General features: G+C 60.0%; 98 protein-coding genes (2 of these 98 cut by a window edge). 54 read left to right on the top strand and 44 right to left on the bottom strand.

All coding sequences use genetic code 11. The annotated features are described in order from the left end of the window. The 9 genes from KPG71_RS12970 to KPG71_RS12930 all read left to right on the top strand — a co-directional run. Nucleotides 1-232 carry the 3' end of an ABC transporter permease subunit gene (locus tag KPG71_RS12970; protein ID WP_216338424.1) on the top strand. The gene continues 1,460 nt to the left of window position 1, outside the view, so 232 of the gene's 1,692 nt are visible here — the last part of the coding sequence; the start codon falls outside the window, past its left edge; it ends in the stop codon at nt 230-232. 1 nt (nt 233) lies between these two features. Next, on the top strand, nt 234-992 hold the full coding sequence (locus KPG71_RS12965; protein WP_216338423.1) for a DeoR/GlpR family DNA-binding transcription regulator: 759 nt from the start codon (nt 234-236) through the stop codon (nt 990-992). 221 nt (nt 993-1,213) lie between these two features. Further along, nucleotides 1,214-2,575: an IS5 family transposase gene (locus KPG71_RS12960; protein WP_216338370.1), complete on the top strand. Its 1,362-nt coding sequence runs from the start codon at nt 1,214-1,216 to the stop codon at nt 2,573-2,575. Between the two features lie 104 nt (nt 2,576-2,679). Further along, nucleotides 2,680-3,888 carry a patatin-like phospholipase family protein gene (locus KPG71_RS12955; protein ID WP_078523396.1) on the top strand — a complete coding sequence of 403 codons (1,209 nt, stop codon included), beginning with the start codon at nt 2,680-2,682 and terminating at the stop codon, nt 3,886-3,888. Between the two features lie 479 nt (nt 3,889-4,367). After that, complete coding sequence (locus KPG71_RS12950; protein WP_216338422.1) at nt 4,368-5,372, top strand: IS110 family transposase; 1,005 nt, start codon at nt 4,368-4,370, stop codon at nt 5,370-5,372. A 111-nt stretch (nt 5,373-5,483) separates the two neighbouring features. Further along, nucleotides 5,484-5,651, top strand: a complete 168-nt coding sequence (locus KPG71_RS12945; RefSeq protein WP_216338421.1) for a hypothetical protein — start codon at nt 5,484-5,486, stop codon at nt 5,649-5,651. 269 nt (nt 5,652-5,920) lie between these two features. Continuing rightward, the gene (locus KPG71_RS12940; RefSeq protein WP_078523397.1) at nt 5,921-6,988 is read left to right on the top strand and encodes an HlyD family secretion protein; all 1,068 of its coding nucleotides are present in this window, start codon (nt 5,921-5,923) and stop codon (nt 6,986-6,988) included. Further along, entirely contained in the window at nt 6,985-9,726 is a 2,742-nt protein-coding gene (rbbA, locus tag KPG71_RS12935; protein WP_017467316.1) for a ribosome-associated ATPase/putative transporter RbbA, read from the top strand. Before KPG71_RS12940 ends, rbbA begins: the two co-directional genes overlap by 4 nt. A gap of 3 nt (nt 9,727-9,729) precedes the next feature. Then, on the top strand, nt 9,730-10,833 hold the full coding sequence (locus KPG71_RS12930) for an ABC transporter permease (RefSeq protein ID WP_216338420.1): 1,104 nt from the start codon (nt 9,730-9,732) through the stop codon (nt 10,831-10,833). A gap of 31 nt (nt 10,834-10,864) precedes the next feature. On the opposite strand, the gene KPG71_RS12925 is transcribed toward KPG71_RS12930, so the two are convergent. Beyond that, nucleotides 10,865-11,323 (bottom strand): universal stress protein, encoded by a 459-nt coding sequence (locus tag KPG71_RS12925; RefSeq protein ID WP_078523400.1) that lies wholly within the window; start codon nt 11,321-11,323, stop codon nt 10,865-10,867. Between the two features lie 96 nt (nt 11,324-11,419). Between KPG71_RS12925 and KPG71_RS12920 the strand changes: the two genes are divergently transcribed. The 4 genes from KPG71_RS12920 (at nt 11,420) to KPG71_RS12905 (ending at nt 15,609) form a co-directional block, all read left to right on the top strand. After that, complete coding sequence (locus tag KPG71_RS12920; protein WP_216338419.1) at nt 11,420-11,875, top strand: MarR family transcriptional regulator; 456 nt, start codon at nt 11,420-11,422, stop codon at nt 11,873-11,875. Nucleotides 11,876-11,978: 103 nt separating this feature from the next. Further along, nucleotides 11,979-13,031, top strand: coding sequence for an HlyD family secretion protein (locus KPG71_RS12915; protein WP_273072553.1), 1,053 nt, complete (start codon nt 11,979-11,981; stop codon nt 13,029-13,031). Next, nucleotides 13,018-14,568 (top strand): DHA2 family efflux MFS transporter permease subunit, encoded by a 1,551-nt coding sequence (locus tag KPG71_RS12910; RefSeq protein ID WP_253196255.1) that lies wholly within the window; start codon nt 13,018-13,020, stop codon nt 14,566-14,568. Before KPG71_RS12915 ends, KPG71_RS12910 begins: the two co-directional genes overlap by 14 nt. A 312-nt stretch (nt 14,569-14,880) precedes the next feature. Beyond that, nucleotides 14,881-15,609, top strand: a complete 729-nt coding sequence (locus KPG71_RS12905) for a hypothetical protein (protein ID WP_216338417.1) — start codon at nt 14,881-14,883, stop codon at nt 15,607-15,609. Between the two features lie 95 nt (nt 15,610-15,704). Here KPG71_RS12905 and KPG71_RS12900 read toward each other — a convergent pair whose 3' ends face one another. Then, nucleotides 15,705-16,301, bottom strand: a complete 597-nt coding sequence (locus tag KPG71_RS12900) for an SMC-Scp complex subunit ScpB (protein ID WP_216338416.1) — start codon at nt 16,299-16,301, stop codon at nt 15,705-15,707. A 2-nt stretch (nt 16,302-16,303) separates the two neighbouring features. Next, nucleotides 16,304-17,188, bottom strand: coding sequence for a DUF1403 family protein (locus KPG71_RS12895; RefSeq protein ID WP_216338415.1), 885 nt, complete (start codon nt 17,186-17,188; stop codon nt 16,304-16,306). Between the two features lie 126 nt (nt 17,189-17,314). Here KPG71_RS12895 and KPG71_RS12890 point away from each other — a divergent pair, with 126 nt between their 5' ends. The 5 genes from KPG71_RS12890 (at nt 17,315) to repC (ending at nt 23,042) form a co-directional block, all read left to right on the top strand. Next, nucleotides 17,315-18,433, top strand: coding sequence for a tyrosine-type recombinase/integrase (locus KPG71_RS12890; protein WP_216338414.1), 1,119 nt, complete (start codon nt 17,315-17,317; stop codon nt 18,431-18,433). A gap of 61 nt (nt 18,434-18,494) precedes the next feature. Next, on the top strand, nt 18,495-19,376 hold the full coding sequence (locus KPG71_RS12885) for a recombinase family protein (protein WP_216338413.1): 882 nt from the start codon (nt 18,495-18,497) through the stop codon (nt 19,374-19,376). Between the two features lie 134 nt (nt 19,377-19,510). Next, nucleotides 19,511-20,704: a plasmid partitioning protein RepA gene (gene repA, locus KPG71_RS12880; RefSeq protein WP_009827042.1), complete on the top strand. Its 1,194-nt coding sequence runs from the start codon at nt 19,511-19,513 to the stop codon at nt 20,702-20,704. After that, nucleotides 20,688-21,617 carry a plasmid partitioning protein RepB gene (repB, locus tag KPG71_RS12875; RefSeq protein WP_216338412.1) on the top strand — a complete coding sequence of 310 codons (930 nt, stop codon included), beginning with the start codon at nt 20,688-20,690 and terminating at the stop codon, nt 21,615-21,617. Before repA ends, repB begins: the two co-directional genes overlap by 17 nt. A 213-nt stretch (nt 21,618-21,830) precedes the next feature. Beyond that, the gene (gene repC, locus KPG71_RS12870) at nt 21,831-23,042 is read left to right on the top strand and encodes a plasmid replication protein RepC (protein ID WP_216338615.1); all 1,212 of its coding nucleotides are present in this window, start codon (nt 21,831-21,833) and stop codon (nt 23,040-23,042) included. Nucleotides 23,043-23,794: 752 nt separating this feature from the next. On the opposite strand, the gene KPG71_RS12865 is transcribed toward repC, so the two are convergent. Then, nucleotides 23,795-23,944 (bottom strand): hypothetical protein, encoded by a 150-nt coding sequence (locus KPG71_RS12865; RefSeq protein WP_216338411.1) that lies wholly within the window; start codon nt 23,942-23,944, stop codon nt 23,795-23,797. Between the two features lie 316 nt (nt 23,945-24,260). Between KPG71_RS12865 and KPG71_RS12860 the strand changes: the two genes are divergently transcribed. The 20 genes from KPG71_RS12860 to KPG71_RS12765 all read left to right on the top strand — a co-directional run bounded on the left by KPG71_RS12860 (nt 24,261) and on the right by KPG71_RS12765 (nt 51,627). Beyond that, nucleotides 24,261-24,731 carry a hypothetical protein gene (locus KPG71_RS12860; protein ID WP_253196254.1) on the top strand — a complete coding sequence of 157 codons (471 nt, stop codon included), beginning with the start codon at nt 24,261-24,263 and terminating at the stop codon, nt 24,729-24,731. Nucleotides 24,732-24,771: 40 nt separating this feature from the next. Then, complete coding sequence (locus KPG71_RS12855; RefSeq protein WP_216338409.1) at nt 24,772-25,704, top strand: ArdC family protein; 933 nt, start codon at nt 24,772-24,774, stop codon at nt 25,702-25,704. A 70-nt stretch (nt 25,705-25,774) separates the two neighbouring features. Then, complete coding sequence (locus KPG71_RS12850) at nt 25,775-26,164, top strand: DUF3768 domain-containing protein (RefSeq protein WP_216338408.1); 390 nt, start codon at nt 25,775-25,777, stop codon at nt 26,162-26,164. 156 nt (nt 26,165-26,320) lie between these two features. Next, on the top strand, nt 26,321-28,294 hold the full coding sequence (locus KPG71_RS12845; RefSeq protein ID WP_216338407.1) for a ParB/RepB/Spo0J family partition protein: 1,974 nt from the start codon (nt 26,321-26,323) through the stop codon (nt 28,292-28,294). A 74-nt stretch (nt 28,295-28,368) separates the two neighbouring features. Then, nucleotides 28,369-28,962: a regulator gene (locus KPG71_RS12840; RefSeq protein WP_216338406.1), complete on the top strand. Its 594-nt coding sequence runs from the start codon at nt 28,369-28,371 to the stop codon at nt 28,960-28,962. Then, a complete protein-coding gene (locus tag KPG71_RS12835; protein WP_216338405.1) occupies nt 28,962-29,618 on the top strand; it encodes a hypothetical protein in 657 nt (218 codons plus the stop codon). The genes KPG71_RS12840 and KPG71_RS12835 overlap by 1 nt, the downstream gene beginning before the upstream one ends. A 104-nt stretch (nt 29,619-29,722) precedes the next feature. Then, nucleotides 29,723-30,022 carry a type II toxin-antitoxin system RelB/DinJ family antitoxin gene (locus KPG71_RS12830; protein WP_044353023.1) on the top strand — a complete coding sequence of 100 codons (300 nt, stop codon included), beginning with the start codon at nt 29,723-29,725 and terminating at the stop codon, nt 30,020-30,022. Then, on the top strand, nt 30,009-30,284 hold the full coding sequence (locus tag KPG71_RS12825) for a type II toxin-antitoxin system mRNA interferase toxin, RelE/StbE family (RefSeq protein WP_071974127.1): 276 nt from the start codon (nt 30,009-30,011) through the stop codon (nt 30,282-30,284). The genes KPG71_RS12830 and KPG71_RS12825 overlap by 14 nt, the downstream gene beginning before the upstream one ends. Before the next feature lie 107 nt (nt 30,285-30,391). Beyond that, entirely contained in the window at nt 30,392-34,666 is a 4,275-nt protein-coding gene (locus tag KPG71_RS12820; RefSeq protein ID WP_216338404.1) for a strawberry notch family protein, read from the top strand. A gap of 14 nt (nt 34,667-34,680) precedes the next feature. Then, nucleotides 34,681-34,986, top strand: a complete 306-nt coding sequence (locus tag KPG71_RS12815) for a hypothetical protein (protein ID WP_216338403.1) — start codon at nt 34,681-34,683, stop codon at nt 34,984-34,986. A 124-nt stretch (nt 34,987-35,110) separates the two neighbouring features. Further along, a complete protein-coding gene (locus KPG71_RS12810; RefSeq protein ID WP_216338402.1) occupies nt 35,111-35,839 on the top strand; it encodes a DUF736 family protein in 729 nt (242 codons plus the stop codon). Nucleotides 35,840-35,995: 156 nt separating this feature from the next. Continuing rightward, nucleotides 35,996-36,532, top strand: coding sequence for a hypothetical protein (locus KPG71_RS12805; RefSeq protein ID WP_253196253.1), 537 nt, complete (start codon nt 35,996-35,998; stop codon nt 36,530-36,532). A 45-nt stretch (nt 36,533-36,577) separates the two neighbouring features. After that, nucleotides 36,578-37,258: a rhomboid family intramembrane serine protease gene (locus tag KPG71_RS12800; protein WP_253196251.1), complete on the top strand. Its 681-nt coding sequence runs from the start codon at nt 36,578-36,580 to the stop codon at nt 37,256-37,258. Between the two features lie 160 nt (nt 37,259-37,418). Further along, nucleotides 37,419-42,332 carry an AAA domain-containing protein gene (locus KPG71_RS12795; protein ID WP_216338401.1) on the top strand — a complete coding sequence of 1,638 codons (4,914 nt, stop codon included), beginning with the start codon at nt 37,419-37,421 and terminating at the stop codon, nt 42,330-42,332. A gap of 4 nt (nt 42,333-42,336) precedes the next feature. Then, nucleotides 42,337-43,800: a hypothetical protein gene (locus tag KPG71_RS12790; protein WP_216338400.1), complete on the top strand. Its 1,464-nt coding sequence runs from the start codon at nt 42,337-42,339 to the stop codon at nt 43,798-43,800. A gap of 687 nt (nt 43,801-44,487) precedes the next feature. Next, the gene (locus KPG71_RS12785) at nt 44,488-45,417 is read left to right on the top strand and encodes a DUF2493 domain-containing protein (RefSeq protein ID WP_216338399.1); all 930 of its coding nucleotides are present in this window, start codon (nt 44,488-44,490) and stop codon (nt 45,415-45,417) included. A gap of 537 nt (nt 45,418-45,954) precedes the next feature. Next, complete coding sequence (locus KPG71_RS12780; RefSeq protein ID WP_007120662.1) at nt 45,955-46,161, top strand: hypothetical protein; 207 nt, start codon at nt 45,955-45,957, stop codon at nt 46,159-46,161. Nucleotides 46,162-46,722: 561 nt separating this feature from the next. After that, complete coding sequence (locus KPG71_RS12775; protein ID WP_216338398.1) at nt 46,723-47,316, top strand: transposase; 594 nt, start codon at nt 46,723-46,725, stop codon at nt 47,314-47,316. Further along, on the top strand, nt 47,303-49,636 hold the full coding sequence (locus KPG71_RS12770) for a relaxase/mobilization nuclease domain-containing protein (protein ID WP_216338397.1): 2,334 nt from the start codon (nt 47,303-47,305) through the stop codon (nt 49,634-49,636). The genes KPG71_RS12775 and KPG71_RS12770 overlap by 14 nt, the downstream gene beginning before the upstream one ends. 8 nt (nt 49,637-49,644) lie before the next feature. Continuing rightward, nucleotides 49,645-51,627, top strand: a complete 1,983-nt coding sequence (locus KPG71_RS12765) for a type IV secretory system conjugative DNA transfer family protein (protein ID WP_216338396.1) — start codon at nt 49,645-49,647, stop codon at nt 51,625-51,627. A gap of 55 nt (nt 51,628-51,682) precedes the next feature. Here the strand turns inward: KPG71_RS12765 and KPG71_RS12760 are convergent, their stop codons facing one another. The 7 genes from KPG71_RS12760 to KPG71_RS12730 all read right to left on the bottom strand — a co-directional run bounded on the left by KPG71_RS12760 (nt 51,683) and on the right by KPG71_RS12730 (nt 66,727). Next, entirely contained in the window at nt 51,683-52,726 is a 1,044-nt protein-coding gene (locus tag KPG71_RS12760) for a bifunctional 2-polyprenyl-6-hydroxyphenol methylase/3-demethylubiquinol 3-O-methyltransferase UbiG (protein WP_216338395.1), read from the bottom strand. A 31-nt stretch (nt 52,727-52,757) separates the two neighbouring features. Continuing rightward, the gene (locus tag KPG71_RS12755) at nt 52,758-58,100 is read right to left on the bottom strand and encodes an FtsK/SpoIIIE domain-containing protein (protein ID WP_216338394.1); all 5,343 of its coding nucleotides are present in this window, start codon (nt 58,098-58,100) and stop codon (nt 52,758-52,760) included. Next, nucleotides 58,097-59,623, bottom strand: a complete 1,527-nt coding sequence (locus KPG71_RS12750; protein ID WP_216338393.1) for a hypothetical protein — start codon at nt 59,621-59,623, stop codon at nt 58,097-58,099. The genes KPG71_RS12755 and KPG71_RS12750 overlap by 4 nt, the downstream gene beginning before the upstream one ends. Beyond that, complete coding sequence (locus KPG71_RS12745) at nt 59,620-61,386, bottom strand: hypothetical protein (protein WP_216338392.1); 1,767 nt, start codon at nt 61,384-61,386, stop codon at nt 59,620-59,622. The genes KPG71_RS12750 and KPG71_RS12745 overlap by 4 nt, the downstream gene beginning before the upstream one ends. A 147-nt stretch (nt 61,387-61,533) precedes the next feature. Then, entirely contained in the window at nt 61,534-62,373 is an 840-nt protein-coding gene (locus KPG71_RS12740; RefSeq protein WP_216338391.1) for a phosphoadenosine phosphosulfate reductase family protein, read from the bottom strand. Beyond that, nucleotides 62,373-65,759, bottom strand: a complete 3,387-nt coding sequence (locus KPG71_RS12735; protein WP_216338390.1) for a hypothetical protein — start codon at nt 65,757-65,759, stop codon at nt 62,373-62,375. The genes KPG71_RS12740 and KPG71_RS12735 overlap by 1 nt, the downstream gene beginning before the upstream one ends. 2 nt (nt 65,760-65,761) lie before the next feature. Continuing rightward, on the bottom strand, nt 65,762-66,727 hold the full coding sequence (locus KPG71_RS12730; RefSeq protein WP_076535520.1) for a DUF4007 family protein: 966 nt from the start codon (nt 66,725-66,727) through the stop codon (nt 65,762-65,764). Nucleotides 66,728-66,880: 153 nt separating this feature from the next. Here KPG71_RS12730 and KPG71_RS12725 point away from each other — a divergent pair, with 153 nt between their 5' ends. After that, nucleotides 66,881-68,071, top strand: coding sequence for a cysteine desulfurase family protein (locus tag KPG71_RS12725; protein WP_216338389.1), 1,191 nt, complete (start codon nt 66,881-66,883; stop codon nt 68,069-68,071). Nucleotides 68,072-68,256: 185 nt separating this feature from the next. Here the strand turns inward: KPG71_RS12725 and KPG71_RS12720 are convergent, their stop codons facing one another. The 14 genes from KPG71_RS12720 to KPG71_RS12655 all read right to left on the bottom strand — a co-directional run bounded on the left by KPG71_RS12720 (nt 68,257) and on the right by KPG71_RS12655 (nt 79,760). Next, the gene (locus tag KPG71_RS12720; protein ID WP_216338388.1) at nt 68,257-69,333 is read right to left on the bottom strand and encodes a type IV secretion system protein; all 1,077 of its coding nucleotides are present in this window, start codon (nt 69,331-69,333) and stop codon (nt 68,257-68,259) included. Between the two features lie 12 nt (nt 69,334-69,345). After that, nucleotides 69,346-69,759 carry a hypothetical protein gene (locus KPG71_RS12715; protein WP_216338387.1) on the bottom strand — a complete coding sequence of 138 codons (414 nt, stop codon included), beginning with the start codon at nt 69,757-69,759 and terminating at the stop codon, nt 69,346-69,348. After that, complete coding sequence (locus tag KPG71_RS12710; protein ID WP_114276217.1) at nt 69,756-69,959, bottom strand: hypothetical protein; 204 nt, start codon at nt 69,957-69,959, stop codon at nt 69,756-69,758. Before KPG71_RS12710 ends, KPG71_RS12715 begins: the two co-directional genes overlap by 4 nt. Beyond that, complete coding sequence (locus KPG71_RS12705) at nt 69,956-70,942, bottom strand: ATPase, T2SS/T4P/T4SS family (RefSeq protein WP_216338386.1); 987 nt, start codon at nt 70,940-70,942, stop codon at nt 69,956-69,958. The genes KPG71_RS12710 and KPG71_RS12705 overlap by 4 nt, the downstream gene beginning before the upstream one ends. 4 nt (nt 70,943-70,946) lie before the next feature. Beyond that, the gene (locus KPG71_RS12700) at nt 70,947-72,326 is read right to left on the bottom strand and encodes a TrbI/VirB10 family protein (RefSeq protein WP_216338385.1); all 1,380 of its coding nucleotides are present in this window, start codon (nt 72,324-72,326) and stop codon (nt 70,947-70,949) included. Beyond that, nucleotides 72,323-72,991, bottom strand: a complete 669-nt coding sequence (locus KPG71_RS12695; protein ID WP_216338612.1) for a TrbG/VirB9 family P-type conjugative transfer protein — start codon at nt 72,989-72,991, stop codon at nt 72,323-72,325. Before KPG71_RS12695 ends, KPG71_RS12700 begins: the two co-directional genes overlap by 4 nt. A 28-nt stretch (nt 72,992-73,019) precedes the next feature. Beyond that, nucleotides 73,020-73,673 carry a type IV secretion system protein gene (locus KPG71_RS12690; RefSeq protein WP_216338384.1) on the bottom strand — a complete coding sequence of 218 codons (654 nt, stop codon included), beginning with the start codon at nt 73,671-73,673 and terminating at the stop codon, nt 73,020-73,022. Nucleotides 73,674-73,690: 17 nt separating this feature from the next. Next, a complete protein-coding gene (locus tag KPG71_RS12685) occupies nt 73,691-74,500 on the bottom strand; it encodes a type IV secretion system protein (RefSeq protein ID WP_216338611.1) in 810 nt (269 codons plus the stop codon). Then, a complete protein-coding gene (locus KPG71_RS12680; RefSeq protein WP_367397356.1) occupies nt 74,500-75,588 on the bottom strand; it encodes a lytic transglycosylase domain-containing protein in 1,089 nt (362 codons plus the stop codon). The genes KPG71_RS12685 and KPG71_RS12680 overlap by 1 nt, the downstream gene beginning before the upstream one ends. A gap of 219 nt (nt 75,589-75,807) precedes the next feature. After that, the gene (locus tag KPG71_RS12675; protein WP_216338383.1) at nt 75,808-78,183 is read right to left on the bottom strand and encodes a type IV secretion system DNA-binding domain-containing protein; all 2,376 of its coding nucleotides are present in this window, start codon (nt 78,181-78,183) and stop codon (nt 75,808-75,810) included. Further along, a complete protein-coding gene (locus tag KPG71_RS12670) occupies nt 78,173-78,451 on the bottom strand; it encodes a type IV secretion system protein VirB3 (protein WP_008327373.1) in 279 nt (92 codons plus the stop codon). Before KPG71_RS12670 ends, KPG71_RS12675 begins: the two co-directional genes overlap by 11 nt. After that, nucleotides 78,444-78,737 carry a TrbC/VirB2 family protein gene (locus KPG71_RS12665; RefSeq protein ID WP_012187323.1) on the bottom strand — a complete coding sequence of 98 codons (294 nt, stop codon included), beginning with the start codon at nt 78,735-78,737 and terminating at the stop codon, nt 78,444-78,446. Before KPG71_RS12665 ends, KPG71_RS12670 begins: the two co-directional genes overlap by 8 nt. Continuing rightward, on the bottom strand, nt 78,734-79,348 hold the full coding sequence (locus KPG71_RS12660) for a lytic transglycosylase domain-containing protein (protein WP_216338382.1): 615 nt from the start codon (nt 79,346-79,348) through the stop codon (nt 78,734-78,736). Before KPG71_RS12660 ends, KPG71_RS12665 begins: the two co-directional genes overlap by 4 nt. Nucleotides 79,349-79,391: 43 nt before the next feature. Next, a complete protein-coding gene (locus KPG71_RS12655; protein ID WP_216338381.1) occupies nt 79,392-79,760 on the bottom strand; it encodes a hypothetical protein in 369 nt (122 codons plus the stop codon). A gap of 210 nt (nt 79,761-79,970) precedes the next feature. Between KPG71_RS12655 and KPG71_RS12650 the strand changes: the two genes are divergently transcribed. The 3 genes from KPG71_RS12650 to KPG71_RS12640 all read left to right on the top strand — a co-directional run bounded on the left by KPG71_RS12650 (nt 79,971) and on the right by KPG71_RS12640 (nt 80,997). Beyond that, on the top strand, nt 79,971-80,222 hold the full coding sequence (locus KPG71_RS12650) for a hypothetical protein (RefSeq protein WP_065331733.1): 252 nt from the start codon (nt 79,971-79,973) through the stop codon (nt 80,220-80,222). A 124-nt stretch (nt 80,223-80,346) separates the two neighbouring features. Then, nucleotides 80,347-80,604, top strand: a complete 258-nt coding sequence (locus tag KPG71_RS12645) for a helix-turn-helix transcriptional regulator (RefSeq protein WP_057821663.1) — start codon at nt 80,347-80,349, stop codon at nt 80,602-80,604. 168 nt (nt 80,605-80,772) lie between these two features. Then, nucleotides 80,773-80,997: a hypothetical protein gene (locus KPG71_RS12640; protein ID WP_216338380.1), complete on the top strand. Its 225-nt coding sequence runs from the start codon at nt 80,773-80,775 to the stop codon at nt 80,995-80,997. A gap of 121 nt (nt 80,998-81,118) precedes the next feature. Here the strand turns inward: KPG71_RS12640 and KPG71_RS12635 are convergent, their stop codons facing one another. The 10 genes from KPG71_RS12635 to KPG71_RS12590 form a co-directional block, all read right to left on the bottom strand. Then, nucleotides 81,119-81,874, bottom strand: a complete 756-nt coding sequence (locus tag KPG71_RS12635; protein ID WP_216338379.1) for a hypothetical protein — start codon at nt 81,872-81,874, stop codon at nt 81,119-81,121. Nucleotides 81,875-81,958: 84 nt separating this feature from the next. Then, nucleotides 81,959-82,792 (bottom strand): MBL fold metallo-hydrolase, encoded by an 834-nt coding sequence (locus KPG71_RS12630; protein WP_253196249.1) that lies wholly within the window; start codon nt 82,790-82,792, stop codon nt 81,959-81,961. A 186-nt stretch (nt 82,793-82,978) separates the two neighbouring features. Continuing rightward, nucleotides 82,979-83,545 carry a biotin transporter BioY gene (locus KPG71_RS12625; protein ID WP_103911549.1) on the bottom strand — a complete coding sequence of 189 codons (567 nt, stop codon included), beginning with the start codon at nt 83,543-83,545 and terminating at the stop codon, nt 82,979-82,981. Between the two features lie 48 nt (nt 83,546-83,593). After that, entirely contained in the window at nt 83,594-84,760 is a 1,167-nt protein-coding gene (locus KPG71_RS12620) for an acyl-CoA dehydrogenase family protein (RefSeq protein ID WP_103911550.1), read from the bottom strand. Next, nucleotides 84,757-86,772, bottom strand: coding sequence for a biotin carboxylase N-terminal domain-containing protein (locus KPG71_RS12615; RefSeq protein ID WP_103911551.1), 2,016 nt, complete (start codon nt 86,770-86,772; stop codon nt 84,757-84,759). Before KPG71_RS12615 ends, KPG71_RS12620 begins: the two co-directional genes overlap by 4 nt. Continuing rightward, nucleotides 86,757-87,551: a crotonase/enoyl-CoA hydratase family protein gene (locus KPG71_RS12610; RefSeq protein WP_027238784.1), complete on the bottom strand. Its 795-nt coding sequence runs from the start codon at nt 87,549-87,551 to the stop codon at nt 86,757-86,759. The genes KPG71_RS12615 and KPG71_RS12610 overlap by 16 nt, the downstream gene beginning before the upstream one ends. 9 nt (nt 87,552-87,560) lie before the next feature. After that, nucleotides 87,561-89,159, bottom strand: coding sequence for an acyl-CoA carboxylase subunit beta (locus KPG71_RS12605; protein WP_027238783.1), 1,599 nt, complete (start codon nt 89,157-89,159; stop codon nt 87,561-87,563). A 4-nt stretch (nt 89,160-89,163) separates the two neighbouring features. Then, nucleotides 89,164-89,793 carry a TetR/AcrR family transcriptional regulator gene (locus tag KPG71_RS12600; protein ID WP_027238782.1) on the bottom strand — a complete coding sequence of 210 codons (630 nt, stop codon included), beginning with the start codon at nt 89,791-89,793 and terminating at the stop codon, nt 89,164-89,166. 180 nt (nt 89,794-89,973) lie between these two features. Continuing rightward, nucleotides 89,974-90,804, bottom strand: coding sequence for an SDR family NAD(P)-dependent oxidoreductase (locus KPG71_RS12595; protein WP_027238781.1), 831 nt, complete (start codon nt 90,802-90,804; stop codon nt 89,974-89,976). A 24-nt stretch (nt 90,805-90,828) separates the two neighbouring features. Further along, on the bottom strand, nt 90,829-92,013 hold the full coding sequence (locus tag KPG71_RS12590; RefSeq protein WP_027238780.1) for a lipid-transfer protein: 1,185 nt from the start codon (nt 92,011-92,013) through the stop codon (nt 90,829-90,831). 253 nt (nt 92,014-92,266) lie between these two features. Here KPG71_RS12590 and KPG71_RS12585 point away from each other — a divergent pair, with 253 nt between their 5' ends. Then, nucleotides 92,267-92,878 carry a transferase hexapeptide repeat family protein gene (locus tag KPG71_RS12585; RefSeq protein ID WP_027238779.1) on the top strand — a complete coding sequence of 204 codons (612 nt, stop codon included), beginning with the start codon at nt 92,267-92,269 and terminating at the stop codon, nt 92,876-92,878. Between the two features lie 111 nt (nt 92,879-92,989). On the opposite strand, the gene KPG71_RS12580 is transcribed toward KPG71_RS12585, so the two are convergent. From KPG71_RS12580 to KPG71_RS12560, 5 genes are read right to left on the bottom strand one after another with little or no spacing between them, the layout of a single operon-like run. Further along, nucleotides 92,990-94,597 carry an acyl-CoA carboxylase subunit beta gene (locus tag KPG71_RS12580; protein ID WP_027238778.1) on the bottom strand — a complete coding sequence of 536 codons (1,608 nt, stop codon included), beginning with the start codon at nt 94,595-94,597 and terminating at the stop codon, nt 92,990-92,992. 2 nt (nt 94,598-94,599) lie between these two features. Continuing rightward, nucleotides 94,600-95,115 (bottom strand): acetyl-CoA carboxylase biotin carboxyl carrier protein subunit, encoded by a 516-nt coding sequence (locus KPG71_RS12575; RefSeq protein WP_027238777.1) that lies wholly within the window; start codon nt 95,113-95,115, stop codon nt 94,600-94,602. After that, nucleotides 95,103-96,572: an acetyl/propionyl/methylcrotonyl-CoA carboxylase subunit alpha gene (locus KPG71_RS12570; protein ID WP_050685926.1), complete on the bottom strand. Its 1,470-nt coding sequence runs from the start codon at nt 96,570-96,572 to the stop codon at nt 95,103-95,105. The genes KPG71_RS12575 and KPG71_RS12570 overlap by 13 nt, the downstream gene beginning before the upstream one ends. A gap of 12 nt (nt 96,573-96,584) precedes the next feature. After that, the gene (locus KPG71_RS12565) at nt 96,585-98,384 is read right to left on the bottom strand and encodes an acyclic terpene utilization AtuA family protein (protein WP_050685923.1); all 1,800 of its coding nucleotides are present in this window, start codon (nt 98,382-98,384) and stop codon (nt 96,585-96,587) included. A gap of 21 nt (nt 98,385-98,405) precedes the next feature. Then, nucleotides 98,406-99,314 carry an enoyl-CoA hydratase-related protein gene (locus KPG71_RS12560; RefSeq protein WP_253196247.1) on the bottom strand — a complete coding sequence of 303 codons (909 nt, stop codon included), beginning with the start codon at nt 99,312-99,314 and terminating at the stop codon, nt 98,406-98,408. Between the two features lie 16 nt (nt 99,315-99,330). Here KPG71_RS12560 and KPG71_RS12555 point away from each other — a divergent pair, with 16 nt between their 5' ends. From KPG71_RS12555 to KPG71_RS12530, 6 genes are read left to right on the top strand one after another with little or no spacing between them, the layout of a single operon-like run. Beyond that, a complete protein-coding gene (locus KPG71_RS12555; protein ID WP_103911599.1) occupies nt 99,331-100,545 on the top strand; it encodes an acyl-CoA dehydrogenase family protein in 1,215 nt (404 codons plus the stop codon). 13 nt (nt 100,546-100,558) lie between these two features. Continuing rightward, on the top strand, nt 100,559-101,758 hold the full coding sequence (locus KPG71_RS12550; protein WP_050685921.1) for an acyl-CoA dehydrogenase family protein: 1,200 nt from the start codon (nt 100,559-100,561) through the stop codon (nt 101,756-101,758). Nucleotides 101,759-101,767: 9 nt separating this feature from the next. Continuing rightward, nucleotides 101,768-102,622: an SDR family NAD(P)-dependent oxidoreductase gene (locus KPG71_RS12545; RefSeq protein ID WP_050685919.1), complete on the top strand. Its 855-nt coding sequence runs from the start codon at nt 101,768-101,770 to the stop codon at nt 102,620-102,622. Next, nucleotides 102,615-103,418 carry an enoyl-CoA hydratase-related protein gene (locus tag KPG71_RS12540; protein WP_050685917.1) on the top strand — a complete coding sequence of 268 codons (804 nt, stop codon included), beginning with the start codon at nt 102,615-102,617 and terminating at the stop codon, nt 103,416-103,418. The genes KPG71_RS12545 and KPG71_RS12540 overlap by 8 nt, the downstream gene beginning before the upstream one ends. 12 nt (nt 103,419-103,430) lie before the next feature. After that, entirely contained in the window at nt 103,431-103,913 is a 483-nt protein-coding gene (locus KPG71_RS12535; RefSeq protein ID WP_050685915.1) for a PaaI family thioesterase, read from the top strand. After that, nucleotides 103,913-104,314 (top strand): PaaI family thioesterase, encoded by a 402-nt coding sequence (locus KPG71_RS12530; protein WP_050685913.1) that lies wholly within the window; start codon nt 103,913-103,915, stop codon nt 104,312-104,314. Before KPG71_RS12535 ends, KPG71_RS12530 begins: the two co-directional genes overlap by 1 nt. On the opposite strand, the gene KPG71_RS12525 is transcribed toward KPG71_RS12530, so the two are convergent. Next, the gene (locus KPG71_RS12525; protein ID WP_103911600.1) at nt 104,296-105,660 is read right to left on the bottom strand and encodes a TetR/AcrR family transcriptional regulator; all 1,365 of its coding nucleotides are present in this window, start codon (nt 105,658-105,660) and stop codon (nt 104,296-104,298) included. The genes KPG71_RS12530 and KPG71_RS12525 overlap by 19 nt on opposite strands. A 125-nt stretch (nt 105,661-105,785) precedes the next feature. Between KPG71_RS12525 and KPG71_RS12520 the strand changes: the two genes are divergently transcribed. From KPG71_RS12520 to KPG71_RS12500, 5 genes are all read left to right on the top strand, one after another. Next, nucleotides 105,786-106,547, top strand: coding sequence for a glucose 1-dehydrogenase (locus tag KPG71_RS12520; protein ID WP_050685911.1), 762 nt, complete (start codon nt 105,786-105,788; stop codon nt 106,545-106,547). A gap of 113 nt (nt 106,548-106,660) precedes the next feature. After that, complete coding sequence (locus KPG71_RS12515; RefSeq protein WP_050685910.1) at nt 106,661-108,598, top strand: AMP-binding protein; 1,938 nt, start codon at nt 106,661-106,663, stop codon at nt 108,596-108,598. Then, on the top strand, nt 108,595-109,449 hold the full coding sequence (locus tag KPG71_RS12510) for an SDR family oxidoreductase (protein ID WP_050685908.1): 855 nt from the start codon (nt 108,595-108,597) through the stop codon (nt 109,447-109,449). Before KPG71_RS12515 ends, KPG71_RS12510 begins: the two co-directional genes overlap by 4 nt. A gap of 4 nt (nt 109,450-109,453) precedes the next feature. Continuing rightward, on the top strand, nt 109,454-110,158 hold the full coding sequence (locus tag KPG71_RS12505) for an AraC family transcriptional regulator (protein ID WP_234994806.1): 705 nt from the start codon (nt 109,454-109,456) through the stop codon (nt 110,156-110,158). Between the two features lie 21 nt (nt 110,159-110,179). Beyond that, nucleotides 110,180-110,635 (top strand): PaaI family thioesterase, encoded by a 456-nt coding sequence (locus tag KPG71_RS12500; protein ID WP_050685904.1) that lies wholly within the window; start codon nt 110,180-110,182, stop codon nt 110,633-110,635. A 20-nt stretch (nt 110,636-110,655) separates the two neighbouring features. On the opposite strand, the gene KPG71_RS12495 is transcribed toward KPG71_RS12500, so the two are convergent. The 3 genes from KPG71_RS12495 to KPG71_RS12485 form a co-directional block, all read right to left on the bottom strand. Further along, nucleotides 110,656-112,137, bottom strand: a complete 1,482-nt coding sequence (locus KPG71_RS12495) for a class I adenylate-forming enzyme family protein (protein WP_050685902.1) — start codon at nt 112,135-112,137, stop codon at nt 110,656-110,658. Beyond that, nucleotides 112,082-113,443, bottom strand: coding sequence for an IS5 family transposase (locus KPG71_RS12490; RefSeq protein ID WP_027238795.1), 1,362 nt, complete (start codon nt 113,441-113,443; stop codon nt 112,082-112,084). Before KPG71_RS12490 ends, KPG71_RS12495 begins: the two co-directional genes overlap by 56 nt. Before the next feature lie 262 nt (nt 113,444-113,705). After that, nucleotides 113,706-115,343, bottom strand: the 3' portion of a protein-coding gene (locus tag KPG71_RS12485) for an FAD-dependent oxidoreductase (protein WP_050685900.1). 363 nt of this gene lie beyond the right edge of the window; only the last 1,638 of its 2,001 coding nucleotides appear in the window; its start codon lies off the right edge, out of view; the stop codon is at nt 113,706-113,708.

The raw sequence follows: 115,343 nt of genomic DNA, 5'->3' as shown, positions 1-115,343 counted from the left end.
CTTCTTCCTGTTCATGCGCTCTATGGTCACGCTGTCCGCCGTGGTTTTCCTGACCACGCCGGATTTGTCGGTGGCCGCCGTCACCATCATGCGACTGGACGATGCCGGGTTGACCTCGCAGGCGGCGGCATTTTCATGCTGCGTCATGGCGGTGGTGGCAGCGGCCTTGCTTGGCATGAAGGCGATACTGGCCTATCTGGGCCGAAACGCGGGAACCGGATCGGACGGGTAGCATGTGGTCAAAAGAACGTCACCGCCGCATTCTGGCGATGCTGGAGACAAACCAGCAGATTTCGGCGGGCGATCTGGCGCAGGTTCTGGGCGTCTCGCGCGAAACGGTGCGCCGCGATCTGGTCGATCTGGAAAGCGACGGCACGATCGACCGGGTGCATGGCGGCGCGGTATTGCGCCAGACCGGCGGCGAGGCCCCGTTTGAAAAACGCCGCACGGCACAAACCCGAGCCAAACGCGACATCGCGCGCAAGGCAGCGGCGCTTCTTGTGCCGGGCTGTTCGATCTTCGTGGATGCCGGCACGACGACCTCGATTTTCGGGCAGGTTCTGGCCGGGCTTTCGGATATAACGGTGATCACAAACTCCTTCGATATTGCGAACACCATCCAGAGTGCACAGTCGAACATCGACCTTTTCCTCCTGGGCGGACAGATGATGAGCGACGTGCCCGCCACATTCGGCGAATTGACCCTCTCCGAAATCCGGCGCTTCAAGGTCGATACGGCGTTCATCGCACCTGTGGCGCTGGACTCCGCGCAGGGCGTGTTTTCCTACGACCTGCACGAGGCGGAAATCGCCCGCGCCATGCTGGAACAGGCGAACGAAACGGTTTTGTTGGTCGACCATACGAAAATGGGCCAAACAAGCCGGGTTCGCATTTGCGACATGGACGCGATAGACAGCGTCGTCACTGACAATTCAACCGGCGACGATATCCTCCACCCATTTCGCCAAATCGGTATCCGTCTCGTGACCTAACTGCATCCGCGAGCGAGCGCCCGACAAGAGCAACAGGCCCGCAAATCCGGGCTCTGCATCGGGGCATCCCGTCGCAGCATGCTATGGCATGCAAACTACTTGGTCCGGTCTGAACAACTCTCAGCGTGTTGATTTCGTTTCCTAAACGGCGTTTTGGGATGTCGTAGAACTGCAGGATTTGGTATGTTTTGGCTCAGAACCCTGCAATTTCGGATCGAGCGATGAAGCCCAAATCCCGCGCCCCGGAACAGGACGATCTCTTGCGTCCACGGCTGACCGACATGATCGATATGCGCCATGAGTTGGTGAAGCTGGCGGCGCTGATCGACTGGGAGTTCTTCGAGGCGGAGTGGGCCGGGTTCTTCCCGTCGCACACCGGGCGCCCGGCGACGTCACCGCGGCTAGTGGCGGGGCTGCTCTACCTGCAGCACACCTACCGGCTGTCGGACGAGGCCGTGGTCGCGCGCTGGGTGGAGAACCCGTATTACCAGCACTTTTGTGGCGAGACGTTCTTTCAGCACCGCTTCCCGCTCGATCCCTCGTCACTGACGCGCTGGCGCAAGCGGATCGGCGAGGAGGGCGTCGAGTGGCTTCTGACCAAGACGATCGAAGCAGGACGGGCGTCAGGGGTGATCTTGGAGCGGAGCGTCGAAGCGGTGATCGTGGACACCACGGTGATGGAGAAGGCGATCGCGCACCCGACGGATGCACGGCTCTACGAGAAGGCGCGCCGGCGCTTGGTGACGCTGGCACGGGCGGCGGACCTGCCGCTGCGCCAGAGCTACGCTCGGCTCGCGCCCCGGCTATCGGGCCAGATCGGACGCTATGCCCATGCCCGGCAGTTCAAGCGGATGCGCAAGGCTCTGCGGCGACTGAAGGGCTATACCGGCCGGGTCATGCGAGACATCCAGCGTCAGCTAGGCGACATCGCCGACGACAGCCTCCGGCAGCGGGTCGAGGCGGAGATTGCCCTCGTGGACCGGCTGCTGCGGCAAAAGCCGAAGGACAAGCGCAAGCTCTACGCCCTGCACGAACCGGCGGTCGACTGCATCTCGAAGGGCAAGGCGCGGGTGCGTTACGAGTTCGGGACCAAGGTGTCTGTGGCGACGACCCACAAGGAAGGCTTCGTCGTCGGCATGCGGTCGATGCCGGGCAATCCCTACGACGGTCACACGCTGCGTGAGGCGCTGGAGCAGGTGGAGATCCTGACCGACACCCGGCCGAAGCGGGCCTTCGTGGATCGCGGCTACCGCGGTCACGGCGTGACGGCCACGGCGGTTTACATCGCCGGGCAAAAGCGCGGGATGACACCGGCGCTCAGGCGCGACCTGCGCCGGCGCAGCGCGATCGAGCCGGCGATTGGACACATGAAGACCGACGGTCGCCTCGCCCGCTGCGTCCTCAAGGGCACGCTGGGCGACGCGCTCCATGCTGTCCTGTGCGGCTGCGGCCACAACATCCGGATGATCCTGGCCCACCTCAGGGCGCTTTGGGCCGAAATCGTCGCAGCGATCTACGCCATGTTCGGGACAAAACGCGCCCCAATCGCCGCTCAAACCGGCCTCAGGTCGCTCACAGCGTGATATTCAGCGCCGACTAGCTTAAGTCACACCCGAAACTGTCCAATGATTGGGGAGTAGCTAATCGATCACGTGCCTCAGCAGGTTTCGAAAGTGGAGAACCGTGCATGAATGATGACATTGTTGCGGGCCGACACGGCCTGATTTCAAGACGGGGTGCGATGATCCTGCTCGGCTCCGGCGTGGTCGGCGCTTGCACCGCGTCTCCCCGCATCCCCTACCGCCCGGATGACGGGGTTTCGACCCGGCTTCTGGGTGCCGACTACCGCGTCAGGACCGATGCACCTGCGGAAGATTATCCCGTCGCTTACGCACCGCGGTTCCGGGACGGACATCGGTCGCATTATCTGGCGCTGTCCGGCGGCGGTGCCGAAGGTGCCTTTGGGGCAGGCGTACTAGCGGGCTGGACCGCGGCGGGAACCCGTCCGACATTCTCGGTCATCAGTGGTGTCAGCACCGGCGCGCTGATCGCGCCTTTGGCCTTTCTCGGTCCCGATCAGGATGACACCCTGCGCAATCTCTATACCAGCGGTGTGGCCGAGGGAATCGGCGGACGCCCTTCGCTCCTGGAGGCGCTGACGCGCGGGGCACTTTTCGACCGGCAACCGTTGCGCCGCCTCGTTGCATTTTTTGTGACACCCGACCTGCTCGCTGCCATTGCCGCCGAGCACCGTCGCGGCAGGCGCCTGTTCGTACTGACCACGGATTTGGATTCGCAGGTCGGAATCATCTGGAATATGGGCGCGATCGCGGCCAGTGGCGATCCGCGCGCGGCGACGATGTTCGAGGATGTTCTGTTAGCCTCGGCCGCGATACCCGGTGCATTCCCGCCGATCCGGATTTCAGGTCAGACCGCCGCTGGCCGACCGTTCGAGGAAATGCACGGCGACGGGGCCTTGATCTCGCATATTTTCACCCTGCCCGAGGCGGCGATGGTTTCATTCCGGGGGAAACGTGCGGCAAAGACAGCCCTCACCGACATCCATATGTTGATGAACCTCCGTCTTGAGCCCGGATTCGATCTGGTGGAAGAAAATCCCGGCGCAATCGCGGCGCGCTCGGTCTCGACCCTTCTGAAATATCAGGCGCGGGGCCAGGTCAACGCGACCTATGATTTCGCCCGCGACGCAGATATCGGCTTCAACGTCACCTCGATCGAAACGCCGGTACCCGAGGATGTGGAGTCATTCGAGTTCGATACGACATATATGCGCCGCCTGTACGCCGAGGGTTTCTCACGGGCACGCGACGGGGCGGCCTGGTCACGGGTTCCGCCTACCCTGACGACCCGGACCATACTTGCAAGCGCGGGCTAGAACCTTGCCACCAATGGCGCGCCACGCGGGACGAAAGGCGGCGAAGAACCGGATTTACGCGCGCCGGAAAGCGCGCACGACAATAGTATACGACAGATCAGACCAGTCTGTACCGCGAAAGCGGTAACTCGCACACGGTTCTGCCGGTCGTCCGGTGTTGCGTTGCCCGTAAGACCGAGAAGCAAAGGGCAGAACTTGGGGGTCATGCGGCCTTACCCCTTTTCACTGCGTTATCGACGGTGCGAAGCTGTTGGTACGCAGGTGGCAAGGGCATGGTTGTTATGCTGGCTGTCCTTGATGGCTCAGGTCGCTGTGCCACCCTCGCTGCCGCCCCTGAATAACCACTGATTACGCGATGCCCTCGATGGCTTTGTAAGGCGATGCAGGCGCGACGGGGTATGCGCGGAGCAGGCACTGAAGAGGGTGGGAGATGGCGATATGTATTGGAATTGACGCGGCCAAGGTCGTGCATTGGGCGGTTGGTATCGACGACGCAGGCGGGGTTTGCATTGGTGCACACCCCGGGCATTGCCGTGAACCGGGCGGGACAAGGCTTTGCCGGAGGCGAACGCAAGTCCGTTCCCCGCGATGCCCGTAACATCGCGGAACTGGTGCGTACGCGTGAGCTGCGCCCGGTTCTGGCCAGCCGCCTGTTGACCAGATCGCCGAAGGCCGACACGCGCGTCGCGCTGCGCCACAAGGTGGGGCGCAGGCGCGATCTCCTGCAGGACCAGGTGCGCCGGATCTCCCGCATCCGGGGGCTACTGTGCGGCATTCACCCCGGCCTAGAACAGACATTCGACCTTTGCTGCAAGGTGCCGCTGGCGCTGTTCACCCGCTATGTCACGCCGACCGAGATCCGGCGCGCCGGACAGGCGAGGATTGTGGCGCATCTGAAGAAAATGCCGCACCTGCATGGCAGCGCGGCTCTGGCCCAGTGTGCCCTGGACTGCGCCAGGGAGCAAACCATCATCGTTCCCGGCGAAGCGGCCACAGCTGAGTTGATCCGCGAACTGGCAGCGGAAGCCCTTGAAGCCCGACAAAAGATCGCCCGTATCGAAAAAGACCTCGAGAGCATTCTCAGCGACCACCCTGACGGCGCCCTCATCAGTTCGTTGCTGGGAATGGGGGTGGTGCTGACGGCAGAGTTTCTGGCTGCGCTCGGCAACATCGGGCGCTTCTCCTCGGCGGACGCGCTTGCAGCGATGGCCGGACTGCCGCCAATCCAACGCCAATCAGGGAAATGTGCGGGATGGCGGCGAGCCTATGGTGGTGACAAGGCGCCCAAGCGGGTTTTCTACCAAAGCGCGTTCTGCGCCGTGACCCAAAAGGACCCGCTGTCCAAAGCCTTCTACGACCGCAAGCGTCAAGAGGGAAAACACCACACCCAAGCGCTCATCGCCCTCGCACGCCGCCGCGTCAATGTCCTGTGGACCATGCTGCAAAGGCGCGAGGCGTTCGGTCCAAACAGAAAAGCAGCTTGACTTACCCATTACGCAGCGGCTTTCTTGTAGGCGCTACTTAGCCTGAAATGCGGCCCGGACTACGACCATTCTGGGCGTTCTCAGGTTCCGTTCTAGAATGTCGCCTCGACGATGATCCGCATTATCAAGGCAACGATTTCGGGCTCGATTCCGCAATTCGCCCTGCTGCTGCTGTTTATGCTGCTGCCGCTGGAAATCCTGTGGGTGGGGATGACACCGCGGGTATCGATGCCAGAGATGGCAGCGGTGGGAAACCGCGCCGCATTGCCGAGCCCTTAGGAAACCTGTTAAGAAACATGGAACATTCGAAGATTGGAATGAGATGTCCGGTTTCGTCAGGTAACACGCAAAAAGTCGTCAATCCGTCAGACAGTGTTCGCGATCCGAGCATGGGCAAGTCCCAATGCGACGCCGAAAGGCAAGATGGGTTCGACCACTCAAACAGCGCTGATCGACGCACTTCCAAGATCAGGTGCAGAAAGTCAAATGGTGAAGTGATCGTTTGAAAATTTCACGACTTCCGGCCCGTAGCAGCAATCGAGCACAGCATGAAAAACACCAGATACCTTCTCTTCACAACGATTGTCGTGGCCGCGACCGTATTGGGCTTCCTGGTCTGGCAGGGCAACGGCGATGGCGCGGTTCCCGAGGGGTTCGCGCGCGGGAACGGGCGCGTCGAAGCGGTCGAGATCGATGTGGCCTCGAAGCTCCCCGGACGGATTGAAACGATTCTGGTTCGGGAGGGCGAGCTTGTCGAGGCGGGGCAACCGCTGGCCGCGCTTGATACGCGTCAGCTGAAAGCCAACCGCCACCAGGCGGAGGCGGAACTGCGCCGTGCCGAAATCGCCGTCGAGAATGCGCGGCTCATGATTCAGCAGCGTCAGGCCGAAGTGCGCGCGGCCGAGGCGGTTCTGGCGCAGCAGAAATCGGCCCTTGATGCCGCGCAGCGCCAGTTCGACCGTTCGAAGGCGCTGGCGGGAAACAGCATCGCGTCCGAGCGCCAACTCGATATCGACCGGTCGAACGCGCTTGGAGCCGAGGCCGCGGTCGCCTCGGCCGAGGCGCGGCTTGCGGCGGCGCGGATCGGCGTGTCCGCGGCTGAAGCGGCAGTGGTCGGAGCCGAAGCGGCGGTGGCGGCGGCAACGGCGACGATCGAAGCGATCGATGTCGAGATCGAGGACAGCACACTGAAAGCTCCCCGGCCAGGGCGGGTGCAGTACATCGTTGCACGGGCGGGCGAAGTCATAGGCGCAGGCGGACGCGTGATCAACATGATCGATCTCAACGACGTGTACATGACGTTTTTCCTGCAAACCGCCACGGCGGGGCGTGCCGGGCTGGGGACCGAGGCCCGCCTGATCCTGGACGCGGCACCGGGTATCGTCATTCCCGCCGAGGTCTCCTTCGTGTCGGACGTGGCACAATTCACTCCGAAAACGGTCGAGACCGAGGTCGAACGCGAGAAGCTGATGTTCCGGGTCCGCGCTCGGATCGCGCCGGAACTTCTGGAGAAATACCTTGATTACATCAAGACGGGTCTGCCCGGCGTCGCCTGGGTTCGGCTGGACCCCGCGCTGCCCTGGCCGGAGGCCGCTGACGGCAGGGTGCTGGAATGACGGCCTCCGGACCCGTGGTGCGGGCAGAGGGGCTCTTGCTTCAATATGGCAAGGTCCGGGCACTTGATGCAGTTTCGATCGACCTGCCGGCGGGCTGCATTGTCGGTCTGATCGGACCTGATGGCGTCGGCAAATCGAGTTTCCTGGCGCTGATCGCCGGGGCAAGGAAGATACAGACGGGGCGGCTTGACGTGCTGGGCGGCGACATGCGCCGCGCCGGGCACCGTGCCCGAATTTGCCCACGGATCGCCTATATGCCGCAGGGGCTTGGGCGCAATCTTTATCCCACGCTCTCGGTGCGAGAGAACGTGGATTTCTTCGGCCGGCTTTTCGGCGAGGGCCGAGACCAGCGCGACAAGCGGATCGCCGAACTGCTGGAGGCGACCGGTCTCGCGCCCTTTGCCGACCGCCCGGCGGCCAAGCTCTCGGGCGGCATGAAACAGAAGCTGGGCCTATGCTGCGCGCTGATCCACGACCCCGATCTGCTGATCCTGGACGAGCCGACAACGGGCGTCGATCCGCTGTCGCGGCGTGAATTCTGGGCTCTGATCGCGCGTCTCCGCGCGATGCGACCGGACATGAGCCTGATCGTCGCCAGTGCCTATCTGGAGGAAGCGGCCGAGTTCGATCACCTGGTCGCCATGGATAACGGCAGCGTGCTTGCCGCTGGCAGCCCCGAAGAGATACTGAACCGCACCGGTGCTGCCAACCTTGACGAGGCTTTCATAGCACTTCTTCCCGCGGAAATGCGCGCCCGGCACCACGAGCTGACCGTCCCGCCACGTGACCCCGCGGCTCGCGATGGCTACATCGTCGAAGCCGAAAACCTGACCGTCCGGTTCGGTGACTTCGAAGCGGTCAAGAACGTGAGCTTTCGCATCGGGAAAGGCGAGATATTCGGCTTTCTCGGGTCAAACGGATGCGGCAAGACGACGACGATGAAGGCGTTGACCGGGCTGGTGGAACCTGCCGAAGGAACCACGCGGATCGACGGCCGAACGGTCGATGCACGCGACATGGCCACGCGCAAGCGCATCGGTTACATGACGCAATCCTTCTCGCTGTATTCCGAACTGACGGTTCGTCAGAACCTCGATCTTCACGCGCGGCTTTTCGATATGGCACCCGACGAGATCGCGCCGCGGATCGCCGAACTTGCGCAACGGTTCGATCTTGAGGAGGTTCTCGACAGCTTGCCACTGCGACTGCCGCTGGGACTCCGTCAGAGGCTGTCGCTGGCCGTGGCGCTGATTCACCGCCCGGAGGTTCTGATCCTCGACGAGCCGACTTCGGGCGTCGATCCGGTGGCGCGCGACATCTTCTGGCAGGCGCTCGTGGACCTGTCCCGAAAGGACGGTGTGACGATCTTCATCTCTACCCACTACATGTCCGAGGCCACGCGCTGCGACAGGATTTCGCTGATGCACGAAGGCCGCGTGCTTGTCAGCGACACGCCCGAAGCCATCCGCGAAGGTGCCGGCGCGGCGACGCTGAACGATGCCTTCATCCATCACCTTGAACGGGCGCAAGGCGAGAGCGGCGCGCCTGTGGCCACGGATCGGGTGGAACTCGGTGCCGAGGGTTCATCCGCGCCACAGCGGCGACGCGGCCGGTTCAGCCTTGCCCGGCTGCTGAGTTTTTCCTGGCGCGAGTCGCTGGAACTGCGCCGCGATCCAATTCGCCTGACACTGGCAAGCGTCGGTAGCGTGATCCTGATGATCGTGCTGGGATACGGCATTTCGATGGATGTCGAGGATCTCAAGTTCGCGGTGCTCGACTTTGATCAGACCATCGCCAGCCAATCCTATGTCAACGATCTGGCCGGGTCGCGCTATTTCGACGAACAGCCGCCGCTTATCGACCATGCCGACATCGACCAACGGATGCGCGCGGGCGAAATCAGCCTGGCGCTGGAAATCCCGCCGGGTTTCGCGGCAGACGTCGAACGCGGACGCCCTGTTGAGATCGGGGCCTGGTTCGATGGCGCCATGCCGATGCGTGCGGACACGGTGCGCGGCTATGTCCAGGGAATGCACATTCACTGGTTGACCGATCAGCTGCGCCAAGTCTATGGCGATGAGGCGGTCGCCGGCAGCTACAGCCTGGAAATGCGCTATCGCTATAACCCCGATGTCGAAAGCCTGGCGGCAATGGTGCCCGCAGTGATCCCGCTCCTGCTGATGCTGATCCCGGCGATGCTCGCCGTCCTGTCCGTCGCGCGCGAGAAAGAGACAGGCTCTATCGTGAACCTCTATGTCACCCCGGCCCTGCGGCTGGAATTCCTGTTGGGCAAGCAGGTGCCCTACATCGTCCTGGGCTTTGTCAATTTCCTGCTGCTGCTGGCGCTGGCGGTCTTTGTCTTCGGGGTGCCGGTCAAGGGCAGCCTTCTGGCGCTTTCGGCCGGGGCGCTGGTCTATGTCATCCTGTCCACGGGGCTGGGCCTACTGATCTCGGCCTTTACCCGCAGCCAGGTCGCGGCGCTGTTCTTTACCGCGCTGGCCACCCTGATCCCGGCCACGCAGTATGGCGGCATCATCGACCCGGTCTCGTCGCTGGAAGGCATGGGGCGCGTGATCGGAGAGGTGTTCCCGACCAGCCATTTTGTCACGATCTCGCGCGGGGTCTTTGCCAAGGCGCTGGACTTCGGCGATCTGGCCGCATCCTTCCTGCCGATGCTTCTGCTGGTGCCGTTGCTTGTTACGCTCGGGGCTTTCTTCGTACGCAAGCAGGAGGCCTGAGCGATGCGACCCCGGCATGTCCTCTTCCTTGCGATCAAGGAACTTCGCGGCCTGTTGCGCGATCCGCTGCTTCTGGCGCTGGTGTTCTATGCCTTCACCCTTGACATCTACTCCCACGCCACCGCCATGCCCGAGTCGCTGAACCGCGCCACGATCAGCATCGTGGATGAGGATGCCTCGCCCCTGTCCCGGCGGATTGCGGATGCGTTCCTGCCGCCCTATTTCGTGACACCCGATCAGATCGACATGGCCGAGATGGATGCGCGCATGGATGCCGGCATCGATACGTTCTCGCTGGTCATCCCACCGGATTTCCAGAGCGACCTCGTGGCGGGCGCACGGCCCGAGTTGCAGCTCAACGTCGATGCGACACGGGTCAGTCAGGCCTTTACCGGCGCGGGCTATGTCCAGGCGATCGTCGATCAGGAAATCACCGGCTGGACCGGGCAGGAGGCCGTGGCGCCGGTTGATCTTGCATTGCGCGCCCGTTTCAATCCGGCACTGGACCCGGCCTGGTTCGGCGCTCTGACGGCGGTGATCAGCGCCGTGACCATGTTGTCGATCATCCTGTCGGGGGCCGCGCTGATCCGGGAGCGTGAGCATGGCACGGTCGAGCACCTGCTGGTCATGCCGGTCAGCGCGGTCGAGATCATGACCAGCAAGGTGCTCAGCATGGGCGGCGTGGTGCTGGTGGCGGCAGGGCTGTCGCTGACCTTCATGGTGCAGGGGGTTCTGGGAGTGCCGGTGGCAGGGTCGGTGACGCTGTTCCTGGTGGGCGCGGCTCTGCACCTGTTCGCCACCACGTCGCTGGGAATTCTCCTGGCAACGATCTCGGGTTCGATGCCGCAATTCGCCATGCTACTGCTTCTGGTGCTGCTGCCGCTGGAAATCCTGTCGGGTGGGATGACCCCGCGGGAATCAATGCCAGAGGTGGTGCAATACGTCATGCTGGCGGCGCCCAACACCCATTTCATCGCGCTTGCGCAGGCGGTGTTGTTTCGTGGCGCGGGGCTGGCGGTGGTCTGGCCGCAACTGCTGGCGCTGGTGGTGATCGGATTGGCGATGTTCGCCTTTGCCTTGCGACGATTCCGCAGCTTCCTGCGGTAACGCGGCGTAGCCGCTTCCTGGCCATACCTCTTCAGCCGTTGCCGAAAAGCTCTGAATCCTCAACGAGTTTTTGTGCGAGAAGAAGGCTACATTTTAGCGAGTCCCCCAACCCGGCCGCGACCGACCGGCTCATCCAGCGCGTCCAGATGCCTTGCTGGTGATGCCCGACGACGACCAGATCGGCCCCAATTTCGGTCGCAACTTGGGTAATTTTCGCGACGGGATCGCCAAACTCCATGCGGACCTTGGGTGCCAGCCCCATGGCGGAAAGTCTTTGATGGCCTTCGTCGAGGATCTCCTCGAAATCGGCTTGCTGGTGGGCCAGCGCGCCCGCATCTGCACCCTGCGCCAGCGCATTGGCTGCGCCCGTCTCGACCACCGCCAGAAGGATCACATCAGCACCTGTGATCTGCGCCAGCCGCGCTCCCTCGCGCAGTGCCAGTCGCCCTTCGCGCGAGCCGTCGTAACACAGCAGGATCTTGGCGTACATCGGCAGGTCTCCGGGGCAGGAATAGCACTTGCAAGATAAGTGATGTCATAATAATTAGGCTTGCAACTATTTGCAAGCTAATGAAAAGCTAAAACGATGCAGTCCGATTCCGACAAGACCGAGCCTCTGGAGGCTTTCGCACGTTCCATGGCGGCGGCAGCACGCATGTGGAGGCGGTATCTTGACCTCCGGTTTCGCGATCTCGACCTGTCCCAGGCAAGGTGGAGCGTGCTGTTCGAACTTTCGCGCAACGAAGAGGTGACGCAGGTCGAACTGGCGCGCACCCTGGGGATTGAAGCGGCAACGCTGGTCCGCCTGCTGGACGGGCTTGAAGGCGCAGGTTTGGTCGAACGCCGACCTTCGGCCAGGGACAGGCGGGCCAAGACGCTCCACCTGACCGAGGCTGCGAGCCCTTTGATCGTCAGAATGGAAGATATTTCGGCGGCCAGCCGGGCAAAAATTCTTGAAGGAATTTCCCGGCAAGATTTGCGTATCGCAACAAAAGTACTGAGCCGCATCGCGGACAGATTGGAGATTTTGAGCGATGGTTAAAATGGATGACATAAAGGCGGGCGCAGCCGTTGCGGACGAGGCTGCCCCGGACAAGCCGGCGCCCCCGCGAAGGCGCAGCCGCACAAGATGGACCAGACTGATCGTGATCGGCGCGCTGGTTGCCGTTGCCGTCTGGCTGGCCGCCCCGTGGCTAGCCGCGCGGTTCACCCAGGTGCATATCAACGATGCCCGGATCGCGGCCAAGGTCGTCACCGTATCCAGCGAGGTCGCCGGACGGGTGACGGCGATGCCGGTTCTGGTGGGGGACACTGTCGCAAAAGGCGATCTTGTCGCCGCAATCGACCGCACATCTGCGCAGCCGCAGCTCGATGCCGTCCTGTCGAGACTTGCCGCAACCGATGCGCAGCTGGCCGAGCTTCGGGCACGCAAGGTGCTGCTCGAAAAGCAGATCTCTGCCCGGCGGGACGCGGCCCTGGCCGGGATAGCTGCCGCAGATGCAAATCATGAGGCATCGCTCGCCGTATTGACGAACGCCCGGACCCGTCACGAGAGGGCGATCAAGCTTGCCGAGCAGAACATCACGTCGCAACAAGCCCTCGACGAGTCCCAGGCGGCACTGGACACCGCCGCCCAGCAGGAGCGTGCTGCTTTCGCGGAAATCGAAAGCGCGCGCGCCAGCCTGGCGATCGTCGAGGCCGACGGCGAGCAGATGAATGTGCTGGAGTCCCAGACTGCGTCCGTTCTTGCCGGACGTGCCGGCATCGAGGCCGACCGCAGCCTGAAGGAAATCGACCTCGCGCACCGCACGATCACGGCCCAGTTCGACGGCATCGTTGATGGGACCTTTGTCGATGTCGGCGAATATGTGACACCGGGCACGCGCATCGCGATGTATCACGCGCCGGATGACGTCTGGATCGACGCAAATGTCAAGGAGACCGACTTCGGCAAAATTCACGTCGGGTCGCGCGCCAGCATCACCGTCGACGCCTTTCCGGGCCGGACCTTCGAGGGCGAGGTGATCGGGATGGGCGGGGTGGCCACTAGCCAGCTTGCGCTTCTGCCCAGCCCCAACCCCTCGGGCAATTTCACGAAAGTGACGCAGCGCCTGCCGATCCGTGTGTCGATCGACGCCACCGACACCGAATTCAGGCCCGGGATGATGGTCGAGGTTTATGTCGATGTCACAGGTTGACCGGTATTTCGAGCGTTACGGCCCCGCCTACAAGTGGATGGCGACGGGCTCGATCATGGTCGCGACCATCTCGGTTGTGTTGTCCACGACGATCGTGAACGTCGCCATCCCGGCGGTCATGGGGGCTTTCGGCATCAGCGCGGTGCAGGCCCAATGGATCTCGACCGGCTTTCTTGCGGCCATGACCGCCACGATGCTGCTGGCCGACTGGGCCAACCGTGCCTTCGGGATGCGGCTGACGATGAACACCGCGATGGGCGTGTTCCTAGCGGGATCGGTTATTGGGGGTCTCGCGCCGAACGAGACCGTTCTGACGCTGGCCCGCGTGGTGCAGGGGGCGGCGGCGGGCATCGTGCAGCCGCTTGCCATGATCATGCTGTTCAAGGTCTTTCCGCCCGAGAAGCGTGGCGCGGCCATGGGGATCTATGGCGTTGGCGTCGTGCTGGCTCCGGCTCTGGGTCCCTGGATTGGTGGCGTGCTCATGGATGCCTTCGACTGGCGCTTCGTCTTCTACCTGGGCCTGCCCTTCGCTGGCGTCGCCATCGTTATGTCGAACCTGTTCCTGCCCAGCAGGGAAGAAAGCGGGCCGATTCCGGCGTTCGACTTTGTCGGGGTGGCGATCCTGTCGGTCTTGCTTGCCGTACTGCTCAGCACGCTGTCGAACGCGCAGCGGCTTGGATGGGAGTCCAACATCATCCTGTCGGGTTTCACGATCTCCGCGGTTTCGGCCTTCGCTTTCGTGGCTTGGGAGTTGCATACAGACAAACCCATGCTCGACATGCGGCTCTACGCGAATTTCGCCTTCTCCTCGGCCTCGGTCGTTGCCTTCATCATGGGGGCGGGGTTGTTCGGGTCTACCTATCTGCTTCCGGTCTTCGTGCAGCAGATCCAGGGGATGACGCCGACGCAGGCTGGCCTTCTTCTGATGCCCTCGGGCTTTGCGATGCTGCTGGTCTTTCCCATCGCGGGACGATTGTCCGACAAGGTGCCTGCTCCGATTATGATCGCCCTCGGCATGGCGGTCTTTGCCGGATCCTCCTGGCTAATGGCGGCCGCAAATGTCCATACGGCCTTCTGGACACTCGCCTGGTGGACGGTCCTTTCGCGCGTGGGGCTGGGTCTCGTGTTTCCCGCTATTTCGTCGGGCGCGCTGAAGGTTCTGCCACCGCACCTTCTCGGCCAGGGCTCGGGCGCATCCAACTTCATCCGGCAACTTGGCGGCGCCTTCGGGGTGAACCTTCTGACCGTGTTTATCGAGCGGCGCACGATCTTGCACGCGGATGCCTTCGCCGCGACCCAGACCAGCGACAATGCCGCGACGATGGACCTCCTGGGCGAGGTTGCAGGCCTTCTGCACGCCTCTGGACTGCCGGACTCTCAGCTATTGCCCGCCGCCGCATCGTTCCTGGGTCAGACCGTGATGATCCAGTCCTCGAATGCGGCCTTTCAGGACGGCTTCCTGATCGTCTGCGGTATATTCCTGCTCGCGCTGGTCCCGACCTGGGTCATGTGGCGGGCGCCTTCCTCTGGTCCCTAGACACGCCTTGGCCGCCTGACGAGCCGACCGGGCCTGTGGCCGCTTTCCCGGCACCTTGCCGATGAGGGTTGCCCCGGGATAGCCAGCCGTGCCGTCTCGTCACCAAACGCACCGGCGCGATACTGGCGCCATCATATCGTCAGCACGGAGCGCAACAGGGCATGCCGCCGCGCCGTTGCTGCCACCGGCCCTGTCACTGGCGCTACCCCGAAAAGGGCTCCTCCACGACCCGTCCTTCAGCTTTTGGCAGACCACATTCGGAACCGTCCCTGCCCTGTCATTTCGCGGATCAGCCCCTGCGCCTCCAGGCACTTGCTTTCGATGTTTCGCAGGGTGTCCGAAGGGGATGCCACGCCGCCCACCCGCTCCGACGAGATGCGGATGGTCAGCGAAGTCCATGCAGAGATCGTGTCTGACGCGATCGTAAGAACCAGAACCATTGAAACTCAGTACCAGGCCGGCCCCTTGGTCTGGGAGCTCATCGATCTGCTGCACATCCAGATCGAATGCGTGGCAAATGGCATATTGGTGCGCGGCGCGATGACGATTGGCCCCATGCATCTCGGCATCGACTTTAGTGGCCCGGTGTTTGGGCCTGCCCTCGTTCAGGCCTATTTCATGGAAGAGGGCGAGGTCATCTTCCCGCGCATTGCGATCCATGAAGATGTCATCGAACGCCACCGGCAGGACCAAACGCTCTGGCGGGAAGGACATTCCTATGAGGATGACGAGCGTCACCTGAACAACCTCCTGCGCCAGGACGAGTCAGGCCTCCACTACATCGACTATCTTCGCGCCAGTCTCAGCGAGCTCGACGGCGAATACGCCGGCTGGATCGAGTTTCTGGGTAGGCACAAAACGTTGGTGGAGAGCGGTCTCGCCGACAGTCCCAACGCGACGGTGCGGCGCAAATACAGCTGGCTCAAGAACTACCACAACGCAGTCATCGACGAGAACATGGCAAACTTGGAACCGGGCGCGATGACCGAGGATGGGGACCCTTGGGAAGCTCTGTTCAGAGGGCTCAGGATCGAAGCCTGAGTTCTCTCAACAAGTCACGATTGGGAGCGTCACGAAATGTCCACGACATGCCTCACCGTTTGGCCAATGCAGGGATCGCCAGCCCGCCACCATTCCTATGACCCGCCATCCAGACCTGCGTCCTCCAACTGCTCCCGCTCTGGTAAATCCGCGAGAGTCTCCAGATCAAACGCGACAAGGAACTGCTCGGTCGTCACAAAGGTATAGGGCGCCCCGCGGCGCGGCGAACGAGGCCCGGTCCCGATCAAGTCGCGCGCATGCAGGCGACCGATCAGGTCACGGCTGATCTCCTTGCCGAAGATGTCCTTGAGCCCGTCGCGGGTTATCGGCTGGTGATAGGCGATGGCCGCCAGAACCGCGACGTCGAATTCGCTCAGATCGAGCAGCTGGTCCCCGACATCTGCCGCAGCGCGGATCGCGGGCGCGTAGGCCGCCCGGGTCCGGAATATCCAGCCGCCGGCGACTTGAGCGATCTCGAAGGCCCGCCCCTCCAGATCGGCGGCAAGGGCCTCGACCAGCAGATCGACCGAGGCCCCCTGCCCTACCACGCGCGCCAGGTCGTCCCGCGGCACCGGCGAGGCAGAGGCAAAGAGTACCGCCTCGATCCGGCGCATCCATTCCCGCCAGCGCAACTCCGGCGGCAGGTCGGGCAGCTCGCGATCCAGTTCGGAGTCAGAGCGATCCTTCGCCATCCCTACACCCCGTAGAGCCGGAAGGTGTCGCGCCCGGTCAGCTCGCGCACCGCACCGAGGTCGACCAGCCGGTCGCAGAGCCGCCGCGCGGCGCGATCCGGCAAAGGCAGGGCCGAAGGCGCCACGGCATCGCGGGTCAGGAACATCTTGACCGCGTCGCCCGCTCCCTTGGCCCGCAGTTTCGGTGCGACCGCCCTCAAATGCGCCGCCCGGCGCGCGAGGTCCGCAGCCTGCCTGGCGGCCTGGATCACCGAAGAGACGAGTGCCCGATGATAGGCCAAGCGAAGGTCATCGCCTTGCTTGCGCAGGTCGGCGCGCCTCAGGCCTGCGGCCAGCAGCGGCGCGATGTGATCCCAACCTAGGGCTTGGGCGAGGGCCGCCTCCGCAAGGATCAGCGCCGCAACCTCAGCGCGCGGTGCCTCGCGAAGTACCGCGTCCAGCACCATCGCGGCCCGGGTTACCGGCGTCCCTTTCCCCGCATTGAGCCACGTCGCGATCTGGCTCGGCTCTAAGGCCGGCAAGGCTCGGCCCAGAGCCTTGATCGACACCGGCCGCTCCACCGCACGCCGCCAGGCGAGGGAGGTTTCACCGGCCGGTCCGGGAAGATCGCCGGGCCGCAGAAGGTGAACGGCGTCGCGCAATTCCCCTGCCCGCTCCGGCCGCCCGGAAAACGCGACACAGGCCTCCGCCGCGCGCAGCGCCAAGCGATCCCGTAACAAGGCTTGGGGCACCTCGTCGCGTCCCAACACAAGATGCAGGTGGTTCAACGCCGCGCCCGACAAAAACGCAACATCTTCAAGGGTTTCAGCACGCATGGCGGTGACCCAGGCGGGCATCCGGGGTACTGTGTCCAAGTCGTTGATCTGATCCGGTCGGGCAACTGTCATGCCCAAAGCCTACACTTGCGCGGCGGTTTACGCCAGAGAATAGCGCTTGAAGCGCCCCACCCTGCACGATCTTCTTATGTCCAATAAGTTTGCCTTATCGGACATATTAGAAGTATGCTCCGGAGCATGGAAGAAACACCCGAAAACCAGCCCCAAGAGCCAGAGAAATCGAGCTCAGCGTCCTTTGATACGTGGTATGAAACTCAGTGCGACGAGAGAGAGCGTGCGGGCAACGATCCGATCGCCCTACCCTCCCATGTGGCCGGTTCCGGCACGCTCGATCGGCTGGTTGAGAATGCACGTGACTACGCCAAAGCCTCGACGGCCGAGAACACCAACAGGGCCTATGCCGCCGACTGGAAGCACTTCGCGCGATGGTGCAGGCTCAAGGGAACCGATCCCCTGCCGCCGTCACCGGAAATGATCGGGCTTTACCTGACCCACTTGGCTGCGCCAACGAACGGCACCCCTGCCCTATCGGTTAATACGATTGACCGTCGGCTTTCCGGTCTCGCCTGGAACTACGCGCAGCGCGGACAGCCGATTGACCGAAAAAATCCACATATAGGCTCTGTTCTGGCTGGGATCCGGCGCAAACACGCCCGCCCGCCGGTGCAGAAGGAAGCGATCCTGCCGGAGGACATTCTGGCCATGGTCGCTTGCCTGCCCTACGACCTGCGGGGCCTCCGCGACCGCGCGATCCTGCTTACGGGGTATGCCGGCGGGTTACGGCGGACCGAGATCGTCAGCCTCGATGTCGGCAAGGACGACACCCCTGACAGCGGCGGCTGGATCGAGATCCTTGACGAGGGTGCCGTGCTGACGCTGAACGCCAAGACCGGCTGGCGCGAGGTCGAGATTGGGCGTGGCTCCACTGAGCGGACCTGCCCAGTCCATGCGCTTGAACAGTGGCTGCACTTTGCCAAGATCGACTTCGGGCCGGTCTTCGTGCGGACGTCGCGTGACGGCAAGAAGGCGCTCGACGCCCGGCTGTCGGACAAACATGTCGCCCGCCTGATCAAAACCACCGTCCTGAAATCCGGCATCCGGTCGGATCTGCCGGAAAACGACCGCCTGGCGCTCTTCTCCGGCCACTCCTTACGCGCCGGTCTCGCCAGTTCTGCCGAGGTGGACGAACGCTACGTCCAGAAGCAGCTCGGGCATGCTTCGGCCGAGATGACCCGCCGGTACCAGCGCCGCCGCGACCGGTTCCGGGTGAATCTGACCAAGGCCGCGGGGATGTAAGTGTTTGCGACCAACCGGTCGTTTAGTAACGGCATATGAAATTGCAATCGGCCCCGTTTTCATGCCCCTGATAGGCTATGCCCGCGTTTCCACGGAGGATCAGACCCCCCTGCCCCAGTCCAAGGCGCTGCAATCTGCGGGCTGTGCCGAGATCTTTGAAGAGCACGCCTCAGGCGGCAATCGCGCGCGTCCTGTACTCGCGCGTTTGCTCGAACGCGTCCAGAGCGGCGATACGCTGGTCGTTGTGCGGATCGACCGGCTTGCGCGATCCCTGTCGCATCTGCTGGAGGTGATCGAACGTCTGGAGGCCAAGGGAGCTTTCTTCCGCTCGCTGCAGGATCCAATCGACACCGCCTCCCCTCAAGGAAAATTCACATTGCAGGTTCTGGGCGCCGCGGCCGAGTTCGAGCGCGCGCTGATACGTGAGCGCACAAAGGCCGGGCTTGCCTCTGCGCGCGCCAAAGGGCGCGTTGGTGGCAATCCTGGGCTTCGCACCAAAGACCCCGCCGCGCTGCGCAAGGTGCGGCTGGCACGACAGGACGGCTACATGGAGCGCCTGAACGAAACCGCGCAGGATTGGGTGCCCCACGTGCGACGCCTACGGCCGGATATGGCCTGGGAAGATGTTTTGCGAATCATTAATGGCCCCCTGCCCCACGACCGGCACTGGACCCAAAGCCGCCTACTCCGTGCTGTGAAAGCCTATGTCCGCGACGGGTTTCTACCAGATGAAGTGCTTGGCCGCGCCGGACGCCGCGAAACCGATGACCGCCTGCCAGCTATCGTGGCTGCCATCAAAGGCTCGGACCCCGAAATCACACTGCAGGCGATCTGCGACCGGCTAGAATCGATGCGTGAGCGCACCCCTCGAGGCCGTACCAGCTGGCAGCCGTCTTCGGTCAAAATGCTGCTTGAGCGTGCGGAAAAGTTGGGGCTCCTGTGAACACGACACTTGTGTTGGCTTAACGGATTGCCACTAAATCTAGAAAGTGCTTGCACGAATCTGGCTGGTCGGGCAATAGTCTCGAAAAATAACGCGCGGTCACATAAAAAACGCGCCCACGGATCGGGGCAGACATGAGCGAAGCAGAACAAGATCTAGATATCGCCATCGGGCACTACGCGGAACTTCTCGCGTCGAACCTGCATGCTCAGCGCGCTGCGCACTTCCCACCGGATGCAAAGAAGGTGATGCGCACTTTGACCAGCGGCGAAGCTGCTGAGCTCCTTGGCGTCGACCATACTTATCTTCGGAAGCTTCATCGAGAAGGAAAGATCGTTGACGTCGAGACGACGGCGGGAAGTCATCGCCGCTATACGCTCGACGATATCTGGGAAATCCGGCAGACGCTTGAAGGAAACGCAAAAAAGTCTGGAACTTACGTGCCTGGGCGTCGCGACGGTGACGAGCTTCAAGTCATTTCAGTGGTGAACTTCAAGGGCGGGTCCGGGAAAACGACGACGTCTGCTCACCTCGCTCAGCGCTTGGCGCTCAAGGGGTACAGAGTTCTTGCGATCGATCTCGACCCCCAAGCATCTCTTTCGGCTCTTCACGGAATCCAGCCAGAACTCGACCTCATGGAGGGCGGAACCCTCTATGATGCCGTTCGCTATGACGATCCGGTTCCGATCGCCGAAGTGATCCGCAAGACCTACATCCGCGGCCTTGATCTTATCCCGGGCAACCTTGAACTCATGGAGTTCGAGCACGAGACGCCTGCTGCGATCCAGCGAGGCGGAGCAAAGGCGTTCTTCGCGAGAGTTCATGACGCACTCGATAGTGTTGAAGCGAACTACGACGTTGTTGTGATCGACTGTCCGCCGCAACTTGGTTTCTTGACAATGTCAGCACTTTCCGCGTCCTCGGGTGTGCTCGTGACGGTTCACCCGCAGATGCTTGACCTTATGTCGATGTCCCAATTCCTGCGAATGACGGCGGATCTCCTGGGAGTAATCAGGGATGCAGGTGCAAATCTGCGCTTCGATTGGCTCCGCTTCTTGCCAACGCGATACAAAGTCGGCGACGCGCCACAGACCGAAGTCATCGCCTTCATTCGCGGGCTCTTTGGGAGGTCGGTCCTGACCAATCACATGGTTGAGTCGACCGCAATTTCTGATGCCGGCTTGACCAAGCAAACGCTCTACGAAGCTGACAAGAAGGACTTCACGCGTCAGACGTTTGATCGTGCGATCGAATCTATGAACGCAGTGAACGATGAGATCGCTGAAATCATCCAGAACACATGGGGGCGGAATGGCAAGAAAGCCTAAACTTGGCCTGCCGCTGCAGACCCTTCGCAACGCTCCTGACGCTCTTGAAGGGCGCCGACTGCGTGGCGGTGTTTTTGAGATCGATCCGGCGCAGATTGTTACCGAAGGACGGTTGGATGACAGGCTTCAGATTGAAGTTGAGGGCCTGAAGAACTCTATTTCCAAGAACGGTCAGCGTGTGCCTGTCTTGGTCCGCCCACTGGAAGGCGATCGCTACAACCTGATCTATGGCCGCAGACGCTTGGAAGCATGTCGCGAACTCGGTATCAAAGTTCGAGCCATCGTCACAGAGGTTGAAGGTGATCAAGCGCTTCGAGATCAGCTTCTCGAGAACCAAGAGCGTCGTGATCTGAGCTTTATTGAACGTGCGCTTGTAGCGACGGCGCTTCTGGACGGCGACCATTTGGAAGGTGCTGAGCGCACCAATCGTGGTGTCGCCGAAGTCCTTAACCTCCACGAAGCTGGGGTTTCACAGCTCTTGAGTGTCGTTCGGACGGTCGGTGAGGATCTCATCCAGGCAATTGGTGCAGCTCCTGGGATTGGTCGCCCGAGATGGGAAGAGCTCAAAAAGGCTTTGGGTGCCTACGACGGTGATCGGGACCAACTGCTAGCCATAGCTCATGCAGCCAAGTCCGACAGTTCCGGCTCGGTCGATGAGGTTTCTGAGCGTTCGTTTCTCGCAGTTCTGGCAGCTGCGAAGAGCGCAGAGAAGAAAGTAAGCCCGTCTAGAAAGGGTGTGCCTGCTTTGGCGATCCCCGGTGTCGGAGCTGCGACGGTCAAGACCGGCCGCCAAGGCAAGCAGCTTAAACTCGATCTGACTACGGATGAACCTGATTTTATCAGCTGGTTGGAGGGCAATGCCCCAAAGCTGATTACCGAGCTTCATGAGCGCTGGAAGCGTTCAGAAGACTGAGGAAGAGCAACCAACAAGAAGGAGGCACGATACAGGCAAAAAGAAAAAGGCCCCGAGAAGCTAGCTTCACGAGACCTTTGTAAGGTTTCGCACCGGGATCAGCCCGCTACAAAATCTCAGTTTTCGCACTTCTGAATGTAGCGTTCTGGCCCCTACCCCGCAAGCGCAAAGCGATTCGCGGGTCCTAGAATTTTTGTCTTCGTGAACATTTTCATGGAGTACACACCAATTTCGCCGTTTATGCGGCCGATTTCGCACGCTCATTTGCGCGTCATCGAGCGACCCGAGGCATCTGTTCCGGCCAGACCCGTTAACAAGTGGGAACTCCTGCGCGAGCTCTCCAAGGCGCAAGCGGCCTTTGGGGTCTCGGAACGTGATCTGACTGTTTTGCAGGGGCTCCTCAGCTTCTTTCCGGACGATGCGCTTGGCGGGAACGCCGAGATGGTCGTCTTCCCCTCGAACAAGGCAATCTGCGAGCGCCTCAATGGCATGCCGTGCTCAACGATGCGTCGTCACCTCGCGCGTCTCGTCGAGGCTGGCTTGCTCCAGCGGCGCGATAGCCCCAATGGGAAGCGCTACGTCCGCAAGCACGGCGAAGACCGCGTCGCCTTTGGTTTCGATCTTTCCCCGCTCTACTGCCAGTCTGAGGAGATAGCACGGGCCGCAGAGGCCGTACGTGAGGCTGAGGAGCGCGTCAGGCGCCTGAGAGAGGTCGTAAGCCTCATGCGACGCGATCTCGCGGCCCTCGCCGAGTTCGGAGACGAGATGCAGCCAGGCCTAGGCTTCTGGGATCAGCTTCGCGACAAGGCTGCCCTCACAGCCCGCGCGCTTCGCCGCAAGCTTTCAATTGAGGACCTCGCGGCCTATCGAGCCGATCTTGAAGCTCTCCTTGACCAGGCACGCAACATCATTGACGGCCCTGAAACAGAAGAAATGAACACCAATGATGCCCAATCCGAGCGTCACCATCATAATTCAAATAAAGAATCTATAGATTTTGAACCTGCTTTCGAAAAAAGCGGGGCGGCGGCGAGTGTGCCAGATGTGGATACGAATGAGCCGGTGGCTGACGTTGATGAACAGGACACAAGACATCTGCCAAAGATCCCGCTCCACCTAGTGATAGCGGCATGCCCCTCGCTTAAGACCTTCTACCAAGGTGAGATCCGGCATTGGCATCAGCTTTTCGATGCGGCGTGCCATGTGCGGCCAGCCATGGGGATCAGTGCGTCTGCATGGGAAGAAGCACAGCGGTTCATGGGTCCGGAGCAAGCGTCGATCGTCGTTGCTGCGATGCTGGAACGCTTCGCCGACATAAGATCGCCTGGTGGATACTTGCGAGCTCTGACTACCAAAGCTGCGGCAGGCGAGTTTTCCTGTGGCCCAATGGTCATGGCATTGATTGGCCGGCGGAACGCGGCTTAACAGCTGTTAAACTCCGATCGCGTGCGGCTGGCATGGCATAACTTAACAGCTGTTAAGTAGGCTCTCGGCACACAAACGGTGTCTGAGAAAGAAAAGTTAGGGGGTTGAGGTATGGCGGTATTTGAGATCGTGAAAGTGGCTTTCGCCTTCGTCGCGGCGGAGATCTGATGACGAGGGCATCCCGATCACCATGGTGAAACCTCAGCTGGTGACCATCGCTGCTAGTAGCGCCAAGGCGGCTAGCGAAGAACATACAGATCGTTGCGCTGCAGCCAACCTAGCAGTTGCGCGTCTCCGCGGCCCCTGCCCTTTTCGATGTCTGAGATCTGATGATGAATACCCTCAATAACTGGCTCTACGCTATCCGGCGCCTGCTGACGGCGATTTGGGTCCTGGCCTCGGATATTCGCTTGGCCTTCATCGGTGCTAATGCCTGAGAGGTAGGTTGTGGATGTCTGTTGCATGATATCGTGGCTACGGGCCGTAGCGCACAAGGAGCAGACGATCGATGGTTGCCAAAACCGTTTGACCAAGGGCTCGATCTTCGAACTCCCGCGCGCGGGGAAGGGGACCCCGTAACTTCTCAGTCACTTCGATAATGGCGACATGGCCAGCGAGGCAATCGGCTCCTCAAGCGCAGCAGCTGGTTGCCAGCGGTCCCGCGTTCCGCTGATTTGGTCGTAGTGGACGACGAGGACATCGCAGAACAGCGGTTGCAACTCAATCTCTTGATTTCATGACACCCGAACTCTTCAAAAGAGTGCTTTGATGTTGGCTGCGGAATGATCTGATCCGTCCGATGGCGGAAAACGATTTAATAACAATAGGTTATTGCGTTTTTGGTATTCGCGATGAGAAATCATGCCCATAATAGCCTTCATCGAAATGGCTTCCCTTTCCATGATGCCGATCCGCTACATCGACGGGAAGCCAAAGGATCAGCAGGCTTTACGAAGAAGTTGGCAGTTGCGGGCCGATTGAGCGGTCTGGGCTATCTCGTGAAGAAGAAACCGCCACAGGTCTAGCCGATAGGCCCTGTGGAAGTTCTCATCCCGTCGTGCCAGTACAGTTCGGTGGAGGTTGGGTGTTTCATGGGTTTGGTCCACGAAAAGTAAAAGTGTTCTTCGGGTTTTGTGACTGACGGATGAGGGGCTTTGGGGTTCCTCGGACGGGTCCGGGCCGGGTTCCGGTCTGTCTTTCCTGATGAAGGGCATTCCCATGCAAACAAGTGTCTTGCGCGTGCTGCGCGCAATCGCTGCCTCGTGGTGGCGACACAAGGAACTGCGCCGAACCGGCCAGTCGGCGCTGGCGCGGCATCTCGAACGCGAGACTGTCCTGCGTGATCTCGGCTATCTCAGGCAAGCGGCGACATTGCCGAATGCCCATGTAATCTGCGGAGAGGGCGGGACGTTCATCCATCTCGGTTGGACCACCGTGTCGACCTTCGCGCCGATCGAGCGCTTTCCCTTGGCCGCTCTCGCGGTCGCACGAGGCACGCCGTTCATCGATATCCGACCCGTCACCGATGTCATCGCCTTCGCGAACCTGCTGCGGGTGGCGCGGGATGGATCGGTCGACCCTGAACCTTGCGGTCCTGGCATGTCCGTCTCGCTGACCGCCTACATCGACATGGTCGAAGGGCTCAGCGCGAGGATCCTCAACGATCCGCGGCCCCGTCAGTCAGCCTGATCACCATTCCCTCTCATTAAAACTCGAAAGGAGGCCAGCCATGGCCCGATCCCGCACGCCCAAATTCGATGCCTCCGAGGTCATCACAAACGAAATCATCCGTATCATTGAGCGCGGCGTGCTGCCGTGGCGCAAGCCCTGGACGGCTGGTGGCAGTACACGTCCCCTGCGCGTGGGCGGCGAGGCATATCAAGGCGTCAACAACTTCCTGCTGACCATGCGGACCGTGATGGCGGGCTACAGCTCGCCCTACTGGATGACCATCCCGCAGGCCAATGCCCTGGGCGCCAAGGTCCGCAAGGGCGAGAAGTCCTCCGTGGTGGTCTATTACGGCCAGAGCCGGAAACAGGACGAGGCGTCTGGAGACGCCGACGAGGCCGATGGGGATAAGACCCGCGTCTTCCGTTTCCAGAAATCCTATCGCGTGTTCAACGCCTGCCAGATCGAGGGGTTGCCGGATAGCTTCCATCCCGAGCCGGACCCGGTGCCTGAGCATCCGCCCGCTGAACCCATTCCCCATATGCAGGCTTTTTTTGATGCCATCGATATCACCACCGTCTTCACGGGCAGCGATGCCTATTATTTGCCGCCGGTTGACAAGGTCTACATGCCGCCGATTACGCGGTTCCAGAACCCGAGAAACTTCTATGGGGTTTGGGCCCATGAACTGGGCCATGCCACAAAGGCGCGCCATCGCTTGAACCGCGACTACGGTCTTTCGCGGTTCGGCAACACAGCCTATGCGCGCGAGGAGATCGTGGCCGAGCTCACGTCGTGCTTTCTGGGGCAGGAACTTGGGTTCACGTCGCATACGCTCGAGATGAATGCCGCTTACCTCTACAACTGGCTGCGGGTGCTGCGCTCGGACAAGACCGCGATTTTCAAGCACGCGGCCGATGCGCAGCGCGCCTGTGATTACCTTATCGCGCGATCGGAGGCGGGCAGGGCAGGGGAGGTCGACCAGGCCGCTTGAGGGGATGTGTGTCGGCAAAGGGAAAGCAGGCTTTGGGAAGGGTGTTTCAAACTTCTCAAAGGACAGACCCATGACCAATGCAGCACAGCCTCTGACAGACCGCCCAGACCCCGCCGTAATCGCCGCTCAGAATGACGCTTTCCGCAAGCTCGCCTGCCTCGGGATAGCACCAGAGGCGCCCATCCAAGGCCGGATGCATGTGACCCGCTCGCTCATGGAGGCGGGGGACGGTTTCATGGCCGAGGCGGTGAATGTCACGGGGGCGTTCGACACATTCGAACCCGAGAATGACCCGGAGGGCTGGCATGATTTCGGGGCGGTCGAGATCCAGGGTGAAACCGTATTCTGGAAAATTGATCTCTATGAGGCGGGTTCGGATTTTCGCTACGCTGCCGAGACCCCGGACAACCCCGCGACCACCATGCGTGTGCTGACCATCATGATGGCGCGCGACTGGTAGGCGAGGGGCAGTCTCAAGACTTACTTCTCAGCCTCCTAAGGCCCGCTGCCCCTCAAAAGGCAAAGCGGGCCTCTTGTCCTTTTGATCCCCGAAACCGGGGATTGGTCACGCGTTTGAACGCGCGGGCCGCACCATAACTACCGAGAAGGACATCCCATGACCGCAAGCTTCAAACCCGTATCCGTCGCTATCGGCGATCTGACTGCCCATCCCGCCAATGTGCGCAGTAACTCCCCGGAAACCTATGATCCCGAGAACATCGCCCATCTAAAGGCCAGCATCGCCGTCTTGGGCCTGCTTCAGCCGCTCCTCGTCCAGAAGATCGACGGCAAACACGCTGTTCTCGCCGGCGGCCGACGCCATGCCGCGCTGAAGGAGCTGGTCGTGGAGAAGGCCGCGAAGGGCTTCACCGCCAAGACCAAGATCGACTGCCGCCTCGTGCCAGAGGATTGCGACGTGACGACGGCGCTGTCCCTCGCCGAGAACATCACCCAGGCCCCCATGAACGCGATTGACGAGTTCGAGGCCTTCGCGCGGATGATGGAGGTCGACGGCCAGACGCCTGAGACCATCGCCAAAACCTTCGGCACCACTGTTTCCGCCGTGAAAGGCCGGTTGCGCTATGGCCTCATTCATCCGGATATCCGCGCTGTGGCCCGTGCGAAGACGATCACGCTCGACACGATGAAGGCCTTTGCGGAGCATCCGAGCCAGGAGGTGCAGCGCGAGGTCTACGAGGCGCTGACCAAGGAAGACAGCTATCTGCAGGCCTACACCGTCCGTCAGGCTCTCAAATCCCGCGGCGTGCAGATCAGCGACGATATCGGGGCCTTCGTGCGCGAGGACTATGAAGCGCGCGGCGGCGCTATCGCGGCCGATCTGCTGGAGGAGCATTCGGTGCTCGAGGATGCGGCACTGGTCGAGGTCATCCTGCTAGAGAAGCTCGGTGCCGCGGCCGAGGAAGCCCGTGCGAAACTGGGTCTTGCCTGGGCCGATGCGATGGTGCGCTATGATTACGCGACCATGGCCGACTACGGCCGCGTCTATCCCGGCCCTATTGAGCCTGATGAGGCCGCCCAGAAACGCGTGGATGAGATCACCGCCAAGCTCGAGCAGCTGCAGCTCGAGATGGAGGATGAGGGCCTCGAGGACGATGCCTACAATGCCCTCTACGAACGCGTGGACGCTTTGGAAGAAGAAGCGCGCGACCTGCAGGAGGCCTACAGCACCGAGGACCTCGCCCGCGCAGGCGTGATCGCTTCCTGGTCCGGTGGACAGGTGACGCTGCATGTGGGCCTCGTGCGCCCTGAGGACAAGCAAGAGGCGTCTCGCAGCCCTTCCGGTAACCAGACCGGCAAGGACGAGCCCGACCCAAGCGAGATCACCTATCCGGCTTCGCTGGCCGAGGATCTCAAGACCGAACGTGCGATGGCCCTTGGCGCCGCGATGGCGTTGCACCCCGAGGCCACGCTCGATCTGACCCTCTTCAAGCTGGTGAGCGACGTTCTGGGCAGCGGCATGAATGTCACGCAGGCGATCAAGGTCGAAGCCCGCAAGGAATACCGCAGCCATGCCAAGATGGACGACATCGACGGCACCTCGCTCGAGCAGGCGGCCGCGGCCCACGATGCCCTCGATCTGACGTGGCTCGATGAGGCCCGGTCCCCTGCCGATCAGTTCGCGGCGTTCCGCGTGCTGGAGGCAGCCGAGAAGGCCAAGCTTGTCGCCTATGCCACAGCAAGCACCACGCAGTCCTGCTTCGCGCGGGATCGCCAGCGCGACAGCCTTATGCATGACTTCGAGATCGAGATCATGCCCGACATCCGTGCGCAGTGGACCCCAAATGCGGCTCTGTTCAATCGCTTCAAGAAGGCCTGGCTCCTGAAGATCCTCGGCGAAGATCTGGGTCTGGCCCAGGAAGCGGTGACGCTGGCCTCATCGAGCAAGAAGGAGATCGTCGCCTTCTGTGACAAGCTCTTCGCCGAGCCATTCGCCACACTCACGGACGCGCAGCGTGTTGCCGTGGCCGCCTGGTGCCCACCGATGATGCAGACCGCCGGTGTCGACCTCAAAGACGCGCCCATTGCGGAAACCCCGGAGCCTGACAGCGAGGCTGCGCAGGCGGCCTGAGGCATCACGCGACCCGCGCGCGGCAGGCCGCCCACGCGGGTCGACCCTCCCACACACAACGGAAAGACATCCCCATGGCTATTCTCAAGTTCTCCGCCTCCGCTGTCGCGGCGCAGATCGCCCATGCGCGCGGCTGCAAGACCTTCCTGCCCAACTGGAACGGACCTGTAGACAGGCCCGCCCTGATCCTCATCGTCGGCAACGGGGTGCATCTGCGCTCGAACGGCATCGATGGCACGACCACCCGCATCGTCACGACCGAGCAGGCCGATCCCTCCTTCGCCTTTGCCGATGGCATGAACCCGTTTCGGGATACCGACTGGATGGCGCAACGCCGCATGGCGTTTCGCGACCTGACCGGGCAGTTCTACACGGACATCCTGGACGACGTGCAGGTGCTCATCGACCGGGGGCAGGGCACGATCCGGCTCGCCACGGATGGCCACAGCATCCGCGTCTTCGTGCGCCGTGCCTCGGACTATCTCATCGGCGGGACCTATGATGTTCCCTCCGGCCTTGGCGGTACCTTCCGGGTCATCCTCAAGGATGCCTGCGACACCTTCGCGATCGTGCAGAACTGCGGCAATTGCGAGGATTTCGACGCCATGCAGCCCTACCGCGTGCCACTCGATGCGCTCATGGAGATCGATGACCGGAGGGCGGCGTGATGGGTTGGCTCTTCTATACCGATCGCCGCATCCAGACCTACGCGGATGAGAAAGCGGAGATTGCCCGGCTCTGCACCTCTCATGGCGAAAGGCGCAAGACGGAACTGGTCAAAGCCTGCAAGGTGGGTTCGACTTGGTACGCGGCGGCAAAGGTCACAAATATCGACGGCACCCCTGTCGAAGACACGACCTATGTCACCGATGCGGATGGCTCCATCACTTTCGCCGCCGTATTCCTTACCCGATATGATGACGGCTGCTGGGGCTACAAGGACATGGAGGAAAGCGCGGGACCGAACGAGTCTCGTGCTCCCCTTGCGTTGATCGCGCTCCTCTCCAACCTGAAAGACGAAGGCAGCTACGCCCATGCCTGGCGTCAGCGCTGCCGGGATTGGGCCGCGATCCCGGACTACGAGGAAGGCGACAAGATCAGGCTCGCCACCCCTGTGACGCTCGCCGATGGCAGTACATGCCAGATCGTCACCGTGACCAACTACAGGCGGGGTCGGCAAAAACGCCGCTGCTACCGTATCGAGGAAACCGGTGGGCTCGTACGCCTGTCGAAGGCCTCGCTTGCGGGCTCGGAGCTGCTCAGCTCCGCAAAAGGCGAGGCTAGCCCAGTGCTGGCGGAGTTCCTGGCGGGGCAGGGTGGCTGAGTTTCCCGCTGAGACAACACCACGGGACCACGCGCGCGCATACTGCCGACTTGAATTCGTATCTCAAATGAGATACATCACTCCCATCAACTGGAGGACCATCCATGCCTGCCCAAACATCCATGCTTCATGTCCGTGTTGACGATCAGCTGAAAGCACAGGCTTCGGACGCACTTGCGGGCGTCGGTCTGACGCTCTCCGACGCGGTGCGTATTCTTCTGACCCGCGTGGCCGCAGAAGGCGGCTTGCCTGCCGGATTGACCGCTGATCCGGATGCCTATGACGCTTGGTTCAGGGCGAAGGTACAGGAAGCGCTGGACGATCCAAGGCCCACAACGCCCCATGCCAAGGCGATGCAAGACGCCCAGGCATTGATTGACGGGAAGCGCCTTGCCAAATCTTGAATGGAAAGCCACGGCCATAGCCGACTTGCTGGCAATCATTGACTACATCTCTGACGACAACCCGGATGCCGCCCAAGTTCTCAAAGACGAGATTGAACACAAGACGTCCCTCCTTCCAGAACGCCCTCAGATGTACCGCGCGGGCCGTGTGGACGGGACTAGGGAGATGGTTGTTCGGCCGAACTACATCGTGGTTTATGCTGAAAGCCCTGAGATGGTGACCATTTTGCGCGTTCTTCATGCTGCGCAGCAGTGGCCATGATCGGGGTGCAGGCCCCCCGCTAAGAAATTGCCCGCTCTACGCCTTCAAAGTGTAGAGCGGGCTTTTTGTCCTTTGGAACTCAGACCCTGATCCAAAGGAAAATCCCCATGTCCAGGCCCAAACCGGCAAATCCGGCTCTCTCAATCTCCGACGCTAACCTCGCCTGTGCGCTCGCGCAGATCGGCGCGGAGGTCGACAACCAACCCCTGCGCAATTCAGCGCTCGCGCGCATCATGCGCGAGACGTTTCATGGCAGCGATGCCGGCGGTGCCTGGGACTGGCGCATGGCCTATGACCTGATGCAAGCCGCGGCCATCCAGGTGCTGCTGCGTTGGGACGGCGCGGCGGGTGACATCGCCGCCGCAAAGCTGCTTGCCTCGCGGCTTCTGACGGAAACCCGCCGGTCAGAGCAGCAGATCCGGCTGCAGCAATTTTCCACGCCGCTGCCATTTGCGGCGCTGGTCTTGCGGGCCACGGCGATCCGCAAGGGCGAGACCGTGCTGGAGCCCTCGGCTGGCACCGGTGCCCTGGCTGCTTTCGCCGCACGGGCCGGTGCGACGCTTCTGCTCAATGAAATCGACCCCTTTCGCCAGCGTCTCCTGCGCGCGGTTTTCGGTGGCGAGGTCACAGGCCATGACGGCGAGCATATCGACGATCTGCTGCAAACGCCGGCTCTACTCGACGTCGTGGTGATGAACCCGCCCTTCGCCTCCTCGGTCGATCGGTCGCGGGACAAACACATCGCCGCCAAACACCTTATCGCGGCTGCAAAGCGCCTGGCGCCCGGCGGGCGGCTGGTGGCGATCATGCCGCCTGGATTCAAGCCCGAACGCGATGCCGCGCATTGGTCGCGCGCCTGCGGTTTTCTCACGCCGCGCTTGGCACTCACGATGCCGGGACAGGTCTACCGCAAGCTCGGCACCTCTGTCGAAACCCAGCTCATGGTCTTCGACAAGGTGCAGGAGTGCGGCGAGATGATCCGCGCCATTGTGTGCGATCTGGACGAAGCCCTTCCATTTGTCGACGCCGTGGCCGCAACCCGGCCCGATATGCGGCCCACCCACCGGGCTGAAGCGATCCCTCACGGGCGGCCGACCGTTCCATCATCTGCCCCGCGCAAGACCGCCGCTGCGCCTGTCGTCCCCTCCAAATCTCGGGCCAAGGCCGTTGTCCCGCTCACTTTCAAGAGCCTCGATATCCCGCGCGACAACACGCCCATCTCGGACATCTATGCGCGCTACCGTCCGCAGCGGATCGAGATCGCGGGTGCACAGGAACATCCCACGCCGCTCGTTGAAAGCATCGCCATGGCCTCGGTTGCCCCGCCCGTGCCCTCAATCACGGGCAGTGATGACTTGCGCTTGCCCGCACGGTTGATCGAGGAGGGACATCTCTCCGAGGCGCAGCTGGAAACCATCATCATGGCGCATGATGCCCATGGGCGCGATCTGCCCGGTCGGTTTACCATCGATGACGACCAGACCAAGCTGACGCGCGCCGATGATGACCTTAGTGCCCGGGCCTATCGCCTCGGCTATTTCCTCGGCGACGGCACCGGTTGCGGCAAGGGGCGCGAATGCGCGGGGCTCATCCTTGTCAACTGGCTTTCCGGGCGCAGGAAGGCGATCTGGGTTTCCAAATCCGCCACGCTTATCGAGGACGCGATCCGCGACTGGACCGATCTCGGCGGCTCGCCTGCCGACATTCAGCCGCTTTCCAAATGGAAACCGGACCAGCCCATCACCGTGACCTGTGGCATCCTCTTCGTCACCTACGCCACGCTACGGTCCGCGGGCAAATGCGGCAGCACGCGACTGAGCCAGATCCTCGAGTGGATGGGCGAAGACTTCGATGGCGTGCTGGCTTTCGACGAGGCCCATGCCATGCAGAACGCGGCCGGGTCCGAGCAGGGCAGGGGGGTCAAACCCTCCCAGCAGGGCCTTGCAGGCCTGCGGCTGCAACTGGCAGCACCCCGCGCCCGCGTCTTCTACATCTCGGCCACGGGTGCCACGAGCGTGCACAACCTCGCCTATGCCGCGCGGCTGGGGCTCTGGGGGCAGGGCTCCGAATACCCCTTCCCAAGCCGCGAGAGTTTCGTCTCGGCGATGGAAGCCGGCGGCGTGGCTGCCATGGAGGTGGTCGCGCGTGATCTCAAGACGCTCGGCCTCTACACGGCCCGTGCCCTCAGCTTTGATGGCGTGGAGTATGACGTGCTCGAACACGCGCTCACCCCCGCCCAGATCGAGATCTACGATGCATACGCGACTTCGTTTCGGACGATCCACCACAATCTCGAAGCCGCGTTGACGGCGACCGGTGTCAACAATGCCTCGGGCGAGACCAATGCCTCGACCGCACGCGCCTCGGCCAAGTCCCGCTTCGAGAGCACGAAGCAGCGCTTCTTCAACCATCTCCTGATGGGCATGAAGGCTCCAAGCATCATCCGCGCCATCGAGGACGATCTGGCGGCGGGCAAGGCTTGCGTCATCCAGGTGGTCTCGACGGGTGAGAGCCTGTTGAAGCGTCGGCTTGAGACGATGGACCCGGAGGATGAACTCGTCGAGGGGGCCTTGACGCCGCGCGATTATGTTCTGGGATACCTCGAACAGGCCTTCCCGATCCATGCGCAAAAGCTCGTCGAGATCGACGGCAACATGGTGGCGGAACCTTTGCGGGATGAGACCGGGGCGCTCGTTGTCTCGCGCGAGGCGCTCGCCCTGCGCGATGCGGCCATGATGGAGTTGATGACGCTCGCCCCGATCCCCTCGGCGCTCGATCAGATCCTCTGGGCCTTTGGCGACGAGGCCGTGGCAGAAGTCACAGGGCGGTCCATCCGGCCCCTCAAGGCCGAGGATGGTCATCTCTTCATCGAAAAGCGCGCCGCCAGCAGCAATTCCTCCGAGACCCAGGCCTTCATGGATGGCGAAAAGGATATCCTGATCTTTTCTGATGCGGGTGGGACGGGCCGGTCCTATCATGCGGCGCAAACGGTAAAGAACCAGAAGCGGCGGCGGCACTACCTCTTGGAGCCCGGCTGGCGTGCCGATGCGGCCATCCAGGGGCTCGGCCGCACGCATCGCTCGGCCCAGGTCAGCGCGCCCTTCTTCCGGGTCTGCACCTCGGATGTGCATGGCGAGAAGCGCTTCACGTCGACGATTGCCAAACGCCTCGACCAGCTGGGGGCCCTCACCAAAGGCCAGCGCGAGACCGGCTCGCAGGGCATGTTCCGCGAGGAGGACAATCTCGAAAGCCCGATCGCGCGGGCGGCATTGCGTGGCTACTATGCCGATCTTGCCGCCGGGCGGGCCGAGGCGATGAGCTACGAGAGCTTCATCGACTGGACGGCCCTGCGGCTGATCGACAAGGACGGGGTGCTCCTTGAGGAGCTGCCGCCGATCCAGCGGTTTCTGAATCGGGTGCTTGCCCTTCCCATCCACATGCAGAACGCGCTCTTTGCCGAGTTCATGCGCCGGATTGCCGATCAGACCGAACGGGCGCGCGCGGCGGGCATGCTCGATCTCGGCGTGGAAACCCTGCGCGGCGACAAGATAGAACAGGTCTCCACGGAAGATCTCTGGACCTGCCCGAAATCCGGCGCCGTGACGCGGATCATCGGACTTGAGGTCACGGATCCGGTGCATGTCCTTGGGGCCGAAGAGGCTATGTCGCGCAATCCCGACAAGCTACCGATGGTCAACCGCGCCTCCGGTCGCGGGGCGCTCATCTCGGCGCGGCCCATGCAGATGTATGACGAGGACATTGTCACGCTGATGCGCAAGGCGGTGAGGCCAAACGGGTCGAGCTATCTGGAGGAGACGCGGTTCGAGTCTTCGGCCTGGGAAGACATCGGAAGGCCCGAGTTTGCAGGGCTTTGGGATGCCGAGGCTGCGTCCCTGCCAAAAACCACCACGACCAAGCTCTACCTGTTGACAGGACTGCTGTTGCCGATCTGGAAGGACATTCCGACCACCAATGAACGCATCTACAGGGTCACGCCCGATGGGGCGACCGCCATGATCGGGCGCACGCTGAGCGAGGAAGGGGCGGCCGCGCTGCGCGCCCGCTTCCTCGTCTCCAATCCGCAAACGTCCCAAGAGATGCTGACCGCCGCCCTCGGCACCACCGCGCCTGTCGATCTGGGCCGGGGTCTGACCCTGACCCGTCGCCGTGTCGCAGGCGAGATGCGCCTCGAGCTGGGCGGTGCGGATCGGGGCATGATCGACGGCCTCAAGGCCCTCGGCTGCTTCACGGAGATCATCGCCTTTCAGTTGCGGGTGTTTCTGCCGCACGGGGACGGGATCGACACAGCGGGCATCCTCTCCCGGATTGTTGGAACCGGACCAGACGTCACGTGGGACGTAACTTCAGTGGCAGCAGAATAGGCGAGGGGACGATCATGACACTCGGAGAGATCAAAGCCGCCATCAATGCAGGTCAGACCGTACATTGGGCCAACACCGGCTACCGCGTGCACAAGGACAGCCTCGGCCAATACCTGATCACGTTTGAGCCGAACGGTAGCACAATCGGGCTGACCGACCGGAGCGGGCAGCGGTTGAACGGGGAGGAAGCAGAGTTCTTCATCGCGGGATCGGAGGAGGGCGACGAGAATACCCAGGACCGCCATCCGAGGCCAGACGGGCAGGCGAGGGGCGTCGTACCCGGCGGGAAGGTGGCACAGTCTTTCAGGCGTCAGCGCTGAACTGAAGGTTGGGAAGAAAGGAAAGCGAGCTTTCTGGTTTGTGATCCCTCAAGGGGTCGAGAAAGCAATCCCGGATGCGCTGGCAAGAACGTCAGACACCGGCCAATCCAAAAGGAACCATCCCATGTTCGCAGGAACCCTCACCCGCAATGTCGAGACCGCAACCGCTCAATACACAGGCATGATCCACTCGACGCGCTTTGACATTGCCATCCAGTTGGAGGCGCGGGCCAAGATGTCCGAACGCAGCCCGGATTTTGACGTGACGGCAGTCAACAAATCAGGCCGCAAGGTGCGCATCGGCACGGCTTGGAACGAGACCGGCAATACCAGCGGCAACCCCTACATCTCGATGCAGATCGATGTCGGCTTGGGCCCCTTCCGGGTCAACGCGGTGCAGACGAAAGAGGCGCGCGCGGCCCAAAGCGGCGAATTCGAGATCATCCCTCTGGTCTCGAACGGCCTGATGAAATCCGGCTCGATCTCGGGCGAGCTCACCGCCATGGACGCTGACAACGCCTTCACCGGCTACATCGCCAACATGATGTTCGATCTGGAGTTCATGCTGATCGAGAACAGCTACAAATCCGAGGAGACCCACCCCGATTACCGGATCGAGGTCAGCTCGCCCCGGGGCACACCGATCCGCGTCGGCTCGGCGTGGATGGCGAAAAGCAGCCGCACGGGCAATGACTACCTGTCGCTGCTGATCAACACGCCGGATGGCGATCTGCGCGTCAACGCCGTGCAGAGCGAAGAACAGCGCGGCGGGCAGACCTTCTCGATCATCCCGTTCATCGACAGCGGTGAGCAGCCGCAGGACGCAGGCGCGGGGCTCTCCTTGGTCGCCTAATCGGCGCGCGAGGGGGAGACGATCTGAACCGAAAGGGGAGCCGTGGGATCACGGTTCCCCTTTTTCCATGTCTAGCTGCGTGACGGGCGTCATCTGCTTGCGATCTACTGAATATGATATACGATAATATACTATTGTTTGGGCGGGGATAGGCGCATGGCGGTGAGACTTGGAAAAGCTCCGTGGTTCGAGGGCTTTGATGTAGAAGCAGAGGTTGCAGAACTTCTTGCTCATATCGAGCGTTGCACCGGTTTCGCGCTGCCTGAACACAAGCGAGAAGTCATCATGACCCATGCTAGAGAAAAGCTCGAGAGGACAAGGCAGGCAAATCTGGAGGCCAAGGCGGCGGGAAAGCCGGTGTCTACATCGCGGCGTGCGTATCTGACCGACCTGCAGGACACGATCTTAATGGCGATCCCGGAAGAGAACCTTGCGCGGATGCCGCTGAGCGAGCAGGTTCTCAACGACCCGTCATTTTACGCGGACGCCATGCACCGCGCCGCTGCGATCAGCGAGGATGAGCTTTTCATGGCGCTGTCCTCTTCGCTGAAAGACATGATGGTCCAAGACGCCCGCGAGTTCGTCTCGAAGCTCTGGCACGGCACGATTGACGACAATGCCCGCAAATACGCCGAAACCCTGAAGCGCCCCGAGCGTGAAATCATGCCGCTGCGGTCTGGCAACACGGTGTAAGGGCGAGGCCATATTTTTGGCCTGGGCCGTGACCAGGTTGACGCCATGACCTGCGTTACAGGCGGCGGCATCCAGTTCAGCGCAAAAATCATTGTAGGCGCTGTGGTGACGTCTACTGTCGCCAACATAATGAACCGGGATCACATGCGCGTCTTCTTCCGGCGCGCCGCGGCGCTTGCCGCTTTTGTCGCGCTGCTCTGGGCTGTCCAAGTCGTCAATTGGATCATCGGCTACGGTTTGAACCCGGCCTTCGGCCTGATTCCAAGGCAGCTCGATGGTTTGGATGGCGTCGTCGCAATGCCGCTGCTGCACGGAAGCTTCGCGCATCTTTTAGCCAATACGCCGCCGCTCTTGGTGATGGGTGGGCTGCTGGTGGCCACCACCACGCGGGCCTTGCTGGCCGTGAACGCCGTGGTGATCGGCCTCGGCGGCGGTCTTGTCTGGCTGTTCGGAAGCTCGGCCATCCATATCGGCGCGTCAGGGCTGGTCTTCGGCTGGTTTGGCTTTCTCGTCGTGCGCGGCCTCGTGGATCGCTCACTGATCACGCTGGGTGCGACAGTGGTGGTCGGTTTCCTCTATGGTTCCATTCTTTGGGGCGTTCTTCCGGGTCAAACCGGCGTATCGTGGGAGGCACATCTTTTAGGCGCCATCGCGGGCGCGGTCGCTGCAGTCCTTGTCCGGACGCATGTCCATGCGCCGCGATTGGGCGACGTCGATTTGGATTAAAGCAGTAAACCTTACGTTTTCGGCCCAATCATGCAGTTCAACGAACATTCGAGATGCTGCATCCGAGGCCCGCATACCGTCCATTCGCCGCACGTGGAAGATTTGGCGATGAGAGAACCAATGGTCTGCGGGACAAAGCAGGCGCGCAGGTAGGGCTTAGGTGAAACTACTCGCGCACCTTGTTGTTATGCGGCAAGATGCTCTGACGATCGGAGGTGATATGGCTACAATAAAATCGTGGAGCGGCTCTTCACCACATGCGCGCGAGGTTGCAGCACTTGATGAGCTAAGAAAAGGCTTGCCACCCAATTGGTTTGGTTATGCGAATGTTTTTGTAAAAGACCCGAGATCAGACTCGGGTTATGAGGTCGATCTCATCCTAATTTGCGACGATCGAGTTTTAATGATTGACGTCAAGGATTGGGTTGGAAGAATCTCCTACAATCGCGGCCAGTGGTGCCAAGAGATTTCAGGAAAAAAGCAAAGATCGATGGGGGGAGATCCTGTTCTCAAACTCATTGACGCGGGAAATGCGCTAATCACAAGCATGAGAAGCGCGAAGATAAATCCAGTTCCATATGTAATGAAGGCGGTTGTATTCGCGCGCTCGACGACCGACTTTTCGCAAGTTGCCCAAATCCACAAAGAAGGCGGCAAAGGCAGAGTATTGGATGTTGCAACGCTGATTGCCAACTCAAAGAACACGAGGAGACTTGATGCGACAATTGGAAAACCAGCTTTTAAGTCAGCGCCGACCGGACTGACGAACAAAGACAGCGACATCTACAGGAAACTAAAAAGTTTCTTTCAGATTGGCCGCCATTTTTCAGTCGCCGAAATGGACTACTCGGCCTACAGGGCAAAGAACGATGAGGTGTTTTCGACCGACTTATGGGCACACTACGAAGCGACATCGAAAGACGCACATGACGACCTAGCCTTGCTAAGGCGCTGGAATTTCGACGCGGAAGTTGGCGTAACGATAGTTGACGCGGATCGAGACGCTCTTGTCGGGCGAGAGAACAACATCCAAGCGTTCCTTCGCAGCCACAAAACCGGTCGAGACGCACCGGTGCTTGCGTTTAAGGAAAGCAGCAACTCAGGCGGCGCTCTTAGATGGGAACTGTTTCAGAACCACCCAGACAACATGGTTCTCCAACGGTTTTTACCGAGAACCAGATCTGAGGTCTCCAACCAAACTCGCATTGCTCTCTTTGAGGCCCTTTTGGAGGCTGGTTCTTCGCTTGCAGCAGCAGAAGTCGCCCACCGGGATATTGGAGAGCATAGCGTTTGGCTAGACCTCGAGCGGCAAAGTGTCAGCCTATCGAATCTCGTGACGGCACGCGCCCCCGAGACCAAGACAACGGCTCGTAGTCTTGCCTGGCTTGCACACAGTAGCCTGGTCGATCCAGCCACAGAAGAAAGCAACGGGGCAGATGCGCTAGATCCTTTCCGCGCAGATGTTCATGCATTCGCGTACGCCGGCCTAAAAATTCTTCTCGGACCACTAGCGAAAAACGAACTGGATGATGAATACGCGTTCTACGCAGTCAAAGAAGAAGCAAAGACAGAGGCGGGTATTGGTCCCGCTCTGGATACTTGGTTTGAAACGGCACTGTCTTCGAATCCTAGAGAGCGTTTTGACAATTGCATCGAAGCGCACAGCGCACTTCTAAAAGCGCTTTCGCAAGACCGCGAAGACGACCCAATAGACTTACTTGAACCACATAGACGCCAAGAACCTTGCATGATGGCTTTCCCGATACATGAAAGCCTTTCACCGACAAGACCGGGTGTAACTGAGTGGCGTAGCAAGCTGGGGTCGGGAGCCATGCTGCGGGCACGCCTGTGGACCCTCGGTAATGCTCAGGCTCAAGCTTCAGCGATTTTAGATTTCGTTCGGCGGGGCAAATCGTTGTCCGTTCTCCCACCTACCATCGGGCCGCGGATAGTCGAATGTTCGTTGGACGCCTATGGTCCGTTCCTTTGCGTTGAAGAGATAACCGGGGATCGCCTCTCAGACTGTAATGAATTTATCCGAGATTTGGACCAGGACGGCCTAGTCGATTTGTGCCGTTCTGTCGCGAAGGCGGTGCTGATTGCCCACGACCTCGACCTTGCTCACGGTGATCTTTCTCCATCCAACCTTTTGTTGGTAAATCAGTCAGGAGACGGAGATTCAGAAGATGAGGATGTTGCTGTTCGCATCATTGACTGGCTGGACTTTTCGACCAAAGAGGCTGGGCCAAGAGAAACGGTAGCGTATGGTGGCCACGAACCCGATCCGATGCAGCGCGACCGAAGGGCTCTAGGTCGCATCATTTTGGAGCTTGTCAAGACCTGCGCTGCCGCAAGTGATATCATTGAAGCAGCCGAGGTTTTTGCAGCCGAGAGCCCAAAAGATGCTGGCCTAAATTGGAGAGAGATTTCTCTCTTGGATGTTAATGAGCTACTTGCGGCCAAAATCGAAGAAGAAGCGCCGATTGCAGTTCCCATCAAAGACATTCTGAATGGCAAAATCATCTCACCAGAAGATGGCGGGTACCGCGTTCTGTTTGACAAGAGCGATGGGTCCATAGGTAGGGACCCAAGTGCACGAAGTGTTACGATAGTTGGTTCGAACGCCGTGGTTGAGGTCTCATTTGACGCCGCCACAAAGAACTTTCGCGTAGCTCAATCCCGACGCTCATCGAACCGGCTCGAACAATTCGCCAGCCGGAAAGGTCATCGGATTGAACTCACTCTTGTTTCAGATGCGTCAGCGAGCTCGAACTCCTGGAACTTCGTTCGCGATCTTCCAGGATTTGACGAAATGTTTCCTGAGTCGCCGGATCCTCAAAAGCGCAAACGTCGCCCTATTCTCAGCATATCATCAAAAAAGGAGCCTGAAGCACAAGACCAATCACCGGAACCAGCCATGCCAAGCCCTTTAAGGGTCTGGGACGCAATGCTGGATGCAGAAGCCACCACCTGGCCAAGCGCAACCGCGCTATCTGAAGCGAAGCGGATGGTGAGCCGACCGGACGTTTACCGTGTTGAAGTGGACTTTGCGACCGAACCCAATCTCCTAGAGCCAGGTTTGCTTGTCGCGGCAAATGATCGAACCGTTGCCAAGCTTGAAAGAGTGCGTGGGTCTGAGGGCGTGATTGAGATCGTATCTGATCGTGGTCCACCATCAATCATCAGACCAAACGTCCCAATGGAATTCATCGATATTGGCGAAAGGTCAAACATCAGGCGTAGGCAAACAGCTTTACGGAAAATTGTAGACGCCCCCAAAATTGTATCTCTGGAAAGGTACTTCTCAGATAGAGCCCCTGCCACACTTGGTGAGTTTCTTGAACTTGGCCGTAAGCCTCTTGACTACTCTTTGAATGAGCCACAATCGCAAGCACTTACAAAGCTTTGGCAGCGCGGCCCTGTCTCGTTCCTACAAGGGCCGCCGGGCACTGGAAAAACCATGTTCATTGCGGCTTTCATTCACCATGCTCTGACACATGGAGGAGCAAAGAATGTACTGCTGACCGCGCAAACGCATGAAGCCGTTGACGGGGCTGCAGCGCGGCTACTGGACTTGTTTCGAAACAGAGGAGAGGAAATTGACCTAATTCGAATTGCTTCGAATGCTGAGAGGATTGATGGCGCCCTAAAAGATGCACACGCGGCGGCACTACAAGAACGTGTGCGACAGCGCTTCTCCGCAGAACGCGCAGAACGGGTAGTGGCTCTGGCGACTCCTCTTGGTATCGAGCCGGAATTTGTTCGTGAGTGCTCGAAGATCCTTCGTAGCGTGGTTGCGACAGCCGAAACGGTTGAAGCGCTGCAATCACAAATCGAAGGCTCGGGCGCTGCAGAACCCGCTGAGGCTGAAATGCTCAAGCGGATGAAAGGTGTCTTGGAGCGTCAGTGCGCAAGCTATGGACTCGAACCCGAACTTGGCCAGAACCCTTTAGCGTTACGCTTTCGGTTATTCGAAGATGCCGCGAAGCGCCATCGTGTGAAGCGGGCCGATGCTTCGCGGCTGATCCTCAGATTGTTTGAGGCTGCAAACGAGTACGAGGAAGCACTTGGACAGCGTGGCGCTCTCGAACCGGTCTTTGTCCGAACACGTCGTTTGGTTTGCGGGACCTGTGTCGGTCTTGGTGACGAAAAACTTGGATTGATTGATGAAGCATTTGATCTCGTCGTCGTTGACGAGGCTGCCCGAGCGCAAGGAAGTGAATTGGCAATTCCACTTGTTACGGGCCGAAAGGTCTTGCTCGTGGGAGACCAGAAACAACTTGAACCATTTCTTGATCGCGAGGCGTTGCAGAAAGCGGCAAAGGAACTGGGGCTTGAAGAAGCGCAGTTGATGCGTAGCGATTTCGAAAGGGCTTTTGGGAGCCCTTACGGTGAGACAGCATCAGCGCTATTGGACATTCAATACAGAATGGCACCTACTATCGGGGGGATGGTCTCTGACGTCTTCTATGATGGAAAACTTAAGACCGGTCGAGGAGCGCCGCAGCCGGAGTGGAGGGCCCTGCCTTGGCCGTTCGACAGCGAGATATCTTGGGTAAGCTCAAGCGGGAAAGAAACCGCTCGGTCCGGCCGCGTCAGCAACGATTCTGAGGTAGAGGACATCGTAGAGAGCTTAGAGCGCCTCGCTGGATCGGACCAGGGCAGAGGCCTTTTGGACAATCATTTATGCGCACAAAAGAGCGAACTATTTGTCGGTGTAATTGCCATGTACGCTGAGCAGGTAGCAGCTATTCAACGACGCATTGGCACCTCTTCTCTCGATCGGAATTGGCGTGATCAAATTAAAGTAGGGACGGTTGATAGTTATCAAGGTAAAGAGAACCCGATTGTGATGGTCTCGCTGGTGCGAGATAACTCCAAGAAGAACATTGGCTTCCTGCGAACTGAGAACCGTATCAACGTGGCCTTAAGTCGAGCGAAGGAGCGTTTGGTGATTTTCGGTTCTCAACGCATGTTTTCCAGTTCCGATAGCAAGCTAGCTCAGGTCTTGGCCCATCCATGCCTGAAGGGTCGTATCGGGCCGATTAAACATGACGACTTTGTGGTGAACTAAGAAGATGTCAGAAGATGCAACCATTGCTACCGTCTGCCTGGAAGCCCGAACCCGCCGTTACCGTATTGATGCGATACTTCGGCGTAAACCGATACTGGAAGCTCCTGCTGAGGCCTGCTTGAAGGCTCTTTTCATTGCCGAGCGTTTGCCAGAAACCGCGTTGATGCAGTACCTTGGTCTGGCGCCAGCAGAGTTCGACGTTATTGCCTCTCAACTTGCGACTAATGCTCTCATCACGAGGAGCGGTCCTGATTTGCTGCTGACCGCTGAAGGGAAAAAGGCAATCGACCCAAACTCCGAAGGTCAGAACAGAGAACCGGTTACCGATACAATTGCCTTTGAAGATACCGCTTTTGCAGAAGCCCCGCGAGAGAAGGCACGGCCTTGGATGTTGCCTCTTGAGAGCACGCAACTCCGTGAGGATGGGCGCCCCGAGGCCACAAAAGCATTCCGGGATGGCTTTTTTGCTTGGCGAGCACGCAAACACTCAGAAAGGAGCGGCGATAGTTCTTCACAAGCCGTTGGTTTAGCGCGGATCGCAAATGTAGTCCCACTCGGGCGGGACTCGTCCGCCATTAGAGCGCCAGTGGTCCTGGCGCCCACCTCCAACGCCGCATATGTCGACGTCTCTAGGATAGATTTAGGTTCCCTGACTTCTCCTGAGAGGCGTGAGGTTTGCGCTGAGGCGTTTCGAAAGGGAATTACTGCTGCTTCAACTCCGCAAGACGGCGAGAAAGCTATCTCTTGGATCGGGCGCTTTATCGAAGAACTTCCAGGGGCGCCCCATTTGGACCCCGTAGATTGGGCTCGCAGGGTGCGATCCGGCGAAATTGTGACCAGTGGCCAAGGACAGCTAATATCTCAGTCTTTACCGTCATTTGTAACATCAGGCGGAGTTGACACTGAGCAATTGAGCGCAGATTTTGGGGATCCTCCTATCGTTTTTTGGTCACCACCAGAAGGTGATGCCTGGCGACTTGATGCGGACATTGATCCTGCCATAAGACGGCTTTCAAAGAATGGAAGGCGGTTCGACCACACGAAAGAGGTTAGTGTGAGCGCCGTCTTTCGCGTCCGAAAGGGGACAGAACGCGACACAGAATACACTTGGTTTCTTAGGCAACAAAATGGTCCCTTTGGCGCGGCGCTGCTTCTCTCGACGCCGCCCTCAGACTCCACCAGATTGCCTATGGGATTAGGCGAAGATTTGCCTCAGGCTCTTGAGTTGCTCTTGAAGCCGGGTCATTGGGTTGTTGCTGTGTCGCACGTGGTGGCCGAGCGAGCTCATATTCCGATCCCCATTGGGGTCGCTACTGATGATCCTCAAGCAGTCCAGCGCGTTCAAGCGGTTATTCATGATAGGATCGCGACATCCGAGGTTGATGACTGGCGAGCAGCTGGAGATCGCAAGGTTTGTGAACGGATTGCGAATAGAGCTATCGTCGCAACCGAGCCTCAGAAAAGCTAGCCTAATCGCAGAAACTAAATGGGGAAAGGTTCGCCGCCGTTTAAAGTGCCTCTCGGTGATCAACCGTGCGATCAATCGACACGCAGTAATTGGTGCGCCAGTCAAAAGGATTTGGCGTTTTTCGAGAGCAGCAACTCGTTGATGTCCGTTTGTTTGTGTCCACCAGCAATGGCGGCCAACGCACTGCATAGAACGGCCCTTCGGTCCGTCGCGCATTCGGCCATGCGGCCTCACCGCGGCGTCGCGCCTGGCATCCCGGTTTGCCCGCCTCGCGAGCACGTTCCTCCCCGGCCGCTCCGCCGGATTGCGCTCTGGTCTGTTTTGCGGGGCAAAACGATCCCGCCGCTTCATCCGTCTCCCGCGTCCGGTCAGGCCGTTTGCCTGCTCAGGTCGGGCAAACCTACCGTCAAAACACACACACATGAGCGCGGAAGCATATCCTCCGGATGGCCCCCAAATCAGCCCGCGTCAAGGATCGCAAAACTTTTCGGCGAGGGCGGCGCTTGTGGTGCGGCGCGGTCCCGTGCCTGAGGGCGCGCGTGTGTCGGGTGCTGCGCGCGGAAAACTTTTGCGCCCGGCAAGCCGGCGGCTGCGCCGTCCCTGACCCGGGCAGATTCGGAAACCAGGCATTCGGCCATGCCCCCACACTCACGTGGTGGCCTTGGAACCGAACACTGGAGACCAGACATGGCTTACGACAATGCGAACACCTACGAGACCATCGAGCTTTTCGGACTGACCGAGAAGGACGCGCAGCTGCCGATCCCGGAAGATCACATCCTGACCGACCACATCATCCGCGAAAGCTTCGAGGCTTTGCTCGGTCCGCTGCGCGGGACCGGCCTTGAGGCTGAAATCGAACCGTTGGCCCATGGGCTCGCCACGATCCTGCAGCGCCGGAAAGTCGCGCTTGGTAAGGAGGTCGACCGCATCGCCGACAAGATCGGCGCGCTGGCAAAATCCCACGACGGATCGGAAATCGCCGAGACCGCGCTCGAAGAGGCGCAGGCGCGCTTTCTGCAATTGCGCGAGATTGTTGGCGCCATCGAGGTGATGAGCGAGGCGGCGGCGGAGTGCTACGAGATCGAGACCGGTCACGCCTTCATCCCGGCAGCCGGGTCGCGCGCAAGCGTCCGGGCGAAAGAGACCGGGGCAGTGTTCGAGGCGCGGCAACTGCTGGAGCAGCACGACCGTGAAACCGCCGAGAAGTCGAAAGTCGAGGGCGTGCCCCTGATTGTCTCGGGCGCCACCGACTGGACCGATGTCGATGTGATCTTCAACACACTCGACAAGGTTCGCGAACGGATCAAGCAGAACCGCAACCAGGAGATCTTCCTCTGCCACAAGGGTGGCAAGCACGGGGCGGAGATGATTGCGGCCCGGTGGGCCCGGGCACGCGGGGTCGCGCAGGCGCGCTTCGATCCGCGCTGGTCCGCACACGGGCGGGCGGCACCGTTCAAGTGCAACGACGAAATGCTGGACGACAAGTTCGCGGCGACGGGGGTTGTACTCTTCGGCGGCAACGGGGTCGCGCTGAACCTCGGGCAGAAGGCGGAAGCGAAAGGCCTGACGGTCATGCGGGTTGCGGACCCGGCGAAGAAGACTGCGCAGGATTGAAGAGAGGGGGTCGCGCTTGGCGCGGCCCTTTCGTCATGTCTCATGGTGCGTGCGATCGGTCACGCGTGATCGGCAGTCTGCGGCGTCCAGTACCGTTATCCCTCTACCCGGTCCGTCAGAGTGCGGTCCATCCGCATCGGTATGGGCTCGGGATGGTGCGCACCTCACGCACATCGTTAGCGGGGCAAGAAGCGAGGGATCGAGATGTCGCACTTGAGGCTGAAGACTTGCGCATCCCTCGGGTGGTGTTTCGGAACATCACACCCACGCGGGCGGGCTCCGTCAGCACCCCGGCCAGGCTCGGCGGGACGCGAACGCGGATGGTGGCGTCGGCGTGATGGCAAGGGTCATCCGTGTCACTCCTTTTTGCTCATAGATGTGGATCGCACGGGGTCGGCCCAATCGTGCCCTGCGCTTCGCTCCGGCAAGCACAAATACGGCTTCCACGGCTAGCCGCGGACCCTCCGCATTTGCGCTTGCGACCGGGCCTCTTGCCCCCGTGCTGGGTGATCCCCATCGCAACAAGGAGTAACCCAAATGACCAACCACTACGTCGCCACCGTCCCCGTCAAGTTCACCGACACCGATGGCCAGGAGCGCACCCGTTTTCAGCGCGTGGGCGCGATGTTCCGCAACACTCGCAACGGGGACGGCTCGGAGTTCTTCAGCCTCAAGCTCGACTTCCCGGTCGCGGTCTCGGAGCTGGTGATGTTCCCGCCGAGCGCGAAGGATCCCCAGGACTGAATCCTCTGACGAGGATGGGCCGCCCCGGGACGATCTTGGGGCGGCCCGATCCCTGTTCCAGGGATGCCGTCACCGGCGCGGGTGATCGCCGGCAGCGACCCTTCTTGGTGCCGTTCGCTGCGCGTTCAACGGACGCACTCCGCCCGGAATGATCAGGCCGCGACAGACCGGCCAGTCAGCCTCAAGGGGGCCATCCGCAAAAACCTATCGGCCAGGGCCTCCCGGTTTTTGCGGCAGAGATTTGGCAAGCCAAATCTGGCCCTCCTTGACCCTGCCTGTCCGCCCTGTCGGTGGGGTTTGCGCCCGCCCGAGGGTCTGACCGAACACATGCGTGTTCGGTCAGACCCTCGGGCGGTGCTGGGGAAGGGGCCCCATCGGACAGGTGGGGTTCTTGATGGCGAGTGGGCAGGCCCGCGCCCCTGCGGGCCCCGGGGGAAGCGGACACCAAGGCTGCCTAAGACTGAGTGCGACGTAAGTATATAATTGACATATAGGTATATTATCGTAAGGTAGGGGCAGCCTTGGTGGAAGGTGGCAGGAAATAGGGGGTCTTTCTTCCGCATGTCCCGAACAAAACGCCTGACAGAGATCGAGAAGATGCAGATCGTCCGCGAGGCCGCGGAGGGTGTGTCGACGTCTGAGCTGGCGATGCGTTTCGAGGTCACATCGCGGGCAGTGCGCTACGTCCTGAAAGCCGATGCCGAGCGCCAGGCCGATGCCGCGATCCCGGTCTCGGCGGTCAGTGTGAAGGTCACGGCTGCGGAGCTTGCGGCGCTCGACGAGGTGTTGGCCGAGGCGGGGATCGAGAGCCGGGCCGAGGGATTGCGGCGGCTCATTCAGGCCGCAGGCGGGGTGTTCGTTCCGGACGCGCAGATGGCAGCAGAGATGGCGCGCTACCGCGCCTCTCTGCACGAGGTTGGCAATGGTGTCGCGCAGATCGCCAAGCAGATGACGCGGGCCAACCGGATGGGGCAGGGGGCTGATGGTGGCACGCGTGCCGAGTTCTCCGAATTGCGGCTTGCGCAGATGCGCGGGCTGGCGCGATTCATCCTGGATTCCGCTGACGAGATTGACCTGCTCCTGCGCCGCCGTCGCGACGCGATGCAGCTCGAGGCCACGGCCGCGCTGAGGGAGTTTGCCCATGCGGCTGAATGATGCCGTCGATGCTGTCACGGGCGAGGTCTTCCGGGACGGCTGGAGCCGGATCCGGGGCTCGATGCAGGGGCTGCACGTGGCCAAGCAGAGCCAGCTTGTGCGCGCGGCGGCAGGGCATCGGCCGGCCGTCTTCAAGGCGATCCTGGGCGGCGGTACGCATACCAAATCGCAGCTCGCAAACCAGCTTGATTACCTCACCACGAAGTCCACCCATATCGTAGACTCGAGTGGGTTTCTGGATGGCAAGGCGAAGCTCGAGGCGCGTGACATCAAGGATCTGACCGAGCGCTTTGCCAAGCGGTGGGATGCGGGCTTCAAGCCCAAGCTCGGCCAGACCACCCACTTGCTCATGTCCTTCCCCATCGGCACGCGCGGAGAGGATGTGCGCGACATCGCGACCGATGTGGCCGAGCGGTTCTTCCAGAGTGACGCGGGGCATTTCGACTACATCATCGCGGTGCATGAAGACCGCGATCACCCGCATGCGCATCTGGTGTTGAACCGCCGCTCGCAGGAAGGCGAGTTCTTTTTCCTCGGGCGCAACCACCGCTTCAACTATGACGACCTCCGCCTCGCCATGGTCGAGGAGGCGGAGAAGTACGGCGTGCGCCTGGAAGCCACGCGTCGGGTGGATCGCGGAGTTGTACATTACCCGGCCCGCACCAGCGAGGTCTATGCGGCCAAGGACGAGGGGCGCGCGCCCCGCGAGCGGGAACGTGTGGGGCAGGACCTGACGCGGACGCTGGCGGAGATCGCCAACACCAGAACCGTCTACCACTCGCTTGCCGCGGAAGCCTCCCGGGAGGCCCGCGAGGATATCGCGGCGGCGCTCTTCCGCGCGGGCGAGGTGCTGGCGCGTGGCGGGCAGGTGGACCGAATAGGAGATGTGTATATGGCCGAGGATCAAAGTTTCGAGGATCTCAGCAGCCTCTATGCGGAAAAGCTCGCGCGGGTGCAGGGCATGATCGCCGAGAAGTCTGACGTGGAACGTCCCATGCTGGAAAAACGCCTGATCGAGATCCAGACGCAGGTCCAGCACATGCAGCCGCTCGGATTGCGTTCGAGTACGTTGTCAGAGGCGCCCTCGGAGGGCGGGGTCTATTCCGAGGCAAACATCCAAGAGAGCGAGCTCGAACGCCTCACTGAGCCGCGCCTGCGCTCACGGATCGACGCGGCCCTGCGCGGCACGGGCATCAGCACATCGGAAGTGGTCGCCCGGATCGAGACGGGCGCCTCAAATGCAGCGCTCGAGCATCAATGGATCGCCGATGATCTCTCCAAGGTGGCCGAGGCGCGCGATCTGAACCTTGAACGCCGCGCTGATCTGGAACAGGCGCGCGACGTTCTCAACGATGTGCATGTCGCGCTTGGCACGCTTCTGGAGCGGGAAAACGTGCTGCGCCGGGATGGTGTCGTGGAAGCGGAACCGGTCAGAGAGCGGTTCCACTATCACGAGGGCGCGGTCCGGGCGATGGAAGGGACAATCCGTCAGGAGATGCGCGCAGACGGCCTGAGCGCGCAGCAGATCGAGGACCGGGACAGGGAGGTTGTCTCAAGGGCGGAGCGCCGGATCGAGACGGAACAGCGCGCGTATCTCGAGGCACACCCGGATCTGCTCGCACGCCCTGGCGATGTGATTGACCGGTCTGAACCTTACAGGGAGACCATTGCCGATGCGGCCCGCGCCAGCGAGATCACCCGCGAGGTCGACCGCATCATGGAAGGACGCGACCTCCGCACGCCCGTTGCAGATGCTGTCACGGATGATTTACGAGCGCGCTATCCGGACATGCCCTCCCACCTCGCCCGTGGGCTCGGCGCGACCTATGCCGCCGTCGTCGAGACCCGGGACACGGAGGCCATCAATCAGGTTCGCCGCGACAACGAGTTGCGCGAGGGGCTTGGGGTTGGCACGCGTGACGAACGTCTAGCCACCCGCGATGAAACGGCGCCGCAGACTGACCGTGCCGACCGCCTCGCAGACGAGATTGTGCGTGTGCTGGACCATGAACGGGCCGGGGAGTTGTCCGCGCCCTTCGAGACCGAGGCGGAGCGGGACGCCTTCCGCGACGAGATCGCGCGGGTGCTTGATAACCGCCAACTCGACCGGCTCACATCCGGCGATGCCGATGCGCTGGAACAGGTTCTCGAGGACCGCCTCGACCGGCTCTATGTCGCCAAGGTCTACCTGCAATCGGATGCCGCGACGGCCAACACGGAGGCCCTGCGCCAGGTGGTCGATGATCTGGCTGACACCGAATACGAAAAACACCGCGCGACAGACGTGGATGGCGAGACCGAGCGGGGTCAGGTCCATTGAGCGCGCCCATGGGAAAGGCGCGGATCGCGACCGGTGTCTTGTTGGTAACGCTGGTGACCGCCGCCATGGGCTATACCATCGCCTCGGCGGTGCTGACCTACCAGGATCTCGGCTTTGGGGCCGAGATCGACTTTGCCTATATCGCGCAGAACTATCTTGCGATCCTGGACCGCCGCCCGGAGGACGCGCAACTTATTCACCTGATCATCGGCAGCTTCGCCGCCGCCGGCCTGATGTTGAGCCTCGCCCTCTCGGGGTCCGCTCTGACACGGTTTGGCCAGACCCATTGGCAGACCGCGCGCGAGATGAAGGCCAATGGGTTCTTCGGGGCGCCAGGGACCGGGTTCATCCTCGGCAAGCTGGGGACGCCGGGCTCCCGCGCCAATTACATTTGCTCCAAGGTTTTCCCGCATGCGCTGATCGTGGCCCCCACGGGCCGCGGCAAGACCACGGGCTTCGTCATTCCGAACCTGCTGACCTGGCAAGGCTCCGCCGTGACGCTCGATGTGAAGGGCGAGTGCTTTGAGGCCACGGCTCGGCACCGCGCAGCCCAAGGCGACAAGGTCTATCGCTTTGCCCCCACCGATTGGGAGGGCAAGCGCACGCATCGCTACAACCCGCTCCTGCGTATCTTCGAGCTGAAAGATCCCGCGCGCCAGCAGATGGAACTGCAGCTCCTGGCGACGCTGTTCCTGCAGAGCGACAATGACCGGGTGCAGGGGCTGCTCAAGGGCGGGATCGATCTCTTTGTGGCAGCAGGTCTGCTGGCCTTCCAGCGCAAGCGCCCCACCTTGGGCGAGATCTACCGCATCGCGGCCTCGGGCGGGAACAAGCAGAAGGAATACTTCGCGCGGGGTCACGAGGTCGACAACCGTGCGGCCAAGCTGATCTTCACGCGGTTGGCCTCGACCAACAATGACACCCTGACCTCTTACGTCTCGCTCCTGATGACCTCGGGGCTCGACCAATGGCAGAACCCGGCCATCGATGAGGCGACGGCGGTGTCAGACTTTGATTTCCGCACGATCCGCAAGACACCCTTCTCGGTCTATCTTGTCGTCCAGCCCCTGATGGTGAAACCCCTGGCACCGCTGATCCGGCTCTTCTTCTCCGATCTCCTCTCCGCCATGCAGGAAAAGGACCCCGGACCGGATGAGCCCTGGCCGGTCATGATCATGCTCGATGAGTTCAATCGTTTGGGCAAAATGCCCATCGTGGTCGAGAGCATCGAGACCCTGCGGACCTATCGCGGCCATTTGGCCGTGGTCACCCAAACCATCCCCGCCCTCGATGAAATCTACGGCGAAAACACCCGCCGCGCCCTGCAAGGGAATGCCGGCGTGAAACTCTACCTGACACCCTCCGATGAGAAGACTGTCGAGGAACTGAGCAAGGCGGTCGGCAAGACCACGAAGACCGTCATCACGCGATCCCAGTCCATCGGCAAGAACCCCTTCGAGGGCCGTAGCCAGTCCACCCGGACCGAAGAAAGCTCTCTCCTGCCCGAAGATGAGGCGCGCCGCCTACCGCTCGACGAGATCGTCATGGTGATCGATGCGCAAATGCCGGTCCGAGCGAAGCGAATTCAGTACTTCGACGATCGGCTGTTCAAGGCGATCCACGCAGCACAGACGGGCGAGTTGCCGTTTCCGGAGCCGGGGGGCGGGGGGGCGCAGGGCAATTTGCCGTTGAGTATGCGCGCCATGCCGATGACGCCGCCGTCGGACGTGCCCCGCGGAGGTGAAGCTGATGTGGATATGGAGAGCGCAAGCCAAGTATCTGGCGGTTACCCGTCAGGGCAAAACGAAGGTGCTCCAAAGAAGACTGCGCCCGTCGTTCAAGCCGTCGTCGCCGAGGAGCAGCGACAGATGGAGATGGATTTCTTTGACGAGAATTCAATGGATGGCCAAAGAGAGAATGCTGACGTTCAAGTGTTTGAAACCGCTTTAAAAAATCTTGGTATGTTGGAAGCTCGTATCTCAGAAAACTGAACTTGACCAACGCATTTAGCGTCAGATTTGACGTACGTATTTTACGGTTGCGGTTCTAAGGCCCCTTGGACAGCCTGTATGCTAGCCATCGCACATTTGGCCGCCCAAGAATATCTGCAAATTCGCCTTCGGAATTAACAGAGAAACCAGCCTTTTGAGCGGATTGCTCGAACTCTGTTGCATCAACAGAATACATGCTTCTGCCTTTGTCAGACGGGCCAATTCGCAATGTGACGAATGCAGCGCCTTCATCGGAAAGCAATTCATAGAGTCGCGCCAAACAAGGTGCTCTTTCTTCTGGGGGAATGTGCATCCACACAGCACTCATCAGAGCAATATCAAACTTGGCTCCTGACAGAAGTGGGTGACTTAACTCAGGAAGCTGCCCATCAATCCATTCGATGCCACCGTTTTCATGAATGGCTTTAGCAAGTGCTCGCATAGATGATGAAGGCTCCACCGCGATGACGGAATGACCTTTGGATGCAAACCAAGCCGCATCGCGACCGCTGCCAGAACCTATGTCGATGATCCTCAAGCTCTTCGTTGGAAGCGTTGAAATCAGAAAAGGATAGGCATCTTCAAAGGATACGGCCTCGTAACTGTCGGCCAGAGCTGCTGCATGCTGATCGTAGAATTCTATAGCGTCTAGGTTCTTCGTCATGGGATCCTGTTGGAATGTTTGTTCGTACCAGAAGGCACCTAAGAGCGCGAGGCTGCACAACGCGGACCAACAAAGCATAAAGGAGAACAAATTGCGAACAGTTTTGTCGCGATTGCAGAATCTTTCTAGCCGACTGTCGGTGGTTGAGTTTGCGCTCGCGTCTACGAATCCGTCCGGCGCGGCTTGCCGCAACCAGGCAAGATAGCAGTCCATTACGTGCCGGAAGCGAAACAGGACCGCAAAAAGCGCTCCATTTCCTACGACCGCTGTGAGCAGCAAAGCAGTAACAAGCCATGTGTTCTCTGGTATGCGCGAAACCCCAAACCATAAGCCGCCTGTAAGTGTCATTGCCAGAACTGGAATCTGCCACATGATCTGGTTTAGCGAGCGGAACTGCTGATAGTTCTGCTGGTATGCTTCACTCTTTAGGTCCATGGACTGATGCCTTTCGATTGTGGCAATCGTGTTATTCTCGCGACCAGGCACTGCGTATCAAATCTGCTAGCTCCGCCATCTCGTCTTCATCTGCGAAGGGAACTTGGGCCAATATGATCTCGCCTTCGCCAGATAACTTGGCTGCGAGATGGCCACGCCCCAAGAGTCTTTCCGCCCCTGGTTCGTCGAGCACTAGAACAGAGTTTCGTTTGTCCGCAACCTTTAGAACAAGCCGGTTGGTCAAGTTGGCGCGGAGCTGCATCGGGAGGGCATCCTTGTCTGGTCGCTGCGTTATGAGGACCAGATTGATCCCTGCGGCGCGGGCTTTCACACCAAGGCGGCTCGCGTTGAGCTCGACAGCATCACGGTAGTCATCGATCAGCATCCAATCCGCAAGTTCGTCGTGAAAGACCCATATCCTTGGCAGACGTTCGCTAGGCGGCACTTTCTTATTATAATTTGCAAGTTTGGTCACACCCGCGTCTGCGAGAAGACGGTTGCGTCGTTCCATCTCTTCAACAAGCTCCTCAAGTGTCTCAATGGCCTCCTCTCTTGAGGTAATGAGATCACCATCGAGGTGCGGCATTCGACGAAGCCACGGGAAATCAATCCCCGCCTTCGGATCGATCATTCTGATCCGTGCGCTCTCAGGGCTGTTTGTTGCGCAGATATCGAGTAGCAAAGACTGTACCAGAACGCCTTTCCCGCTTCCGGTCTCACCTGCAATCAGCGTGTGCGGACCATGAGGTTGCTGGCCAGCAAATCCCTCTCCAACATTGAGGTATAGCAGCTCTCCGTCAGCCTCCTTGGCGCCAATAAGCAAGCTCGTGTTTGTTTCAGGGGCGGTTTCCGGCAGCTCACGAAGTCTCCAAAGGTCTCTCAACCTAAGGATGGCACGCTTCGGGCGCCGCACCATGACAATAACCTCCATCGGTGCCGCCAGGAGATTAATGACATCTATGGCGTGAGAGGTCAGGAGTTCCTGCCGTCTCTTTTCGACCTTGGGAAGCGTGAGGTCATCTGAGCCCCGAAGGCGAATGAGTGCAGCGTTGGGCGTCAAGCGTGATCCGATCAGCTCTGCAGTCATATCGTATCCGCGAAGCGCCCGCTGCAGATTGATGACTGTTTCTTCAAGCCAACGTTGCGCATCATCATCGTCGTCGTTTGTCCCGGAACTGTTGAGCCAGGATGCCAACTCAGCGGATGGCATATTGGTGATCTCGGGCGCCGCAGAGCCCTCGTCTTTCTTTTCGGCGCCCGTCAGTTCTGTCGTGTTTGAATTTTCATCAGCAGTTGTTTCGACCTGAACAGGATCGGCGCTGCCAGTCTCCGTGGACGACGAACTTACCTCTTCTTGATTGGACGTCTCCGTATCCATTTTTTCGTTCGGAGGTGTCGAGCCTTCATCAGGCACTGCACCATTCACGGCGCGTGAAATTAATGCCGTTTCCCAAGGGTCCCTGGGATCAATATCGCCAACCTCAGTTTGAGGAAGTTGATCAACGGCAAAGGCACGCAGCCGAGAAGCGACGCGCGGTTTGTCAAACACTTGCTGAATACAGTGAGAAGCGCCCTTTAACTGAGTAGAGCCGCCTGCATCAACATATTCATCATCATCGTGAACAAAGACGTGCGAGAAACCGGATAGCGCAATTGGCACGTGGTCGAGGCGAACTTCCTCTGACCACTTATGCAGGTCCCATCCGCCGAGTATTTCCGGATCAAAGGGCTGCATGCCTTCGATCATGAAATCACCGATGCGATGTAGCCAGAGTTCACGGTCAATCCGTGCACCCTGGGGATCGAGTGCCCGGCCCAAGCGCAAAACGGTTTCTTCGAGCTGTTTTGCAGATTTCTTTGCCTGTGACCGGTATCCGCGTGCTGTAACGAACTTCGCCTCGGAAATCGCGATCTTTAGAACGGGCTTTCCGTCCTCGATGCGTGGCGCAATCGCCATGATGTCGGCAATTTGCTCTTCCTTTTGTCCAAACCAGGAAGCGAAATCGTCAAGGCAATACCATCCTGTTGGAAGAGTAGGGTCGCCGAGGCCGCGTTTCAGTTCTTCCATAGAGAGGACGACACCCAGCAACTCATTTGCGTAGCGCCCGTACCGCGCGGCGCGCATCACGACATGGCCGGAGAGCTGGTTGGCTTGTTCGGTTAGCCGGTCAACTGCGGCAATCCCATGAGTTGCAACGATGGTTGGGTCGATATGGTCCAAGCGCTGCTTGATAAGGGTTTGCAGTAGGCGCGGCTTGGCCGTCGTCGATACTGTAATGTTTCGGTCGACCCCGCGATCATGGATGTGTCGTATGACCTGAACACCGTTGTTCGAAAGGAGCCGACGGTCCACAAGCTCGTCGTAATTGACCACCCATTCCCCAATGCGGTGAGCGTTTTTGAAGACGTCGGCGATTTGGGTGTCTTTGAAGTTCACCTCACGTGCGGGGATCACGTCTTCTGCACGTGCGTTGTCGCCTTCGAGGAAAAGCTGAATGGCATTCAGATATCGTTGGCCTACCTGCGGCTGCACTGGAGCTGTCAAATATACGGAAGTTGCCGTATCCGCAGCTCCTACAGGACGTCGGCGAGACCAGCGGTGGGGAACATGAGAGATCAAGTCCGGACGTTGCGTTCCGGGGGCGCGCTTCCAACGTAGCTCTGCGTTGCGGGCGATGACATCCTGAAGGGCGACAAGGTCGGCCGCGCGGGTGTCTTCGTCGTCAGTGACTGCGCTTTCGTCAAGAAACCCGACACGTAGTCTTGAAAGGAAGTTCCGGGCTGCCTCACTCGCCATTACCGAACCGGTATCATCGCTGACTGCGACATTTTGCTGTTCGTAAACCTTGCGCATCCGCATCGGCTGCGAATGCGTCAGGAGAAGGTCGCATTGAAGCTCGTTCTCTTGCTCAACTTTGCTAGAAAGCTCCGCCGCAAGCGCGCTCGGAAGCGCCTTAGATTCCGCATTGTATAGCACAACCGAGAAATTTGTCCGCTCGTGGGGAAGCAAATTCAAGAACTGTTCCCCGACCGCGCTGAAGGCCTTGGCGGCGACGCCAGGCTCAACATCAAGCGCATCCTCGACATTGCCGTTGCCACCACGCCGGGGTTGTTCCGCTAAACTGTAATCGAAAGAGGACTCAGCAACGGACAGCAGGATGGCTTGATCTTCGGCGAAGCCGATACAGACTTCCGGATAGTAGTCGGACTGCAACTCTAGGGTTCTCTGCCCAAAGAGCAGGTCGGCGCGGAATATGTCCTTCTCTTCAGCTGCTAGCACGCTCTTTACAAGCTCAGCAGTTTGGTGAGCCTTGATGTGGATTTCTGCAAGGCGCAGGGGGTGCCAAGGAAGAACAATCGCAGCCGACGCGCCGTCACCAACGTTGGCAACACCTACTCGCAGCAGTTCTTTCCAAAGCGTCTCTCGCGCAAGGTCGTTGTTGGCATGAACCATAAGCGCTTCAAGGAGATCACCGTATCTATTAGCCTGGGTTATAAGACTGTCAGCGGCGATACCCTCACCGTCAGTGCCAACCCACGCTCGGATCGCCTCGGCATACCCTTCACGGAAGGCTTCGAAGGCATCTCGAATGGCTGCGCTTCCTTCGGGCGAGATCAGCCCTGATAGTTTGTCGAGTTCGCCGAGGAAAGCCTCGCTACGGTCGCCACTGGCTCTATTGGGTGCGACCATCGTACCGTTACTGCCATTCAGCGCATCCCGGATGGTGCTTACCTCCATCAGATCGATGCGCTGTATACGCCCCTTCGCACTCGTTGATTGCCGGGCAATATCGGCTGTCGGTAGAAGTACGCGGTCTCCTTGTGCATTCGCGATCCTGACAAGATCATCTGCCATTGAGCAGGCGAGCGCGGCTGGGGACATCTCCCAAATAAAGAGAAGCTTTGCTTTGGCGCCGTCTGGGTCGAGTTCAACTTCGAACTTGAGACTTCGAGCATCCTTGGCTCCGGATGTGCTACGTGCAAGATCGGCGTCCACATTCGGGAAATAGAAATCCTGCATCTTTCCGAAGTCAAAGGTCACGTCAGAGCCGAATAGATGTTCAATGCCGCGAAAACGGAACGCAAAATATCTGGCGACAGCTGCGTTCTTCCCGCGCCAAAAGCTCTTCTCACGACTGCGCGGAATACGCACAGTCAGCTTTTTTGATTTTAGCTCGATATCGTTTGTTCGGTCACGGAGTCTTTGTAGAGTCTCGATCAGACCGACGAAGAAGTCAGAGTATGGCTTTGGATTATTGAAGGCAAATTTTTCCCAAGCGGCGTAGAGTGCTTTATCACGTGCAATGTGCTCCTGGTAATGGTCGAACAACGCTGCGAGATCGTCTGTGGGGTCCTTTGGAAATGGAGCAAGCAGAAGGGTCCGCTCATCGTCTTCGAGCAAGTCATCAAACTCATCATCAAAGAACTTGACGGTTTTCTCGCCAAGTGGAAGTCGGTCTGGGCGCCTAGGGCCCAAAAAAACCTCTGAAACGGAGCGCCAATCGAGCTCAACAACGTCTTCTTGGCTTTGCCGCCAGACATCAGCAGAAAGATCATCATCCAAAAACCGTTGAATGATATCTATTGAAGGTTGCTCCAGGCGACCTCCAACAGCAGTAAGATTTTCTGCGAGCTGTTCGTCTATAGGGTCTCCACGTTCGTTTTCACGAACAAGTAGAGGCCGAACGTTCTGATGAAGTCGCCGAAAAATTTTAGCCCACTCGGCACTCCTCGCGCGCTTTGCTTCAGGGATTCTGTCGAAGTCGCCTGCGCTGCGCGGCAGTCTTAGTGCTGGCAGGGCATTATCTACCGCCTTCTGCAAAGGCATACCTTTTGAAATAACATTGTCCGAGATTGCCAATACGAAAGCCGAAAAGGTTTCAATCGTCCGCGCTGCGTGTGTTTCATTTGCAGCCTGCAAGGCAGCCGCTAAGTGCTCTCTCTTCTTTTGATCAAGAAACCGATCTGTAAGGCCCGCGCAGTGCATCCAATCCGCATATCGAAGCCTGAGTTTATCAGTTTCAATCCGCGTCACCTTCTCGACGCTCTTGTCGTTTCTTTGCAGCTCATCCTGCGAGGCAGCAAAGAGGACGGCGCGCTTGTCGTCTGGGAGGCGGCAGTGCCGCCAATGAGTGATGGACTCATCGCTCCTTGTTTCCGTGGGCAGATCCCCATTCGGATCGAAGACGGTGCCCACTCTCACCATCACTTCGTTTGAGATTTCGCCATCTGCGATTACAGCCTGCGCCACTGCGCGAACGACTTCAGCGTCGAGGCCCAACATGCATATGCGCTGTGTACCCTCAGGTTCCCCGGACAACTGCTCTTTCAATGAGGCGGTTGCCACGGCCGCGATTAGCTCGGTCCTAGTCATAGTGGCCTCCTGAACGGGTTTTCGACATATGCGCAGTCATCTGACAGGCGCCGAAGCAAGCCCAACGTCCTAAGGCGTTGTTCAAGACGCTGCGCGTTCTGTGAAAACGCATACTGATCCGTCGGAAGCTGACCGTAAGCCTTTTCAGCTTCAGGAGCTGCGATTACGATTCGAAACCTGTCGTAAAGCTTGGCGAGAAAGCGATGATATTCTTCTCGCTCACCATCAACTGTACACATAACCAACGCTTTGATGAGGGAATCATTGGGCGCGTACCAGGTCCCCACACCTCGGCGAGAAACAGCAAGTCCGATTTGACGCATCCATTCCAAATGCACCTTTGAAACGTGTTGTGAATGCCGTTTCTCAGCGTAGCTTCTCAGGGCATTGAAGATCGTCTCTGGGTCGCCCGAGGCCGGACCATCTTCCGGGTCCCATTGAAAACGCTCAGTTAGGTACTCTCTAACGGCGTCAGCAGGCGCGCGCTTCTGCAAGGCTTCTTCCCAATCAGGGGCGTTCTTCGCGCTGTCTATGTACGCGCGAACGGCTCGATTTGTGAGCATGCGGTTGGCGCGCAGGTTCTCGGCTGAAATCTCGAATAGAGTTGTCTTTTTGGGTGCTGGAATTTCAAGGACAAACCTAGGCTCGCCTTGATCACCGGTTTCTTCGATTGATCTACGCAGCATGTAGATGAGCATGTGCAGCGCAGAAAGACGCACCAAGGGGTCGATGACTGCATTACCTGGAAGATCAAGGCTAAGAAGCTGACGCCATGTCTTTGCAAGCTCTTTATATTCATCGCGCTGAGCAAATGGCAGATAGCCTATACCTCCAGTAACGGAGTTGGCATCGATCCGATGGTCGTCGGGGAGTAGTGCCTTAGCGACGCGGTTCCAGGAATTATCGCTCCGTAGAATCTTCTCGCCAATCAACTTGGCGATTTCGGTGCCTTGGCCACTGCGGGAGAGCATCAAGTACAACAGTTCCCCGCCACGCGCGAAAAAGCGTCTATCAGGACTACTATTGGGATTGTTTGGCAAGTCAGCGTAAAGGCAATAGGGGCCGTAAGGGAACAAAAAGCGGCTTGTCCATCTCCGTTGCCTGTGTGGTTCAACAGCGGTGTTTTGGAAGAGTTCGACAATCCTTGCGAGCTCAGAAAACTCGCCACATCGGTCTCGCAAAAAAGCGAAACTTTGATCGCTCTCGAATTGCTTGAGCCAGGCGTCCCATTTCTCACCGTCCAGCTTTTCACTTGCATCAATATGCTGGATATGGGGGTTGCTAAAGATTAGCTCACGCAAGGGTATCAGCCTCGGCGTGTCATAGGTGAACTGCTCGTGTGCGCCTTCATTTCGAACCTCAGCTAGACCGTGCTGAACTTGATCACGGGAACGAAAGACGGACAGGAACTCCAGAAAAACAAGCCAAGGGGTCTGATCGTTATAAAAACGATGTCCCCAGATCGCCTCGTCAACCCAGACTTTAATGCCTTTGTAATGTGTTGGAGTATCAAGTCGTGTCATGCGTCACCTACACGAACGCGAATATTGTCGGGTTGCGGCCGCCCCCTTGGGTCGACAGTAATGGCGCGAAGGCTCACTTCGCCTTGCACAGGCTGCGCCCCCATTATTTGGTCGAGCCGCTCGATCAGCCGAAGCTTGAAATCCAAAAAGTCCTCATAGCACTGACGAGAGAAGCTCGCGGGCAGGCTGCCGCGTGCGACGCGGATCAGGTATTCAAAATGTGTAAGTTGTAGTTCAAGCTGGTCGACGACTGTCTCAGGCCCTCCGGCTGGATCGATAACTTGCACAATGGGAGTGAAGTCATCGGACGCTAGTGAAAGACGAACGTATGGATCACGTCGCTGCGGGCTCGCGCTCAACTCGTGTTCAAGGATTGATGCTATGCGCCCGCGTCCATCCCCGCCGGATGAGGAGAGATAGAGCTTCGTGCCGTCGTCGATCATCATACCGCAGAATGTGCGGTTGAGCCCCCGCACCAAGAGTTCAGAAATGCGAGAGATGTCGGCCTTATCAGTTAGTCTCCGGCCAAATTCCAAGAACAGATCAGCTGAGCGGTAGACACTTAATGACCAGGGCTTCAACTCACCGTCATCCGGAAGTGTAAAAAATAGTCTCTGGCGCTGCCTCGCCAAGGCTCTCATGAACTCAGTGATGTTTTCTCGCTCGCCTTCGAGATAGTCCCTGAGAAAAGGGGCGTATGCATCTGCGCCGTAGAAGTGGTCACTCCCGATGTGCGAAGCAAAGATTGTTTCGTTGTTATAGCGTCCATAGATAAGAAGGTTATCGATTTGGTTGTCGGTCTCTCGGCCGACACCGAAGCCCTCTAGCGCCGTAAATGCCTGGTATTGCTGACGTTGTCTCTCGGGAAGATTAGCGCCAAAAACATTCGTGTAGGGATTTGTCATCCGGTAGTTGTCCGTCTCGGCACGGTTCTTGGCTTTCCGGCACGTCAGCAAGCTTGATGACGCCCGGTCACCGAGCAGAATGTTTACACTAAGGAGCAGAAGGTCACGGATGGGCAAGTGCGTGCGATTGGCCCGCGCAAGGCTGAGAAGCTGAGAGAGGCGCGTCTGGAAAAGGGACTCTCCGCCATTTGCGCGCAATCTATCCCTGTTGATACGGATCGGGCAGCGTGTGTTTCCATCGGCATCAAGCAGCTCGCACCCTAAGCAGTTATCCCATTGTGGATGCTCAACAATCTGTTCGATGATGGCAAGAAAATGCTTGGCTGCGTCAAGGCGCGAGAGATTATAGAGGTCGAGCGAGAGATCATCGCGGGTGATCTTGTCCGTCACAAGCATGGACTCAATCGAGACAAATGTGCGGAAGGCCTCTTCACCATTTGCCTCGGCCCAATCGCGCAAGGACGCAAGTAACTGCCCATCGTTCGCGGCTACCAAATAAACATTAGGAGAGTTTTGATCGCCAATCGCATCCATGAAACCGGGTAGAAGATCGTTTTTTTCGGTTGTCGTCAGTTCGCTGAGGTCTTTGACAATACGAAGAGTTTTTCCTGACCCAGAAAGTGGCAGGGAAACAATCTTTTCCCCCTTTTGCCATTCCTGCGGATTATCAGCGAATTCTTCAAACACGCGTCGGCAGTGGTAGGTCTTCCCATCGCCAGCAGTCCCAGTGAGCACCACTGACCTAGGCACGTTTGATCGAAAGTTCTCAAGTATTGCTGGAAGTTTGGACGGCGTTATCTGGATTGGAGGCACTATGCCTTTCCGATCAATCTCAGCTTGGATGAGCTCGTCATACATGTTGTCCGTTGCAGAAATCGGACCGTAATGGCGCAAGAAATCTACAAATTTGTTTGTGTGCGTCATAGTCCGCTACTCGCCCTCCCTATCGCTCATCTTTATTGTGAACGCGGCATCGATCCTGCCACTTTTATTATCCAAAATCAATTATTTATGGCAGGCAAGGCAGCCCTTCGCCTGACCGTATAGTTCATCAATGTCGAGACTATCCGGTTCATCGCGAAGGGGGTTCTGCTGCCTTTTTGCTTTCGCCCGTTCAAGCCGCTTCTCGTAGTCTTCTTTAATCTGCCTTACGCGTTCAGGCTCTGTCAGCTCATCAAGTGACTCCCCTTGGCTCCAAGTGAAGGGTGAGCCATTCTCCACGGCGTTTTTCTCATAGGCCTTTGCTTCCTCGAAGGCTTCTGGATGCTGCTCTTTCAAGCGGACCCACTCGATCTTCTGCTGGTAAAAGCAAAACGTGCAGCCGCTACGCGAGCGCCAATCATAGTATTTGGGTAGACCTAAGCCTGATGATTCAAGGATTTCATGAACACCTGGCTTATCAATGCCATCGTCTTTGAATGGCAGAACGATCTTTAGATTTTTATGCTTGGAACTATAACCTTCCCGGTACTCCTCGTCCCCGCGAATGGCGACGTAGCTGTAGACCTTTTGTCCTTGTTCCAGCATCGGCTTGAGCCATTGCTCGAATGGTCTAAGCTTTAGTTGCCTCGTGCACCAACGCGTTTGCGGTGATGGCAGGAAGTTATTGTACTGTTTGAGCCAGAAGTCGAAGTCTCTGTCAGGATTTAGTCTCAAAATTGACTTCCCAAGAAACCCTTCGAGTCGCCCAAGGAATTCGTAGACTTCTGGGAGTTCTTTGCCCGTATCGGTAAAGAAATAATCGATATCAAGCTCTGGGTGGTGCTGGCGCATATAGACTGCGAGAGCAGCGCTGTCCTTGCCACCCGATAAGCCCAAAACATGCTTTGCTTCGGCATTACTCATTATACTACTCGTTCCACTTCCATTTTGTTGCCATCAATTTTTTCGTCACTCATGTAGCGGGAACTCAACTCCGCGAGTGCTGCAAGAAGCAGATGGCGGTTCTTCGGGGCCTCGACATCGATGACATCTTCAAGTCTTTTGATTATGTCTTCGACCTTCTTGCGCTCGGCTTCTGACACTTCAAACTCGGCGTGCATGGGAGCGGGTCGGCCGTTGAGACCAACGACAACCGCCATTGAGCTTCGCTTGTCGGTCCGGCCTTTTACCCGCGCGAAGTTCTCCGCCCGAATAAATCTCTGCGAAAAGTCTGCAAGCTCGACGGAAGCGCGATCGAGGTCGGGATCGGTCCAGTCACGCGGCGGCTTATTTGCTGCCAAACTTGCAATGCCTTCTAGGTCTTGTTCTGTCCCTTCAAACTGAGAAAGCCTTCCGATGAAGGCATTCAGACGGAAGTCGCCGCCGATCTCACGGATGTTCTCTGCCCGTGCGCGCAGCTCTCCGAGAGCCTGCGGTGAGGCGTTAGGCACCTGAAGCTCGGCCAGCATGAGATCATGCAGACGTCGCAGCATCGACGGGTATGAGGCGACAAGCTCTTCTAGCCCTTCGCGTACATCCTTAACGATACTCTGGAGATTGTTTTCCTCGTCGAGTGCGCCGCGCCCGCCGAACGCGGTAGGAATGTCGTCGAACAAGAACTTGTTCGGATCGTTTGCGTGCTTGAACAGATCGCGCACCCGCGTTGCGTTAGAGGACAACTGCATGGTCCGCTTTGTCCACGGGTGCAGCTTGTCGAATATGGCAATGAGGCCGCGGGCGACGTCGATAGGCGCAAGGTGTGCCAGACTGTTTGAGGCATCGAGATCGCGCACGACTTCAGCCATGCTCGATAGCAACCTACGAGATAGATCGGAAAGGTCCATCCAGCGGAGCTGTATCTCACCAGAATCTTTGGCGAGGATTTCAACATCGATATCCTTAAACCGCGCTTGGAAGATACCCTCGCGGTACAGGGCGACGTTCTCTCTTTGTGTGAGGATAAAGGCCACGACCATAACCGGCTTCAGCCCTTCTTTTAGGCCGAAGGGTGGCTTACCCCAGAGATCGTAGAGCTCAGATACGGTAACCGTTCTGTCCTTTGCCTCTCTCAGGTGCTCCGAGGCGGCTTCCCAAAGCGGATTAAGATTGCTCGGATCGCTTTTTTTCGACGGCGCGCGGAACTGCCAGGCGCCAGTTACCTTTCCGTACAATCCGGTCGCTTCTAGGATGGAAGCAAATAGGCCGCCTTCAGCAGGATACCCCTCTATGCCAAGGCGCTCATCACCTTCTCGGCCGACCATCGCGCGCAATAGCGCATTCTGGGCGGCTACGGCGTTACTCGACGGCTTGATGCGGTTAAGGAGCTCATTGTTGATCTTTGGCGAGAGCGGGAAGCGCTTGGCGGCCAAATCAGAGGCGGCATTGTTGATTTCGGCCTGATCCCATTTCTGCGGCTTGTGGTTCTTCAGGTACCAGGTCGCATGGTCAAAGGCTGTCCTAAGTTCTTCTTCGAGCTGACCTTGAAGAGCCGTTCTTCTCGCCTGCACTTCGCGCTGCGCAACGGTATCGCCAGCGAGGTCAGGATGCTCTTCTTGTACTTCACTGAGCGCGATAAGCTCTCTTGCGAGATCGACGATTACCCATGCGCGCTGCGACAGGCCCGCGACAACATCCCAGTCCTTGGATTCACGCGCCGCCTCACGGCACAGCTTCTCGGCGATTTCTTGGCTTTCACCTTCCGTGGGGATCGCAAGAAGGAAGGCACCAATTGTGCCTGACTTGGGTACGTAAGCTGCGGCGCGTTCGATCAGGTCATTCAAAGGTGCCACTTCGACATCAAACCAGCGTAGGGCGCCAGTATCATGGTAGTGCCGCTTGGCAAGGATGGGCTGAAGTCCTGCCAGCTTTTTGAGCGCCGCGAAATCAACCTCTCGAACGCGCTGCAGCGCATCCTCGATTGCGCGATCAATGTCGAAATCGCTGCCAGCATAAATTGCGTAGGCGTCGGCGAACTTCCGGAAGATCACAAGAGACCACTTCTTAAGCTGCCCGAGTGCATCCTTCACCGTCTTTTTCGATGCCTCCGGCAGACAGGCGGATAGCAAGCTGTCAGTGGGCGTGAGCCCTGAACGTTCTTTGAAGAGGTCAATCAGCGCGATTGTCTTTAAGAGGCGAATGTGAAACTCACTTCCCCCCAAAGCTTCACAGCGCTCTACCGCCTCGGCAGCCATTGCCCAGCGATGACCGTCCGGAGACGCGAGAATAGAAGGCTCTAGATTAACCCGAAGGTAATCCCATAACCGGTCCGGCTCATATAAGACGCCCGCGTCATTATGACGGATGAAATCCTGAAAACCGTGCGGCTCTGCTGAATTGAGGAAGCCGAAGATACTGCGCTGGTTTTGGCCGAAGCGCCGCCGGGAGATCGGACCAAGAAGACAGGCCACAACGGGATGAAGCGGCCAGCATCCCTCAAGCGTTTCGGAGAGGTGCCGTGACGCCGCCGGTCGTTGACGCTTAATCTCGTCGGCAACCGTCACCGAGAGTGAACCAGGTTTCGTTAGCGCGCGCCCGTTCTCAATTGCACGAGAGATGAGCTCGATTTGCTCTTCTCCTGCCGCATTCACGGCGAGATCGATAAAGCGTCCTTGAATCTTCGACCACTCGTCGCGCATTTCTCGCGACAGCCGGTTGGCATAGTCCTCGAAAGCCTGATGCAGAATACCGATGACGATAAAGCGTCCTTTACTACGTGAGGCAGCTTCTGCGAGGAGCTGAAAGATGTAGACATCGGTGCCATCTTGAGCGGCGGCTTCTAGAAACTTACCCATCTCATCGATAAAAAGGACAACACCGCCATGGCTGCGCGGTGCCTTTGCTGTAGAAGCCTTAAGCGTGGCCACGACAGCATCATCCGTCCATTTTCCCGTTTCAGGACAGTCACCCAGCCCGGCCTCTTCAATGGCGCGCCCAATGATGTCCACCGCGCTCGCACGCTTGCCTACAACCGGCAAAACCTGCCAGCCTTTCGATTCCGGGGGGAGAGCTTCGAGAATTGCATCTGCCGCATTGCGACCGATGGCCGCCTCGGCCTTCGAGCGAAACTCATCTTCGCCTCCAAGCAATGCACTCATCGCTACGACAAGACTCGACTTTCCGCTGCCGTAAGGGCCCGTCCAGGTAAACGCTCCATGCCCTGTATCGGAGACATGGTGCGCCACCGCCTGAAGAACATCGACTGACGATTTTGGGCAGACAAATCCCTCAAGAGCGTTGAGGTCATTGTAATCGCTATCAATTTTGATCGATCTTTGGAATCGGCGTCCAATGTTCACGGTTTCGGAAAGCATGACTAGGCCGCCTCTCTACTCTCGATAGTTTTTTTCTTGTAATCACACATCGCGTAAATGAGCGCTGCCTCCATATCCAATGCAACATCGCGGATGACCTGCTTGAGGCCTGCTGTTTCCGACCATCTGAACGAGCCTTTCGTAAAGTCCTCAAGCGCCAGAAGCCGATCAGCAACGTCATTTTCATCAAGCAAGAATACGCGCCCCGGCGAGCCCGGCTCGTGCGCCACAGCTTCGAAAGAGAGAGTCTGTGCAGACGAGTAGTTTTTCCAGAAATCAATCAAAGCATAGAGGAAGACCCCATTCCCCAAAGATGACTTCGGCCCTCGCACGAACCTAAAGCCGTCGCGGCGACCAACTGCTTTAATGAGACCGAGCTCCGCAAGCGGAGACTCCAAAGAGTCTTCAGGCGATGCCGCCCCGGACGCAGCTTTCGCCACGTAGGTTCGCAGGAAGCACTCGACATCACGGCGTATGGTCGTAGCAGAAACGCGCGGCCATTCACGATCCTTGGCCACCTTCTCCAATGCACGAACGAGTTGTTCGCGCTCAAACGTAACGCCGGGAAAATTGTTAAAACTCCAAAACCAAGTTGTTTTTTCAGGGCGGCCCGCAAGATTCCAATGAATTAGCCAAAGCGTAGCAGGATGTTCTATGTATCGATCAAGTCCGCTTATTCCGAATAGCTGTCGGCCGAGACTTGTCGTTACAAGCGCATTGGCGCCCTCTCCATCTTCGATAATACCGGACGACGTTGCCCAATGGCGCATCGATGAGACCATGTTCTTGCCGACGCCGAACCGCGCTATGGAGTCATCACGCGTGAAGGCGAGCTTACCGTCGGAACCATCTTCGCGTTCATAGACCGCATCGTATGCCTTCTTCAGCCACCCGTAGCGGAGTGGGAAGGTCTCGTGGCCCGAAAATTGTGGTCTGTAGTCGTCGTTGTAGATAGGTCCTCGTGGCATAGAGTCTCGTCCTGGAAGATTGATCCAGCTCGACACTAACCCACAAGATATGGTAGGGTCAAACTTGTTCCTGGGGATATCCCCCAGAAAGTCTCTGACCTGCCGTCAGAGCGGGATTTCAGAATATGATCGCGATAAGGTGCTGGTAAGTTTATGAAAATTGACGGTGTGATATATCTCGACCATCAAGCGACCTGTCCGCTCGACTCGACCGTATTTGCCGAGATGACGCCATATTTTGAAGGCCGCTTCGGCAACCCACATTCGAGTGATCATGCCGTTGGTTGGCGCGCGTCTCAAGCTGTTCAACGTGCTGCTTCGGAGATCGCGAGGCTTATAGGCGCTGACCCGGACGAGATCATCTTCACATCCGGGGCGACGGAGGCTAACAACCTCGCTCTGCTCGGCTTAGCTCGAGAAGGTTTAGCGAGCAAGCGGCGGCGGATTCTCCTGAGCTCCATTGAGCATAAGTGCGTCCTGGAAATTGGGCGGGCACTTTCAGCGGAATATGGTTTCTCTATTGAGCATTTGCCTGTGGATACACAGGGCGCACTTGATCTTGATGCCCTAGAGAATTCAATTAGTGACGATGTATTTCTTGTATCTGTGATGGGTGCCAATAATGAAATTGGCACGATTCAGGATATTGAGAGAATCTCTCGCATCGCAGGCGCTTCCGGTGCGTACTTTCATTGCGATGCGGCTCAAGCGCCAAGTGCGATGGATGTGTCGCGGATTGCTGATCATGCCGATCTTGTCAGTTTGTCGAGTCACAAGATGTATGGCCCTTCCGGCATCGGCGCGCTTTTTGCTCGGCGAGACCTTCAACCTTTGATGCAGCCGACAATCCTTGGCGGCGGCCAGCAAAACGGCTTGCGGTCGGGCACGCTTCCGGCTGCACTTTGCGTCGGCTTTGGCGCCGCGGCACGTATCGCCGCGTCAGAGGAAGGCGATCATCGCCGAGGGCAACTGGCCGACCTACGTGATTCATTCCTTAAGCAGCTACAAAACCTTCCCTGCCGCATTTGGGTGAATGGGCCGCTTGACACGGAGCGCAAGCATCCTGGGAATCTCAGTGTTGGCTTTGAAGGAGTATCGGCCGCCGATCTTCTCAGCCGTCTGCAGCCCAAAATTGCTGCCTCGACGGGCTCCGCCTGCACAAGCGGGATACCGGAGCCTTCCCATGTGCTTCGCGCCATCGGACTCGATGACGAGCGTGCATCATCATCGGTGCGCTTTAGTCTTGGGAAGTACACGACGCTTGATGATGTGAGTGAAGCGACAGAACTGATCAAAGAGGCAATTCTTGATTTGATTGGTAGTGGTCTATTGGAAGTTGGCTAGGCATTCACACAGGGCTTGTTGGATTGCACATGCTTTTGGGGCGATATGAATTCTGCAGAAAGTCAATCTCGAACGGGACCGAGTATTTTCGCGAAATCTAAAGAAATGGTCTTCTTCGCGAATAAAAACCAGCATGTTGTTAGGTGCAAATTTTTCTTCGGTTGCTGCATTCCAATTGTGCGCAGTCATCTCTTTCCCAACCTTGCTAGCCGGGCGAGTTGCGCCAGCATTTGAGACCCGGCTCCCGATGACACTGAGCCACTTGCTTGACCCGTCTGCCCCATCCCTTGCCTGACAGGCATCTGCTGCACCCCGAAGAACTGCCGCGCCCTGAGGGCTGCGTATTCTGCGCCACTGGCCCCGCCGATGAGGTAGCGATTGTAGGCCTGCTGGCTTCCCATGGCGGTCCGGGCAAAGCTGTAGCCTCCGCCGAGACCTCCGGAGAGGGCGGGCATCATGATGTTGCCGGAGATCGCGCGGACGATGAAGGGCGTGGCGATAATGAAGCCCTTGGCCATGAGCACCATCATGAAGAAGGGAATGAGCGCGCCGATGTTTGAGGCCCCTTCGGGATCGCCTAGTTCACCGATGAGCGCGGAGGAAACGCCTGTGATCGTTGCGAACACGCCTGCGACGACGATGGGGTATAGTGCAAAGGAAATCAGCGCGGACAGCCAGCGCGCGAAATAGTCCTTGGTCACTTCGAAGAGGGTGAGGAAAATCATCACCGGGGCGATCCCGATCAGAAGCGCGATCATCAGTCGGGAGGCCACGAGGATGAAGGCGGCCAGTCCGCCAAGGATCGAGAGTAGAAGCACACCGACGATGTCGAGCATGGCGCCAGCCATCCAGTTCAGCTCGGAACCGGCAGCGTTCAGATAGTCGCCAAGCTCCGCGATCAGCCGGTCGAATTCTTCAGCGAAAGTTCCAGAGGGCCCCGGACTGCCGCCGCCGACCGAGGCCACCAGCGCGCCCGCGATACTGTCGATCCCATAGAGAATGGCAGACGAGAACGCGTTGAACTGCATCCAATTGGTCGCGAATATCCCGATGAGCCCGATCTTCACCGCGAGCCAGAAGGCTGTGTGCCCATCCATGGCCCGATATTGATAGATCATGTTGATGCCGACGAGGATCACCACCAGCGTTGTCCCCAAAACCAGGAGCGTGCCAACCGTTGCCGCAACCGCACCAAACTGGGTCTCAGCGGCGGTATCGAGATAGGCTTGGGAGGTTTCAACGAAGTAGGTGACGACACTCATCGCGGGGCTGCCTTACCAATTACCCACTGCTTCGCAGATCGCTTGAGCTTCTGGTCGAAAATCATTTGCGCGGCGGTTGTAACTGTCTGACGCTTGCAGCATTTCTGAACGGTTCGCATTGGCGTGGTTTTCTTGGAAGGTGACTTCGGCGTTATCCCATGCTGGGAAGCGAAGACCGCAGTCGCAGGATCCGGTCTCAACAATCCGCTCCATGTTCTGTGCCCGGTAGATGTCCTGGACCAAGACACGCTGGTAGGCGTCTCGAAAGGCGATGTTCTGCATCCAGTCAGGTTCGCTTGGGCGTTCGGGGCAGACATCTGGAATGCTCTCAAGACTGGGGATGAGATTGCGCTCCGCCATTAGGGGCGATGCCATCAAGCCCAAACCGACTGACAGTAATAAGAAATGCGCTGCACCACGCTTCATCGGTTGTCTCCAAAATCGGCACCGTCGGAGGTTTCACGCTTCAGAAAAGCCGTGTGCCCGATATTGGCAAACTCCGACGAACTGATTGAGACCACCTCCCAGCCGATCTGGCCCTTCGCATTCAATGCCGCCTGCATCTCGATCAGACTGTTCTTACGGTCCATCGGGAAGGAGAGGATTTCATATTCAAAGGTCTTCATGCAGCTTCTCCAATCTGTTTCATGCCGGGGAGGTAGAATTCGGTGATGCCGCGTTTGCCGTCATGCCGGCCGGCCTGGATGATCACGTCGATGGAGTTCTCGATGTACTGGATCATGTCGGCATAGGTCATCGGGATCTCGGTCTTGAGCGCGGCGATCGCGAGCCGCTGGACGGCCAGTTGCGGGGTTTCGGCATGCAGCGTGGTCATGGACCCGCCATGGCCGGTGTTGATGGCTTCCAGAAAGGTCATGGCCTCCTTGCCGCGCACCTCGCCCAGGATGATCCGGTCGGGGCGCATGCGCAGCGTGGCGGTGAGAAGCACATCGGCGGTCTGGAATTCCGCGTCACGATTGGCGATGAGGGTCACGGCATTTGGCTGGGTCGGTAAAAGCTCGGCCGCTTCTTCGATGGTCACGATGCGTTCCTCGGCCGGTACGTGAGAGAGGATCTTGCGCGCGGCGACGGTCTTGCCGGTGGAGGTGCCACCCGAGACGATCATGTTGAGTTTGTTCTCGACGCAGAAGGCCAGCGCATCATCGATCAAACCCGCGGCCACCACTGCGCGCAAGGCGCGCTTTTTTTCGACGCGCAGGTCTTCGAGCTTGCGCTCTTTTCCGTAGAGGAAATCGAGCGCAATTCCCTCGAGTGGCAGGCTCGAGAAGAACCGCAAGCTGATCGACATGGCTGACAGCACGGCGGGCGGGGTGATGACCTGCGCGCGGATCGGGCGACCCTTATAGGTGATCGAAACCGAGACGATGGGGCGGTCCTTGCTCATCGTGGTATTGGCAGAGGAGGCGATCTGGTTGCCGAGGTCCCTGACCTGAACGCTCGTGAGCCTCTGGTCCAGTGCGCGCATGAAGTGATCGCCCTGGAATTCGCCCCAACAGGTCCCGTCGGGGTTGATGCAGATCTCGATGACATCGTCGCGGGCGGCGGCGTTAATCCGGTCGAGCGAGGTTTCGAGATAGCTCGGCGACATGGGCTCAGAATATTTCCAGATCGCGGTCGACCATGACCGTGACGCGGGCGCCCCGGTCGACATAGATGACGGGGCCGATTGAGAGATAGTCGCCGATGACGCTGTCCGTCGCATCTGCCAGATCATCGCCAACGTCTTCGAGAACGTCGGCGGCAGTCTCATCCTGGACCTCGGAGGCGGCGGCACTTGGCGCGGCGGAAATCAGCGAAATCAGGGCGGCCGACCCGAAACGCTCGGCGAAGCGTGTGTCCACGAAACCCGTGACGCCAGAACGGCCCAGTTCATCGCCCCCGAAAGAGCTGATCTGGACGGTTTGGCCCGCGGGCAGGATGATCCGGTCCCAGGCGATGGTTACCCGGCGCTGCGCGATATCGACGCCGGAACGGTAGCGCCCGATGAGGCGGGAGCCGCGCGGGATCAGGAGGCGGGAGCCATCGACGCTGTAGACATCCTCGGACACCACGGCACGGGTCTGGCCGGGCAGTGAGCTGTCGAGGGCAGTTTCCATGACGGCCTGGATCATGGTGCCCTGGATGATGGTGTTGGAGGGATTGGCGATCACCTGGGCCTGCGTCACGGTGGAGGGCAACGCACCATTCAGCACGAAATCCGTCACCTCGCCAAAAGTGCGTTCGGTCAGAGCCGTTTCATTCGCTCCGGACGTGCCGCCAAACGCGATGGTGGGCGAGGCGATGCGCCGCTCCTGGAAGGCGCGTTCCTCCGCGGCGCGGCGCTCCAGCTCGGCCATGCGCCGGGCTTCTTCCTCGCGGCGCAGTCGCTCTTGCTCGCGTGCGCGCAGCTCATCTTCCGTGGGGCCCGCTGGCGCGGGTTGCGGTCGGCTGGCCTCGAGTTGGGCCAGTTCCAGATCCATGCGGAGTTGCTCAAGGCTGCGATCCCGCGCCGTCAGTTCGTCCTGGAATCGTTGCTGTGCGGCTTCCGAGGCGGCTTGTAGCGCCGCGATCTGAGCAGTCAGCGCGTCAATTGCCTCTGCGGCGGCGGTGTCTTCCTCGACAACTGGTTCAGGGGCGTTGCGCAATTCCTCGATCTGGGCCTGCAGGGCGGTGATCTGCGCCAGAAGCTCCGCGTTGGGCTCGACGGGGTCTGGTCCGACGAACACAACCTCGGGCTCGGGCGGGGGCAAGGTCTCGATAGCGCCAAAGCCGTCCCCCTCGTTTTGGAAAACGTCCGGGGTGGCCGTCGGCAAGGCTTCCTCTTCGTCGGGCTGTGAGAGGAGATAGAGCAGGGCACCACCTGCGCCGATGACGAGGACCACGATCAGCGCGAGAAAGGGCGACCGGCGCTGCGCCGCTATGGGCGCGCGGGCACTGCCTTTCTCAAGGGCGGCGAGGCGTTTTTCCAGCTCGGTGTTCCCGGTATCGCTCATGAGGTGGCCTCCGCGGGCGGGATCGCCTCGATGCAGACCACCTCTTCGCCAAGTCGCAGGACCCATTGGCGGTTTACGCCGCTGACGCGGATCACGCCGTCTTCAGGAGTTTGCGTGTTGACCGTGCGCTCGCGGCCGCCCGCGTAGCGGAAGATCGCGGGCACAGGCGCGTTTCTTGGAAACGCGAAATACGTGAACGTCCCGTCATCCCAGATGCGCGTTGGCGTGAACTCGGTCCGCGCGCTGGCGCCGTAATTGTTGTTCGGCGCTTGGGCGGCGATGGCCCGGGTCGGGCGCGCAGCGTCATCAGGATAGCGGAACTGCACCACGTAGAAGGTTGGGCTGCGAACCTCCTGGACGTTGAAGTAGTAGCTCCGGCGGTTCGTATAGACTGTCACATTGGTATGCACCCCGCGCGCCACAGGCTTGATCGCGAAGGCCTGACCGCCCGGGACGCCGTCGATCTCGAAGCCCTCGGTGTCGCCCGCGATGATCGAGCGGATGCTTTCGCCCTCGCCGAACTCGATGGTGGTCACATGGGTGAGCGACACGCTGAGACGGTAGACCTGACCCTCCTGGTAGGTGGCCAAGCGCACGCGGCTGTCATTTGGGCCACCGCGCGGGACGGCTTCGGCAAAGGCAAGGCTGGGCAGCAAGACAAACATGGCAGCAACAAAGACCTTATTGATCAAACTAATTCTCCAATCTGTCGGAGCGGATGGAATATTCGCGCACGGTGAAGCCGAAGGGGTTGGTCCAGACCTCATCGATGGAGCGGCGGGTCTCCGGGCGGAACTCGAAGAGAAGCGTCGCAGTGAAGAGGCCGGTCTGGGTGCCGTTAATGGACGTCAGACGCTTGCGCAGGCGTACCGTGGCGCGGTTGGTGCCGATCCGGTTGATGCTGAGAATTTCCACGTCGAGCCTGGCGTTGGGGCCATAGACGGTCGGCGGGTAATTCTCGTTGGCGCTGTTCCAGATCTGCCGCAACCCGCTCTCGGCGGCCCCGTCCGAGCGGCGCAGAACGCTGCGGATGCGTAGATCGTTGTCGAGCTGGTTATAGACTTCCCGGTCGGTCACATAGCGGAAGACCTCCGCCTCGATGATCGCCTGGTTGGCCGTCACCGAGGAAGCGCCCACCGAGGCCTCGGGGAGAGCAAAGCCGGTGGCGGGATCGTAGGGGACAACAACCGGGGGCGGGTCGACATCGAGGATCGAGACAGCCGCGGCACTCAGACAGCCGATGATGCCGAAGACAAGACCTGTCAGGCCAAGGCGTTGCCAGAGCCGTTCGCGGCGCAGGGCACCATAGACCAGTTCTTCCTCGATGATTTCTTGTTCAGTCGCCACCCGTCATGCCCCCACGATTACTCGGCCCGCAGGTCCGGCAAGGTGAAATCCATGAAGCGCTGCTCTTCGGCGATGGTGGCGGCATCGATCACGCCGCCGGTGCCATCGCCCACGGTCTGGATGGCTTCGAGTTGCCACATGGCGACCAGCGCAATGGCGAGCTCCGCGGTCACGCGCGTGTTGAGATCGATGCTTTCCTTGAGTTCGTCCATGTCGTCGATGAGCCCCACAAGGCGGTCGACCCGCTCGAGCGATTGGCCTGCGTCTTCATAGCTGTTCTGGGCGGCGGCTGAGACGAGCGCGCCGGTCGTGGCTTGCGTCGCCACACGGTTGGCCCCGGGATTGCCGCTGGTGGCCATTTCCGAGAGGGTGTCCTCGTCAAAGCCTAGGTCGGCCAGCACCCGGTCCATCTGGGTTTCGATCTCGCCTGCGCCGGAGCCCGAGAGGCCCGAGAAATCCCCAGTCTTGATCGCCTCAATCGTGGCGAGGATGTCCCCGAACTCTTGGTCGAGCAGACCGTTCAACTCGTCTTCCATTTCCGTCCGGATGATTTCGGGAAGCTCGGCGAGGCTGGTGAGGGCCTCGTAGGTTCGTTGCAGCTCCGCGAGTTGGTCCGTGAGAAGGCCGAGCTGTTCGCGGAGCTGCGTCAGCTGCTCGTTTTGCAGAATCTCGTCTTCGATCATCTGCCGGAGCTGCTGGATGTTTTGCGCGATGTTCTGGGTATCGACGACCGGCACGCCTTGCGCGAAGGCAGGGGATAGGGCGCCCAGATGCAGGCCAATCCCAAGCGTTGTGGCCAAGGCCATCCTCAAGAGCAGATGTCCCATCATTCAATCTCCCTGATCGTAAAATCCATGAACGCGCCTTCGGCCATGCGGGCGCTGGCCTGGGCCAGCTCCTCGGCAGAGAGGACGCGGGTGCGTGCCGCCTGAAGCCGGATGCGTGCAACGACGAGGCGCACGAGTTCGGCGCGGGCATAGGTGTTGAGTGCGATGCTTTCTTGGGCGTCTTCCGTATCGGAAATCCGCTCTACAATGTCCCGAATGCGCAGGGCGGCCTGCCGGATCGCGGCAGGTGAGTTGTTGCCGTAGAAGGCGGCCCCATGCCCCGTGATCGAGAGGTTTGAATTGGCCAAGAGTGCGGGATCGATCGTGCCCAAAGCTTCGATCCCGCCGATGCGGCTGAGATAGAGATTGTAGCGTTCTGGAATGACCTGAACGTAGTGCTGCGTCTCGGCAAAAGGTGGCACGCCGCCATATTCGAACACCCGGCCGGGTCCCGCGTTATAGGCTGCGAGTGCGTTGATGATGTTGCCATCGAAGGTGTTCAGCTGGGTTGCGAGATAGCGCGCGCCGCCATGCACCTGCAGATAGGGGCTGTCATAGTATTCCGGGTTGATGCCGAGATCGCTGGCGGTGCCCGGCATGATCTGGGTGAGACCATAGGCGCCGACGGGAGACCGTGCCCCAATGGTGAACCGGCTTTCCTGCCAGATGAGCGCTTGCAGCAACGCGCGCCACTGGACGGGTGAGAGCCCTGCGCGGCCAACTCCCGCAAAGCCGCTGGTCTCCTGAGCCACGCGGATGATGAGCTGCTCGATGGTCTCAGACGCGTCGCCGAACATCTGCGCACCGCCGGGATTGGGATCGATCTCGCCCGTGCCATAGACCGCCTCGACTGACCGGGCCGGATCCCCGCTGCCGCTTTCCAGCCCCGAGACCATAGCCGGCAAGCCCTGACCGCCGAAGCTGGTCTGGGCATCAAGGATGCGTTGCAGGGTTTCCAGCTGCTCCCGTTCGATCTCGGCAATGAGTTCGCGCACGGCAAGCTTGTCCGACTGAAGGGCCAAGTCTGCCTCGCGATCGCCTGTCTCGACGATGTCACGCGCGGTCAGCCCACTGTCATTGGTCGGCACGCCTTGAGACAAGGCGAGACCGGGCAGCAGGCAAAGTGCCAGGATATGAGGCAGTTTAGACTTCAATGTCGCGATCCGGGGTGCCAAGCGGCGTGAAAGTGCAATCAGGCTCAATGGGTGTTGTCGAGGCCAAGAACGTGAAGCAATTGGCCTGCGGTTCCTGATACTGGGCGCAGGAGGCCAAAGCGCCGAGCGCGGTGAGAAGCAACAAAATGCGAATCATGAGAGTCTCCAGAAGTCGGGGCGGTCGCGGTAATCGGCGCCGACGAGCGCCTCGCCTTTCTCCATGCCGCCGAGGATGGTGAGATTGGGCCCGAGAGCACTGAGAGTGGCATCGACGACGATTGAGCCCTGATCGTCGCGGATCAGCGCCAAACGGCTGTTGCTGCCCGTGTTGAGAAGGACGTCGAGCTCCTTCTCTGTGAGGTTCAGCATGGCGTAATCCGCAGGCTGCGCGCGGATATTGGGCAGCAGGATCTGCGTCGGCACCGCCTCGATGATGGTCTTGCCGGTCCGGGTGCGCTCGAGCTGGCTTGCGTATTGCGTCATCATCACGGCAACCGTGTTCTGTTTGCGCGCGGTCACCAGCCAGTTCGACAGCCGCTCCGCGAAATACGCGTTGTCGAGCGCCTTCCAGGCCTCGTCGATCACGATGATGGTGGGGCGGCGATCCTCGATTTCGCGTTCGACCCGGCGGAAAAGATAGGAGAGAACCGCCATCCGCTCCTTGTCGGCCTCGCTGTCGAGAATGCCGGTCAGATCGAAGCCCACCACATCGCCCTTGAGCGAGAACGTGTCCTCGAGGCTCTGCCCGAAGATCCAGCCATAGCGGCCGTCCTCGGTCCATTCGAGCAGGCGCTGGTGCAGATCGCCGCCATCGTCGGTGGACACAAAAAGCGATGCGAAATCCCGCCAGTTCCGCAGGGCCGGATTGGAGGCCTGTGCGTTCTGGCGGACGACTTCCTGGATGCGGTTGGTCTGTGCGGGCGTCAGCGGCTTGTCAGCGCGGTAGAGCAGGGCGGCAAGCCAATCCGACAGCCAGGCGGTGCCGCGCGCATCGGTCTCGGTCCAGAGCGGGTTGAGGCCCGTGGGCTGACCGGCGTTCAGGGACGCGTAGCGCCCGCCATTCGCGCGGACCGCCATCTCCATACCGGATCGGTAATCGAAGACGAAGACCCGGGCGCCCGCGCGACGGGCCTGGGTCATCAGGAAGGCCGAAAGCACAGACTTACCTGACCCGGGCCGCCCCATGATCAGGGTATGCCCGCTGGTCGGTTCTTTGTCGGGCGATCCCTGCTCGTGATAGGAAAACCGGTAGGCGCTCTGCTCCGGCGTGGGCAGATAGGTGACGACCCGGCCCCAGGGCGTTTGCGCGGCCGGTTTGCCAAGCTGCGTCCGGTGGAAGGCCGCGAAATCCGCGAAGTTGCGATTGGTGACGGCGCTCGCGCGGACGCGCTTGGGCTGGTTGCCGGGATGCTGGCTGAGATAATGCGCCTTGGCCGCGACCCGCTCGCCGATCACCTTCACGCCTTCGGTTGCGGCGGCATTGACGATCTCGGCGCTGAGGGTCTGCAGCTCTTCGAGCGTGTCGCAAAAGAGCGTCACGACCATGTGATGCTCGCCGAAGCTTTGGCGCTTGGCCTCGAGATCATCGGCGGCGATGTCGAGGGCTTCCAGGAGCGAGAGGGCCGCGTCCTGGCTGGCCTGCATCTGGCGCTTTTGCCGTTTGATGCGGCCCGCCATGAGGTTCGAATTGATCGGCGTGAAGGAGTGCGTGACGATCATGTCGACCGGCAGGTTCAGCATGTCGAACATGGTGCAGGAGGTGCCTTCCGAGTATTCCCCGATGGTGAAACTCTTGCCGTAGCGATGGCCCACGACGCCTTCGGAGAGCTCGAAATAATCGCCGTGGAACGTCACGCGGGTATTGGCGACGTTGAAGGACAAAAAGCCGTAGGTGTTGGCCGGGTAGAGCGGCAGTTCCTGGCCAGTGTTGAGGGCCCCCAGAAAGCCGATCAACTCGCCGGACTTGGCCGAAAGCACACGTGGGTTAAGCTCCGTCAGGCCAGACAGGAACACGTTTACGGCCTCGCCCAATCGGCGAAGGCGCTTCTCGGTCGCTTCCTTGAGACGATCCGGCGCGCTGCGGTTCAGGAACGGCAGGACACTTTTGGGAGGCGGGCGATGAATGACCGTGAGCGTCAGGGTTTTGTCGCGGAGGCCGCTGGTCTCGAGTTTCGCGCGCCAGCGCCGGTCGACCTCGCCTGCGAAGCTGTCCTCGCGGATGGGGTCGAGATCAGGTTTGATGGCCTTGGAGACCTTGTGGACGTAATAGCTGAATTCCGGCCCAAGTTGCGCGACGATGCGGGCAAAAAGCGCCGTCACCTTGTCGAGATAGGCATCGTCCGTCGTGTAGCTGTTGATCCCCTCGAGCCGGATGCAGCAGAAGAGCTCGTTGACCCGGGTGCGCACGGTCTGGTCATCGACGAGGCTCACATAGGGCAGCATATGCGCAAGGCGTGTCTCGCGCGCATACCAGTCTGGCGTCATTGTGCGGGGATCGATCGCTGGATCATGGGCGTCATCACGGGGCATAGCTGTCCCCGCCATGGATGGAGCGGTTCCGCGTCGGTGGCGTCTCCTGCAATGCCGTCATCATCACGTCGATGAAACGCGGATCCCAGTCCGCGGCCTTCCAGAGAACCGGATAGAGCAGGGCGGCTACGCCCAGCACCGCAATGTGCTGGACCCAGACGAACAAGAGCACCGAGCCGAAAAGCCAGACCATCGCATACATGATGGGCAGGCCCAGAAGCTTGGGCGGGCGCACGAGGCCCAGAAAGAGAGGTGAGCGCTCAGCCACCGGCGAAAACCGCGGCGACGATGGTGGGGGCGGCCGCAACACCAGCGATCCCGACGAGGACCCAGAGCGCCTGACGCAGATCGATGATATTGAAGAACCAGCTCAAGAAAACGCCAAGGACCGCGAGTGTGGCGATCACGACGCCGAGCGGGCCGGTTAGAGCATCGACAATGCCCTGCAACAAGCTTTGGATCGGGGAGAGATCGATGCTTTGGGCAAGGGCGGGCTCGGCAATGAGCAGGAATAGCGCCAGTGAGGCGACAAAGAGGTTTGAAATCTGTCTCATGAATTTGATCCTTCCAATCGGGCCACGACAGCCATGACGCGGGCCACGTGGTTCTGGGTTTCACGGTAGGGGGGAATGCCGCCATAATGGCGGACCGCATCGGGTCCGGCGTTGTATGCCGCGAGGGCAAGGCGTGGATCGCCGAACGTCTCCAGCATGATCGCGAGGTAGCGGGCGGAGCCGTCGAGGTTCTGCAGCGGATCACGCGGGTCGACGCCCAGATCACGCGCCGTCGCTGGCATCAATTGGCCAAGGCCAATGGCACCCGCACTTGAAATCGCATCCTGCCGGTATGCGCTCTCAACCTCGATATTGGCGCGGTAGAGAGCCAGCCAATCCCTCACGGAGAGCTCTGCGCGCCGCAGGCCCGGATGGCCGGCATAGCGCAAGGCCGTGGTCTGAATCCCGGAGAGGACATCGGCGCGGGGCAGGGGAGTCGGGCGGGCAAGGGCCGTGACTTGGACGCCCTCTTGCCCGGCCGCTACCTCGCCGAAGATCGCGATCCCATCGGAGGCCGAACCCTGACCAATGCCGTCATTGTAGTTCCGGGCAAAACTGCTCTGAGACCGGGACGGGGTTAGGGAGCCGTCGCTCTCCATGACCAGCACCATTTGCGCGGAGGCAGGTGCTGCGACCAGCCAGAGGCAGACGAGGCTAGGTGTCAGTGCCCTTGTCTGATGGGGCTTTGTCTGACGGCGCAAGTTTGTGCGTACGGCTTGTCCCCGCCTCAAGCGGCAGGTCGACATGCGCAAAACCAAGGCCAATGAAGAAAGACACCACGCCAGAGATCGTCTTGAACTCGCGGATCTTGATATCGTTGTAGGTCGTCCGCGTGCGGGCGGTGACGAGGAGCTTTTCCACCCCGTCATCAGAGACAACGCGCATGATCCAGACCCCGTAATAGCTGGGGCCTTTCTTGTGTGCCGACTCCTGGCACAGGATTTCTGCGCTATAGCCGCTTTCCACGAGCTCGCGGAACCTGGCTTCCGTAACCACATTTGGTGCTTCGATGTCCCAGTTCATGGCCCGGCTCACGCTTTCTCCAATGGCGCAACCCCAGGCATTCCCACTTGAAGCCCAGAGTTACGATAGTATATTATCAACCGCAAGATGTAATATCGTGCTTTGGCTGTAGTTTGGTTGCGCAAACACTAGTCTCGGCCAGTGTCCGCGATCAAGGAGATAACAGGTTTGAGAAACCCAAGGTTGACATGCCTGCTCTCATTGCAAGCTATGGCCCTTCTGATCTGCGTTCCCGGGCCGGTTTTGGCGGAATCCTGCTTCGCCCCGCCCCGCCCCTTCCTGCCAAGTGATTCGCAGGCCGCGCGGGACTATGCGGCTATCATCCGCAGCGATTTTGAAAATTACGTCCAGGATATCCAGAGCTATTTCCGTTGCCTCGACAGCGAACGCGCCCGCGCTTTCGAAGAAGCGCGGGAAGTCAGCGAGGACTATGGCCGATTTCTGCAATTGGTAGGGGATTGATGGGCAACCTCGGGAGCATCAGACTAGCAGCCCGTGGAAACCAGACGCCGATAACACTCTCAAATATCTACTTTTTAGATAACAGATTTCATCCGCTAGCGACGTCACAAAAGGTATGTGACGCGTGGCAAATACAATCAGAAGCAAAGGGCAAGAGGCTTTGTGCCAGGCGTTGGTCGACGCGCGTAAAAACGCGGGCTTGGGCCAGGACGACTTGGCGGACAGGCTCAAGTGCCATCAATCTCTGGTGGCGCGTATTGAGAGCGGTGAACGCCGGATCGACGTGGTCGAGCTGGTCGTTTTGGCGCGTGCCATCGGCTTTGACCCATTCGAGGTTCTGGCGATCGTCGAAGCCGCCACGGAGCCCGACCACAGGATTTGAACCATTTGATTGATCGAAAACACCGGTGCTGGATTCTCCCGGTGTGAAGATCGCTATCACGAGGACAAACAGTAACCGATAATAACCAGGCTCGGCATGCGGTTGCAGCAAGCGATTTAAGATCCAGGCTGCTGTCCACAACGCCGAATTGCAGGAAGTTAGTAAACAGTGAACGAAGATGAGGTCGAAGGCGTCGCGATCGCGAATTTGATCGGGATGGATGAGCGTAGTGTTGTCGGGTGGGTGTATCGCTGGAATACGGGCGCGCTGGCGGTGATGTGGGATGTCAATGGCCCGCAGCGGGTTTCAAGGTGTCTGCCTGACCTCAGTTACGCTGAAAAGCGTGAAATCGACTTCGGTGGATTGACCCAAATTCCAAGGCGTGACAGCTGACAAGATCAGTCATGACAGCTCGAAGCCAATCGGGGGTATCTGTGCATAAAGCGGTACCTTGGGTAGAGTTGGCTCGGAGAGTGTCTGCGGCGAATGACGTTTGACAGGCCCCTGGAACGGGTCAGTAATCAACCTGTTCAAACCCATAGTTACCCGCGTAGTCGCGCCAATCCACGAATACTGATCGATTAAAAACGCGTGGGCAGTTCGACCCCCAGCCTTCGAGCCCGACATGAGCATCGGGTAGGGCCGTCGGCGCAGATACGGCCCATGAAAATTTGCCCTGCGTGCCGTAGGTGCCAAGATAGACCAGCGCATAGCGTCGGCATTGATTATTTTCTCCAGCTTCTTGCTGAGAGGCGAAGCGAACATCAAAAACTCGAATGGATCGGACAAAATTGAACTCTGGTCCGCTGATGTCGATGTCCGCACGATCTTGATCGAGTCGCAGGGCGAGTTCGACGGGAACGAACTCGTTTGAGGTTTCGTCAACGCTCCAAACGGCCGTTTTTGCCATTACTGCAGGTGCTTGATGGGTCATGGGAAATGACTGGCGTGGCCGCACATTATCAATCCGGAAGAACGCGTCGAAGGTCCGATTTGTTCCGCTCGGTTGAGGTTCGATCTCATAGGAGGCGCCCATGGGACAGCGCCAGATTTGTAGTGGCGGTTCCACCGGCCAAGGCGTAATTCGTCGGATGAATTCGGCACGGGCCCGGGCGCAAGGGACGGACGCGGGCCAGCCGCCAGACAGGCAGAGTAGGATCGCGCAGTCGATCGGGTATGTCTGCGCGCGGGCGGGCATCGGCAAGGAAACGCCCGCAAGGGCCAGAGCAACAGCGATCGAGGGGAGGAGCTTTTTGAATGAATAACGCATGCTGAGGAGCCTTCGTGACAGGAGTTCAGCATACATACAATAATATACTATCGCAACATTAAGTATAACCTCGCATAATGAAGTTTATGTTAATTTCCAGACTCCGCCATCTTGTACCACCCGCGACTCAGACAACAGCTTCTCCAGATGCGCCGCAACGTTTCGTTCTGCGGCCATTGCGATATGTGGGTCGGTTTTCTGGTAGACGGAAGCGGCGATATTCTGGACCGAATCCGGGGTGTTTGAGAGGTGGGCGAGGATCTCCGCCTCGCGACGCATGCGGTTGGAAAGCAACCGTTTGACGTAAGGTTGCGGATCCCGGAGTATAGGTCCGTGCCCCGGAAAGTAGATCCTATCGTCGCGCTCAATCAGCCGCTGTAGCTGCGCGCAGTAGTCGTGCATGTTTCCGTCAGGGGGGCTGACGATCGAACTGTTCCAACTCATAACGTGGTCGCCCGTGAAGAGCACTCCGTCAGGTCTCGCGAAACAAAGGTGGTCGCTCGCGTGACCAGGTGTGTGCAGGACGGTAAGACCGGCAATGACCTGTCCGTCCTCCAGAAACCGGTCAGGTCGAAATGCATCGTCAGGGAATGCCCGTGAGGCATAAACAGGTGCGTCTGTCCGTGCTCGCAGGGCTGGGACGACTCCAAAATGATCAGAATGGTGGTGTGTGAGCAGAATCCCGGATGGTTTGGCCCCCAAATTTTCGATGATTGCCTCGAAATGTGTACTGTCTTCTGCTGGGCCGGGGTCGATTATGAACCGACCATCAGGCGTATCAATGATGTAGCTATTTGTCCCGTGGTAGGTCATCTTTCCGGGATTGTTCGCGACGATCCTCAGAATTCCAGGGGCCAATTCGACTCCCTTCGCGCGGCAAGGCTCCGGCTCTGAGAAAAACATGCTGCTTCTTTTCATTGTGTGCGACCAGGTATTGATTGCGAACAATTTGGTTCGCACAGTTTTGCGCATTGCTCTCGCATGGCGCCGGAAACCTCAGGCTGGCGTCCGGTGCCTGTCAAATCCGGCATCGGACCATTTCAACTTACATTGGACCAGGCCCGTATGAGACTGAAACAGTCTGATACAGTCTTGGGCTGGCAGTCACACAGCGCGGCGATTATGGTAAGCAGTATACAGAACTACAGCAATTGTCGCCTTCGTCAGATCCCCGAGAAGGAACGGGTAAAGACCGGCGTTCAGCAACTTTTCGCCATAGCCGACAAAGCCACCCAACCATAACAGCCCTGCGCAATACATGAGTATCGAGCCCAAAAAGACCGCGACAGATGCTCTGAATGAAGGCCGAAGTCCTTCCAGTGCTTGAACAATCCATCCGGCAGCGGCCGCTGCAAGTGCGAAGCCTACCAGGTATCCGCCTGTGGGACCCGCAATATACGCCAGTCCGGCCGGCGCCGGAGGCGTGCCTGCGAAGACCGGCAGGCCAAGCAGACCTTCAAAAAGGTATGCCACAACAACAAGACTACTGCGCACCGGCCCCAGGAAAAGGCCCAGACCCAAGACAACCAGGGTTTGTGTAGACATGGGAACCGGGTAGAACGGCACCACGATTTTGGCGGATATTGTCAGAAGAATTGTGCCGACGAGTATTATCGAGATCTCTCGGGTCAGTCTTGCGACTGATTGGCTTTGAGTGGTTTCCAGATTCATCTTTTTCGTCCTTGTTTCTGAAGATTGTTATTTTTTTGGATAGTAAGCTCACATGCGCTTGGCGACTTCTTCCAACATGACTTCGCTCGCCCCGCCGCCGATGGCCTGCACACGGGCATCGCGTGACATGCGTTCCACCGGTGTTTCGCGCATATAACCCATGCCGCCGTGAAACTGGACGCAGTCATAAAGCACGCTGTTCACCAGTTCGCCGCAATAGGCTTTGACCATCGAGACCTCTTTCACGCAGTCACCGCCCGCGGCATCCAGACCGGCGGCGTGATAGACCAGCTGACGTCCTGCCGCGATCCGCGTCTGACAGTCGGCCAGCCGTTGGCGCACGGCCTGCTTGTCCCACAGAACGCCGCCAAAGGCCCTGCGCTGCTTGACGTAATCCACGGTCATGTCCAGCGCGGTTTGCGCTTCGGCACAGGCCATCGCACCCAGGACGATGCGTTCGTTCTGGAAGTTCTTCATCACCGAATAGAAACCGCGGTTGACCTCGCCCAGAACGTTTTCGGCCGGGATGCGGACATCTTCGAAGATCAGTTCGGCAGTGTCCGAGCACAGCCAGCCGGTCTTGTTCAACGCCCGTCCGACCGAAAAGCCCGGCGTGCCTTTTTCGACCGCAAACATGGTGATCCCGCGCGACCCCTTGGCATCGGGATCGGTCTTGGCGCCGACAAAGTAGAGATCGCCATGCACGCCGTTGGTGATGAACATCTTGGTGCCGTTCAGCACCCAATCCGACCCGTCCCGCACCGCGCGGGTGCGCATGCCGGCCACGTCCGAGCCCGCGCCCGGCTCGGTCACGGCGACGGCGGTGATCATTTCGCCAGAGGTGATCGACGGCATCCACCGCGCCTTCTGTTCGGGCGTGCCGGCGTTTTCCAGATGCGGCGAGGCCATGTCGGTGTGGACCAGAACCGTGGCCGAGAATCCGCCGAAGGTGGATCGCCCGACCTCTTCGGCCAAAACCACGCTGGACATCACGTCCAGCCCCGCGCCGCCATACTGTTCGTCATAGCGCATCCCCAGAACGCCGAGATCACCCATCCGGCGCAGCACGTCGCGGGGCACCATGCCCTCCTCTTCCCAGGGCTCGGCCTTGGCTGTCACCTCGGTTTCGATGAACCGGCGCAGCTGGTCGCGGATCATCTCGAGGTCTTCGTTGAACGGGCCGGTGACCTGAGTAATGCTGTCTTGTCTGGTCATGTGTTTTCCTCTGGATCGAGTTTGATAAGTGGGGCGTGCCCGGCGACCGTATCGCCGGGTGCACAATAGATTTCTGTCACCACGCCCGCGACCGGCGCGGGCAGGCTTTGCAGCAGCTTCATGGCTTCCAGAACCACCAGCGTGTCGCCGGCTTTGACGCGATCGCCGAGTGCGACACGCACCTCGGCAACGGCGCCGGGCATGGGTGCGGACATCAGGTCAGCGCCGCCAGATCCACCGGTGGCACGTTGCAGATGCTGGTCTTCCAGCGTGCGCAGGTCTGTCGCGGTCATTCCGGCAGGGGTTTGCAGGTGCACCCGCCAGTGACTCGACGCGCGCGCGACATAGGCGGTGCGCGAAAATGGAACCCCGTCGAAGCGTCCGCTCAGACGGCATTCGGCTAAAGCGGCGCTCTCGACCGTTATGGCCTGGCCGTCCGGCTGTACGGCTGTCAACACCGACCCGGAGCCGTTTACGCGGATCTGGTCGTCTTTGGTCGTCGCCCAATAGGATGCTGCACCGGGCCACCCCGCAGGGGCCGTGAGCCGCCATGACCCCAGGCTTTCCCAGGGCGACGCGCCCGCCGGGGCGAGATGCAGATGCAGCGCCATCGCGGCAAGGGCCATGTCCCGGGGATCAGCGGACGGTTCACTCCAGCCGCCTGAGAACATCTCGGGCAGGCCCGAGGTATGGTGCCGGAACGCCGCAAAATCCGGGTGTGTCAGCAACGCGCGCTGATAGGCCAGGTTCAGACCGACGCCACCGACTGCAAAGGCATCCATTGCGACAACCGCCTGACGGATCGCACCGGCCCGGTCCGGCGCGTGGACGATCAGCTTGGCAATCATCGAATCGTAATGGTGGCTGACGACCGAGCCTGCCTCGACCCCGGTATCGAGCCGCACGCCGGCGGGCGGAGCCCAAAGGCTGATCTCGCCCGTTTCGGGGCGGAAATTCTCGTCCGGGTTTTCGGCGGCGATGCGGATTTCAATGGCGTGCCCGTCAAACTGCACATCGCCTTGCGTCAGCGCCAGCGGCTCGCCCCGCGCGATGCGCAACTGCCATTCGACCAGATCGATGCCGGTGATCGCCTCGGTCACGGGGTGTTCCACCTGCAACCGGGTATTCATTTCCAGAAAGTAGTATTCACCGCGCCCGGGGTCATAGAGGTATTCCACCGTCCCGGCGGAGCGATAGCCGATCGCCTGCGCCAACCGCACCGCTGCCGCACGCATGCGGTCGCGCACAGCCTCGGGAAGATCGGCGGCGGGGGCTTCTTCGATCAGCTTTTGGTGGTTGCGTTGCAGCGAACAATCGCGGTCGCCCAGATGCAGCACGGTGCCGTGAGTGTCGCCCAGAACCTGCACTTCGACGTGGCGGGCACGGGGCGCATAGCGTTCGAGGAACACCGCCGGATCGCCGAAGGCGCTCTGCGCTTCGGCCCGGGCAGATGCAATCGCTTCGGGTGCGTCGCCCAGATCGGAGACAAGCCGCATCCCGCGTCCGCCGCCGCCGGCGCTGGCCTTGACCAGAAAGGGGGTGCCAAGCGCCTCGGCCTCTTGCAGCAGGCGCGCGTCGGACTGATCCTCGCCGCGATAGCCGGGCAGGACGGGCACGCCTGCGGCTTCGGCGGCAGCCTTGGCCTCGATCTTGGAGCCCATCCGCGCGATAGCGTCGGGTTCCGGCCCGATGAACACAAGGCCCGCCGCCTCGACCGCCGCCGCGAAACCGGCATTCTCAGACAGAAAACCATAGCCCGGGTGCACCGCACCCGCGCCCGTCGCCCGCGCAGCCTCAAGGATGGCCTCGACGTTCAAATAACTGTCCGACGGGGCGGCCCCACCGATGCAGACGGCATGATCGGCCTCGGCCACGAAGGGCGCGTCGCGGTCCGCGTCCGAAAACACCGCTACGCTTTCCAGCCCCAGTTTGCGGCACCCGCGCTGGATGCGCCGGGCAATCTCGCCCCGGTTGGCGATCAGAACGCGGGTGAAGCTCATTTCACCCGCCATGACGGAACGCCCTTGTTGATGAAGCTGTTGATGCCTTCGATACCTTCCTCCGTCTCCCACGCATCGGCCAGCCGGTCGGCGGTGTAGATCATGTTGGTCTCCAGATCGTGGGACGCGACATAGGCGATCAGCGCCTTGGTATCGGCCACGGCACCCGGCGCGGCCTGAAGGTGATCATGCACCACCCGGTTCACCGTGGCGTCCAAGTCGCCCGACGCGACAACTTCGGTCAACAGACCGATCCGCTCGGCGCGGGCGGTGTCGAACAACGCCCCCGACAGCATGGTCTCACGCGAATGCACCTTGCCGATGCGGGCCACCACATAAGGCGATATATTCGCGGGCAGAAGGCCCAGCTTGACCTCGGTCAGACCGAAGCGCGCGCCTTCGGCGCCGATGGTGTAGTCGCAGACGGAAATCATGCCGACACCGCCACCGTAGGCCGGGCCGTTGATCCGCCCGATCAAGGGTTTGGGCAGCGTGTCGAGACGGCGCAACAACCGCGCCAGCGTGGCGCTCTGGTCTACCCGTTCGGCACGGGACTTTTCGATGTTTGACGAGAACCAGTTGAAATCGCCGCCCGCGCAGAAGCTCTTGCCCGCGCCGGTCAGGACCACAATACGCACATCGTCATCTGCAGCCAGCTTTTCGGCGGCATCGTATAGCTCTGCGATCAATTCGCCATTCAGCGCATTGTGTTTGTCGGGGCGGTTGAGCGTCAGCGTGGCGACGCCGCGCGCATCAGTTTCGACAAGGATCGTGTTGTAGGTATTGTTCAACTTGAAGCCTCACATTCTGAATACAGGCGTATGGCGACCGGCTTCGGGCACCGATGTCACGATGGCCAGGCACAGGCCAAGGATATCGCGGGTTTGCGCGGGTTCGATCAGCCCGTCATCCCAAAGCCGCGAGGTGGCATAATAGGGATCGGACTGTTCACCATACTGGGCCCGAACCTGCTCCTCGATCAGCTTCATGTCGGCCTCCATCTTGCCCGGGTCGCCCCCTTTCTGGCGGCGCAGTTCCAGCATCACATTTGTAGCGATGTCGGCAGACATGGTGGCCAGTTCCGCCGTGGGCCAGGCAAAGAGAAAATTCGGGGCGAAACCACGTCCGCACATGCCGTAGTTGCCTGCCCCGTATGAGCCGCCCAAGAGGACCGACAGGCGCGGCACCTTGGCAACCGACATGGCATAGACCAGCTTGGCACTGTCTTTGGCAATGCCGCCGCGCTCGGCTTCGGTGCCGACCATGAAGCCCGAGATGTTGTGGAGGAACAAAAGCGGGATGTTGCGTTGATCGCACATCGACACGAATTGCGCGCCCTTGAGCGAACTGTCGGACACAAGCGCCCCATTATTTGCGAGAATGCCCACTCGATAGCCGTGAATCCGCGCGGTGCCGCAGACCAGCGTCTCACCCCATCCGGGCTTGAATTCGCGGAATTCGCCGGCGTCGATCATGCGCAGTAGAACCTCGCGCATGTCATAGGGCTGTTTGCGATCGGCGCTGATGACGCCAAGCAGTTCCTCTGGGTTGCGCGCCGGCGGCGCGCAGGTTGCATCGGGACCCATCGGGCGCGACAGGCCCAGTTCGGATACGATGTCGCGCATCAGAGCAAGCGCATGATACTCGTCCTCGGCCAGATGGTCAGACACACCGGAGACGCGCGAATGCATCTCGGCCCCCCCCAATGTTTCTCCATCAACCTCTTCGTTGATCGCCACCTTGACGATCGAGGGGCCGCCCAGATGGATGCGTGCGTTGCCGCGTACCATGATGACTTCGTCCGACAGGGCCGGGATATAGGCCCCACCGGCCGTGCAGCCTCCAAAGACCGCCGCGATCTGCGGCAGGCCGCTCGCGGACATGTTGGTTTGACGATAAAAGGAATTGCCGAAATGGCGGGCATCGGGGAAAACCCGGTCCTGCTCTGGCAGATAGGCACCGCCGCAATCCACCAGATAGAGGCAGGGCAGCCGGTTCTCGGCTGCGATTTCCTGGGCGCGGATGTGTTTCTGCACGGTTTCGTGATAGAAAGACCCACCCTTCACTGTCGCATCGTTGGCGATCACAACGCAGGGAAGCCCGTGGACGATCCCGATACCGGTCACGATTCCCGCACCGGGCACCTCGCCCCCGTATTGACCGTAGGCGGCAAGCGACGACAGCTCAAGAAACGCAGTGCCCGTATCTACCAGCAGGTCGATCCGTTCGCGAACCAACAGCTTGCTGCGCTTGCGATGCCGCGCGACCATGTCGGGGCGGCCGCCAGCCGTTGCTTCGGCGATCCGCGCGCGCAGCGTTTCGACGCGCTCGCTTTGTGCGGCGTGGTTGCGGGTGTAGGTCTCTGATGCGGTCAGCACCGCTGTTTCAAGACGTGCCATGAAGTCAGGTATCCTGTCTTTGGAGTATCCCGTTGAGGAACACATCGGCATAGGTGCGTGACAACGCATCGGCGCTACCGCGGTCCGGGTCGAACCAATCGAGCGTGGCGTTCAATGTACCGATCAGCATCAGGCGCAGGCGACGGATATCGACGTCTTGCTTCAGCGTGCCATCTTTCTTAAGCTGGGACAGAAGACTGTCCCACTCAGCCTCATAGGTCCTGCGCGTGGGCAAGTTGGCATCCCGGACGGATTGCGGCACCTGCCCGAAAATACGCACATTCGCCGATGTATAATCGCTCACATCAAGAAGCGCGCGCAAATGCGCCCGGATCGCAGAGCGCAGGATCGTTTCGCCATCGGTATCGGCTGGCAGGTCGGTGATGGCGTCTCTCATACTCGCGTGAACGACCCGAATCCCTGCATCAAGAACGGCCGCGACGATCTCGTCCTTGGAACCGAAATGATAGTATATGCTACCCGCCTTGATCCCGGCGGCCTCGGCAATTTTTCGGAGCGAAACGGACCCGTAGCCTTGTTCGCGGAAAAGCCGCGCGGCAATGTCCAGCACCCCGTCCCGTCCAACCGCGCTGCGCGATGTCTCGTTGACTTTGATTGCCGTGTTTTGTGCCATAGACTTTCGTATCGCCCCAACGCCTAACTAACGCCTGTTAGGTTAATAGCCCAAGTGAGTAAATCGTCGTGATCGTGCCAGACTAGAGTCTGCGGAAAATTCCGCATTGGCGACCGCCAAGAGGCCGCCCAGACATTAATGTGCTTGCCCGGGCCCGATGACGGGGTCCGGGCAAATGCCTTAGATCACGAAACCGCCACCGCAGATGATGTGTTGGCCTGAAATGAAGTTCGATTCCGGCGCACAGAACAGATAGACAGCACCGGCAGCTTCTTCCGGAGTGCCGACCCGGCCCAGCGGGATCATGTGCTCCATCTGGGACAGGAGATCGGGATTCACGCCGACCTTGATCTCTTTTTCCTCGACCTGGATCGTGCTGTCTCCGTCGGCGCTGCCCTCGGTCAGGCGGGTGCGGATCGGGCCGAAAGCCACGGCATTGACGTTGACCTTGTAGCGGCCCCATTCCTTGGCCATCGTCCGGGTGACACCCAGAATGCCGGCCTTGGCGGCGGAATAGTTGATCTGGCCAGCATTGCCGCCGGTCCCTGCGATGGACGAGATGTTGACCACCTTGCGGAACACTTCCTGTCCGGCGGCGGCCTCTTCCTTGGCCTTGGCGCTGATCACCGGCTGCGCGGCGCGCAGGATCCTGAAGGGGGCCGTCAGGTGAACGTCGATGATCGCCTGCCATTGTTCGTCGGTCATTTTCTGAACGACGCTGTCCCAAGTATAGCCCGCATTGTTCACGATGATGTCCAGCCCGCCAAAGCTGTCCATGCCGGTCTTGATGAACCGTTCGGCAAAACCGTCTTCGGTGACGCTGCCGGCACAGACCACGGCCTCGGCTCCCGTTGCGCGTACCGCCTCGGCGGTTTCATTGGCCGGATCCGCATCCAGATCGTTGATCACCAGCCGGGCCCCTTCCGAGGCCAGTTTGAGAGCGATTTCGCGGCCAATGCCCCGGCCCGAGCCCGAGACCAGCGCCACGCGCCCGTCGAGTTTTCCAGTCATATTGATTCCTCCCGAAAGTCGCTATCAGGCTTTTTCATAAAGCGTGGTGACGCAGGCCCCGCCGAGGCCCAGATTGTGCTGAAGCGCCAGACGTGCGCCATCAACCTGGCGCGCATCTGCCTGGCCGCGAAGCTGCTGAACGAGCTCGGTACATTGCGCTAGGCCGGTCGCCCCAAGCGGATGGCCTTTGGACAATAGACCGCCCGACGGGTTGGTCACGTATTTTCCGCCGTAGGTGTTGTCGCCATCATCAACGAATTTCGCCGCTTCGCCGCGACCGCAAAGGCCAAGCGCCTCATAGGTGATCAGCTCGTTGTGGGCGAAACAGTCGTGCAGTTCGACCACATCCACGTCCTCGGGCCCGATGCCCGCGTCCTCGTAAACCTGATCGGCGGCGCGCTTGGCCATCGAAAAGCCGACCACTTCGCGCATGTCATGGGCTTCGAAAGTTTCCGGGCCGTCCGTCGTCATGGCCTGCGCCGCGATCCGAACCGAACTGTCCAGTCCGTGCTTGTCGGCGAATTCCTTGGAACAAATGATCGCGGCGGCCGCGCCACAGGTTGGCGGACAGGCCATGAGCTTGGTCATGATGCCGGGCCAGACGACCTGGGTGGCCATGACGTCTTCCGCCGTCACCTCCTGCCGGAACAGGGCAACCGGATTCTTCGCAGCATGTCGGCTGGCCTTGGCGCGGATTTTTGCGAAGGTTTCCAGGGGGGTGCCGAACTCGTCCATATGCGCCTTGCCCGCACCGCCGAAGTACCGCAGCGCCAGCGGGATCTCGGCACTGCCAACCAGTTCGTCGGTTTCTCTGTCGAATGCCGCAAAGGGGCTGACCCGGTCATGGAACATCGCACCGATTGCGCCGGGCTGCATCTGTTCGAACCCTAGTGCCAGAGCACATTCGACCGCGCCGCTTTCAACTGCCTGCCTGGCCAGGAACAGGGCGGACGATCCGGTCGAGCAGTTGTTGTTCACATTCAGAACCGGGATGCCTGTCATTCCGACATGGTACAGGGCGCGCTGACCGCAGGTGCTGTCGCCATAGACATAGCCAACATAGGCCTGTTGGACTTTATCATAATCCAACCCCGCGTCAGCCAGAGCGGACCGGGTCGCAGCGGTCGCCATCACATCGTAGCTTTCGGATTTTCCCGGCTTCTGGAACGGGACCATCCCAACGCCTGCAACATAGGCTTTGTCTGTCATTTCTCTCTCTCCCAAGTTCGGTCAGGCCACCCTAATCGGTCCGCCAGTCTATTTTCTACCATTTGTTAGATTTTTAATTCTAACCTTGGGAAGTGTCAATATCGCCAAGCTGTGACGTAGGGAGCTTGCGCTATTTTCTAACTTGTGTTTGATTTCGGGCCACACGCCCTGATCGGCGGCACAATTGAGGGATTCTGGTCCCGGCGCAACCGCCGACAAGCGTTTAGCACTCAGCTTACGAAAGGTGGTCGGAATGGCATACTGTTATGAGTTCAAGGGTTTTATACCCGTCGTGCCCGAGGATACATATGTCCACCCTCAGGCCGTTCTGATCGGGAATGTCATCCTGGGTCATGGATGCTACATCGGCCCCGGGGCAAGCTTGCGGGGCGATTTCGGCAGGATCGTGATCGGGGATGGAGCCAATGTTCAGGACAATTGCATCATCCATTCCTTTCCCGGCCGCGACGCCGTGGTGGAAAGCGACGGCCACATCGGCCATGGCGCGATCCTGCACGGTTGCACGGTGGGCCGGAACGCTCTGGTCGGAATGAATTCCGTCATTATGGATGGTGTAGAGCTTGGGGCGGAATCGATTGTCGGCGCGCAGGCGTTTGTGCGTGGCGAAACCGTGATTCCGTCGCGTTCGATGGTGGTGGGATCGCCGGCAAAGGTGATCCGCGAGGTCAGCGAGAAAGAAATCGCGTGGAAAACGCGCGGCACCGCGGAATACCAGCAACTTGCGCGCGATTGTCTGGCCGGATTGACGCCGGTCGAGCCGCTGAAGGCGGTCGAGGCAGACCGGCCCGGCATGGCGGCCTCTGACGTCGTTTCGATTCAGGAGGCGCGGCAGACATCGTCCTGACCTGTCCGGGAACCGGACCGGTCAGGACTACTTCAGCTTTCGAAAGCGCCAGTTGGAAGCGCCTTGATGCGGAACGGCACTCCCCGACCCGGTGTGCCGTCCCTCAAGCCTTTACAGCCGGAAGATCCCGTAGTGTGGTTCCTCGATCGGTGCATTGAGCGAGGCGGAAATCGACATGCCAAGCGCGTTGCGTGTGTCCGCCGGATCGAGGATGCCGTCGTCCCACAATTCCGAGGTCGAGGTATAAGCCTCGACATCGCGCTTGTATTTTTCCAGCACCGGTTCGCGGATCGCGGCGATTTCTTCTTCGGTCAATTCCTTGCCTTCGCGCTGAAGCTGCCGGATCTTGACGTCAGCCATAGTATTGGCGGCCTGATCCGCACCCATCACGCCGATCTCGGCCTGGGGCCACATGAATAACGTGCGCGCATCCCAGGCCCGCCCGCACATGCCGTAATTGCCTGCCCCGTAAGAGGCATTGGCGATCACGGTGAACTTCGGCACGACCGAGCCACCCTGTGCCATCAGCATCTTGGCGCCGTCCTTGGCGATGCCGCGTTCTTCGTATTCGCGGCCCACCATATAGCCGGTGATGTTCTGGAAGAAGACCAGAGGCGTGCGGTTCTGATTGCACAGCTGCATGAAATGCGCTGCCTTCAGAGAACTGTCGTTGAACAGCACCCCGTTGTTGGCAAGAATGCCGACCTTGTAGCCCCAGATATGGGCAAAGCCGCACACCATCGTGGTGCCATAGTCCGGCTGATATTCGTGGAACCGCGATCCGTCCACGATCCGGGCCAGAACCTCGCGCATGTCGAACTGGGTTTTCCGGTCCTTCGGAATGATCCCGTAGAGTTCTTTAGGGTCGTAATACGGTTCCTCAAAAGATGCGGTTTCGATGATCGTTTTCGGTGTGCGCTTCCACTGGCTGACAATTTCGCGCGCCAGTGAAAAGGCATGCTGTTCGGTCGCGGCGCGATAATCGCCCGTGCCCGAGACCGAGGTGTGCATGACCGCGCCGCCAAGCTCCTGAACACCGACCTCTTCGCCGGTGGCCGCCTTGACCAGCGGCGGACCGCCAAGAAAAATCGCGCCTGTGCCTTCGATGATGATGTTGTAGTCGCTCAGCGTCGGCACATAGGCGCCGCCAGCCGTACAGTGTCCGCCAACCACGGCAATCTGCGGGATATTGGCCTGGCTCAGCTTGACCTGGTTGCGGAACACCCGCCCGCCCAGATACCGGTCGGGAAACACCCCGTGCTGCAGCGGCAGGAATCCGCCCGCGCTGTCGCAGATATGGATGACCGGCAGGCGGTTTTCCAAGGCGACATCCAGAAGGCGCACGATCTTTTTCACGGTATGCGGATACCAGGCACCGCCCTTGACGCTGGCATCGTTGGCGTGGATGGCGACCTCGCGGCCTTGCACGATGCCGATCCCCGTAACCACACCTGCGCCGGGCACCGCGCCGTCATATTCACGACAGGCCGCGAGGGTCGAAAACTCCAGGAACGGCGTGCCGGGGTCCAGCAACAATTCCAGCCGCTCGCGCACGCCCAGTTTGTTCTGGCGGGCAAGGCGGTCAAAGTCGCGCTGCGGGCGCTCATAGCGTGCAGCGTGCTGGCGGGCGTGAAATTCCTTCAGCCGTTCGGACATGGCGGCATAATTTGCCTTGTAGTCGGCGGCATTGGTGTCGATCTGACTTTCAATTCTGCGCATGGTCACTCCTCCTCCGGAGCCAATTGGGCCAAGATGTCTTTCAGACCGAAACTGTCGCCTTCGGCGAATGGCATTTCGGCAACGACCCCGTCGCGCGGCGCCGTCAGTGTGGTTTCCAACTTCATGCTTTCGATCACCAGAAGCGGCTGGCCTTCTTCAACCGCATCGCCGGGTTTAACCGCAACTGACACCACGACACCCGGCATGGGCGCCACCAATCGGTCGTCGCTCGCGCCACCGTCGCTTCCGGCCAGGCGTTCGGCGGGATCAACCCGCCCGACTTCGTAGGTTCGCCCGTCCATGTGCATAAAAGTTGCTTCCGGCCCCACGGCCAGTCGCAATTCGCGCACAACACCCTTGGCCCGCAGCTTGTAACCGCCCGGCAGACCCGTCGGGTCCAATTGGCAGGCAACAGCGCCAGTGGGGGTATTGAGCACGAACCGGCTGCCATCATGACCCAGCCAGCAATCAGTCTCTACTCCGTCGATCTGAAAAATCCGTTGCATCAGTTTCTCCACCCGCCCATCTTGCGGTACATTTCCGGTATCTGCATTACGTCACTCACCAGTCGCTCGTCCGATAGAGCCGCCGCCGCCATCAACAGGTCAGAGACATCTTCGCCCGGCGCGGTCAGCGTTTCGGATTGTTCAGCCAGAAACCCGGTTGATACGTCGCCCGAGGCAAAATCGGGATGCGCAAGGATTTCATCCAGATAGCCGGTGTTGGTCGTCACCCCCAGAACCACATAGTTTTGCACCGCATTTCGGGCACGGGTGATGGCCTGCGCGCGATCCCGGCCATGCACGATCAGCTTGGACAGCATCGGGTCGAAGTCGGTCGTCACCTTGCCGCCATCCAGAATGCCGCTGTCCACACGGATACCCTCGCCCATCGGTTCGTCCAGCAGCAGGATATCCCCTATCGCAGGACGAAAATCGGCCGTTGCGTCCTCGGCGCAGATGCGCAATTCGATCGAATGGCCAATCTGGGGAATATCCGCCTGCGCGGCGCTCAAGCACTCGCCCGCCGCTACGCGCAGTTGCTCAGCAACCAGATCAAAGCCGGTTACCATCTCGGTCACCGGATGTTCGACCTGAAGGCGGGTGTTCATTTCCAGGAAATAAAAGGCCCCGTCCTGCGCATAGATGAATTCAACGGTCCCTGCCCCGCGATAGTTGACGGCGCGGGCAATTCCGGCAGCGGTTTCGCAGATCTCACCCCGTTGCTCGGGGGTCAGCGCCGGAGAGGGCGTTTCCTCGATAATCTTCTGGAACCGGCGCTGGATCGAACATTCGCGTTCCCAGAAATGTACCACGTTGCCTTGCCCGTCGCCCATCACCTGCACCTCGATATGGCGCGGGCGTTCGATATAGCGTTCGACAAACAGACGGCCGTCACCGAAATACCGTTCGCCTTCGCGGCGCGCGGTTTCGATTTCGGTCTCCAGCGTGCTGTCTTCGCGTACGACGCGCATGCCCTTGCCACCGCCGCCGGCCGAGGGTTTGATCAGCAGCGGATAGCCAACGGCGCGGGCGCGTTCGACAAAGCTCGCCGGATCGTCATCCTCGATCGCCGAGGGGGCGACGGGAAACCCGCGTTCCTCGACAAAGGCGCGGGCGCGGACCTTGTCGCCCATCAGGTCGATGACCTCGGACGTCGGACCGACAAAGGTCACTCCGGCTCTTTCCAGCGCCGCGACAAAACCGGCATTCTCTGACAGAAAGCCATAGCCGGGGTGCACCGCGTCCGCGCCGATCTTTGTTGCCGCCGCGACGATCTGAGAAATGTCGAGATAGGCGGCCACGGGCGTCGGGCCGTCGATCATCACGACCTCATCTGCGATCAGATGGGCCGGCCCCTCTTGCTCGGCGACATGGCGTAAAACGGCCGTCTCAAGCCCGCGGGCCTTGGCGGTGCGCAACACGCGCGCCGCGATCTCACCCCGATTGGCGACCAGGAGTTTCGAAATGGTCATGGGCCTGTCCTCTTAGTTCGGGTTCGCGGCGTTTAGCCGGTCACGTGCGGCCAGATCGGCGGGCACGGGAATTTCAATATCAAGCAGCATCTGCGCGAAGCCTTTGCCCTGTGGGTCGATGCGGACCGAGGCGATTCCGCCACCGCCAAGCGAGTCATGCAACAGGAAATTCAGCGCATGGCTTCCGGGCAGGTCGAACCGTTCGACCGTGCCTTCGCAGACATGGACGAAATAGTCTTTCACCACTTCTTCGCTGAGAGCCGAGCGGATATATGGCAGGTAGTCCGGCTTACGCGCAAGGATGCCTATATTGGCGATATTCCCCTTGTCGCCCGAGCGGCCCCAGGCCAGATCGACGAGGCGGACCTTGACAACGTCCGGGCCGGGCTCGCGGCTATCTGCGGGCGGTGCGGCAGGCGGATCAAGGTGGACTGGCGTAGTGGCCACGCTCACGGGCACATCCTTGCCGTCGACCTCGACCGCGACGGGGGTTTCGGCCTTGCTCTGAAGGAAGGAAAATAGACGGACCACCGGCTGCACCTTTGGCCGTCCGGCGAAGAACCCGGTCAGACCCTGCGCGGTCGAAATCGCCATCGGTGCGATTTCACCGGCAAAGATGTTCAGCGCGGCGCGATTGTCATGGACCGCGCCGATCTTGAGCACCACCTCGCGGGTCCGCGCGCGCGCGTTTGCGCCATATGCCGCCTCGGCGCCCAGCACCTCGACGCTGACCTGCCGAAAATCGTCCATTTTGCGGTCGCGAAAAATCCGGCGACAGCGTGTCAGGATCGCCTCGGCCACACGTTCGGCCTTGGCAGGGGCATCAATCGCGGCCAGTGTCAGGGTAGAGACCGCGCGCCAGCCATCGGCATGGGTCGCCGACACCTTGTAGCTGTCGGTGCGCCCAAGCCCCCTGCCGCCCTTGACCAGCACCCGGTCGGGTCCGACCTGTTCCAGGGTGACCCCGGACCAGTCGCAGATCACGTCGGGCAACAGGTAGGCGCGCGGGTCCCCGATTTCATAGAGCATCTGCTCTCCGACTGACCCGGGCACGACCAGCCCGCCGGTGTCAGGCGTCTTGGTCATGATGAAACTGCCGTCTTCGGACACCTCGACGATGGGCATGCCCATATTGTCCCAACCCGGCACGTCCTGCCAGTCGGTGAAGTTGCCGCCGGTTCCCTGGGGGCCGCATTCGATCAGGTGGCCGGCCAGCGATCCCTGACTGAGCTTGTCCCAGTCATCATCGCCCCAGCCGTATTCATGCATCAGGGGGCCAAGCGCGACGGCGCTGTCGGCACAGCGTCCGGTGATCACGATGTCGGCCCCGGCATCCAGCGCGGCAGCAATGGGGCGGGCACCCAGATAGGCGTTCATGCTCCATATATCGTCTGGAAATTCGACACCCGAGAACATTTCCGTCTGACCGCTTTTGCGAATTTCATCGGCCCTAGGCAACAGGTCATCGCCCAGCACGACTCCGATGGACAGATCGATCCCGGCCCCGGCGGCGGCTTTGGCAAGCGCATCGCTGCAACCACGCGGGTTCACACCTCCGGCATTGGCAACGACCTTGATCCCTTTTGCCTTGATGTCTGGTAACCAGGGTGCCAGCGCCTTGATGAAATCCGGCGCATAGCCCGACTCGGGTGTTTTGGCGCGGGCCCGCGCCATCAGCGACATTGTCACCTCTGCCAGATAATCAAACACCAGATAGTCGATCTCGCCCTTTGAGACCAGTTGACCGATCGCTTCCGGCGTATCGCCCCAGAAGCCCGATGCACATCCGATGCGCAGTTTTTGTTCTGACATATACCTCTCCTCCCCGCTTGGTCAGCGGCCTGTCCATTCAGGTTTGCGCTTCGTAACAAAGGCATCAAAGCCTTCGCGCGCGTCTTCGGTCTGCGCTACTCGCGGCAACAGCGTTTCTGCAAACCGCATCTGCTGTGGATAGGTCATGTCCTCCATCGCGTGGCAGGCGTATTTCCCCAGCCGGATCGCGCTCGGCGACTGCGCAGCAATCTGGGAAACCAGTTCTGCAACCTTGTCGTCCAACCCCACAGCATCGGTCACATAGTTGACCAGATTGAATTGCAGGGCTTCCTCGGCCGTCAAAGGAACGCCGGTGATGAACATCTCCATCAGTCTCCGTCGGGGCAGCACGCGCATCATGGGTGGCACGATCGTCATGGGAAACAGGCCCACCTTGACCTCGGGCGTTCCGATGCGGGCGTGATCCGCCATCACAGCCAGATCGCAGGCACAGATGATGCCCGCCCCCGCCCCCATCGCGACGCCATTGATGCGTGCGATCGTTGGCTTTCGGCACGCCTGTACCGTCTCGAACAACCTTCCGGCAAAATGATCCGGGTCCGCCGGATCCTGAATAAACGGGCCGCCATCCGCACCCGCCTTGATGTCGCCCCCGGCACAGAAGGCGCGCTCACCCTCGCCGGTCAAAACGATCACGCGGCAATCGCTGTCCCTCTCGGCAGCACATATGGCGGCCATGATCCCGTCCGCGACCTCGCGGTTGAGGGCATTTCGATGGTCAGGACGTTTTATCGTGATACGCACTTCTTTGCCGCGCGCCTGCGATTGAACAACGCTCTCAGTCATTTCCGAAGCTCCCCCCCTGTATTCTATTCTGACCACCGCGCTTTCTAACGTCAGGTCGCCAAAAGCTTGGCTTGATCTATTTTCTAACATGTGTTTGATTTTGGTCAACACTGCGGACGACATTTTGCGGGAGGATTATATGACCACTCAAAGTGAGGCCATCTCGGCTGATCTGGAAGCCATCAGGGCGAACTATTCTTTGACTGATGAGCAACGCCAGATCGTCGACCACGTGGATCGGGTGTCGCGCGAGGTGCTGCACCCGCTGCAAGCGCGTATGGATGACGAGGAATGGTGGCCCGATGATCTGTTCAAGCAGATGGGCGAGCTGGGCCTGCTGGGGATTACCGCACCCGAAGAGCTAGGTGGATCGGGACAGAACGAATTCACCCAGGCGCTGGTATCCGAGGTGATTTCGAAGTGGAATCCGGCTGTGGGCCTCTCACACGGGGCGCATGACAACCTGTGCCTGAATAACCTGCTGCGCAATGGATCCGAAGAGCAGGTAAAGAAATACGTGCCGGGTCTTTGCTCGGGCGAACTGGTTGGTGCTTTGGGCTTGACCGAACCGGGCGCGGGGTCCGATGCGCTTGGGTCCATGGCGACCACCGCGCGCCGCGACGGCGACGAATACATCATCAACGGCTCGAAGATCTATATCACTAACGGACCGATTGCCGATGTGATCCTGCTTTACGCCAAAACCGACAAGTCGAAGGGCGCCAAGGGCATTTCTGCTTTCATCATCGAGACGGACAATCCCGGTTTCAAGGTGGCGCAAAAGCTTGACAAGATGGGCTTTCGCGGTTCGCCAACCGGAGAACTGGTGTTTGAGGATTGCCGCGTACCCGCGTCCGCCATGGTTGGACAGGAAAACACCGGCGTTTCGGTGGTAATGAGCGGGCTGGATCTGGAGCGTGCCATGGTTGCCTCAGTCTGCGTTGGCATGGCCGAACGCGCGCTGGAACTTGGGCTGGAATACGCCAAGATTCGCGAACAATTCGGCAAGCCGATTGCAAGTTTCCAAATGATGCAGTCGAAATTGGCCGAGATCTACACCGAGGTCGAAACCGCGCGTGCCTTCAGTTATCGTGCGCTGGCCGCCTGTACCGGCCTGCCAAAAGGGGCCGGGGGCCGCGGCGAAATCCACAAATTGACAGCGGCGGCCTGTCTTTACGCCGGCGAGGCATTCAACAAGGCGGTGACCGAAGCCTGCCATATCCATGGTGGCTCTGGCTACATGCAGGACACCGAGATCAACCGGCTGTTCCGCGCCAACAAGCTGCTGGAAATCGGCGCGGGCACAAGCGAAGTCCGCAAGATCATCATTGCCGAAGAACTTTTGCGCGCCTGAGGGAGACGAGACAATGAACAAGCAACTGCGCAACGACATCGCTCTGCCGACACATTTCATGACGGACGAACAGCAGGCGCTGGCCGATCAGGCCGGCAAGTTCTTCATGTCAGAATTCCACCATCTGAACGCCGAAATGGACGATACTGATGATCTGCCGTCTTCGGTTTTCCCCAAGCTGGGCGAAATGGGCTACCTGGGACTGAACGTGCCGCCGGAATTCGGCGGCGCTGGGTTGGATTTCACCTCGGCCTGCATCATCACCGAACAGCTGTCGCGGTCCTCTGCGGCCATCGGACTGACCCATGTGGCGCATGACAATTTGTGCGTCAACAACATCTATCGCAACGCCAATGACGAGTTGCGCCGAAAATACCTGCCAGGTCTGTGCGACGGCACGCTGATCGGCGCCCTGGGCCTGACCGAACCCGGCGCGGGGTCTGATGCGCTTGGCTCGATGCGGACCACGGCCAAAAAGGATGGCGACGACTACATCCTGAACGGCGCCAAGATCTACATCACCAATGGGCCGATTGCCGATCTGGTGCTGGTCTATGCCAAGACATCGCCCGAAAAAGGGGCCAAGGGCATTTCCGCCTTTATCGTGGAAACCGACACGCCCGGTTTCAAGGTGGCGCAGAAGCTCAACAAGATGGGATTCCGCGGCTCGCCGACGGGCGAACTGGTATTCGAAGATTGCCGTGTTCCGGCCAGAAACATGGTCGGCAAGCTGGATGGCGGGGTTGCCGTTACCATGTCCGGACTTGATCTGGAACGTGCCATCGTCTGTTTCAACGCTCTGGGCATTGCGCAGCGGGCGCTGGATATTTCCATCGATTACGCCAAGACACGCCAGCAATTCGGCAAACCGATCGCCAGTTTTCAGATGGTTCAGGCGATGCTGGCCGACATGTATACGCAGATCGAGGCCGCGCGCAGCCTGTCCTTGCGCACCGCTGCCATGTGTGAAGGCCTCGAAGAGGGCGAAGGCGGGCGCGGCGAAATCCACAAGCTCACCGCTGCGGCGATCTACAAGGCCGCTGAGGCGACATCCTTCGTGCTGGACAAAGCTGTCCAGATTCACGGCGGCTCGGGTTACATGCGTGATACAGAAGTGAACCGGCTGTACCGGACCGGTCGCGTGCTTGAGGTCGGCGCAGGCACCCAGGAGGTTCGCAAACTCATCATCTCTGGCGAATTGCTGAAGAACTAGGGGCGGAACATGAACGAAGCGAAATCAAGGCGTTACGCGTCGGATCTCATGGCGGGCCAGGTTGCCCTGGTCACGGGGTCCGGATCTGGAATGGGCCGGGCGACGGCGATCGAAATGGCCGCTTGCGGGGCCAGGCTTGCGCTGTTCGCGCGCCGCGAAGAACCGCTGGAAGAGACCGCCGAAATGATCCGGGCGGCGGGGGGCGAGGCCTTTGTCGTGCCCGGAGACACCCGCGACGAAGACAGTATCGAAGCTGCGATGGGGCGGATCAAGGAGCACTATGGGCAGTTGGATGTTTTGGTGAACAATGCCGGCGGCCAGTATATCGCGGCCGCCCGCGATATCACCAACAAGGGCTTCGAAGCCGTGATCCGCAACAACCTGATCGGGTCTTGGCAGATGACCCGGGCAGCGGCGGATCACTTCATGTACGACAATGGTGGATCGGTTGTGTTTGTCACCGCCATCTCGGCGCGCACCGCGCTTACCGGCTTTACACACACCGTCGCCGCCCGCGCCGGTGTGACGGGCATGATGAAAACGCTGGCCGCCGAATGGGGCGAATACGGCATCCGGCTGAACTGTGTCGCGCCGGGCACGATCAAGACCGATGCGCTTGGCCGCTATCCGATTCCGCCGGAACAGTGGAAAAAGCTGAACCGCTCGGTGCTAAACCGGATGGGGGCGGCCGAGGACATCTCAGGCACGATCATTTTCCTGGCCTCGAAACTTGGCGGTTTCATCACCGGAGAAGACATTTATGTAGACGGCGGTGAGACCTTGCATATGGGTCATGACGCGCGGGACATGATCAACCCCGCGATGTTCGAGAAACGCGAACGGGGAGATGGCAAGAATGAGTAAACACCCAGTCCTTCTGGAGATGTCCGACAGGATCGCCACGGTTACGCTGAACGATCCCGAGCGGCGCAACCCGGTCACCGGAAACGACATGATCGCTGCTCTTCTGGAGACCTTCGCCAAGGTGCAGGCAGACCCGCAGGTCAGCGTCATGATCCTGACCGGCGCCGACCCGGCCTTTTGTGCCGGCGGCGACATCAAGGAAATGAACGATTCCGACAGCGTGTTCCGCAAGGAGCCGCTGGCGGCGGCGCAGAGCTATGTTGATGGGGTGCAGCGGCTGCCGCTTGCGCTCTACAACATGGATATTCCGACCATCGCCGCAGTCAACGGCCCGGCGGTGGGCGCGGGGTGCGACCTGACCATGATGTGCGACATGCGCATCGCGTCCGAAAAAGCAAGGTTCGGCGAGGTGTTTCTGAATCTCGGAATCATTCCGGGCGATGCGGGCAGCTGGTTCCTGTTGCGTCGTCTGGGCCACCAGAAGGCCGCCGATCTGACCTTCTCAGGGCGCATGGTCGAGGCCAAGGAAGCGCTGGAGCTTGGCATGGTGCTTGAGCTGGTGCCTCATGAAAAATTGATGGCACGGGCTCGCGAACGGGCCGCCGTCATCGCAGCGAAACCACCGCGTGCGGTGCGCGTCGCCAAGCGTCTGATGCGCAATGCCGAACGGATGGATCTACCGGATTTCCTGAATTCTGCGGCGGCCTATCAGGCGCTCATGCATCAGACCGAAGACCATCACGAGGCGGTTGCTGCGTTCATCGAGAAACGAAAACCCAACTTCACAGGGCGCTAATGGAAGAATTGCATGTCTGATATCTCCAAAAAGAAAATGGAGCAAATCGCGCAGATGTGGAATGCGCGCGGCAAGGGTCTGATTACGCATATGGCGCTTGAGATCGAAGAGGTCTCGACCGAAGGCGTTCGCGTTCGGATGCCGTTCAATCCGGACTTTTGCGCCGATGCGGAACAAACGCTGCTCCATGGTGGTATCCTGACGGCGCTTCTGGACAGTGTCTTTGGATTGGCTAACTTTGTCGCCATCGAAGGCGTCAGTACCATGGCCACTCTTGATCTGAGAGTTGATTACCTGCGCCCTGCTCGTTCGCGCGCGGATGTCATCGTTCAAGCGCATTGTTTTCGCCAGACCCGCCACATCGCCTTCAATTCCGGCAGCGTCTGGTTCGAGGGCCATGATAATGCTGAAATCGCCCGTGGAACCGCCTCGTTTGCATTGACGCGTGGGGAAACCAGCCTGTTTGAAGCGATGACCAAAGGAAAAGCCTCGTGATGGATTTGCAAACTGTCAATGCCCACGTATCCCGGGTGCCGTTTTTCCGATTTCTCAACTTTGAGGTCCAAAGCTTGGATAGCCTCCATGCCGAAGCGGAAATGACCTTTGATGACCGCCATATCGGGAACCCGATCATGGAGTACTACCATGGCGGCATAATCGCGAGTTTTATGGAGGCCACTGCCGCCGTCGCGGTACAGCCCGATTTCGCCGACGTTCCGGCCAAGCCGATCAACCTGACCGTCGATTACCTCAGACCCGGTGTGAAGGGACCGCTTTTTGCGCGCGCAAACGTCACGCGCAAGGGCAAGCGGATGGCAAGCGTCAGCGTGCTCAGCTGGCAGACGGATCGGGAAAAGGCGGTTGCCGAAGGGCTGTATCACTTCCTTCTGGTCTGACCGGGGCAACCGCTTTCTGGGCTACCTTGTCCTGTGGACGGGGCCGCTTCCCGGTTACAAATTCCTTCCAGTAACAGATTGATGAGCATGCTGGAGAATTCAGGCAGTGATAGATATCCTTCCACTCCTGCCTTGTTCGGGTCGAACCATTCCACCGTCCAGTTCAAAGCGCCCAACATCACCTGGCGCAAGGGGACGATCTTGATATCCGACCGTATGGCACCGTCGTCCTGAGCTTCACGGAGTATCCGATCCCAGAGTTTTCCATATTCATGGCGAATACCCCTGTGCCTCTCCCTGAAATGATTGGGGAGCATTCCATAGCTTCTGATATTCGCCGAGGTGAATTCGCTTGCCTTGAAGAGGAAATCCAGGTGCGCCCAGATTGCAGTCGCTATCCTGGCGTGATGATCGTACGGGGCATCGAATTTCCGAACGGCGGCTTCGACACCTGATAGCAAGTCTCTCAGTCCGGCGTTTAGAACTTCGTCAACGATCGCTTCTTTGGAGTTGAAATGGTAATAGACGCTTCCCGCTTTCATGTCCGCTTCTTCCGCGATCTTTCTCAGCGTGGTCGCCTTGTAGCCATTGTCCCTCAGAACGCGCGCTGCGGCCTTTAGAATTTCTGCACGGGTCTTAGCCGCCTTGCCGTCGGGATCCGGGGTTTTGGCGGGAGTGGCGGGGCACAGCTTCAAGCCTTCGGTACCCGCCTTGCGATGTGGACACATTCCGTCAAGTATCAGCTTACACATTCGTTCCGCGAGGATGCGCACCGGATACTTGTCGACATCGTACCATTCTACGGTCCAGTTCATGGCACTTAGGATGAACTGGCGGATCACAGCAGTGGATATGTCGCTTCGAAGGTGGCCGGCGCGTTTGGCGTCATTCAGGAATTTGCCCCAGGCATCCGCATATGATGCACGCAATTCGCGATGCGGGGCGCGTGTTTCGTCCGACAACATCGGATAGTTACGAATATTGGCTGACGTAAAGTCACTGTCGGTCAATAGGTATGTAAGGTGTGTTTCAATCAGCAGTCTGAAAGTCTTGCGAAAATCCTCCGAACTTGTCGGTGCCGACCGAACGATTTCACTGACCGCCTGATATAGTTGACGGACGCCAAGATCGAGAACTTCGCACAGCATCTGGTCCTTGGATTGAAAATGATAATAAATGCTGCCGGCCTCAATGCCAGCTTCCTGCGCGATGTCGCGCATAGTCGTTGCGTGATAGCCTTCATACCGAAAAAGTCGCGCAGCCGCAGCGAGTATGGCTTCGCGGGTCCTCTCCGACTTGCTTAGATCGTCATTCACTATCCTGGTATCTTCAATCTGTCGTGCCATCCATTGTCGATACTTGTCGTAGATGAGGCTGTCCATTGCAATAAATCTAACAACTGTTAGAATACATCGGAGAGAGTGTCGAATCAAACTCTTTTCAAGGTGCAACGGAAGAGGAGGACCTCCACATGCGAGGGTTGAGTGGAAAACGGGTCGTTGTGACCGGCGGTGGGAGCGGCATTGGCCGAGCGGTTTGCGAACGGTTCGGCGCGGAGGGTGCCGAAGTCGCCGTTTTCGATCTGAACAAAGCCGGAGCGGATGAAACCGCCAAACTAATCACTGAATCCGGCGGAAAAGCGACGGCATTTCAGGCGGATATTACCGATCGTGCCCAGGTCGACAGCGCCGTTGCCGAGTTCGAATCCGGCGGACCGATTGATGTGCTGGTGAACAACGCGGGCTGGGACGTGATCAAACCGTTCCTCGACACCGATCCCGACCTTTGGAAGAAGGTCATCGACATCAATCTTTACGGTCCGCTGAATATGCATCACGCGGTGCTTCCGGGCATGGTCAAGAACGGTGGCGGCCGTGTGGTCAACATCGCGTCCGACGCCGGACGCGTCGGATCATCCGGCGAAGCCGTGTATTCGGCCTGCAAGGGTGGCATCATCTCGTTCACCAAAACCGTAGCGCGTGAACTGGCGCGTAAAGGTATTCAATTGAATGCGGTCGCCCCCGGCCCGACCGATACGCCGCTGTTCGCTCAGGTTGCCGAAGGCGAGGCCGGTCAAAAGATCGCCGAAGGTCTCAAGCGGGCGATTCCGATGAAGCGTCTTGCGCAGCCGACGGATTACCCTGGCATCATCTGCTTCCTGTCGTCGGACGACGCAGGGTTCATTACCGGCCAGGTGATTTCGGTTTCGGGCGGCCTGTCCATGCACGGTTAAAACGCTGGCAGCAGCGCCGGACTCAAGGCGCTGCTGCCAAACCGTGCCAAGAGTTACCTCCCCGACTGGCCGCGCCTTAAGTGCGGCCCTTTTTCATTCTAGAAAGGTTGCGAATGTTTCAGCCAGGCTCTGACATCCAGCGGACAAGCACTCTGACCTCATTTCTGAAGGGCTGCGGCATTGACAGTTACGAGGAACTCGTCCGCCGTTCGAATGAAGACCCAGACTGGTTCTGGGGCCAGATCATTGACCATGCCGGGATATGGTTCGAGCGGCCCTACAGCCGGTTGCGAGATATCTCCACAGGGCCTGAATCGATCAGATGGGCCGTGGAAGGTACGTTGAATTTGACGGAAACCTGTCTTGACGCCCGAATTGCCGATGGCCTGGGTAACAAGGTCGCTATCGACTGGGTCGGCGAAGACGGAAGCCGCCGCCGCTGGAGCTATTGCAACCTTGCCGCCGAAGCCTCCCGCGTCGCCTCGGCCCTTGCCGCACGCGGTGTAAAGCCGGGTCAGGCGGTGGGCATCTATATGCCGATGATCCCCGAAATCGAGGCCGCGCTTCTGGGTATTGCCCGGCTGGGCGCGGTTGCGGTGCCGCTGTTTTCCGGTTTTGCGCCCCATGCCATCGTATCGCGCCTGAACGACGCGGATGCCGTGGCGGTGTTGACGGCGGATGCCACACCCCGGCGAGGCAAGCCGGTCTGGATGGAAGCGACCCTTGCCCAGGCTTTGACCGACCTGCCATCGGTTCATACCGTGATCAGCCTGCGACGGTTCGGCGGTGCGGTGGCCGATCCGGCCCGCGATCTGGACTGGACCGAAACAGTGGGCCGCGCCAGTCCGGAGTTTGCCGCCGTTCCCGTCAGTGCCGATGACACCTTTCTGATCGCCTATACATCGGGCACGACCGGGCGGCCCAAGGGTGTCGTGCATACCCATCTGGGCGTACAGGCCAAGGCCACGGCCGATTTCCTGCTTTGCCTCGACATGAAACGGGACGACCGGCACCTCTGGATGACTGACATGGGGTGGGTCATGGGGCCGCTCACCCTTTTGTCGGTGCTCTTGTCCGGTTCAACTCTGGTGCTGGCCGAAGGCGCACCATCAATGCCCGGCGATCCCTTCAGGCTGCTGCGTCTTGCGTTCGATATGGAGGTCACGCATCTTGGTGTGGCTCCGACCCTGGTACGGCAGTTCATGACGCAGGATACTGAACCTTTGTTGGGCTACGACCTGTCGCCCCTGCGCATTGTCGCCTCGACCGGTGAACCCTGGACCGACGATGCCTGGCTTTGGCAACTGGATCATATCTGTCGCCGCCGCGCGGTGCCGCTTAACATCTCGGGTGGGACCGAGCTTTTTGGCGCGATCCTTACCTCGACCGTGCTGCATGAAATCAAGCCCGGCGGATTTTCGGCCCAGGCCCTGGGTGTCGGCGCCAAGGTGTTGCGCCAGGACGGCAGCGAAGCCGCACCGGGCGAGGTCGGCGAACTGGTCGTGACCCAGCCGCCTTTGGGTCTGACCCCGGCCATCCGGGGCGACCGCGATCGCTATTTTGAAACCTATTGGTCCACCTACCCCGGCATCTGGCGGCACGGCGACTGGGTGCGCTGCGATCCGGACGGGACATGGTATATCCTGGGCCGGTCCGACGACACGCTGAACATCGCAGGTAAACGCATCGGTCCGCCCGAGATCGAGGCGGCCCTGACCGAAACCGGAGAGGTGGTTGACGCCGCTGCCATTGCCGCACCCGACGATATCAAAGGCGTGGCCGTCGTCTGTTTCTGCGTGGCGGCGCAAGGTGTTACGCCTGACGCAGAGCTTGTGGACCGGCTCAAGAATCGGGTCGGAGAGATCGTCTCGAAACCCTTCCGCCCGCGCGAGATCCACTTTATCGAGGCCCTGCCCAAGACGCGTAGCATGAAGACCATGCGCCGGATCGTGCGCGCCGCCTTGCTGGGCGAAGATCTGGGCGATCTGTCGTCGATCAGCAACCCGGAAACCATTCAACCCATCGTAGACCTGCAAAAGGAAAAGCCATGATTACTGTTTTCGGAGCCACGGGCAACACCGGCGCGCCCCTCGTCGATACGCTTATGGCAAAAGGCGCGACCGTGCGCGCTGTCACCAGCGACCCCTTCAAGTTAGACGCGCTAAAAGCCAAAGGATGCGAGGCGGTAGCAGCGGATTTCACGGACCCTGCCGCGCTGGCGCGGGCCTGTGACGGGGCGGAAAAGATATACCTGGTCACGCCTGCCCATCTGGACATGCGTCAGTGGAAGGCGAACGTGATCGAGGCGGCCAAGGCCGCGGGCGTGCGCCATATCGTTGTGGCCACGGGGCTTGGCGCGTCGCCCAAGGCGGGGCTGACCTTTGGAAAGTGGCATTCCGAAACCCAGGAACTGCTGAAGCAAAGCAGCCTTGACTGGACTTTTGTCCAGCCGACCTATTTCATGCAGAACCTGCTGTGGCAGGCCGGCAACATTGCAAAGGACGCCGTGTACTATGACGACCTGGGCGGACCCGTGGCCTGGATCGACGCTCGCGACATCGCGGATGTCGCCGCCGAGGCGCTGACCGCTCCGGGGTACGAAGGCAAGGCTCTTGGTCTGACCGGGCCCGAAGCTCTTGCAGGGGATGACATCGCGGCCCTTCTGTCCGGGGTGACGGGACGAACAGTGTCGTGCGTGTCCCTTTCGGCCGAGGATGCCAGGGCGGGCATGGTGGCCGGCGGAATGCAGGACGAGGTCGCCGGGGCCATGGTCGAACTGGCCTCTATCGCGCCCAGGGGCTACCTAGCCGGCATCGAGACCACGGTCAGCGAGGTGCTGGAGCGCCCGGCGCGCCGATTTGCCGATTTCGTCACCGAGAACCGGGATGCTTTCGTCAAGTAACCTGATGGCGGTGCCGCTTTATCTCGAACGGGCGCCGCCTGAGGAAGCGGCCACTGAGATCGATCATCTGTTCGTGTTTCGCGATACCGGTGTGCTGAGCGGTGGTGGACGCGGGCGGTTCGCAACCGACCTCTTTACCCTTTCGGTAACGCGCGACCACAGCGGCGGGGCGCGTGTATCGCTGGCGCCACCGCGCTCGGGTTTCACTCCCCGCCCAAGGCCATTCCATGGTGTCGTGGCCGGGCTGAGGTTGTCGTCACGACCGAAGCACTTACCCGACTCCAAAGGGCTGGACATGCTGGCCGCAGAACTGGCCCGGGTTCAGATCGGGGACGGTGACCTGCCCGCGCTCATCGCAGTGCTTGACGGCCTCGCGAAAGGCATGGGCTTTGCCGCGCCACCCGGAGCGTACAGCGACCGGACCGAACGTCGAAAGGTGCGGGCGGAAACCGGCGTGTCGCGGCGGCGGCTTGCCGCCTCGCGGCGCTTTCGCCAGGCTCTTGGGCAGCTCGCGTCACAGAGCCTTCCGCTGAGCGATCTGGCGCTGGACGCCGGATATTGCGATCAATCCCATATGTCCGTCGCTTGCCGGGTCTTCGCCGGCAAACCGCCCGGCGCGTTGCGCGCTCAGTCCGTTCCGCGTCGTTTTGACCTTTCGCTACAAGATACGCGCCTCAAAGACCGCCTAAGATTGGTCATTGACGAATGAAATCGAAGAGGAAGACCCGCCATGACGCAATTCAAACCGAAAAACCCCGACTATGACGCACGCGTGCGCAACAGTTTCAATCGCCAGAAGGTGATGCACACGCTGGGGATCAGCATTGCCGAGCTATCGCCCGGCCGCATTGTTCTGGAGATGGCACATGAGGATGCTCTGACCCAGCAACATGGGTTTTTGCATGCCGGAATCGTGTCGACAGCGCTGGACAGCGCCTGCGGATACGCGGCCTTTTCGCTGATGCCAGCGGACGCGGCAGTGTTGACGGCCGAATTCAAGATCAACCTACTCAACCCGGCGGACGGCGAACGGTTTCGCTTCGTCGCTGACGTGGTGAAACCAGGCAGGACGCTGACCATATGCGAGGCGCGTGCCTATGCCGTGAAGGGCCAGGATGAAAAGCTCGTCGCAACGATGACCGGAACGCTCATGGCGCTGGTGGGGCGAACGGGCGTGGCGGGGTGACGATCGGGCCGGGGCGCAAATTAATCCGCGAGCCGGGCTTCGAGCATATGGCGCTGGATCTTGCCGCTGGTCGATCTGGGAAAATCCTCGAACGCGATGAAAAGAAACTCGCGCGGCCGTTTGTAGCCAGCGAGGTTTTCGCGGCACAAATTCATCAGCGCCTCGGCATCCGGCCCGTCATCGCCACAGGCGACAAAGGCCACCGGGCTTTCCCCCCATCTCGCGTCGAAGGCCCGGATCACGGCGGCATCGACCACATCGGGATGGGAAAGAAGCACACGCTCGATTTCCGCAGGATAGACGTTCTCGCCGCCAGTCTTGATCAAGTATTTCGCCCGGTCCACAAAGTCGATGGTGCCGTCCGCATTGCGCCGGAACAGATCGCCCATGTGGAAAAAGCCGTTGCGAAAGTCGCGGGCGTTGGCGTCGTCGGCGTTCCAGTAGCCTGAAAACAATGTCGGGCCCCGCACAGCCATTTCGCCCGGCGTTCCATCCGGCACTTCGCGGTCGTCGGGATCGACCAGCCGAACCTCGCAAAATGCGCTTATGCGCTTGGAAAGCCGGTCCGGGGTCACACCCGGCGCAATCAGATCGGCGGTCCCCGGCGGCAGGCCGGTTTCAGTTGCGCCGAAGGAATTCAGATAGGGCGTGTCCAGAAGGGCCGTCAGTTCCGCGATCTGATGCGGCGGCACCAGATCGGCCATTGCGCCGCAAACCTTGATTCCCTTCAGCGGCAAAGGGTTGGCGCGTCGTTCTGCGATAAAGGCGTCCAGCGCACCGGGCATCATCACGAACCAGCCGATCCGGTGGCGCGACAACGCCTCGTTGATGACCGCAGGCTGCAAACCGTCTACCATCACCACGGTTCCGCCCCGCAGGACCGTCGCCAGCGCATGATCGGTGGACGCCATGTGGAACATAGGTGCCCAAGCGATGAACCCGTCGCCGGGATCCAGCGCCAGCTGCGCCGCAAAAACCATGGATCGGGCGATATGCGCGCGGTGGCTGATGAGCGCCCCTTTGGGCAGGCCCGTAGTCCCCGAGGTATACAAGATCGTCAGACCAGCCTCTGGATCGTCGACCATGGTCCCGATGCGCGGGTCTTGCTCGGCCCCGGCAATGGCCGTTTCCAGGTCTGGCCCGATGGTCAGACAGGGTGTCGACGCGACGGCGTGATACATTTCTGAAAAGTCCGGTTCGACGATCGCGAGCACCGGCTCGACCAGATCGATGCAGTGCCACAGTTGATCGGGGGCAAGCCGCCAGTTCAGGCAAGCGACAATCGCGCCAATTCCTGCCGCTGCCAGTTCGACCTCCAGGTACTCCGAGCGTTTATGCGACAGAATCGCGATCCGGTCGCCGGGCGCCACGCCCCTGGCCAGAAACACGGCAGCCAGACGATCGACCCTCCCCAGCAATTCGGCATAGCTCAGTCGCCCCTGAACATCACGCAGCTGCGGCTCTGATGCCGCATTTCGGCCGCGGTAGAGCGATGATCGCACCGATCGCGGCGATGAGAGCGGCGAGGATTTCGGCCACGAGAGCCCTCAGATGGGCCAGGATCATGCGGATGTTGTGCCCGCAGCCGCAGAGCACAGCGTGGAGCGCGTCTCCGAGCGTGCCCTTGAGAGCGCAGCGGGCAAGGCGGCCGTCGGTCTTCATGTGCCCGATCACAGGTTCGATTGCGCTGCGCCGGCGCAGGTCGCGCCGGAGCGCCGGCGTCATCCCGCGGCGCTGGCCCGAGATGAACGCCTCGGTCGTCTGCACACCGTGGCCGCGGTAGCCGCGGTCGACGAAGGCCCTCCTGGGCCGGGTCTCGGTCAGGATCTCCACCTGCTCCAGCGCCTCGCGAAGGGTGTGCCCGTCATAGGGGTTGCCGGGCATCGACCGCATGCCGACGACGAAGCCCTCCCGGTGCGTGGTTGCCACCGACACCTTAGTGCCGAACTCGTAACGGACCCGCGCCTTGCCCTTGGAGATGCAGTCCACCTCGGGCTCGTGCAGTGCGTAGAGCTTGCCCTTGTCCTTCGGCTTCTGCCGCAAGAGCCGGCCCGACAAGGCAATCTCCGCCTCGATCCGCTCCCGCAAACCGGCGTCGGCCACACGGCCCAACTGGCGCTGGATGTCGCGCAGGACGCGCCCGGTATAGCCCTTCAGCCGCCGCAGGGCCTTGCGCATCCGCTTGAACTGGCGCGCATGCGCGTAGCGCCCGACCTGGCCCGACAGCCGCGGCGCAAGCCGCGCGTAGCTCTGGCGCAGGGACAGGCCTGCCTCCTGCGCGAGCGCCACCAGGCGCCGGCGCGCCTTCTCGCAGAGCCGCGCGTCCGTGGGATGCGCGATCGCCTTCTCCATCACCGTCGTGTCCACGATCACCGCCTCGACACTCCGCTCGGAGATCACTCCAGCTTCACGGCCCGCCTCGATCGTCTTGGTCAGAAGCCATTCGACGCCCTCTTCCCCGATCCGCTTGCGCCACCGCGTCAGCGACGAAGGATCGAGCGGGAAGCAATGCTGGAAGAACGTCTCGCCACAGAAGTGCTGGTAATAGGGGTTCTCCACCCACCGCGCCACCACCGCCTCGTCCGAGAGCCGGTAGGCATGCTGCAAATAGAGCAACCCCGCCACCAGTCGCGGCGACGTCGCCGGGCGGCCGGTGTGCGACGTGAAGAACCCCGCCCACTCATCCTCGAAGAACTCCCAGTCGATCAGGGCGGCCAGCTTCACCAGCTCGTGGCGCATGTCGATCATGTCCGTCAGGCGTGGGCGCAACAGGTCGTCCTGTTCAGGGGCGCGGGATTTGGGCTTCATACGTTGATCCGAAATTGCAGGCTTCTCGCCCGAAACCTACCAAATCCTGCAGTTCCAGAATACTGAAAACGCCGCTTCATAAAACAAAATCAATGCGTTGGGACTTGTTCAGGGTGAACTAGCTCAGTCTCTTGCTGCCGTCCTCGATGGCCAGATCCCCCGCGCAATCCTGTGCGCGGGTTCGAAAGATCGAATAAAGGTCGGCGCGTCCTGCACGCGAAACTTCGGTCAGCATGGTATCCCCCCTTGCGCGGGCTTCGGTTCAGAGACCCTGCGCCAGGCGCACGCCTTCATCAATGGCTCGCAGCGCATCCAGTTCGGCGGCCTCCTTTGCCCCGCCGATCATTGTAACCGGGACGCCGCGCGCGGCAAGCTCTTCTGCCAGGGCCCGTTCCGGCTCCTGACCGGTGCACAACACGATTGTATCGGCCGCGATGACCTTTGGCTTTCCATCCACAACGATGTGCAGCCCCGCGTCGTCGATATATTCATAGGTCACGCCGCCCATGGCCTCGACCCCGTGTTTGCGCAGCGCATTCCGCAGAATCCACCCTGTCGAGACGCCCAGACCTGCACCGGGTTTCGATGTCTTGCGCTGAAGCATGACGACTTTGCGGCGCGATGGTTCCGGGGCCAGAGGGTCGCCACTCAGGGCACCCGAGGAGACAAATTCGGGGTCCACAGCCCAGGTTTCGCAAAAGACGTCGGAGTTGGCAGTCTCGGCGGGTTCGGTCACCAAGAACTCGGCCACATCATGACCGATGCCCCCTGCCCCCATCACGACGACACGGTCGCCCGCCACACGGTCGCCGGACAGAATTTCGGCATAGGTCGCGACGCTGGGATGGTCGATACCCGGCAGGTCGGGAACCCGCGGCGTGACCCCGGTAGCGATGACCACATGGTCGAAGCCTTCAAGATCGCTCGCCTCTGCCCGTTGTCCCAGACGCTGCGTGACCCCGTGTTTCTGCATCTGACCGGCATAATACCGAAGGGTTTCGTCGAATTCGTCCTTGCCGGGTGCGGCGCGGGCCAGATTCAGCTGACCGCCCAGCTTGTCCTGCGCCTCGAACAGCGTGACAGCATGGCCCAGCCGCGCCGCCTCGGCGGCTGTGGCCATGCCCGCGGCACCACCGCCGACGACGGCCACTTTCTTTGGCGCGTCGGTTGGCGTATCCTGGAATTCGGTTTCACGCCCGGCCCTTGGATTGACCAGACATCCGACCGGCCGGTCCGAAAAGATGAAATCCAGACAGGCCTGGTTGCAGGCGATGCAGGTGTTGATCTCGTCCGCGCGGCCCTCTCGCGCCTTTTTCACGAAATGCGGATCGGCCAGAAACGGGCGCGCCATCGAGATCATGTCCGCATCGCCAGAGGCAAGTATGTCTTCGGCAAGCTGGGGTGTGTTGATCCGGTTCGAGGCGACCACCGGGATCGACACGGCCGCTTTCACGTTGGCTGCCGCCTTGCGCCAGGCACCGCGCGGCACCGGATAGGCGATCGTCGGCACACGGGCCTCGTGCCAGCCGATGCCGGTGTTCAGAATATCCGCACCTGCGGCCTCGATCTTGCGGGCCAGTGCGGCAATTTCATCGGCGGGCGCGCCGCCCTCGACCAGATCGGCCGCCGAAATCCGGTAGATGACCAGAAACTCGGGGCCGCAACGTTCGCGCACCGCGCGCACGATCTCGACCGGGAATCGGTGGCGGTTCGCGGCGCTGCCGCCCCAGTCGTCTTGGCGCTTGTTGGTATGGGTGACGGTGAATTCGTTGATCAGGTATCCCTCGGACCCCATGATCTCGACGCCATCAAAGCCTGCGGCCTGCGCATTGGCGGCCGCCACGGCAAAATCCTCGATGGTACGGAGAATGTCGGCGTCGGTCATTTCACGCGGGATGAA

Source organism: Roseovarius sp. PS-C2 (genome assembly GCF_018862045.1).
In the GTDB taxonomy this organism is placed as follows: domain Bacteria; phylum Pseudomonadota; class Alphaproteobacteria; order Rhodobacterales; family Rhodobacteraceae; genus Roseovarius.
Note: the sequence above shows the minus strand (reverse complement) of the source record. Positions and strands in the feature narration are given on the sequence as shown.

Bases quoted from the DNA above. Each gene is read 5' to 3' on its own strand.
- KPG71_RS12535 (WP_050685915.1), top strand. From the start codon at position 103,431: ATGTCTGATATCTCCAAAAAGAAAATGGAGCAAATCGCGCAGATGTGG.
- KPG71_RS12815 (WP_216338403.1), top strand. From the start codon at position 34,681: ATGACACTCGGAGAGATCAAAGCCGCCATCAATGCAGGTCAGACCGTA.
- KPG71_RS12895 (WP_216338415.1), bottom strand. From the start codon at position 17,188: ATGACAGTTGCCCGACCGGATCAGATCAACGACTTGGACACAGTACCC.
- KPG71_RS12585 (WP_027238779.1), top strand. From the start codon at position 92,267: ATGGCATACTGTTATGAGTTCAAGGGTTTTATACCCGTCGTGCCCGAG.
- KPG71_RS12775 (WP_216338398.1), top strand. From the start codon at position 46,723: ATGTCCCGAACAAAACGCCTGACAGAGATCGAGAAGATGCAGATCGTC.
- KPG71_RS12665 (WP_012187323.1), bottom strand. From the start codon at position 78,737: ATGAGACAGATTTCAAACCTCTTTGTCGCCTCACTGGCGCTATTCCTG.
- KPG71_RS12930 (WP_216338420.1), top strand. From the start codon at position 9,730: ATGCGACCCCGGCATGTCCTCTTCCTTGCGATCAAGGAACTTCGCGGC.
- KPG71_RS12840 (WP_216338406.1), top strand. From the start codon at position 28,369: ATGGCTATTCTCAAGTTCTCCGCCTCCGCTGTCGCGGCGCAGATCGCC.
- KPG71_RS12955 (WP_078523396.1), top strand. From the start codon at position 2,680: ATGAATGATGACATTGTTGCGGGCCGACACGGCCTGATTTCAAGACGG.
- KPG71_RS12715 (WP_216338387.1), bottom strand. From the start codon at position 69,759: ATGAAGCGTGGTGCAGCGCATTTCTTATTACTGTCAGTCGGTTTGGGC.
- KPG71_RS12960 (WP_216338370.1), top strand. From the start codon at position 1,214: ATGAAGCCCAAATCCCGCGCCCCGGAACAGGACGATCTCTTGCGTCCA.
- KPG71_RS12940 (WP_078523397.1), top strand. From the start codon at position 5,921: ATGAAAAACACCAGATACCTTCTCTTCACAACGATTGTCGTGGCCGCG.
- KPG71_RS12520 (WP_050685911.1), top strand. From the start codon at position 105,786: ATGCGAGGGTTGAGTGGAAAACGGGTCGTTGTGACCGGCGGTGGGAGC.
- KPG71_RS12820 (WP_216338404.1), top strand. From the start codon at position 30,392: ATGTCCAGGCCCAAACCGGCAAATCCGGCTCTCTCAATCTCCGACGCT.
- repC (WP_216338615.1), top strand. From the start codon at position 21,831: ATGGAGTACACACCAATTTCGCCGTTTATGCGGCCGATTTCGCACGCT.
- KPG71_RS12710 (WP_114276217.1), bottom strand. From the start codon at position 69,959: ATGAAGACCTTTGAATATGAAATCCTCTCCTTCCCGATGGACCGTAAG.
- KPG71_RS12540 (WP_050685917.1), top strand. From the start codon at position 102,615: ATGAGTAAACACCCAGTCCTTCTGGAGATGTCCGACAGGATCGCCACG.
- KPG71_RS12530 (WP_050685913.1), top strand. From the start codon at position 103,913: ATGGATTTGCAAACTGTCAATGCCCACGTATCCCGGGTGCCGTTTTTC.
- KPG71_RS12920 (WP_216338419.1), top strand. From the start codon at position 11,420: ATGCAGTCCGATTCCGACAAGACCGAGCCTCTGGAGGCTTTCGCACGT.
- KPG71_RS12765 (WP_216338396.1), top strand. From the start codon at position 49,645: ATGGGAAAGGCGCGGATCGCGACCGGTGTCTTGTTGGTAACGCTGGTG.
- KPG71_RS12735 (WP_216338390.1), bottom strand. From the start codon at position 65,759: ATGCTTTCCGAAACCGTGAACATTGGACGCCGATTCCAAAGATCGATC.
- KPG71_RS12855 (WP_216338409.1), top strand. From the start codon at position 24,772: ATGGCCCGATCCCGCACGCCCAAATTCGATGCCTCCGAGGTCATCACA.
- KPG71_RS12625 (WP_103911549.1), bottom strand. From the start codon at position 83,545: ATGAATCTGGAAACCACTCAAAGCCAATCAGTCGCAAGACTGACCCGA.
- KPG71_RS12965 (WP_216338423.1), top strand. From the start codon at position 234: ATGTGGTCAAAAGAACGTCACCGCCGCATTCTGGCGATGCTGGAGACA.
- KPG71_RS12725 (WP_216338389.1), top strand. From the start codon at position 66,881: ATGAAAATTGACGGTGTGATATATCTCGACCATCAAGCGACCTGTCCG.
- KPG71_RS12505 (WP_234994806.1), top strand. From the start codon at position 109,454: ATGGCGGTGCCGCTTTATCTCGAACGGGCGCCGCCTGAGGAAGCGGCC.
- KPG71_RS12555 (WP_103911599.1), top strand. From the start codon at position 99,331: ATGACCACTCAAAGTGAGGCCATCTCGGCTGATCTGGAAGCCATCAGG.
- KPG71_RS12655 (WP_216338381.1), bottom strand. From the start codon at position 79,760: ATGAACTGGGACATCGAAGCACCAAATGTGGTTACGGAAGCCAGGTTC.
- KPG71_RS12615 (WP_103911551.1), bottom strand. From the start codon at position 86,772: ATGGCGGGTGAAATGAGCTTCACCCGCGTTCTGATCGCCAACCGGGGC.
- KPG71_RS12890 (WP_216338414.1), top strand. From the start codon at position 17,315: ATGGAAGAAACACCCGAAAACCAGCCCCAAGAGCCAGAGAAATCGAGC.
- KPG71_RS12730 (WP_076535520.1), bottom strand. From the start codon at position 66,727: ATGCCACGAGGACCTATCTACAACGACGACTACAGACCACAATTTTCG.
- KPG71_RS12570 (WP_050685926.1), bottom strand. From the start codon at position 96,572: ATGACCATTTCGAAACTCCTGGTCGCCAATCGGGGTGAGATCGCGGCG.
- KPG71_RS12910 (WP_253196255.1), top strand. From the start codon at position 13,018: ATGTCACAGGTTGACCGGTATTTCGAGCGTTACGGCCCCGCCTACAAG.
- repA (WP_009827042.1), top strand. From the start codon at position 19,511: ATGAGCGAAGCAGAACAAGATCTAGATATCGCCATCGGGCACTACGCG.
- KPG71_RS12850 (WP_216338408.1), top strand. From the start codon at position 25,775: ATGACCAATGCAGCACAGCCTCTGACAGACCGCCCAGACCCCGCCGTA.
- KPG71_RS12605 (WP_027238783.1), bottom strand. From the start codon at position 89,159: ATGGCACGTCTTGAAACAGCGGTGCTGACCGCATCAGAGACCTACACC.
- KPG71_RS12800 (WP_253196251.1), top strand. From the start codon at position 36,578: ATGACCTGCGTTACAGGCGGCGGCATCCAGTTCAGCGCAAAAATCATT.
- KPG71_RS12790 (WP_216338400.1), top strand. From the start codon at position 42,337: ATGTCAGAAGATGCAACCATTGCTACCGTCTGCCTGGAAGCCCGAACC.
- KPG71_RS12845 (WP_216338407.1), top strand. From the start codon at position 26,321: ATGACCGCAAGCTTCAAACCCGTATCCGTCGCTATCGGCGATCTGACT.
- KPG71_RS12550 (WP_050685921.1), top strand. From the start codon at position 100,559: ATGAACAAGCAACTGCGCAACGACATCGCTCTGCCGACACATTTCATG.
- KPG71_RS12755 (WP_216338394.1), bottom strand. From the start codon at position 58,100: ATGACTAGGACCGAGCTAATCGCGGCCGTGGCAACCGCCTCATTGAAA.
- KPG71_RS12785 (WP_216338399.1), top strand. From the start codon at position 44,488: ATGGCTTACGACAATGCGAACACCTACGAGACCATCGAGCTTTTCGGA.
- KPG71_RS12805 (WP_253196253.1), top strand. From the start codon at position 35,996: ATGGCGGTGAGACTTGGAAAAGCTCCGTGGTTCGAGGGCTTTGATGTA.
- KPG71_RS12885 (WP_216338413.1), top strand. From the start codon at position 18,495: ATGCCCCTGATAGGCTATGCCCGCGTTTCCACGGAGGATCAGACCCCC.
- KPG71_RS12695 (WP_216338612.1), bottom strand. From the start codon at position 72,991: ATGTTTGTCTTGCTGCCCAGCCTTGCCTTTGCCGAAGCCGTCCCGCGC.
- KPG71_RS12490 (WP_027238795.1), bottom strand. From the start codon at position 113,443: ATGAAGCCCAAATCCCGCGCCCCTGAACAGGACGACCTGTTGCGCCCA.
- KPG71_RS12630 (WP_253196249.1), bottom strand. From the start codon at position 82,792: ATGAAAAGAAGCAGCATGTTTTTCTCAGAGCCGGAGCCTTGCCGCGCG.
- repB (WP_216338412.1), top strand. From the start codon at position 20,688: ATGGCAAGAAAGCCTAAACTTGGCCTGCCGCTGCAGACCCTTCGCAAC.
- KPG71_RS12595 (WP_027238781.1), bottom strand. From the start codon at position 90,804: ATGACTGGAAAACTCGACGGGCGCGTGGCGCTGGTCTCGGGCTCGGGC.
- KPG71_RS12500 (WP_050685904.1), top strand. From the start codon at position 110,180: ATGACGCAATTCAAACCGAAAAACCCCGACTATGACGCACGCGTGCGC.
- KPG71_RS12685 (WP_216338611.1), bottom strand. From the start codon at position 74,500: ATGGGACATCTGCTCTTGAGGATGGCCTTGGCCACAACGCTTGGGATT.
- KPG71_RS12835 (WP_216338405.1), top strand. From the start codon at position 28,962: ATGGGTTGGCTCTTCTATACCGATCGCCGCATCCAGACCTACGCGGAT.
- KPG71_RS12675 (WP_216338383.1), bottom strand. From the start codon at position 78,183: ATGCCCCGTGATGACGCCCATGATCCAGCGATCGATCCCCGCACAATG.
- KPG71_RS12810 (WP_216338402.1), top strand. From the start codon at position 35,111: ATGTTCGCAGGAACCCTCACCCGCAATGTCGAGACCGCAACCGCTCAA.
- KPG71_RS12565 (WP_050685923.1), bottom strand. From the start codon at position 98,384: ATGTCAGAACAAAAACTGCGCATCGGATGTGCATCGGGCTTCTGGGGC.
- KPG71_RS12770 (WP_216338397.1), top strand. From the start codon at position 47,303: ATGCGGCTGAATGATGCCGTCGATGCTGTCACGGGCGAGGTCTTCCGG.
- KPG71_RS12720 (WP_216338388.1), bottom strand. From the start codon at position 69,333: ATGAGTGTCGTCACCTACTTCGTTGAAACCTCCCAAGCCTATCTCGAT.
- KPG71_RS12705 (WP_216338386.1), bottom strand. From the start codon at position 70,942: ATGTCGCCGAGCTATCTCGAAACCTCGCTCGACCGGATTAACGCCGCC.
- KPG71_RS12745 (WP_216338392.1), bottom strand. From the start codon at position 61,386: ATGTATGACGAGCTCATCCAAGCTGAGATTGATCGGAAAGGCATAGTG.
- KPG71_RS12510 (WP_050685908.1), top strand. From the start codon at position 108,595: ATGATTACTGTTTTCGGAGCCACGGGCAACACCGGCGCGCCCCTCGTC.
- KPG71_RS12750 (WP_216338393.1), bottom strand. From the start codon at position 59,623: ATGACACGACTTGATACTCCAACACATTACAAAGGCATTAAAGTCTGG.
- KPG71_RS12865 (WP_216338411.1), bottom strand. From the start codon at position 23,944: ATGGAAAGGGAAGCCATTTCGATGAAGGCTATTATGGGCATGATTTCT.
- KPG71_RS12660 (WP_216338382.1), bottom strand. From the start codon at position 79,348: ATGGTGCTGGTCATGGAGAGCGACGGCTCCCTAACCCCGTCCCGGTCT.
- KPG71_RS12525 (WP_103911600.1), bottom strand. From the start codon at position 105,660: ATGGCACGACAGATTGAAGATACCAGGATAGTGAATGACGATCTAAGC.
- KPG71_RS12620 (WP_103911550.1), bottom strand. From the start codon at position 84,760: ATGACCAGACAAGACAGCATTACTCAGGTCACCGGCCCGTTCAACGAA.
- KPG71_RS12945 (WP_216338421.1), top strand. From the start codon at position 5,484: ATGATCCGCATTATCAAGGCAACGATTTCGGGCTCGATTCCGCAATTC.
- KPG71_RS12900 (WP_216338416.1), bottom strand. From the start codon at position 16,301: ATGGCGAAGGATCGCTCTGACTCCGAACTGGATCGCGAGCTGCCCGAC.
- KPG71_RS12860 (WP_253196254.1), top strand. From the start codon at position 24,261: ATGCAAACAAGTGTCTTGCGCGTGCTGCGCGCAATCGCTGCCTCGTGG.
- KPG71_RS12560 (WP_253196247.1), bottom strand. From the start codon at position 99,314: ATGTCGTCCGCAGTGTTGACCAAAATCAAACACATGTTAGAAAATAGA.
- KPG71_RS12590 (WP_027238780.1), bottom strand. From the start codon at position 92,013: ATGACAGACAAAGCCTATGTTGCAGGCGTTGGGATGGTCCCGTTCCAG.
- KPG71_RS12635 (WP_216338379.1), bottom strand. From the start codon at position 81,874: ATGCGTTATTCATTCAAAAAGCTCCTCCCCTCGATCGCTGTTGCTCTG.
- KPG71_RS12545 (WP_050685919.1), top strand. From the start codon at position 101,768: ATGAACGAAGCGAAATCAAGGCGTTACGCGTCGGATCTCATGGCGGGC.
- KPG71_RS12580 (WP_027238778.1), bottom strand. From the start codon at position 94,597: ATGCGCAGAATTGAAAGTCAGATCGACACCAATGCCGCCGACTACAAG.
- KPG71_RS12700 (WP_216338385.1), bottom strand. From the start codon at position 72,326: ATGAGCGATACCGGGAACACCGAGCTGGAAAAACGCCTCGCCGCCCTT.
- KPG71_RS12600 (WP_027238782.1), bottom strand. From the start codon at position 89,793: ATGGCACAAAACACGGCAATCAAAGTCAACGAGACATCGCGCAGCGCG.
- KPG71_RS12515 (WP_050685910.1), top strand. From the start codon at position 106,661: ATGTTTCAGCCAGGCTCTGACATCCAGCGGACAAGCACTCTGACCTCA.
- KPG71_RS12830 (WP_044353023.1), top strand. From the start codon at position 29,723: ATGCCTGCCCAAACATCCATGCTTCATGTCCGTGTTGACGATCAGCTG.
- rbbA (WP_017467316.1), top strand. From the start codon at position 6,985: ATGACGGCCTCCGGACCCGTGGTGCGGGCAGAGGGGCTCTTGCTTCAA.
- KPG71_RS12760 (WP_216338395.1), bottom strand. From the start codon at position 52,726: ATGGACCTAAAGAGTGAAGCATACCAGCAGAACTATCAGCAGTTCCGC.
- KPG71_RS12650 (WP_065331733.1), top strand. From the start codon at position 79,971: ATGGCCCTTCTGATCTGCGTTCCCGGGCCGGTTTTGGCGGAATCCTGC.
- KPG71_RS12740 (WP_216338391.1), bottom strand. From the start codon at position 62,373: ATGAGTAATGCCGAAGCAAAGCATGTTTTGGGCTTATCGGGTGGCAAG.
- KPG71_RS12925 (WP_078523400.1), bottom strand. From the start codon at position 11,323: ATGTACGCCAAGATCCTGCTGTGTTACGACGGCTCGCGCGAAGGGCGA.
- KPG71_RS12780 (WP_007120662.1), top strand. From the start codon at position 45,955: ATGACCAACCACTACGTCGCCACCGTCCCCGTCAAGTTCACCGACACC.